This is a genomic window from Brevibacillus choshinensis (genome assembly GCF_016811915.1).
GTDB lineage: Bacteria > Bacillota > Bacilli > Brevibacillales > Brevibacillaceae > Brevibacillus > Brevibacillus choshinensis_A.
The window spans coordinates 5090172-5204113 of record NZ_CP069127.1; the positions used below are offsets into that span (position 1 = coordinate 5090172).

The following is a 113942-nucleotide window of genomic DNA, read 5'->3' on the forward strand; positions in this document are numbered from 1 at the left end:
CCGTTTCCGGATTCATGACCCGCTCGTAGGACCACTTTACATCTGCAGAAGTAAAGTCACCGTATCCTTGATGCCACTTTACCCCCTTGCGCAGGTGAAAAGTCCAAATGGTCCCCTCTTTATTGTTCTCCCACTTTTCCGCTAAGTCTGCTTCTATATCCTCTGCTTTGGTTGAACCGGGCTTAAAACGAACGAGACCATTATAAATGGATTCTCTGACTACTTCGTCAGCAGTTGTAATTGTATTGAAATGCGGATCAGCTGTTTCAAAATCACCAAAGGAAGCTATTTTCAAGACTTTTTCCTGTGACTGTACTGAGTTCGAGCCGCCCTCTGCCGGCTTGCTCGTCTGACTTGTACAACCCGTTATGAGCAGAGCCAGCACGAAAATGAAAATGAACCCCTTATTCATCCATTGCCGCTTTTTATTCATTCCCGCAATCCTCTCCTCTTCCAGTTTTGTCGATTATGGACGCAACCATGGTTCCACTCGCTCAAGGCAGCATCTTCATTTTCTCCCCTTACTCCATCGTTTTCTGCACCGAATGGGTTTGGGGATGGTTTGGCGCATGATTTCGCATCTTGTACATCCAGACCACATAAAATCCGACAGTCGCAAACAGCAAACCGCTTGCAAAGAGAAAGGGACTACGTTCCTGATAGGAAAACAGCCCACCGGCAATCAATGGACCAAGTGTACGCCCCAGGCTGCCAACCGTGCTATGCGTGCCGAAGATGCTTCCCTGCAATTCTCTCGGTGTATGTATGGAAATGCTTGTCGTGATCGCAGGATACGCCATTCCGCCACAAAGAGCCAGCAACCCTAAGGCACCGAATGCCCAGAATAACGTACTCGACAACCCAAAAATCAAATAACCTGCAACTCCAAACGATAACCCGATTATGATCGTCCACACATCGCCAAACCGGGTAAAGACTCTGGAGAATACGGTCGCCTGTGCCAGCGAGCTGACAGCTGCGTTTACCATGAATCCCCATCCAGCCATCGTTTGGGTCGATTGCAGGGGACCGATAAAAAAGTAGGAAAGGGTTGCGGAAATACTGGAATCAACCAAGGAAATGACAAATGTTCCAATCAAAAGCGGAGCGATCATCCTGTTCTGCAGGGATCGCGTCATGCGTTGCAGCCACGATATCCGCGCTTTCGTGATGGTGTCTGTCTCTTGTCCTTCTTCTTCCTCTCTTTTTTCCACCCGAGGCAGCAATCGAAGGGCAAGCAAGCCATTGATGACGGACAATAGTCCGACACAGACAAACGGCACGGCAACACCGTAAACACTTAAAAGCGCTCCAACCGGCGGGCCGCAAATAAAACCAATTCCATTTACCGATCCCATGTAGCCTAGTATCCTCGGACGATCCTCCGACGTTGTCCATTCCGCCACCAACGCCAAAGAGGATGGAAATACCGCTGCGGCCATCATACCTGCAAGAAACCGGAACATAAGTAATACAGCAACATTTGGCGCCCAGGGAAGCAGAGCGGATACCACACCGTAACCAACAACCCCGAAAATAAGTACGGGCCGCCTGCCGATCCGATCGCTCACAGCCCCCCAGATCGAACTTGCGAAGAGAGAAGCGACCGAGAATACGGATATGGCAAGACCCATTTCAAACGCAGAAGCACCAAGGTGTAGGGATAAAATAGGAAGGGTTGGCAGGATGACCCCGAAGCCGATATTTGTAAGGAACATGGTGGACATCAATACCCATATGGCCACAGACAGCGTAACCACCACCCACTTTCACATGAACCAACATCTGCGGTCGCAAAGATTCGTGGTTCGCTTGCTCTTCACGTCCGTTCACCTACGTTTCCATAGCCTTCCCCCCTGTGGATTTGTCTGCCAAGCCCCATGGTAAAGCGTGCACTCAAGCTCGGTCCAAGTTGCGTCTCCCCAGTAACCATCATGATTTCTGAATTTTTAGTCAATAAGTTTCGAAAATAATCTTTCAGCAATTCTCATACCAACAACTGAAGATGTCTTATCAATAGGCGATTATATGCGTCTTGTGTAATGTGTATCATGGGTGTCATCTGTGCAAGTAATTCATTTTTGGCTCACGCTTTTGAGAAGGCCTGTAGAATCTAGGCTTTCAGCAAGTTTCTTTTGAATCATTAATTCATTCATGATTCACCATTTCGTACCAAAGATGGCTAACCCTAACGAGGTCAATTATGAATCCAGCGCAAACATGCTCTCTCCACAACAGCCGCTTTCTCGACGAAAGCCGATATCCCCTTGGACATCGGCTTCTCACGGTTATTCGCTATGGTTATTCTTGATCGCCTGCTCCGGCAGCAATCGATCGATGGTAAATACATTCGCCAGCCGCAGCGGGGTAAAGCTGGAGGCAAACCCAAAGCTGAGTTCGGCTTTTTGCGGATGCTTGGGGTCCGGTATGCGAACCGCCATCCCCTCCGGCTCACGGAAGGTCAGGTCATCCCCGGCTGTGATCAGCTGTTTGTCTACCACATCGCCCGTATTCAAGTTCACAGCGGTAATATACGTATTGCCCGTTGGCTCTACAGATCCACTTGATCCATAAGAGTTTCCTTCCAGCAGGTACAGGTATCCGCCGTAGGATGCAAAGCCTTGGAACGTTCCCATGCTTGGCTGCGCCACATCCGCGATCGGCTCATAGGTCCCATGCTTCACCTTTTCCAGCTCGTAGACGCCAAATCGGAATGCACCGTCCTGGCGATAGCGCATGGTCAGGAGTCCATTTGCCTGGTCTATGTTTACGGTGGTCCGGTCAGCACCCTCGATCAGCTGATGCTTTTCCAGTTCACCTGCGTCAGGGGTCAAGATCTTTCCGTCTTCAAACGGGAATCGCGCGAGCTGCGTTCCCCACCCGCTGCTGCCTTCGGTGACAGCATCCGTCTCCGTCCACAGATAAGTCGTATCCCCGTCCGTCTCCACCCCCATTTGTACGCCGTGACCGAATCCTTTCAAAAACATGTAGCCGAGCTTGTTCCCTTTCAGATCCAGCTGCGTCAACGTCATGTCGCCGTTCTTGTCACGCTGCGCACCGGTTACTGGACCGCTTTCACCAGGGAGCTGCTGTCCCCCCGCCATCAGTTGCAGGATGTAAATCCGTTTATTCACGTCATCGACGGCAAAGGACTGCATGACCGTCCCGTTGTGCAGCTCTTTGTCCCGAATGAGCTGCTCTGCGGACTCGGACAGATCAAACATTTTCGACTTTAATGGTGACGTTTCGGCATACGTCATTGGTGCCGCCGGGGCAAGCATGCATACGACTGCCAGTCCAGCCACCCATTTCGTTCCCCATCGACTCTGCGTCAGTTTACCCAACAGCTGCTTTCTTTTCTCAGAAAAGAGATTCATCCTACTACCTCCTGATTGTCATTCAGTGCGGATTGTTCTGCTTTTGCTTGATTCGCTTGAGCTCTTTCATGACGAGTCCTCCCCGCCCGAAAACGTCATGCAAGCGGATATACTGACGGTAAAGCTCATCATACACAGCCATGTTTTCGGGGATCGGGCGAAAGGTTTCCTCTCGCACTTGTGCCATCCGGACGGCGGCAGTCGCAAGATCCGAGTAGCCTCCACGTTCTGCACCAGCGGCGACTGCCCCGTGGATTGCTGCGCCGAGTGCTGTCGTTTCCGTGGCAGCAGCGATCTTGATTTCACGCCCTGTCACATCGGCATATATCTGCATGAACAAACGATTTCGCTGAGGTAAGCCTCCACAGGCAAAGATCTCATCCACTGCAACCCCGGCTTCTGCAAAAGCCTCCATGATCCTGCGCGTTCCGAATGCCGTGGATTCCAGCAAGGCCCGATAGATTTCATGCGGCTTGGTATGCAGCGAAAGACCAACGATAAGCCCACTCAAATCCGCATCCTCGAGGACGGAACGATTGCCATTCCACCAGTCCAACACCAACAGCCCATGCTGTCCCGGCTTCAGCTCGGCAGCTCTGCTCTCCAGCCATGCGTGTACACTGACACCCGCCTGCTCCGCTGACTCCTGCACATAGGCGGGGACAGCCTGCTCGCAGTACCAGCCAAAAAGATCGCCGACAGCCGGCTGACCTGCTTCATAGCCAAACAGACCGGTGATCATCCCATCTTCCACGACGCCGCTCACACCCTCTACCTGCACTTCTTTGTCGCTCTGGACGAGCAGGCAAAGAGACGTCCCCATCGCCATGACCATTTGGCCTGAGCGGACAGCTCCACTTCCAGGGACGCCTGCATGAGCGTCAATGATCGAGACTGCCACAGCGGTCCCAGAGCACAAGCCCATTTGCTGTGCAGCTTCTTCTGTCAGCTCACCTGCCCGCGTGCCCAATGGGAGAACCTCACCTGCGAGCTTGGTCGCCGTCAAATCCTCCAGCCTTGGATCCAGCTGCTTGAAAAAGTCCGAAGACGGATACCCGTCATGCTTGTGCCAAAAAGCCTTGTAGCCTGCACTGCAGTTGCTCCTCACCCAGTTCCCTGTCAGCTGCTGCACGATCCAGTCTCCCGCCTCCACGAAGCGATGGGTTGCACGGTAAATGTCGGGAGCCTCATTCAGCACTTGCCAGACTTTTGCCACCATCCACTCCGAGGAGCTTTTCCCGCCATATCGCGAGAGGAAGGTCTCTCCGCTTTCCTTGGCCCACTCGTTGATGCGGTTGGCTTCCTTTTGCGCGGCATGATGCTTCCACAGCTTGACATACGCATGAGGCTCGTCGCGGTAGCTCGCTTGCATGCACAAAGGCTGACCCTCTGCATCGACAGGGATGATCGTGCACGAAGTAAAATCGACTCCGATCCCGATGACCTGTGTGGGACTCACACCGGACAGACGGAGAACCTCCGGAACGGACTGTCTGAGTACTTCCAGATAGTCCGCCGGATGCTGCAAGGCCCAATCCTGACCAACCGCTTTTCCCGAGCCTGGCAGCCTCTCCACGATCGTCCCGTGCCGGTACGGCGTCGAATGGCTCACGAGCTCGCCCCCTCGCTCTACATCCGCGATCACTACCCTGCCCGACTCCGTCCCAAAATCAATCCCTATGACATATCGTTTCTCCATAGGCTTTTCCTCTCCTCAAGCATTTTGCTAGTGCGAGAAGACGATGTCTCTCTATTGATTTTATCGATTCATTTGCTCCCGAATGCGCATGGCTGGGAGAGGATCGTTTACCGTCATCAGCAAAGAGCCGCATCCGAGCGCGTAATAAACCTGCTGTTCGACGTCTGGGGAATAGCACCAGGGGAGAATTCCCTGCTCCCTGTATTCTTGCACGACTTGCGGAGTCAACAGCTTCATGCTGATGCCGACAGCCCACATTTTGGAAATGGTGCCATCCGGTCCGCTTACGTAGTTGGACATGAGCTGTCCGGGAAATCCTTGTGTTCTGCAACCATGCTCATCATGAAGATGGGCGATGACTTCCGCGTCAAAGCTGGTGAACACACAGTTAGCGAGGATCCCGCGCTCCCGGAGGAGGGAGACCGCGGCGTCCGCGACCTCCTTGGCATCCGGGCTTGACTTGATTTCCACATTTAGCAGGACGTGCGGGTAATCTGCCAAGAGGTCGCACAGCTCTTCTAATGTAGGAATCTTGATTCCCGCATACACCACTCCGAACCATCCGCCGGCATCCAGCTGCTTCAATTCTTCCATTGTAAAGTCGCTCACTTTGCCCGATCCATTCGTCGTCCGGTCCACTGTTTCATCATGGATGATCATGATGACACGATCCTTGGAAAAGCGCAGATCGAATTCCAGCATGTCAGCTCCAAGCTCCATGGCCTGCTGAAAAGCGAGCAAGGTGTTCTCGGGATAGGCTGACTTCCAGCCCCGGTGCGCAGCTACGACGATCGTTTGCTGATCCTTTAGCGTTTCAATCACGGTGACGTCCCCCTCTGTTACTCACTCAGCAAGCGCTCTGCTTCTTTCTTGAAGGTGTCCAGGGTCGGCTCGATTGGCTTGTTGTCGTACATGATCGCCTGGATCGACTTGAAGAATTCTTGCATGATTTGCGGCCAAGCTACGTCCTTGTTCGTGTCTACCGCGTATTGAAGCTGGTCGTACGCTACCTTGCGATTCGGATCCTTTGCCCACAGCTCTTTGATCGCGTCTGACTCTACCATCTTCTTGGTGAAAGGCAGGTAACCGGAGTCAAGGATAAACTGCTGGCCGCCTTGTGGGTCGGTATTCACCCAGTTGATAAACTCCCACGCTGCATCCTTTTTGGCAGAATCAGACAGCATGGCGATGTTTGCTCCGCCCGTCGGCGTCGCGAAGGCTGCGTCTTTCGGCAGGAAAGCCGTCACGTAATCAAATTTGGCGTTGTTTTTCACCGATCCCATGACACCTGTCGACTGGAACATGATGCCGATCTTTTCGCTCGTGAACATCTGGTTGACGATATTGCCGGAGTCCTGTGCAGGCGGATAGTAGAGAGCGCCTGTGCTCTGCAAGTCTTTCAAGTATTTGAACGTTTTTACCCCTTCGCCTTTTTCGAATCCGATCGAGGTGGCATCGTCATTGAAAAACTTCCCGCCAGCCTGGCTGATCATGGCGATGGGATACCACGTGTCGTACGGCATGCTCAGACCATAGCGTTTGACCTCTCCGTTTTCTTTGATGACGAGTGCCTCGGAGACCTTCTTCAGCTCCTCCCAGGTGGTCGGGATCGCCAGACCTTTTTCATCCAGCATGGTTTTGTTGATGTGCATGATCGGTGTCGAACGGTTGAGCGGCAGCGATACGACCTTGTCGTTGAATACCGAGTGCCCCATCAAACCTTCCGGAAAATCTTCCTTGCTCGCGCCGGACTTTGCCATGAACGGAGTCAGGTCTTCCAGAACTTCAGCATCGGCAAACATCTGGACGTAGGCACGCTCCAGCATGGTAATGTCAGGTGCCGTCTTGGCTGCGATCGACTGCTGCAGCTTGGTCACGGTCTCGTCATAGCTGCCCTGGAATGTCCCCACTACTTCGATATTCTCGTGCGTGTCATTAAAGCGCTTGATCATGGCACTGATGTACTCGCCGTTCTTGCCTCCCAGGGAATGCCAGAACTGAACGGTCGTCTTGCCTGCCGGGCTCGAAGCAGCCGGCTGCTGACCCGTTGGCGCCGGTGAGGACGCTTTCGGCTCGCCTCCTGAACATCCAGCGAGCACCCCGGATATCATCGTGGTCGCTGCCAGTACGATGGCTGATAACTTTTTGTTCATAGTAGTTCCTCCATTCATCTTTTTCTGTGAAAAACGTCTCGACGTTTTTCATTAATCAGGATGTGACCGCTTGCGGTCGTCAAATAAACGGTCATGACCGTTTATTTGATGCCGGAATAAACGAATGCTTTGACGATTTGCCTGGATGCGAACAGGTACACGATCAGGATCGGGACGACCAGAACCACGTTGCCTGCCATGATGATATGCCAATTGCTGATGCCCTCTGTCTCACGCAGCATCGCGATCCCCATCGTAAGCGGGCGGACGGCCTCCGAATCCGTCATGACCAGCGGCCAGAAATAGTCGTTCCAATGGCTGACGAAGCTGAACAACGCCACGGTGGAAATCGCGGGCATGGACATCGGAATCATGATCTTCCAGATGATCTTGAATTCGCTCGCATTATCCAATCGGGCTGACTCGATAATCTCCTGAGGAATCTGCATGAAATACTGCCTGAGGAGGAAGATGCCAAACGCGTTGGACATAAAAGGTATGATCTGTGGCCACAGCGATTTGATCATCCCCGCGTCTGCCAGCATCAGGTAGACAGGGATGAAGGTGACCTGCCCCGGAATCATGAAGGCGAGCAAAACCATGCCAAACAGGATTTTGTTGCCGAAAAACTTGTACTGCGCGAATGCGTAAGCGGCGGGAATCATGACCGCCAGCTGTATCGCAATGATCGAGGTGGTGACGATCACGGAGTTTTTAAAATAGGTCAGGAAGGGACCTGCGCTCATGGCTTCCACAAAATTGCTCCACTGAGGGGAAGCGGGAATCCAGGTAGGAGGAAACTTCATGGTCTCCTCAAAGGTTTGAAGCGAGGTAGAGATCATCCATAGGAACGGGAAGATGAATCCCATGAGAACGACCGCTTTCCAAAACATGCTCCATGACTTTTGGATAAGACCGAGAATCGGTTCAGGACCGGTTCTCAGTTCAGGACCTGCTCCTGGTTCAAGACCTGCTCCCCCTTGCTTCTTGACCGCTTGCTTTTCTCGTAGCGACAGCACCGGATGGGCACCTCCTTTTTCGAAGTCGTATCGCAGGCGATTATTGATAGTGAACCTTTTTGGAAAGCAATCGGAAGTAGATGAAGGTCAGCACCGTGATAATCGCCATCAGAACCACTCCAGTGGCAGAAGCGTAGCCGATGCTCGTCGTTCTGAATTCATAAATGTAGTAAACGAGTGTGGTCGTCGAGCCATTCGGCCCCCCGCCCGTCATGATTTTGACGGTATCGAACACTTTAAACGAGCCGATCGTCATAATCACCAAAATGAAAAACAGCTGGGGTGAAATCATAGGCAAGGTAATCTTGTAAAACACTTTGAATTTGCTGGCATTATCGAGCGCAGCTGCCTCGTAGATCGTCTGCGGGATGTTTTTCAATGCAGCCACGATGAGCAGAGAGTAGTAGCCGACGTTTTGCCATACCGAGACAATGATGACGGATAAGAGCGAGGTGCTGGAGCTTTGGAGCCACGGAGAAGCGGGCAGACCAACCGCCTTCAGCGCAAAATTGAGCAGACTATAGTTCGGTTCCATCAGCCACATCCACACGAGCGCAATCGAAACGATCGAAATAATGTGCGGGGTAAAAATTCCGGCTTGCACGATGGCATTGAACCGAGTGTTTTGGTTCAGCCACAAAGCGATAGCGAGCGACAGCACCATCGTTACCGCGACCACTCCGACGGTGTACAGCACAGTCGTGGTCAAAGCGTTGTAGAAATCACCGCGAGAAAAGATTTCCGTATAGTTGTCAGCCCCGATGAACTTGCTTTTATCCTTGTTCAGCAAGTTGTACTTGAACATGCTCAGCTTGATTAAATAAAGGATGGGGTACACGACAAATAGGAGGATGCCGATCATCGCAGGCAGGATCAAGGCATACGGGCGGACCTTTTGCCAGAATCTCGTCTTATTCATGCTGCCGCCCTCGCAGTGCCGTCATGTATGCACCATGGCGAACGTCATCCTGCTCGATTCGCTGCTCGTCTTGCCCAAAGAAGAAGAGCTTGGATGCATCCACGCCAAGGTAAACGTCCTGATCGACAGAAAACGGATCTTCCGTGCATTTGATCATGAAGGAATGCTGCCTGGTCTTTAGCTGATAGATCGTCTCAGAGCCGAGCATCTCCCTCGTCACGATCCGCCCGCGGACAGAGTAATGGGAATCCTGTCTCTCGGCAGTCAATACCCCGCTCTCTGGCCGAAAGCCAAACTTCACCCCGTCCACGCCCAAATCTCCTACATTCATCGGAGGGACCCCGATGAATTGCGCCGCGAACAAATTGTTCGGCTGACGGTAGATGACTTCAGGAGCAGCCTCCTGCTGAATCCGTCCCTGATTCATCAGCACGATCGTATCGGCCATGGACATCGCTTCCACCTGGTCATGCGTCACATAGACAAAGGTGGTGCCCAGCTTTTTATGTAGCTCGATCAGCTCGATGCGCATTTGTGCGCGAAGCTTTGCATCCAGGTTGGAAAGCGGCTCATCCATGAGAAAAACGGACGGCTTTTTGACCATGGCGCGGGCCAGTGCTACCCTCTGCCTCTGTCCACCAGAGAGCGCTGAAGGCTTGCGATTCAGGTACGGAGTCAGTCCGACTGTGTCGCTGATGCTCTCTATCAGGCGATTTCGCTCCTCTTTGCTCACCTTGTTATTCTTCAAGCCGAATTCAATGTTCTCTCGTACCGTCATCGTCGGGTACAGGGCGTAGTTCTGAAACACCATCGCGACGCCCCGCTGCCCGGGAGCAATATCCGTGACATCCTCTCCACCGATAAGCACCGATCCTGCAGTCTGACGATCAAGACCTGCGATCATGCGCAGCAGCGTCGTTTTTCCGCAGCCGGATGGTCCGACCAGCACGGTAAATTTTCCGTCCTCGATCTTCAGGTTCAGATCCTTGATGATGATGTTTTTCTCAAACGCTTGGGTAACATTTACAAACTCGATAGCTGCCAATCGTACTCCTCCCCGTTCTGCGCTCCCCGTATTACCTCATCCTGCTGGAGAAGCAGTTCTGCTCAATAATGTTCATTCGTGTTCATTTTCATTATAAATGGGCTTTTTTCTGAAAATATGAAGCTCATTTTAAGAAATCGTAAACTTGATTGGTGGCGCTTACATTTTCTTTTTGCATGCGACTCGGGGATGAGGAGCCTCTTGGAAACTTCTGCGACTCCCCTTCCACCGGTCCTTACTCGCTTTTTGGCTGTATGTTATAATCTTGTAAGACTTTCACTCCTTCACTGTTCACCAGTGAAAGTCGAGGTAGGTTTTTTTCCAGCCTTTGTGTGCCAGGGCAGATTCCATTGCGCCAACAAAGTCTTCTGCCTTGGCCACTACTGTAAAGCTGTCAGGAATCAAGAGCTTCAAGGTATCCTGACAATCCTTTTGCTCCATGACCCTCAGCACTTCTTCAAAATCCGGGATCGAGCTGCGGCTGCTGCCGTAGAGCGTCAGTCCCTTCTCCAATACATCGCGCGTATTGATCGGAACCTTGTCCTCGCTGACACCCATCGCGATGAGATGTCCCCCTGCCGCCAAGAGGTCAATCCCCTGGTTGATTGCACTCTCGCTGAAATTCCCCCCGGTGCATTCCACGACGATGTCCACTTTGTCTCCTGACTGAAAATCATACTGCTGTACCATTTCCGTGCGAGCAAACGTGAATTGATCCAGCTTTTCTCGAATGGCTCCGAAAACCGTCAATCGATCAGACCCAACACCAAATGCGTGATGGAGCATGGCTGCCGTCAAATAACCCACGGGGCCGTCTCCAAAAACCGCGATTCTCGCTTGGCTGAGCAGGCCAGCCACGGGGCGAAGCGCTCGGTACGAGACACTGCAAAGCTCTGTCAGCACGGCGATGTCATCAGGAATCGACGCGGGAATCGGGATTGCGCATTGCTCAGGGATGACCAGCCTGCTTTGCGCGATTCCATCCGTACCGCTGCCCAAAAATTTGCTGTGAGAGCAGTAATTATCCGCGATTTCCCCCCTGCATGCCGGACAGCTGTGCGCTGGCCCTGGATCTTGCAGCAGTTTGCCCGCCATGTAGGGAACAATCACAACCTTCTGACTATAAGCGAGCCTCCTGGACTCTCCGCCCACAATCCTACCGATCCCTTCGTGCAAGAGTGCCATCGGCAGCTTTTTGGCCAGTACCTCCGGCTTTCGGGTCCCTCCAAAATAGCGAAGGTCCGCATGGCAAATGCTGGCGAGTGTCGGTTCGACTACGACGTATCCCTCGGGAACACTGCGATGGATATCCTGCTCCAAAACCACATGAGGCTCCGTCAAGCGCAGCGTTCGCGAGTGTACTGTTTCTGTTGTTGTGGTGCCCACCAACAGAACACCTCCATCTGAATTTCTATGATTATGAATTCCGGGCCGTGGAAAGCGCCCGGAGAGATTCACCTGCTACACGGTAATCACGTTTATCCCTGTGTCATGAAACGGTTTGATGTCGTACTCAGCCACTTCCTTGCCTGTGATCAGGGTGTGGATGGAGCTGTTCGGTGCGACTTTGTACAAGGAGAGTTTGCCGATCTTGGTATCATCCGCCACGACGATAACCTCCTGTGCCGCAGCGATCATTCCTTGCTTTGCCAGCACCAGCTGCGCCTCCGGATGCATCAGACCGTGCTTGGGATGGATCGCGGGCGTGCCGATAAACGCTTTGGAGACGTGCAACGAACGGAGTACGTGATCCGTGAACATGCCATTGAGCATGTAGCTGGATGGATACAGCTCGCCGCCCGTTACCGTGACTTTTACGCCCGGAGCGTCCCGGAGCTCCGCCGCCACGTTGATATCATTGGTAATGACCGTGAGATTGGAGCGGTTCACCAGATTTTTGGCGATATGCAGCGTAGTTGTTCCCGAATCGATGATGATGTGATCGCCGTCCTCCACCAGACTCGCAGCCATTCTGCCAATGCGCATTTTTTGATCGAGCTGGGCTTTCGTGCGTTCATTAAAGGAGGGTTCGTTAGGTGTCAGCCTTTCTACGATCACTCCGCCATGAGTCCGTTTGAGCAGGCCCTCCTGCTCCACTTCTGCCAAGTCCCTGCGGATTGTCGCTTCATGCACACCGAATTCCTTGGCGAGCACGGAAACAGACGCCGTCTGATGCTGCCTCACATATTCAACGATCCTTAGCTTTCTTTCTGCCGCCAGCATAACCCTCATCCTTTTCCCGTGAATAAGTTCGTTTCCATTCTATTTGCGCGTTTTGTTCAATTTGTTCATTTATGCTCATTCTTGCACTTTCAGATTACCTTGCCACATTTCTCCTTGTCAATATCGAACTTTTCGCTTCAAAGACAGTCTGGCCCTTGTGTACCAACGCGTCACGGAGTTATTGTGAAGATATGATTAAGATTTTTTTGCATGGCAAACGAGCAAAAACGCGCAAAAAGTTATCCAGACTATGTGCTCACGCAGATGTGTCCCAAGTGGTATGATCAGATGGTGATAGTGGATAAAGAAGGAGATGGGCTATATACAGAAAAATTTAGGAGGAAGATCATGAGATTCACACGTAAAAAAGTGCCTCTTGGTAATAAGATCGTCACCGTTCTTGTGCCCAAGCAGGTTCCGAAGCAGCTATGGTTTGCCGAACCCATCCTCTCCACAAGGGCTGTCCTTGGTGACGCTCATGGCTTTGCTTTTCTTTCGCAGCTCTTTTTGACTGCTGTAAAATGCGAGATTCCCCATGCCTTGTTTTACGTCCCAAGACCACCAGTGAACGAACATACGCCTCGCAATGGGTACAACCTCGGGAGATACGATCTGGATCTGGTTCTCTTTCATTTTCATTCCCTGCAAATCCGGTCAAAGGATGTGAAAAGAGTCATTCATTCCCTTTCCTTTCTCCCCGGGGAAGAGATTCATTTGGAAGCAGACCTCAGCCTGCTCCATTCTTACCTCGAATCGTACAATCACTGGAACTTGAAAAACCAGCTGACTTCCAAGTCCTACTCCAAATATGTATCGGTGAGCGGCAACTCAGACATTCTCCTTTATTTGGCTTACCTGGCTTATCGTTTTCAGGGCGTCGAACATGACGAAAGGAGCAATTTCCATCTTCATTCGCATGCAGATACCATCGGGACCTCGCCTGAAAACGGACTCGATTTTTATTACTACCATGATCCTTTGCTTCCCAACTGACGGGCAGTCAGGAAATACAAACGGCAGATCCGGACCACAGCGGTCCCAATCTGCCGACAGGCTAACTTACTACCGATTCTGCTAGATTCCCCAGATACTTCACCTTATCTTCCATAACGAAACTTTCCTGAAGGGCAAGTGGGTTCATTTTCATTTCATAAGCAAGCAATTTCAATTGAGAGATGAATCGATCTTGTTCCATATCGTTGATGGTAAATTCCAAGCCGTACTGATAAATGTCGTTCTCGAGCTCTTGTTTCCAGACAATATATCCGGAGACATTCAGGATTCCCCCCAAAATCTCTGTCTCAAATTGGAAAATGATATCTGCATTCACTGTAAGATTTACATGAGACAAGAACCGCAGCCCTCCTGCGCTGAGATCTTCCAGAAGGACCTCTGTTTTTTCGAGATGGATTTCTCTGTCTTTCATCTTGATGATTGTCATTTGAGAACGCAAAGGATACAAGAGCGGAACCCGGAGTTGTTTCCGTCTGTTCTCAAATTCACTCGGGTCATGGATTCGATGCGGAGTCAATCGCTCTTTGGACAACAATTGATTAAACGCAGTAACCGGGACGGGTTTACTAAAAATATAGCCTTGAATCTCATCGCATCGCTGCTGTTTTAGGAATGTCAGCTGTTCGACAGTCTCAACCCCCTCGGCCACGACGCGCATCCCTAGTCCATGAGCCAAGTGGATCACCGATTTTATGACAGTGGCGCTGGAAGTATGAGTCGTTACATTTCGGATAAAGTGTCTGTCGATTTTGATCGTGTCCACCTTGAATTGGGTTAAGTAAGCGAGCGAGGAATAACCGGTCCCAAAATCATCCAGGGAGACTTTTATTCCAATCTCTTTTAATTCGGCTATGGTTGACTCCACCAGCTTTTGATTATCGAGAATGGAGGTTTCCGTAATTTCGATTTCCACCCATTCGCCTTTGATCCTTGTTTCTTTTAAGATTTGGTTCACATGTACGAGGAAGTCTTTTAGCAAAAACAGCTTGGCTGAAACATTGACTGACAGCGGGACACAGGGCATTCCTCGTTCCTGCCACGCTTGGATTTGATGACAGGCTCTGCGTATGACCCATTTCGTGAGAGGGAGAATCAGTCCTCTTTCTTCGGCTAATGGGATGAAGTCCACGGGAGATAACAGTCCCCATTCAGGGTGATTCCAACGAATCAGAGATTCCGCACCCAATACCGCCCCGGACTTGGCATCCACCCGTGGCTGATAATGCAGTTCCAATTCATTTTCATCAATTGCCTTCCGCAAGCCTTTCTCAAGTGAAAATCTTTTATAGCCGTTGATGTCCATGACGGAATGATAAATCGTATAGGTATTCCTCCCCTTTTCTTTTGAACGGTAAAGGGATACATCTGAGTTCTTCAGCAATGTCGCCGCATCTTCTCCATGCTGCGGATAAAAGCTGATGCCAATGCTGGTCGTCATGAAAATTTCAAACTCACGGATCTTGAATGGCCACTCTTCCACGCTTCGGATGATCAGCTTCGCCATCCATTCCGCTTCCTCCATCCTTTCAAAGGGGATGCGCATGACGACGCCAAATTCGTCTCCCCCGAGCCGTGCAATGGTTCCGTTATCTTTCACGCATTCAACCAATCTGGATGAAAATTCCTTGATTAATTGATCTCCGGAGCTGTGACCAAACGCATCATTCACATTTTTAAATCGGTCCATGTCCATATAGAACAGAGCAAATGAAGCCCCTTGTTCCCTTGACTGCACGATTCGTTGTTCCAGCGCGACCTCAAAAGATCTGCGATTCGGCAGTCCCGTTACGTAATCTTGAAAAGCCATTTGCTTGATCAATTCTTCATGTTTCTTTCGTTCCGTGATGTTGAATGCATATCCGATTAAGCCTTCGCTTGAAGGAATGACCCTCACTTCAAGCCATTCTTTCGTCGGTTCATAGTAATCCTCGAAAAAGACAGAGACTTGCTCTTCCATCGCTTTGTGGTAATAGTAATAAAATTTGGTATGAATCGCCTCCGGAAGCACCTCCCATAGAATATTTCCGATCAGTTGATGAAGTTCTTTATCTACATACCGCGCCATCTGTCCATTGGTATAAATGATGCGCCAATGTTTGTCCAAGATAAAGAAACCATTGGTGATATTATCGAGAATTGATTCAGCTGGAGGTAAGTGTACACCGTGCCAGTCAGCCTCGGACTCATCTAGCTTTTGAGATCCACTCATTACGTTCATCACCTTGTAGTAATTATCGTTATCCCATCTAGTTATCTATGTACTATTACCCTAAACCGCAAATTTTTACACTCCCAAAATGTGTATATTTCATCGTGAAAAATATCAAAGGCAACAGCAATCAAAGGAATTTCATCCAAGATCACTGTTGCCTTTTTCGATTCTCCTATGTACAGCTCACACCAGGCTTCGCCGGGCTCGAATTTCTTCTCGGGCTCGGTCGTTCATTCTCGCCGGACTCCATTTCGGCTCCCAGACGAGTGCCACATCGACTTCTTTGACACCTGAGACTGCGGCCGTCGCCTCTTTCACATTTTTGACGATTTCATCCGCTAATGGACATTGGGGAATCGTCAGGGTCATTTCAACGTGGGCTCGTCCAGCATCATCCACTTTTATTTCATAGACCAGCCCCAGATCGACAATATTGACTCCAACTTCCGGATCCAGCACATCCTCTAAAGCAGACCAAATCTTATCTTCGATTTTCAAGCAGAGCACCCCATCCCACCATTTGTTACCCCTTAACATCCCCCAGCCAGCACTGGTTTTATGTTGACAGGGGCATGAAAAACATGGAAACCGTACGACGACAAACTTTCTCCCCCACTTTTCATCGCTTTTTCTCCCCAAAAATATGATTGACAAGAATACGCTCATAGGCTAATATCCGATTGTAATCGCAATTGATAATGATTATCGATATTAGTAAAAGCTTATGAGGGGGGTCGTATGATAAAACGAATTCACTTGATGCTCCTGGTCTTACTGCTGTCTTTCTCGTTCGTTTCCCCATTATCTGCCCAGGCAGAAAGTCAAGCGGCTCAAAATATGAGCAAAGCAGAAGAATTTGTTGCCCAAGCGATAAGGGAAGCTGGGCTAGGAAAGCTAGCAGAAACAAAACTGTCATACCAAAAGTTCAATGAGACATGGCGTCAGATCGAGGATGGCGTAAAAGAAGAATCAGGCACGGCTTACAAAGACATCGAATCTCATATGGGCAAAGTGGTGTACGCTTTATCCAGAGAGAAAAAAGATGAAGTCGTAGAAGCATTGGAAGGTTTGAAAAATGCTACTGAAAAGTTCATCCGAGGTGAATTTCCGAAGGGTGAGCAATTCAAACAGGAGAATATCTCTCTAAGCGATTTTCTAGGGTACCTAGAAGAGACAAAAGAGAAAGCAGAAAGCGGGGCACGGCAAGAAGCGCTCGCAGGAATTGCAAAGGTAACGGAGTCTTGGCTCAGTGTGGAAGGAACAGTTGTTGCACAATCTGCACAGGTTTACAGTGATTCTGAGCGAGACATGGTCACCGTTAACGCGATGTTGGCTTCAGAGCCGCCTGATTTTCAAGGCGCCATTCAACTTTTAGACCAAATGATCCATTACCTAACCCCATTGGCGGCCAAGTCTGGCTACACAATCTGGGATGCAGCGATGATCATTATTCGAGAAGGCTTGGAGGCCTTATTGGTTGTCACCGCTTTACTCGCTTTTGTGAAAAAATCAGATCAGTCGAAGGGAAAGGGCTGGATTTGGACTGGCGTTACCGTTGGCCTGGCAGTAAGTGTTTTGCTGGCAGTCATTGTGAAGTCCGTATTTTCATCAGGAGCCTTCGGGAACAACAACGCATTGATCGCCGGTTGGACTGGTGTGATTGCTTCCGTCATGCTGCTGTATGTGAGCTACTGGCTGCACAGCCATTCGCATATCGCGGAATGGCAAAAGTTTATTCAGGCAAAGAGCCAGACAGCGCTACATACTGGAAAGCTGATCTCTCTAGGTGTGATTTCCTTCCTCGCCGTTTTCCGCGAGGGAACCGAAACGGTATTATTCTTAATTGGAATGGTCAACCAAATCAGTTTGCAGGATCTGATGATCGGCATGTTGATTGGCCTGGGATTGTTATCTGTAGTCGCTTACCTGATGTTATTTATTGGTTTGAAGCTGCCTATTCGGCCATTTTTTATGGTGTCGAGCATCATCGTCTTTTACTTGTGCATCAAGTTTACAGGAATGGGCATTCACAGCTTGCAATTAGCGGGTGTGATCCCGTCCTCGACTGTTCCTAGCATGCCGAGCATCGACTTTTTTGCCCTATATCCCTCCCTGGAAAGTACCATTCCTCAGGTGACCCTCATAGCAGCTGCTGCGGCAGTCGTACTGTGGAAAAGAATTTCGATCAATCAATCATCAACAAAAAATCACGAGCTCTCTAAGAGATAACGGGAGGACTATTCACATGAAATCTACTCGTACTTTACTCGCCTTGGCACTTGCCGGAATCATTGCTTTAACGGGTTGCGCATCCGCCAATACAACATCTTCTAACGCGACTTCAGCACCTGCTCCTGCAGCAGAAGAAAAAGCTTCTGAAATCAAAGCTGGTACTACAAAAATGCTTGAAATAACTGCTGAATTGAAAAAAGCCATTGAAGCGGGAGACGAGTCAACTGTAGTAACACTCGGTCCAAAATTCGAGGAAGCATGGGGACCCTTTGAAGATAAAGTAAAAGAGAAATACGCTGATCTTTATAAAAAAGTGGAAGATGCGCTTGATCCCACCATCGCTGGAACAGAAGCTAGTCCGCTCGATAAAGACGCTCTCGGCAAGTTTAACGAGCAATTAACTCAAGCGTTAACAGAATTAGCGGATAAAGAAAAATAAGCGAAACGAAATAGAAATGACAATTTAAAAAAGGGTATCGCCTTTAGAGCTGATACCCTTTTTGCATGCTACCTGCAGACCAGTTTCCCCAATTGCTGGCTCAGCTTTAGATTCTCCGAGGAATCAACAGGAATCTCTACCAGAACGATCTCGTTCATGCTGAGCGCTTTTTTCAATGTAGCTTCCAGTTCCGAAACGTGGTTGACACGCATGCCCGTGATGCCAAAGCTTTCGGCGAGACGCATGAAATCAGGGTTTTCAAATTCTACCCCATAGCTTGCGTCAAAACGATTTTTCAGCTTCCAGTCAATCAGTCCATACTTGGAGTCATTGAGCAAAAAGATCGTGAACGCTATTCCCAGTCGCTTCGCGGTTTCAATTTCTACGGCATTCATCAAGAAACCGCCGTCACCGTTAATGCAGATGACAGGATCTTCGGGACATGCCAGTTTGGCTCCAATCGCTCCCGGAACCGCAATGCCCATGGATGCAAAGCCGTTTGAAATGATGACGCGGTTCGGAAGCTTGGGCTGGTAATTTCGCGCGATCCAAAGTTTATGCGCCCCCACATCAGATATCACGATGGTATTGTCACTTGCCAGTCGGGAAACCGTATCCAGGATCATTCTCGGTTTGACCCTTGTGCCAGCCTCGTCCGTTGGCGTGGAGCTTTCCTCCTGGATCTGCGCTAGCTCCCGCTTCAGTTTTTGATGAAGCTCTCCCCCGGGCATCCACTCCTTCGCGCCTTTCTGATGCCCCGCCAGGTATTCCAATGCCGTCCTCAGATCCCCTACCAATTCGGCCGCCACCGGATAATGCTCGTCTACTTCAGCGGGCAGCGTATCGATATGAATGATGGGCTTGGGATTGTTTTCGTTCCAGTAGAGCGGCAAATATTCCACAAAATCGTAGCCGATCGCAATGATCAAATCCGCCTCATGAATCCCGCACAATACATAATCCTTCATTTGCAATCCAACCGTGTACATGTTCAATGGGTGATCGGGAGGCAGCACTCCTTTTGCCATGAACGTATGGGCTACCGGAACCTTCAGCGACTCTGCAAATGCCTGCAATTCTTTGGATGCCTGCTGCCTGATCACACCGTTCCCCGCAATGATGAACGGCTTTTGACTGGAAGCGATCAGCTCCAGAGCCTTTTCCATGCTGGTTACACTCGGGACGGATCGCGGCAGCTCTGTTTTGGGGAGGGCCGTCTTGTCGATGTCATCTGCTGCGAGATCCTCCGGAAGCTCGATATGAACGGCTCCCGGCTTCTCCATTTCCGCCAGTTTAAAAGCTTTCCGGACGATTTCCGCGATGGTCTCCGGCCGCTTTACCTGGATCGACCATTTGGTCACAGGTGTAAACATCGCCACTACATCAATGTATTGATGCGATTCTTTATGCATCCTCTCCAAACCGGCTTGTCCCGTAATCGCGACCACAGGGGCATGATCGAGATTGGCGTCGCCTATGCCGGTAAGCAAATTGGTGGCTCCCGGTCCCAACGTTGCGAGGCATACTCCTGCCTTCCCGGTTAACCTTCCGTATACGTCAGCCATGAAAGCCGCCCCTTGCTCATGCCTGACAGCCACAAATTGAATTTGGTCAGAGGAAGCTAATGAATGAACAAAATCGATATTTTCTTCCCCCGGGATTCCAAATATGTACCGTACCCCTTCGTTTTCCAGACACATGACCATCAAATCCGTCGCCTTCATCAATTCACCCCCAAAATGGATTTAACGCCAATGGAAACTCACAAACTTTTCCTCCATCATATCCATCATCGCAAATTTGACGCCTTCTCTGCCTGTCCCGCTGTCTTTGATACCGCCATACGGCATGTGATCCAAGCGGTAGGTCGGGATGTCATTGATCAGGACCCCACCCGTTTCAATCTCATGGATACACGTAAATGCACGATGGATGTCATGGGTGTACACGCCAGCATTCAGTCCGTAGCGCGAATCATTGACCCGCTGGATTGCCTCCTCTAAGCTTTCAAACGGCATGACGCTTACGACCGGCCCGAACACTTCTTCCTGGATGACCTTGGCCTCGTGGGGGACATCTGTCAAGATGGCAGGGATCATGATCGGTCCCTCCACCTCTCCCCCGCACTCCACCTTCGCACCCAGCTCTACGGCCTCCGAAATCCAGGAAACCAATCGATCCAGCGAATCCTTGTTGATCACCGCCGTAATATCCGTTTTTTCATCAAAGGGGGATCCCGCTACCAGCTGCTTGGTACGGGCAACCATTTTGCCCAGGAACGTTTCATACAAGGAGCGGTGCACATAGATCCGCTGGATGGAGATGCAGACCTGTCCGTTGTACGAAAACGCCCCCTGTACGACTCGGTCCATAATGGCGTCGACATCCACTCCTTCATCTACAATAAGGGCTGAATTGGAACCCAGCTCTAATGTTACTTTGCGAAATTCCGCCAGCTTGCGGATTTCCTTCCCCACTTTGGGGCTCCCGGTAAACGTAATGTTCTTGACGTACGGGTGCGTGTTCAGAACAGGCCCCAATTCTGGCCCCAACCCGGTAATGATATTGAGTACGCCATCCGGCAATCCCGCCTCTTGAAAAAGCTCTGCAAGATAGAGAGAGCTGAGTGGCGTTTTTTCTGCCGGTTTCAATACGATCGAATTGCCTGCTGCTATCGCCGGTCCTACTTTGTGAGCGACCAGATTAAAGGGAAAGTTAAACGGAGTAATCGCCGACACCACGCCCATAGGCACTCTCATCGTGAAACCGACTCGATTTTCCCCTCCGATCGCCGCATCCATCGGAATTCGCTCTCCGTATATCCGTTTGGCTTCTTCGGCTGCAAATTGGTACGTCTGAATGGTACGCAGGATTTCTGTACGAGCTGCTTTGATCGGCTTTGCCGCCTCCGAGGCAATAATTTGCGCGGCTTCTTCCTTTCTTTGCTCCAAAAGCTGAACGGCCTTCGCTAGAATCTGAGCTCTTTCATAAGCGGGTACGCGCTTGAATTCCTGAAAAGCGGAATGTGCCCCTTCAATGGCTTTTTTTGCATCCTCTGTCGTTGCTTGCGCGATATGAGCGATGATCTCTCCCGAATGAGGAGAGTGCAAAGGTTCGTACTTCTCACCTTCTACCCACTTTCCATTGATCCACAGATGCCATTTTTTCATTACAGTCTCTCCCTTTCGTCGGACTGACAGAAACCGCCATGTGAAACAGTCGGCATTAGTGTTTCTATTGCATCCATTTTTATGTAGGAGTTTCCCAATAAAAAAGACTGTCAGTGGCGCGGTCCTTTTCAGACCAACCAATGACAGCCCTTTTTAAAGTTCTTTTAATCCCAAGCAAAACGCTGTTCTTTCCACGGATCTCCGTACATGTTGTACCCATTCTTCTCCCAGAAGCCCTGCTTGTCTTTCTCCAAAAACTCGATTCCGCGCACCCACTTGGCGCTCTTCCAGAAGTAGAGGTGGGGAATGACAAAGCGCAGCGGCCAGCCATGGTCAGGCGTCAGCTCTTGCCCATTGTGCTTGTTGGCAAACAGATTGCCCGGGGTCATGAAGTCCTTGAGCGGAACATTGGCTGTCCAGCCGTGCTCCGCGTGCAGCATGACGTATTTTGCTTCCGGCTTCACTTTCACCAGCTTCAGTACTTCCTCCACCGGGATGCCTTCCCACTCGTTGTCGAGCTTGCTCCAGCCCGTCACGCAATGGATGTCATTGGTCGCGTTCCCTTTTGGCAAGGCCATCATTTGCTCGTAGGAAAGCGTGACTTCTTCTTCTATCAAGCCAAAAATCCGGAAGCTCCACTCCGTGGACAAATCCGTATACGCCGGTACATCACCGTAATGGAGCACCGGAAAGCCCGTCGTTTGCTTTTGATTCGGCGGGATGCGGTCACGCTGCGCATTCGTTGCCTGATTGAAAAACATGGAATCCCACTCCTCGCTGTCAGTATTCTTCTGTTCTTCTTACCATATCCTGCACAAACCCGCAAGCAGATTTGCACACTGGGGTAACTGAGGAAATGGCTGAACAAAAACCCCCGCTCTTTGGCGAGGGTTTCCTGCTTACTGCTGCTTTATTTCCCTACGCGCAGCAGGGCATGATCCACCTTGATGCACAGGTCATTGATGACCGCGATGCCCTCTGCGCTGATCATGGCAGCGGCTTCATCATTGGAGATCCCTTGCTGCATCCAGAATGCTTTTGGCTTGTGCTTCATTTTCTTGGTATCCTCGGCAACCGGCACGATGTCCTCGCTCTTGCGGAAAATGTCGACGATATCGACTGGCTCGTCGATTTCCGCCAGGCTCGCGACGACTTTCTCGCCCAGAACCGTTTCCCCTGCGATGACAGGGTTCACCGGAATGATTCGGTAACCTGCATGCTGCATGGCGTCTGCGATCATGTAGCTGGTGCGGTCCGGCTTGTTGGAGAGACCTACGACAGCAATGGTCTTCGCTTCCTCCAGAAGCTGGCGGCGTACTTCGTTACTTGGATTTTGCACCATATTTCAACACTCCTTATGGAATTAGGATTGGCTGCGGTTCGATACAAATTGAACGAGTGTGCGGGTCATGACACCCGTACCTCCGGAAGGCTGCATATCGCCTGTATTGGCATTGTAGGCTGTCCCTGCGATATCGAGATGGACCCATGGTGTATCTCCCACGAATTCCTGCAGGAACACGCCTCCGATAATGCCGTGTCCATAGCGTCCGCCGGAGTTTTTCAGATCGGCGAAACGGCTCTTGTTGAGCTCCCGGTACTCATCGAATGTCGGCAGCTGCCACAGTCGCTCGCCTGCTACATCAGCGGCATTCAAGAGTTCATCCATGAGCGCTTTGTCATTCGTCATCGCGCCAGAGCAGTAGTGACCCAGTGCCACGACGATGCCTCCGGTCAAGGTAGCCGCATCTACCAGACACGTCACACCTTGTTTTTTCGCATAGGTAATGCAATCCGCCAACACCAAGCGGCCTTCCGCATCCGTCGTGATGATTTCCACGGTCTTGCCGCTCATGGTCGTGATGACGTCGCCCGGACGGAATGCGGTGCCGGACGGCATGTTTTCAACGGTGCCGATCACAGCCAGCACATTTGCTTTCGGCTTGATTTGACCCAGAGCCTCGAGGGTACCGATCATCGCAGCGGCTCCACCCATGTCCGATTTCATGTCTTCCATTCCGGCTACCGGCTTGATGGAGATCCCGCCTGTGTCAAACGTTACCCCTTTTCCGATCAGGCCAATCACGTCATCCCAGGTTTCTCTTCCCTGATACTTGACGGCAACCACGTACGGCTCGAGCTCGCTTCCTTTGGCGACAGACAGTACACCGCCCATGCCCAGCTCTTCCAGCTTGGCCTGATCCAGCACTTCCACTGTCATTCCATAGCGGTTGGCCACGTCTACGGCTGCGTCCTTCAGTGCGCGCGGTGTCAAATAGTTGGCTGGCTCATTCACCAGGGTGCGTGCCAGATTGGTACCCGACACTAACGCACGGCCAACATGCACGCCTGCTTGCACCAATTCCTCTGCGTCGTCGGCAGCCAGCACGCGGACAGATGCGACAGGGGCCGTCTCGCGCTTCGGCTTTTGGCGGTAGCCTTCGTAGTGATAACCCGCCAAACCGAACGCTTCCGCCACGGCTTGCGCCAAACGGTCTGCTGCCAGCTTATCTGTTGTCGGCAGATCGATCGCCACGGTTTTGCCGCTTCCTTTGGATACGACGGTCTTGGCCGCGCGTCCCCATGCATTGCGGGCTGCTACAAAATCAAATTTCTCCGGCGCCCCCATGCCCACGACGACCAGCTTTTTCGCAGCCAGCTTGCCCATGCCATGGACGACGGCGACAGCCTTTGCATCCCCGCTGATTTCTTTTTCCTCCTGCAGTACACTCAGGCTGCCTCCGAAGGCTTGCTCCAGCTCAGGGTATACCTGCGCCAGCTCCTCCCCTTTCCACAACGGGACAATCAATTCATCACACATGATATTCACGAGTGGGGTCCGTTTTTCTACGGTTACTTCCATATACTCTTCCCTCTTTCTCTGTGATAGGATACAATTATGTGCACATTTGTGGTTTTCCACGTATGTTCGCTCACGATGTGTCGATTCGCAAACGCAAAGACGGAAACGCCATGGCTTTGGCTTTCGCATGGGGAATCTCGTCAACTTCTGGCAGGGCACTCTCGCAGGCTTCTATGTATTCGATGACTCCTTTTACATCGAGCCCCCAATGGACGGGACCGTAACGGAGCAGGTACTTTCGCGCGTTGCCAAACATCCAGCGAGCGCCTTTGATATTGCCGTATTCCCGATGATACAGGCCGACAGCCATTTGCAAGAGCCCTTGCAGGAACTTGTCGGATTTGTTTTCCATCCAGATCTCTTCCAGCAGATCATGGCATTCGTAGTACTCACCTTCATTGAATTTTTCAATGAACTGAAGATACTGTCCGGGATACCGCATGGATTCACACCTTCCGTTTCACCGTTACAAAAACAAAAAATGAGCTTTGTGAAATGCTTCATGAAGCTGCATCTGTAAAGCTGCTGCGAGAAGGGATTCGATTTGGAATTTTCCTTCGAGGGACTGCTTTACTTAATGGTATCACAGATTGGCAGTCCGTAAAATCCAAACGAAAACTTCACGGATGGATACAACGCCCTTCTGTTACAATAAAACGAAAGAAGCGTACAGTAGAAAGGAATGGATTTTCCGTGGCGGATATTTTTGAAAACTTCCCCTTATGGGCTGCGCTGCTTGCCATAGGAATCGCCCAATTTATCAAAATTCCCCTCAATTATTTCGCTACCAAAACATGGCAATGGTCGCTGATGTTGAGTACCGGCGGCATGCCTAGTTCGCACTCTTCGGCCGTAACCGCTCTCTCGACTGCGGTGGGCCTTCGTGAAGGCTTTTCCAGCAATATGTTCGCGATCTCGGCCATCCTCGGCGTCATCGTGATGTTCGATGCGGCAGGCGTACGCCGCCATGCCGGCATGCAGGCAGTGGTATTGAACAAGCTGGTCGACGAATTCAACCACCTCCTGGAAGGCATGAAATCGCTCAAGGTTCGTCCGAATCAGGAAAAAGCAAAGAAATTGAAGGAGCTGCTCGGGCATCAGCCGATTGAAGTCCTGATCGGCGGCTGGCTGGGAATCATGATCGCGCTCCTCGTTCATCCGTTTTTCTGAGGCTTCTTCATAAGGGGGACTTGGCATGCGCATCGTATCCATCTGTCCGAGCAATACGGAGATCCTCTATTACCTGGGACTCGGTGATCAGGTCGTCGGTCTGGACGATCACTCCGATTGGCCAGAGGAATGGCAGCACTTGTCGAAAGTAGGACCGGACCTGACGATCGATCTGGATCGGGTCGCGGCTCTCAAGCCGGATCTGGTCGTCGCCTCCCTCAGCGTTCCGGGCATGGAAGCAAATGTGGAGGCTTTGCAAGCACGCGGAATGCCCCACATCGTCCTCAACCCGTCACGGATCAAGGACATTGCCGCAGATATTCGGCTGGTAGGGGAAGCGACGGGCGTACACAAGCGGGCGGAGCAGCTCGCCGCTCATTTTGACGAAAGAATAGAAACCATCCGACAGCATTCTAGCCAGTATACATACAAACCCAAGCTGTACTGGGAGTGGTGGCCCAATCCGATCTACACGCCCGGCGGTGAAAACTGGCTCACCGATGTGAGTGAAATCGCCGGTGCGATCAATGTGTTTCGCGATTATCCCGTCGCAAATGTAAAAGCGACACGCGAGATGGTCGGGCAGCGAGATCCTGATCACATTTGCGTCGTCTGGTGCGGCATCGAGCTTCGCCGCATCAAGCCTGCCATGATTACCGAGCGGCCGGAATGGCAGGAGATGACCGCCATCCGCTGCAATCAGGTCCATCTTCTCGAAGAAGGGCTGTACTGCCGCCCCTCTCCGCGGATTCTCGACGGGCTGGAAAAGCTCGTGGCCCTCATTCATCCAGAGAAATAAGAAAAACGTTCAGAGCATGCCATCGCTCTGAACGTTTTTTCATTTCTTCTTTCATGCCGCCTACGCAGCATCTTTGGTTTGCTTTTGCTATTCACTTTTGTGTGTTAATTTGTGACTTCTGCCATCGCAGCGATCCCTTTCTGATTCAGGCTATTCAAAAGGGCTTCCGTCAGCTTTCCATCACCGCGCCGTACGACATAGACATCCAGGGATTTTTTCCCCCATTGCTTGAATACATCTTGTTTGGTTTCAAAATACAGGTCAATCTTATGTCCGCGAATCGCTCCGCCCTTGTCTGCCACGACCCCGTAGCCGTAGCCCGGAATGTACAGCACCGTTCCGATTGGAAAGATGTTGAGGTCGGCCGCAATCGTCGAATAATCATCTCTTCGCACTTTGACGCCTGAATATGTGATTCCATAGGACGGATGTGACGGATTTTTTCCCGTCGACTCGAACCCGGCGTAATAGCCTGTCGCTACCACACGCACTTTTGGATATTGATCCAGGAGTGCGTCGTTTTTATCGATGACTTGAGTGAATGAGCTGGCCGAGACGGTCCGTTTTTTGACCACTCTCTGCCCCTCTTTGGTTTCCCTGATTCCAAATGCAGCCTGGATGCTGCGATCTCCAACTGCATTGTAGCCGTATCCATCGCTCGCAAATCCCGTCAGCACCATGATGAGCAGAGCGATGAAACTCACTGACAGCTTTCCATTCATTTCTGGTAAACCTCCTCTCGGTTCTAGTCATGTCCCGAAGAGGAGGAAACTATACACAAATTTTGGATGGTTTCAGAAAAATTCAGTATGTTAGATGTTTACGGAATGTTTACAGCTCTGTTCGAAGGCTCCAAAGCTCAGGGAAAAAACGATGATCCAGCGCCCTCCGCAAATAGGCGACACCGGCAGAACCGCCCGTTCCCTGCTTTTGTCCGATGATGCGCTCGACGGTCGTCATGTGGTTGAAACGCCATTGCTGCTGTTGACTCGCGATGTCCACCAGCTTCTCCGCAAGCTCATACAGATCCCAGTACCGTTTCACATCCCGGTAAACGGTCAGCCATGCCTGCTCGACACTGGCATTCGGCTGGTAAGGCTGCGACCAGTCTCGGTCCAGACATTCCGGATCGACCGGCAAGCCTCGGACTGCCATCGCCATAATGGCTGCATCGTATATGCTGGGCTCCTGCAGAGCCTGCGTCAATTGTGCGTAAAGCTCAGGCTGATGCTGATACACGGCGAGCACGTGCGCGTTCTTGAAGCCGAGGGTAAATTCAATCAGACGGTTTTGATAGGACTGGAAGCCGGAGGAATGCCCCAGTTTGTCTCTGAATTTCAAGTAATCAGCCGGTGTCAGCGTCGAGAGGACGTCCCATGACTTGATCAGCTGCTGCTGGATCCGGGAGACCCGTGCGAACATTTTAAAGGCTGGCTCCAGATCATTGCTCCGTATGCACTCCATAGCTGCCGCCAGCTCGTGCCGGATCTGCTTCATCCACAATTCACTCACCTGATGGATGATGATGAAGAGCATTTCATCATGCTCGTCAGACTGTCTCACTTGGCTCGACAGGATCTTATCTAGCTGCAGGTAGTCTCCATAGGTCATTTCCTTTGCAAAGTCGGTATGAATATCCTTATCCAGCGCTGACTGCTTGTGGTTTTGATCATGACTCTGTGGCATATGAGACATCGTGAGTAACCCCTCTCTTTACTTTCGGCTGTATTAGTTTATCCCTGCTGCCTTCTCCACGCGAAGCTCGCCTTTTTCTACGAGATCCTGCAAATAAGCATTCGCCTCCCCGAGGAGAATCCACTTTTGAAACGTGACAAGGTCGATCGTTTGCCGAGAGCCCGTTGTGACCAGGATATTCTCCGGTTGGGAAGGGATGCCTTTTTTGCTCATTTGCCTTGGATGGCCCCCCCAAGCTCACGTATAGAAGCGCAGCGTTTCATTCGGAAAATACCGATTATTCAGGGTCTTCTTCCCCCGACGAATCCTCTCCCTTTTGTAGGCCTCATTCTCTTTGCATACAACGGAACTTTCTTGCACGTCAGTCATTTTTCCTGCTAGCAGACGTAAAATTTTAAAACACCGTTTTACATAGACGCTACTCTGTAGGAAAGCGATATCGCGATTTTTTCTGGGCAAAAAAAGAGGATGCCCACCCTTTCTCGGGAGCATCCTCTTATCGCTCTAAAACATCCGATAACCTTTTTTTCGCAAAGTCTGAATCGTCCAGCCACTGGCTACGGTACCTGCCATTCCGCAGCCCAGGATCAGCGCGTCCCAAATTCCTGGCACAATCTGTTGATAGACCAAGGCACCGACCAGTACACCTACGGCAATGACGACAGGCAGCCAGGTCGTTTTCAAAATCATGTTTAAAATGAATCCGATGCCGAATCCCAGCACGGTAAAAAGAACGATGGATACCACGAATTGAAGCAAGCTCATCGACGTACGCCCTCCTGCCTGACTCTTACACAGGCTATTTTCGTCTTTTAGTGTAGCCTAAATGAGCGGGAGAGGTCAACGGCAGAACAAGCAATACCGTTCGGATCCAAATTCTTATCTGCAAAAAAAGCCGGCGCGCATTTACGCAACCGGCTTTTGCCTGCTTCATCAGTATTTTTTTGAGGCTGAGACAGGTTCCTGCTGATGATGGGTGCCAGAGCCTTCACAGTTTGGACAGTTCTCCGTTCCGCCCAGGAGCAGTTGGAAATACCCTTGTCCTTCGCAGTACGGGCATTGTTCTTGTTTTGATCTCATGGTGAGCTCCCCTTTCCTATCTTACATGCGCCGGAAATAATTGCATGTATTTTCTGATAATTTTGATGTGTCTTACTTTATCAGAAAAGGCCTCTTTTGCACAATTCAGCATTTGTCTGAAAAAACAGAAAAAACCGCGATGTAAGCGGAAACATCACGGTTTAGCTACTTCTTTCGCACGATTACTTAAAGATCTTATAGGAGGTGTAATGGAAGACAGGATCGATCGCGTACGTTTGGCCTGACATGCCTCGTCCCCGCTCCGCATAGCCTGGCAGAATGATCTTGAGGTAGGTCGAGGACAACGGGTCGGTGAAAAGATCCCGGATGGGCATAAACCGTGTCTCCGCGATTTCACCTTCTTGGGGCCGAGGCTCGCCGCTCACGTAATCCATCCAAAAGACGACCATATTGTCGCTGATCGATTCACGGATGACGCCGGAGCGTATCCCCGCTACCTGCCGCACCTCGGCCACTACTCCCGTCTCCTCCAGCACTTCCCGCACTGCCGCCTCGTCCACCGTCTCTCCCTCCTGCACAAAGCCCGCAGGAAACGACCATTGTCCTTTCAAGCCGCTGTATGCTTTTTTGACCACGAGCGCCTCTTCCCCGCGAACGACGATCCCGCAGGCACCCAGCCATACTTTTCCTTCTCGCACGCTATCGCTTCCCTTCTTGTCCGATGCTGTGCTTTGAGTATACCACCAAATCAATTATCCCTGGCGCAGAACAAACCCACCGGCGCATCACCGGTGGGTGGCATCATCACTCGTCATCGTCATCCAAAAGCCCGTTATCGATCATATAGCGGAGATTTTCCCGATCCCTTTCCCGTCCCTTTTCCTTGAGACGGTCGATGGCTGGCAGGATCAAAATATCCACTTCACGCTGGACGTGCCCGGCTAGGTCGTGGCGCCCCTGTTCTTCCAGATAGGCGCCCACTTCCATCAACGCATTGTAGCGGTCCATTTCCTCTCGGGTCATCAGCCCTCTGACTTGAATACTCGCATGTCTCATCGCTTACAGCTTCACTTTCTTCAGGGCGAGTCCGACACCGCCGATTTTGTACAGGTAGCGCAGATCGCTTGCCTTTTTCATCATGGCCGCTGTGCTGCCAAACAGCTTTTTGGATCCCACCTGACCGATGCCCTCCCCTTTTCCGAGGGAGGCGAGCGTGCCTTGGAGGTGTGGTGTAAACTTATGGGTGAGATCTCCGCGAACCAAGGCCACCAGGTTTTCGCCCAGTGTCTCGCCTTCTTGTACGGCGATCTGTGCTGTCGGCGGGTACGGACGGCCTTCCACATTGAAGATCAAGGCGCAATCTCCGACGACAAAAACGTTCTCATATCCTGGGGCCCGCAAGTATTCATCGACCTTGACGCGGCCTCGCATGACTTCAAAGCCGGCTTTCTCCACGATGCTGTTGCCGCGCACTCCCGCTGCCCAGACGACGGTTTTGGACTTGATTTCTTCTCCGTTTGCCAAGAAGACGCCATCCGGTGTGCACTGCTTGATCGGAGTGGCGATCTTAAACTCGATGCCTTTCTTTTCGAGGACCTCCATCGCGTAATTGACCAGCTCGGGATCAAAGCCCGGCAGAGCAGAGGGAGCCGCCTCGATGCAATATACTTTGACCTGACTCGGATCCACGTCGTATTCCTCGCACAGCTCAGGCAGACGGTCGCCAAGCTCGCCGCAGAACTCGATACCGGTAAAGCCTGCCCCTCCGACCACGAAGGTCACGTAATCCTGGCGGTCTGGCTCCTGTTTGTATTTGGAGAACATGTATTGGATGTGCTCGCGGATGTTGCGAACGGCGTTGATGCTGCGAATGCTGAACGCATGCTCCTTGAGCCCCTCGATGCCAAAGGTCTCCGGCTCGCTGCCCAGGCCGATGACCAGGTAATCATAGGAGAGCACCTCTCCGCTCTCCAGGGTGACGGTCTGCTCCTCTGGCTGGATGGACAGCACGGTTCCTTTCACAAAGTTGATTTTATCCTTGTCAATGATCCTGTCCAGATCTACGCGTGCATGGTCAGCAGAAGCTGTCCCCGCTGCAGGTTCGTGGAGCCAGGTTGTGATGTAGTGATAATTGTGCTTGTTGACCAGCGTCACTTCTGCTTCGTTGTAATTCAGCTTTTTCTGCAGCTGCAAGGTGGTCAGCAGGCCTCCATAGCCCGCGCCGAGAATGAGGATTTTGGGTGTGCTCATGGTATCCCTTCCATTCATCCGAAGTATTTTTAAACGAAGTTTGTGCGAAATTTCACGTGGTCTGCTGCTAGAAAACTTGGCTGCGCCAAGTCTTTGGCGGAGCACTTCGTCGCATAAAAGATGCCCCAAGCCCGGATGCGTCTCGTCTCGGAATGATTGACCTGTCATGTGGGAAATTCCAACCTGTGAAAAAATGCACAAAGCTAGGTGAAAATGTGTCAATTTCTTTACAGTCACTCTCATATTATCCAGCGCCGATCTGATTTGCAAGGGTTTTTTACCCAATGGGCCGAATTTTCTCTGCTTTTTTTCAATTGGAAGTTTACGGTATAATGATGGATGAGTTCGGTTCAGATCATATCGGAGGTGCTTGGGATTGAATTTTCTGCGAAATGACGAGCGAATCTACGACATCACGATCATTGGAGGCGGACCAACCGGCTTGTTCACCGCATTTTACGGTGGCATGCGTCAGGCAAGTGTAAAGATTATTGAGAGTATGCCCCAGCTAGGCGGGCAATTGTCTGCTCTTTATCCGGAAAAGTACATATATGATGTGGCCGGATTTCCCAAGGTATTGGCTCAAGATCTGATCAATAATCTGAAAGATCAGATTTCTCGTTTCCAGCAAACGGTTTGCCTCGAGGAAAAGGTGGAAAACGTCGTGAAGAAACCTGACGACGTGTTTGAAATCACCACGGACAAAGGCACTCACTTTTCCAAAGCCGTGATCATTACGGCAGGTGTAGGTGCATTTGAACCTCGCAGGCTGGAACATCCAGATGCAGTCAAATTCGAAAAATCCAATCTGCACTATTTTGTCACCGACCTCAACTCCTTCAAGGGCCAGCGTGTTGCCGTCATCGGCGGTGGTGATTCCGCTCTCGATTGGTCCCTGATGCTCGAACCGATCGCAAAAGAAGTCCACCTCATCCATCGCCGAGATAAATTCCGTGCCCACGAGCACAGCGTCGAAATGCTGATGTCTTCCAACGTCAAGGTGACGACTCCTTACGAGGTCTCGGCTCTGCACGGAAAAGAAAAAATCGAACGCCTCACCCTCTCCCATTGCACCACCAAAGAGGAAATGGATCTTGAAGTCGATGCCGTGATCGTGAATTTTGGCTTTATCTCTTCGCTCGGTCCCATCAAAAACTGGGGGCTGGAGCTGGAAAAAGGCTCGATTGTGGTAAACACCAAGATGGAATCGAACATCCCGGGTATTTTCGCAGCAGGCGACATTGCGACGTACCCTGGCAAGGTGAAGCTGATCGCTGTCGGATTTGGCGAAGCCCCTACCGCCGTGAACAATGCCGTAGGTTACTTCAACCCGGACGCAAAGCTGCAGCCTGGGCATTCTTCCAGTATGGATAACTTTAAGTCTTAACGATTGTCGGTAAAAGAAAAGAAGCGCGGAGCATCTCCGCGCTTCTTTTCTTTTGCCAATGGCCTGCTAAACCGTTACAGCTGCTCAGGAAAAAGGAGAAATAAGCGGAAGGAGCGTTTTCTCCTTTTTCCGCCCTGCCGCCGCAGTTACGGAATGCTCACACCAACCTGCATACTCCCTCTCCATCCGGCGCACAGTAACACCAAAACGTCTCTTCGAGGAGGATCTCATGGACCATCTTTGTCCGGTTTGCAATGGATTGACTTCTCTGGAACAGGCCTGCGCTCACTGCAAAAATCGCTTGGAGGACGCGGGACGGCTGTATGATAGGTACGGGAGCTACAGTCCTTACCGCGAGATTGATGACGCCAAAATGGATAACGGCTATCCGGATCGTCAGCAGCACCAGTGCTTGCATACGGGGTGGTGTGCACAATGCGGCTTGGAACAAACCGTTATCGTCCAGGAGTGGACGCCAGATATGCTGGACGCACAAAAGGACGCGTTTCGATAACACGTCCTTTTCAACCTGATTATTTTTTCTTCTCGGCGAGCTTCTTGGACAGGCGCTCGTTTTTTGCCTTCATTTGCTCCAGGAGCTTCGGAAGCACGGCCTTGATTTTGGCAGCATCCTCTGAAGCGATAGCGGCGTCGAACTCTTCATGCGTCTGCTTGAACTGCTCCATTTTCGCCTTTCTGTCTTCTTTTTCCCCTGTCTGATCCTGATTGCCGCGATTTTTTTCCTTCCACTCCTTGTACTGCTGTTCCATCTGCTCGTTGGTGATGGCGCCGCTCTTCACTTGCTCTCTCAGCTGGGCCCTCATTTGGCTTTTTTCTTCACTGACCGTTTCCCGCGCAGCACGCAGCTGCTCCATCAATTTTTCCCGTTCCTTGAGTACTGCTTGCCACTCGCCCACCTGATTGGGGGTGTACTTTTCAGCCAGAAGGGTCATGTACATCCGTTGGTGTGCACCCATGTGCATGCCATAGCGCATCTTCATTTTGCCGTTGCCGTGGTCACCATGACTGTGCATGACCGAGCTTCGTGCTGTGACCTCGTCACCCGCGGCTTGCACCCCTCCCGGAATCGCGAGGCCCATCACCAAGGCGGTGGCCATCATCCCTTTTTTCCAATGCTTCATGCTGTTCACTCCTTTTCCTGTTTGCACTCTGTCCTCTAAAAGTGTGTCCACTGAATGTGGCACGATTGTTGAAGAAATGTGGAAAAATGTGTAAAACCAAACATGCTTAAAGTGGTCGCAACTCGTTTCGATCCAGCCCAAGCGTCTTCAGCACGCCCATTTGTTCCAAGTCCTGCTTTGTTTTCGAAGTCCCGTGCTGATAGATGAACTGGTAAATGGCTCGCAAGTTGTCGTCGTATTCATCGTTATCCCGGTCGGGCATGTCAGACCACAGCGTGTGTCCGTGCATCCACATCATGAAGTCTCCATGCACGCAGTTATTGAGCAAATCACGCAGCATCCCTACTTCGACGTCTGTCGCTTCCACCTCAAAATCGTACGTGGAAGAGCCTTTTTCATCACGGATCTCCGCGACCGTCGTTCCACTCTGCAACGTGATGTAGTAACGATTTTTATCCAGGACCACCATCTCCTTCACTTAGAACTCGGCCCTGCCGGTAGCGGAGCCTTGGGAGGCTTTTATAGCTTGCTCCAAAAGAGGCAAATTATGTATTTCGATTGATCTGCCTTCCACGATTCGCTATGCTATACGAAAAAGCAGCGATTCCAATAAGCGGGGGATAGGCAGTGACTGAAATCAAAAATACCTTTGTGCAAGTGGCGCAGGATTGTCCGGTAACCGTCGGAGTCATCCCTCCAACCAAGCCAGATGCCAAGCCATCGATCCACGCAATTCAGTACGAACTGTTGTCGGCGTCGCCCTACTTCTTCACTCTGGAAGATCTCATCTATGAAGTGTACATCCGCCACAAAGACATTCCTCGGGAGCAGGTAGAGCTACAGGGAGCCACCATCCGGGCTGCGCTTTTTCAAAAAAGCCATCCGTGCATGCGCGCATCCATGCTGCCGAAAAAATTTGGCTGGGGCGTACACTACGATCATGAAGGAAGACTCGCGCTATACGGCATGGAGACAGAGGAGTACCGCAAGCTGGCTTCGGGAGCGGGTGATGGGCCACAGCTGGTTTTCGCGATGCGGAACAAAAAAGCAAAATAAACAAAGCGTGGCACGTATGAACCTATCTCCTCGTTCATGCATCCACGCTTTTTCTTTTGGCTCGGACCTACTTGTTTTCTTTCCTCAAATTGTGCCCCGTATTTTCCCCCGTATTGGGAGGCGTACTGCGGGAGCCCGCGGAAGCTTCTGTCGGGCGCTTGTTCTTGTTGTTATGCTTTGCCATCTCAAAATCACCTCCTGCGTCTTCGGATCATACCCCTGTAGTATGTCCTGCTGCAGAATGGAAAAACACCTTGACCCGCTAGGCAAGCCAAAGTGTTTGGTAGGGCGTGCTATTCTTTTGCAAAGCTGAATTCGCCTTTATTTCACAACGAGTTTGGCAACCATTTTGCCATGGTCCGGTCCGCAGATCACGTTGCAGAAAATGTTGTATTCGCCAGCTTTATCGATCTTCAACGTTTTGCTGCCTTCTTTTTGGAGCTCGAAATCGGTGCCTTCGATGCCAATGCCGTGGAAGCCTTCAGCAGACTTGAAATTGACGGTGAACTCTTCCCCTGCTTTTACTTCAAATGTATCTTGATTGAACTTCCAATTGCTCGCCTCAATATTGATTGCCGTACCTGTCGCCGCAGCCGGAGCCTGGGCTGTTTGGCCACCGCTTGCTGCCTGATCCTTGCTCTCGCCCCCACATGCTGTGAGCAGCATCGCAGAAAAAGCAACAGCTGAAACTAGCAATCCCCACTTCTTCGTCATTGTGACCCCTTCTTTCTTCTTGTTCTACACTTCCATTTTACTGAAAGATTGTCGTCCAAAATCTGGGGGTCTGTGACCGAATCGTGACTGAACGGTGACGAATTGGCTAACAAATATATCCATCCCCTGGCCCGCTTTTATTCCTCGCTGGTCAGTTGAATTTGGTAGATTTTCTTGGGCCTTCCACGCAGTTTTTCCTGCTTCTTGTACAGGATCCGGGCGACGCCTTTTTCTTCGAGCTGATTCAGCATGCGATTGGCGCTGCGAACGGTAATGCCCAGATGGTAGGCCAGCTCCTCGGCGGTGAGCTCATTGCGTTCTGTCTTGGCGAGCACGGCCATGATCTTCTGGAGCTGCAGCGTGGAAAGATCGGTCTCTTCACTTTTGCGCTGCACGAATTCATTGACCTGATTGCGATAGGACAAGCAGCTTTCTTCCCCCAGCGGCCCGATAATCTGGTCGCTGTCCGTTATGACAAAGGTCCCCATCGACTTGCTGGAAACGGACATGTTGTTCGCGGACTGGGCATTGATTCGCGCCTTGTACATGCTGTTGCCTACCCCCCACCCGATGTGGACGGGAAACGGGAGCGTTTTTTCCAAATAGGTCAGCAGCAGGCATTGTGTGAGATTGTCCGTCAATGTCTTCAGGTCTTTAAACGAACTGATGATCTCAAAGCTGTTATTCGACTTCTGGATCAGAAACGGCACCTTCTGCTCTGTGCTGAACTCCAAGAGCGATTTGTGCAGCAGCATTTGGCGCAGCTCCCACTCATTCAGGCTTTCCCTCGCTGTGTCTACACTTCCCATCGTGACGTGCCCGATGGCGATTCGGCTCTCCGCCAGCTTGATGGCTGCCAGTTCACTGATGATGTGCTCAAACTGCTGGACGACCGAATCGGGAGAAGGGAACAGGTACAGGTGCGGGATCCCCTGATCAGCCAGATCCTGAACGATATTGCTCATCCTCGTCATGGATAGATCGATTTTGCCCGCCTGCCAAAGTTCAATGTGCTCGCCAAGCACTTCTTCATGGATCTTGTCGGTGATGCGGAACGGGGAAAGCGTATGGGGCATGGAATCTGCCGGGATGACGTCCTTGATCCCAAAGAAGCTGTTATGTTCAGAGAGGAAATCGATATAGACACGGGAAAAATCGAGATCCCGATGATGGATGCTGAGCTGAAACAGTTTTTTGTAAAACTCCTGCTCGCTGATCTGAAACGTGTACGTAGGCACCGAGAAGCTGCCCCATTGATCATTCAGGTAAAAGTAAGCCAGCTCAGTCAACACAAAGCCGTCAACGAGCTGCTCGTTTTGCCGATACAGCTCCGGCGTTTCGTGCAATCGATGGTACGGCAGCAGCACGACCTCACAGTGATCCGCGACTCGTGTCGGCACCGTAGTCAATTCTTTGAGAGAGTGCTGGGCGATGATGGCACCCAAACGGATCATAAACGGTCCCTCCTTTCACTCACTAGCCTATTATAGGAGATTCGTACCCCTTTGAAAATATTTATAAAAGACTTGCAATACTGAAAACAATGCTTTAAATTGTTTTTAGAAAACGTCTTAAATATGTCCAAAAATAACATTTACAGGTGGTGATCATTTTTTCCTGTGCGCTGTGCCCTCGTCTTTTCGCTTTTGGCAAGAACCATTGAAAACGCTACCAAGGGGGATCTCGATGAACACGAACGTCACACCTGCTGCAAACGGCAAACACAAATACCTGATTCTGGGGCTGCTCTGTCTGGGATGGATTATCAACTACTTCGACAAAGTAGCCATCAACGTCGCCGTCATTCCCATCTCTCAAGAGTTTGGACTTTCCGAAACACAGGTCGGGCTCATACTCAGCAGCTTTTTCCTCAGCTATGCCATCATGCAGCCAATCGGGGGAAGCCTGGCTGACAAGTTCGGCTCACGCAAAGTCATCCTTTTTTCCGTCATCGGCTGGTCGCTGTTTACCATCCTTACCGGTGCCGCTTGGTCGTTCCTCTCCCTGATCATCATTCGCTTCTTGTTCGGGATCGGAGAAGGCAGCTATCCTTCCGCGAGCTCTGTAGCCGTGGCAGAAAGCTTTCCACAGCATGAGCGTGCCAGGGCCAAATCCATCCTTACTTCCGCTACGACGATCGGGGCCGTTCTCGCCACACTGGTCGCGGCCAGCTTGTCCAAGCATTTTGGCTGGCAAGCCATGTTTATCGTACTCGGGGTGCTCGGATTGTTTCTGGCCCTGCTTTACGCCAAGTTTTTGCATCCGGCCGGTGCCCAGGCAGCAAAGGCGAAAAACACGGTGGATAAGCTCCCGCTGAAAGAACTGCTGAAGATCTCCATGCTATGGAAGCTGATGGCCATCTATTTCGGCATTTCAATGGTGAACTGGGGCATGATGTCTTGGATGCCTTCGTACATGGTCAAAGTACGACACCTCGACATGGTTTCCATGGGGGCCCTTGCTTCCATCCCTGCGATTTTGTCTTTCTTTACGGTTCTGGGTACGGGTTGGATGCTGGACAAAAAAATGGTCGGACGGGAGAAATATTTGATTTCTGTCGGTTCTCTCATTGGCATCCTATCGCTTTATCTGTTGTCAAAAGCTCCTTCCGTTGCACTGGTCGTCACCTATCAAGCTTTCGCAAGCATTGGCCTTGGAGCAGCGGTCACTACCACGCTGACCATGCCGCTCAAGTACATATCTCCTTCATCGGTTGGCGCGGCTTCCGGTCTCATTTATCTAGGCGGACAAATTGCCGGGGTCATCGCGCCGACCGCCATGGGCTTTATGATTCAACAGTTCAACGGCTCCTATGATGCAGCTTTCTGGTTGTTGATCATCGCGACAGCGATTCCACTCTTTGTTGGGATCACACTGCGAACAGGCGCTTTGAACAGGCAAGAACCACCACAGGCTGCGGCATCCAGCAGCTGATCTTGGCTGGAGATTCGCAACGCAAGCAAACTATCTGAAACAGCGAGGTGTTTACCATGGTTAATCGCAACAGAATTGCAGAAATCATCGAACAAAAAAGAGAGCTCCTGACACATGTGAGCGATCGTATCTGGGACTTTGCCGAAACACGCTTTGAGGAGTTTCGCTCCGCCGAACTGCTCTGCCAAATACTCGAACAGGAAGGCTTTGCGGTCGAGAAGGATCTCGCGGGTATCCCGACAGCCTTTGTCGGAAGCTACGGCAGCGGCGGACCCGTCGTCGCGATCCTAGGAGAATTCGACGCCCTCTCCGGTCTGAGCCAAGAGCGCGGCAATCCCGTTCATCAGCCCATTCAAGCGGGTGGCAACGGCCACGGCTGCGGGCACAACCTGCTGGGGACTGGATCTTTGGCGGCAGCTATTGCCATTCGCCATTATATGGAGGAAAACCAGATTTCAGGCACTGTCCGCTACTACGGCTGCCCTGCTGAAGAAGGCGGCTCAGGAAAGGCCTATATGGCTCGAGAGGGTCTTTTCGACGACGTGGACTTCGCGATCTGCTGGCACCCGCAAAACTTCAATGCCATCATGTCGATCAGCAGCCTCGCGAATTATCAGGTGTACTTCAAGTTCAAAGGGAAAGCGGCCCATGCGGCTGCGGCTCCTCATCTCGGACGCAGTGCGCTGGATGCCGTCGAGCTCATGAATGTCGGCGTCAACTACTTGCGTGAGCACGTCATACCGGAAGCGCGCATGCACTATGCCATAACCAATACAGGCGGGTTCTCGCCAAATGTCGTGCAGGCAGAAGCGGATGTCCTGTATCTGATCCGCGCTCCGAAAACGCAGCAGGTAGAAGAGATCTATCAACGCGTCTGCAAAATCGCGCAAGGCGCTGCCATGATGACCGAAACCGAAGTCGAGATCATTTTCGATAAGGCCTGCTCCAACCTCATCCCGAACCAAGCATTGGAACGCGTCATGTACGAAAACTTCCGCGAGCTCGGTGTCCCCGTGTTCGATGACGCGGAAAAAGAGTTTGCTCGCCAGATTCGTACGACGATCCCGGATGCGGACAAAAACAGTGAGCTGCAAATGCTCGCCAAGCTAAAAGGCGCGGGTGCGGGAGAGCTCCTGAAGCAGCTCGAAAAACAAGAGCTGTCGGACTTCCTCCTGCCTCACATGCAAACCCCTCGTCTGATGTCTGGCTCCACCGATGTCGGGGATGTGAGCTGGATCACACCGACGGTTCAATGCTCGACGACGTGCTTTGCGATGGGCACGCAGCTGCACTCCTGGCAGGCCGTCTCCCAGGGTGGAATGTCGATCGGCCAGAAAGGCATGCTCCACGCCGGCAAAGTCATGGCTGCGACCGCCATCGATGCCCTGCTGCGTCCTGACGTGATCGAAGAAGCCAAAGCAGAGCTGAGAGAGCGATTGGATGGACAATCCTACGTCTGCCCGATCCCGGCTGAGATCAAGCCGGCAGCTCGTCGATAGACTCTAACACATGAAAGGGCCGCCACTCTGGCAGCCCTTTCATCGTAATGATCGCGATCACCGTCCATTCACACTGCTTGCCACTACTTTGTCGATGGCTGTCATCAAGCGGGCCATCCCCGCTTCTATCACTTCAGGCGCTGCATGCGTATAGTTGAGCCGCAGTGTATTTCGCTCGGGCTGACCTACAAAGAACGAAGCGCCAGGCACAAAGGCTACCCCCTCTTGCAATGCCGCTTCCAACAGCTCAGATGCATCGATGGTTCCTTTCATGGACACCCAAAGGAACATGCCGCCTTGTGGCTCTGCCCATTCGAAAAGATTCTGCCCCTCCCTGGACAAATGTCTCTGCATCACTTGCAGGCGATGCTTGTATTGCTCCCTGAGTCTTTCCACATGCTGGCGAATGGGGAAATCCTGCAGGAAATAGTACAGGGCACGCTGATCGATCGAACTGGTATGGAGGTCCGTTGATTGCTTTGATAATGCGCTCATACGGATGACCTCCTTTGGCCCCGTCAACCAACCGATGCGAACGCCGGGAGCGACTGTTTTGGAAAAGGTGCTGGTGTAGATCACATGGGCACCGTCTGCTTCCATCCCCGCCAGCGGAACAGGCTGCTCGTCTGTAAATCGCAGATCGGAGTACGGGTCGTCCTCTACGACGATGACGTTGTGCTTCGCCGCCAGCTGTAGCAGTGCCTCCCGTCTTTCCTTGCTCCATACCTTGCCCTCTGGGTTGGAGAAGGTTGGAACGACGTAAATGAACTTGGGAGAATGGGTAATGATCTTTTCCTCCAGATCCTCAGGAATCATCCCGTGATGATCACTTTGGACTGCAATCATATTGGCTTCATATAACTGGAATGCCTGCAGCGCCGCCAAATAAGACGGGTTTTCTACCAGCACCGTGTCACCAGCAGAGAGAAACACCTTTGCGAGCAAGTCAATGGCCTGCTGCGATCCTGTCGTCACCAAAATATTTTCCAGCGACGCTGGGATGGCTCTCTCCCTCAGCCTTTCTTGAATGAGCGTTCGCAGCTCGACGTCCCCCTCTGTCGGCCCGTATTGAAGATATTTCCCCCCGGAACGAAAGACCTTCTGATAAGCCAGCTCCAATTCCTGTACGGGAAACAAAGCTTCATCAGGTAGCCCCCCGGCAAAGGAGATGATGTTCCCCGATTGAATGACTTTGAGCAAATCTCGTACGGCTGATGAGGTGATGCCAGACACACGCTTCGTAAATGGATATTGCATGAAATCCACTCCTTGCCCTACTCGTATTTGTAGAGTAAGCATACGAAGCGGTCAGTATAACAGTAAACGTCCCGTTATAACAGTTTTCGTAAAATTTAAAAAATAGTACCCTTTCGCATCTCCTTGCGTTACACTACATGTAATTATTTCAAGCTAAGAGAGCCATTCGGACAAACAAGGAGGATTGTGATGCATATCGATTTAAACAGACACTCCGGCATAACACTCACAGAACAGATCAGAACAGCAGTGGCAGATCGTATCCAATCCGGCCTGCTTCAGGAAGGGGAGAAGCTCCCCTCTGTACGAAATCTTTCCAAGCTTTTGGATGTGAGCTTAATGACCGTCTTTCACGCTTATGAACTGTTGGAGCAGGAAGGACTAATCGACCGGATACAGGGAAAGGGCTCTTTTATTCTTGGAAAATCTACGAGATTCAAGAATCGGCCGAATCAAAAGGAAGCGGAAAAACCGTCCATGGACTGGCAGAACACCGTAGCTGACTATTTGCCCCGCGCCCAATATTGGCGAATGATGCAGAGTCCGCTAGTAGATGTCGCGAAACTATCCATGGCCGCACTCCATTCATCTCTAATCCCTACCGAATGGATTACCAAGCAGTTTTTTCTGCATGCGCAGCTGGACCACTCGCTCTTGACCGAATATGGTCCCGTCCAAGGAGACAGCAAGCTGCGCGATGCCGTACTTCCTTACTTTCGTGAAAAGAACATCGTCGCTGGACCAAATGAAATCATGATTCTCAATGGATCCCAGCAAGGCATCGATCTCGTTGCCTCCACCTTTGTGGGACCTGGTGATGTGGTTGTCCTCGAGGAGCCAGCCTATCCATGCACGATCGACGTACTGCGAAGGCGTGGCGCCACCATTTTTACCATCCCAATCGACGAAGAAGGCATGCAGGTAGATCATTTGGCTGCCTTATGCGATACCCGCCCACCCAAACTGATCTACACCAATCCGACGTTTCAGAATCCTACCGGCACAGTGATGAGCGCCAGGCGTCGAGCGCAATTGCTGGAGCTTGCCCAGAGCTACAACGCGATCATTCTCGAGGATGATGCGACCAGTGATCTTTATTTTGGCTCAGCTCCCCCTCCCCCTGCCATCAAAAGCATGGATCGTCACGGGCATGTCATCTATCTGAAAGGCATTAGCAAATTCATTTCCCCCGGCTGCCGCATAGGGTTCTTGATAGCAGACGGAACGTTCATGACACGCCTCGTCAGCTCCAAGGGGATTAGCGACCTCGGATCGCCGCTGATCACGCAGAAAGCCATTCTTCCCTTCTTTACGTCGAATCAGCTGCAAAAGCATCTTCCTGTTTTACGAGAAAAACTGAAGGAACGGCGAAACTTGGTTCTGCAGATTTTGAATCGAATGGCTCCGAAAGGCGTGCGCTGGACCAAGCCTGACGGCGGGTTAAATATTTGGATGACGCTGCCTCATGCCATGAATGCGGATGATCTTCACACCTTTGCCTTACAGGAAGGGATCTCCTTTTTGCCCGGCCATGTCTGTTTCCCAGCGCAGCAGCAGTACCACCATCTTCGCCTTTCCTTTTCCTACCTGGATATTCATACGCTCGAGAGCTCGCTGATCACGCTTTGTCGTTTGCTGCAAGGCTTCACTCAATCAGACCGCCATTCCGAGCGCATCATGCATATCTGATGGATCAAAAACAAAAGCGCAGATGCATGCTCTGCGCTTTTGGATATGTCCGTTGACTGCTTAGGCTGTCCTCTGCGCCACGCATCTCTTCCCGCTCATAATTCCCTGGTACAAAGTAGATTCCTCGTTTCGCTCTCACCCTTGCGATTTCATCCATCACATAAGCCAGCTGACCGCTGTTTTGCGCCAAATCTCCGGTCACAAAAACCATGTCCGGCCTCCAGCGGTTCAGGAGGCGATGCAAGGAACCGTTTAGAAAACGGATGCGCCCATGCAGATCCGTGATGTGGATCAAGGTCAGCGAAGGCAGGTCTTTCACCGTCAAATGCACCCGTGTGGTCTGCGCATACAGCGTTTGAACGACTACATAGATCGCTCCTGCCGCCAAGGACAAGAGGATGGCGAGATAGGAACCACACATTTTTTGGAAACACTCTCCCTTCAATTTGCGTCCTATGAATGATGGGAGTGATACTCATGCTGATACGTTCCAAATATCCATACCTCGTCCTATTCGTGTTTTCCTTGCTCTGGACCTCTTTTTTCTCCGCTTCTCCTGCCCAAGCCTGCAGCTGTGCCTCTCCTCCCGATCCCTTGACTGCCCGCGACCGCTCCAACGCTGTGTTTACAGGCACGGTACTTGCCGTCAACGAAGTGACCGACTGGAGCGAATTTATGCCCTTTACGAAGCCCATTCACAAGCAGGTCGAGGTCATTTTGGAAGTTCAATCGATCTGGAAAGGGATCACCGCCTCTCAGGTCCGAGTCATTACGGAGTCGGACAGTGCCAGCTGCGGAATTGATTTTCAGCCTGGGAGAAGCTATCTTGTCTACGCTACCTTCCATGAGGGCAGCGAGCTGTACACGCATCTGTGCACCCGAACAGCTGAGGTGGCAAACGCAGGGGAAGATCTGCACGCTCTGGGGCAAGGCACCCCTCCAGGCGAAAAGACTGATCTCCTTTCGCGCCAGCTGCTGGTTTCGTACGGTTTACCTGCTGCAATCGCAGTCGTCGCGCTGGCGGCAATTATCTTTATGTACCGCAAAAAGCGAGGACTCTCCTAAAACGAGTCCTCGCTTTTTGCTCACTCCAGGTAGCTCTTCGCTACGTGCTTGGCTAGATGAAAAGACTGCCAGCCTCGGTCCTCTTTCAACTCCTCCGCCCTCTCCTGCAGCAGGTACTTTATTTTGTCCGCCACTGCTGGATCTTCCTTCAACGTCATGATGACCGGAATCGCGTCTAGGGACAGGCTCGTCAAATACGCCACGTCGATTCTTCCCGTCTCCTCGTAGCGCTGTATGTTCTTCTTCGCGATCACCGCATCGACATTGATGTAATTGAGCAATACATACGCTGCGATCCCCGCCACGCCGTATACCTTCAGCAGGGAAAAGTTGTTTCGCCAGATTTTCAAGAAGGCGATCACAAACAGGATGAACAAAAAGATCATGAAAGCGTGAGCCAACAACCTCGTGTGGGTATATCCGTAGGCTTCCTCATACAAGGACAGGCGGTAATAGGCGGAAACCAGCATAAAGCTCGTACAGACCGTCAACAGGCTGAGCAAGGCTTGGACGATTTTGTAGATAACCCGCTGCGCCCTCGAAACGAGGTGCATGAAGCTCACCAGCAGGATAAAGTTGATGATGGTCACCGTGACCAGCTCGTTAAACCCTTTTTTCGCGTATTCCGCATACGTCATATTGTCCGGCAAGACAGCTTCGGCGCCACCGAACAAATACGAGATCTGGATGACGGTAAAGGCGACATACACCACATTGATGATTGTCAGGATCGTCACCAAAATGATGCCATCCCAGGCTATCTTCTTCTCCTCCGGTTGATCTTGCAAAGGGAGCGCTGCCGTCTGCAGTCTCGGTCCCAAAATGGCGTACAGGTAGCCAAAGGTCAAAAGCGCGGCGAAGCCGATCAGAAACAAGCGGAAGATCGCCTCTGCGGAGCCCCAGTCAAACACCCTGCGCGGAATCTCCGCAAGAAAATGCCCAAAAACACCATCCGCTTGGGAGAGCAGAGACAGCACCACTACCAGGAGCGGCACCGATATCCCCAGACCCGCCAGCACCTTCATCGCCACCCCGTACTTTGTCCGGTCCACCCGATTCTTGACCCACTCCCGAAGCAAAACAAACGGGATGCTCGTGTATTTCACCGTGTAAATGAGCACCGTCTCGATCATCTCTCCAAAAAACCCGAAAGAAAACCAGCTCTTTTGGTGTCGTTTGGCAAGCAGCATCGTCTGCGCGACCAACAGAAACGGAACCATCATAAAGTTTATCCATTGAAAAAACGCATTGTCGTACAGAAAGAAGGTCAGCGCCAGCAAAAAGATCGGCACTGTCAGCGACCACGCGAAGGCTTGATCCCGCGAAAATGTCAGCTGGATGCGCTCTCTCGCTTGCCAAATGAACAAGAGGTACAACCCGATTACAAACAGTGGATAGGAGATGCCGAATTCTTTCCCGTAGAACAGATAATCAGCGATCACTCCCATCGCTACAGAACCAATCAACATCCAATGAAAGCCGCTATGTCTTTGTGCCATTTCAGCCACAGGTTTCCACTCCTTGCCACGTAATCGCTATCCGGCCTCGATAGCCGTTGATTGTAAATACGCGGAAGGAAAATCAAACGATACGGATAATAGGAAATCCCTGACAAATAAAAAACCTCCATGGCTCATTTAGAGCCACGAAGGTCTGCTTTCGAGAAGATTAGTCGTCACACTTCTCTGCCTTACCCTCAGCCAGTGCCGTCTTGAAGGAAGACCCACAGCCGCAGGAAGCCACCGCGTTTGGATTCTCGATGGAGAAGCCTCCGCCCATCATGGATTCCTTGTAGTCAATCTCGGTACCATTAATGTATTGATAGCTGTCTTTGTCGACAACGATTTTGACACCATGCTGTTCGAAGACCTGGTCGCCTTCTTTCATATCCTGATCCCAGCCCATGCCGTAGGTGAAGCCACTGCAACCGCCTGGTCTTACCCCGACCCGCAGGAACAGATTGGGTTTATCTTCTGCTGCCAGCATTTCTTTTACCTTATGGCTGGCCTGCTCTGTCAATGTAATCATGCTTCTTTCCTCCTTTACAGGCTACTTCTTGTTTCGTGCTTACCTCCAGTATACAAAACAACCACGCTCTCTCACAAGGTTCCCCTGCACTTCGGCGGCCCATTTAAGCGAAATCCTTCCAACAAAATAAGAAAAGAAGGGTCTCCCCTTCTTATGCGAAATAGGCTTTATTTTCGAGTAGATAAAAGCGATATGGTTTCTTGTTGGTACCTACCTTAGACAGACCATGATCTATTTGGTTCAGTTCGTTGTGTAGTTCATCAATTTGTATACTATATTCTAGGACTTCTGGATGATCCAACCCAAACTCTAACCCCATATTTACCATACGCTGTCGAAGGAGTTCGATTTTTTCGAGTAAAACGTCCCGCATGTGAAGCTCCTCCTAATAGTAGATCAGGCTAACTACCTATATTTTACAAGATCAGCTACGATTTCGCAAACAAAATTTCCCACATTCTCCTAATTCAGCGCAATTTTTTGCCGATAATTGTTATATTTTTACAGTTAGCAGTTGGTGAACTTATGATATTGTTCCCTCCATCCAAGAGGTTTATAATATAGGTGCCTTGTTGCCCGATTTTTGCATGTTCCCGTCGATAGGTTTAGGCATCCATGCCAGCTCCTATCACGTGCGAAATGCAGCCGATGCTCCGCTTAAAGAAGCAGGGGGATCATCTTCATACATCAGAGACCCGTGAACGCCACGAATGGGTAAAACTGAACGAACCTCAGAGAAGTAACAATTATATGATGGAAGAAAGGAAGTGTTTGGCATGGCGCTTGAAACCTTTGCCATCCAAGACAAATCGCTTGCCGCTATCGCGGAAAAAGTAGAGCACGGCGAACGCCTCACATTGGAAGACGGTGTTACTCTTTTCAACTCCCACGATCTTCTCACGATTGGACAGCTTGCCAATATCGTCAATCAACGGAAGAATGGCAACAATGTGTATTTTGTGCAAAATATGTACATCAATCCGACCAACGTCTGTGAAGCCCATTGCAAATTCTGTGGCTTCCGTCGCGACAAAGACGAAGATGGCGCTTACACCATGAATACCGAAGAGCTGCTGCACTACGTGGAAACACGTTTCCATCCAGGGATCCGCGAGTTCCATATCGTAGGCGGTCACAACCAGCACATGCCATTCGAATACTACGTCGACACGCTTCGCACGCTCAAAAAAGCTTACCCCGACGTCACCATCAAATCCTATACGGGTGCTGAAATCGAGTTCTTCTCCCGCATCTCCGGTCTGTCCATCGAAGGCGTGTTGAAAGAACTGATGAATGCAGGTCTGGAAAGCTTGACAGGCGGCGGCGCAGAGATCCTCACCGAGCGTTACCGGATGAAAATGAGCCCGGAAAAAGCGAGCACAGACATGTACCTGCAAGTACACCGTACAGCCCACCAGCTGGGGCTGAAAACGCACTCCACCATGCTGTACGGCTCTATCGAGACTTTGGAAGAGCGCGTGATCCACATGATGCGCCTGCGCGAGCTGCAAGACGAAACCAACGGATTCTTGGTCTTCATTCCGCTCGCTGTGCAGCCGATCAAAGCAAGCGCAGGTATCAAGCGCCGCAACTCCGCGATCGACGACCTGAAAACCATGGCGATCAGCCGCTTGATGCTGGATAACTTCCCTCACATCAAAGCCTACTTCATCAATATCGGTACCCAATTGACACAGCTGTCCCTGACGATGGGAATGTCTGATGTGCACGGTACCCTCATCGAAGAGCGCATCAGCCATGCTGCAGGCGCCCTGACTCAGCAAGCATTGACGGTTGACGAGCTGGTTTGGCTGATCAAAGGTGCAGGCAAACGCGCACTCGAACGCGATACCTTCTATAACGTTGTAAAAGAGCACTAATCCTCTCCAAGAAAAAAACAAAGAAGCTGATGCCCGGTCAGTCGAGGCATCAGCTTCTTTTGTATCTTCGATCACCAGCAGACCGTTTTATCTGCACGCCATGTTTTTAACCTGAACGGGTTGAACATAGTAAAGAGAAGCATTACAGCGGAAAGTCGATATTCATCAGGTCATCTTCCTCGCGCAGCTTGCTCTTGATTTTGGCTAGCAGCTCATCAGGGGTCTGTGCTTGCACAAGATTGCCGTTGACCAGCGCGAACGGCTGCATGTAGCATTCGCCGCAATAGCCCAAACAGCCGTATTCCAATACGTCGACATCCAGCTGTGGATCGTTCTCCAGAGCGTCAACGACAGATTGGGTATAGGAAGAAACGTTGCTCGCGCAAAATTCTACCAAAGGCTTCATCTATCTTCACCTACCGATTATTACGACATCGTCACGTCCTTTATTGTACCGCGTCTGCTGTAAAAATCCAGCGGAGAAAACGGGAAAAAGATTCTGCTTGCATTTTTGGCGAAAGAGACTAAAAATAGAATGGGTGCTGTATAAAACGGACAGAAGAAAGGACTAGACCTTCTATGAAACGACTTGTGATCCTTGGTGGAGGATACGGGGGTCTTCGTATTATTGAGCGAGTCCTGTCCCCTGAGTTACCAGACGACGTGTTTATTACCCTCGTAGACCGGATGCCGTTTCACGGCTTGAAAACAGAGTACTACGCTCTGGCTGCAGGGACGACACCGGAATCTCACTTGCGCGTCACTTTTCCCAATGATCCTCGCCTGACGATCAAATACGGGGAAATTTCCGGATTGGATCTGGACGAGCAGGTAGTAAATTTTACCAACGGGGACACCATTTCCTACGACTGGCTCGTCATTGGTTTGGGCTGTGAGGACCGTTACCACGATATCCCTGGTGCTGATCTCCATACGTGCTCCATTCAATCTATGGGAGCGACCCGCAGCACTTATTCGGCCATTAATAATGTGAATCCGTATGGTACGGTTACGGTAGTGGGTGGAGGCCTGAGCGGCGTCGAGATGGCTGCTGAGCTCCGTGAAAGCCGCCCAGACCTGAACGTGCGCATTATAGACCGCGGACAAAGTATTCTTAGCCCATTCCCGAAAAAACTGCAAGAGTATGCCTCTCAATGGTTCATCGAACACGAAGTGCAGCTCGTCTCCATGGCCTGCGTGACTGGCATCGAGCCTGGTGTTGTGTACAACCACAATCAGCCAGTGGAGAGCGACGTGATTGTATGGACTGCCGGTATCCAAGCAAACCGGATCGTGCGCGAACTGCCGATCGAAACAGACAACATTGGTCGCGCCAAATTAAACCAGTATCACCAAATTCCGTCCCATCCGAACGTTTACGTCGTGGGTGACTGTGCGAGCACCATCATCGCACCGAGCGCTCAGACAGCTGAGATACAGGGCGATCAGATTGCCTTGATGCTGAAAAAGGACATTAAAGGAGAAGAGTATCCAGCTTCCCTGCCTCCTCTCAAGCACAAAGGCTTCCTCGGTTCCCTCGGCAAAAAAGAAGGCTTTGCCAGCATGGGGAAAGTCTCACTCGTTGGTCAAATGGCTCGCGTCATCAAAAGCGGACAGCTGTGGATGTACAAAAAGCATATGGGATAGGAAGCCAAAACCTGTTGACCACGGTCTAACAGGTTTTCTTTTTTTCTTGCTCATAAAAAAAGAAGCACCCTCCCCATGGGAAAGGCACTTTCTTACGTTGAGCGGTCAGCGTTTTTGAACACGAACCACCGGCACTTTCTTCACTTCGTATGTTCCCGTAAGCACACGCTCAGAAATGACATTCAGCTTTAACAGGCTGGTGATCTTCCCGGTATCCGCTCTCGACATCAGTCGCCACAATGAGGGATCGGGCAAGGCATTGTACAGCCGGTCATCATTGTATTCCCGCCGCTCCTGATAGGAGATCGTCAGCCGGAATGCCCCTTCCTCCATGCTGTCCTTGTCCTGGCAGCTCTCCATCAGCATGTTCCGCAATTCGTTCAGCTCTTCCTCCACCCGCTTCTGCGTTTCCTTCAGCTCGTAATAACGTGCCAAATGCTGCTCCATCCGCTCGTCCTCCTTTGGGTAGATTGCACCCATGCAGTATATGAGTCGGATCATGGCTGTAGAACGCTGGTGAAACATGAGACCCCCGCTCCGTGTCACACAGAGCGAGGGTTGGTAGATCCAAGACGGCTTATTTTTGAATTTGGGTCTGAATGGCTTCGCCCGGATGCTTGATCAGGAATGTCGAATACTCAACCTCCCACGGATTCCATGCTCCGTCAGCACCGAAGCCCCATACGGAGTGGATCCGAGAGACCGTATCCGTGTTGTTGATCCCCACTATGCGTTGCTCCCCTACCAGTTCATACGTTCCGTTGGCATCCATATCGACCGGAGTCAATGCGCTGAACGGATAGGAATAGACGGAAAGATCTTGCTCATTCGCAGCGAGTTTGCCTGCTTGGTCATACAGCTTGGCCGCTACGTACAGATCCTTGTTTGCGCTCACGTCGAAGCCGAGAGGTCTGTCGAGATGCGTTCCTTTCCCTTCTACCCGGAATCCATTGACAAAAGCGCCTTCATACTTGATTCCTTCATTCTCTTTTTCGCCAAAAATGACGCTGGACTTCCCATCTGCAAATGTCGCCACCACGTGATTGTAGATGCCTCCGCTGCCTCCTGTCGCTGATTTTACAAAGGCATCCGCTACATGATCACCCGTGAAATCAACGAGCGTCAGTGTCCCTTCGTATCCGCCCACATCACCAAGATCGGTTTTGCCGTATGACTTTGTCTTTCCATCCTGGACAACCAGGTTCATATTCGCAGCGTAGATGTCGTCCTCTTTTTCCTTTTGGCCAACCAAGTAAACGGTATCGGCTACCTTGTCACCCGTCACATCTGCCGATTGCTGATCGATGACGTAGTAATTTTTATCCAGCTTTACTTCCGCTGAAGCGGCAAATGGTTTGCCGACCGCGTCTTCCGCATGGGCTACCTTTGTATGAGAAGCTGCCAGACCAGAACCTCCGATTACCCCAGCTAGCAGCAAAAATGTAACGGGCTTCATCCATTTTTTGTTCATCGATTATTCCTCCTAGTAGTTGGTTACATCAACTACTATAGGACGAATCCATTGGAATATCGTTACAAATGGTTTACGGAGCGATGACAAACTAGAAAAACGGGGAGGATCGGGGAAAACGCTACAGCTTCATAGTAACACCTATTGGTGCTATCCCTGTCTAGCTCCATGCTGTATTCGCTACGGAGCCGCGACTGCTTTACCGCTTCCCCGTGAATCATTGTGGAGCGGACAGTTTATCCTTCTTTGCGGGTGGGAATAGGCCGGAGCGCAGATCGGAAACTTGCTTCTCCCTACTTCAGCCAAGTTGAAATTGCCATATCTTTTATAAATCAAAAAAACGATCAGACGAATTACTCCGCCTGACCGTTTTTTGTGTCTTATGATTCGCTGTCTACGAGATCAGCCAACGGCTTTACTCCCATGCTCTCCAGCTTTGCATGAATATCTTTGAGCTTCGGATTACCCTCGCCGACAATTTCCCCGGAAATTACGACAAGTGGATACCACAAATCTTCCTCGATAATCCGCTGCGCCCAGTTTTTGTCATCGTCTGTCTGAGGCTGTTGAAAGTCACTGTACAGGATGCGGATGCTGTCGCTTCCATACTTGCGGGAGAGCGCTGCTTCCAGCCAGTCTGCCGTTTCTTTAGCGGATGGCAAATTGACGCAGCTTGCGCACAACTGCTCAGTCCCAAAAACTTTAATTTCTACGCTCATGCTCGTGACCTCCCATGAACGCTCTTCCCTCAAGCTTAGGAGAGCGCTTGTTCCAGATCCTCGATCAGGTCTTCTACATCCTCAATCCCTACGGAAATGCGGATCAAGCCCTCGGTAATGCCCAGCTCTGCGCGGCGCTCCACCGGAATGGAAGCATGAGTCATGCGAGCTGGCACGCTGATCAGACTTTCGACAGCACCCAGAGATTCCGCCAGCGTGTAGAGCTTCACTTTGGACAGTACTTGGTCCGCACGCTCAGCGCTTCCCACGTCAAAGGAAATCATACCGCCAAAGCCGCGAGCCTGCTTTTGCATCAGCTCGTGACCTGGATGGCTGGACAAACCAGGGTAGATGACACGCTTGATGTCGCTGCGCTCTGCCAACCATTTTGCCAGAGTGCGTGCATTTTGCTCGTGCTCTTCCATACGGACACCCAGTGTTTTCATACCGCGCAAAAGCAGCCAGGAGTCTTGTGGACCCAGGATGCCGCCGATCGCATTTTGCACGAAATGCAGGTCTTCCCCCACTTGTGCATCTTTAGCTACGACGAGACCAGCCACGACGTCACTGTGTCCACCCAGATATTTGGTCGCACTGTGGAACACGATGTCAGCACCGAGATCCAGCGGGTTTTGCCAGTATGGCGTCATGAACGTGTTGTCAACAATCAGCAGCAAGCCTTTTGCTTTGGCGATGCCAGACAAGGCACCAATATCATTTACTTTTAAGAGCGGATTAGTCGGAGTTTCCATAATGATTGCCTTCGTTTCAGGGCGCACGGCCGCTTCCACAGCTTGCAAATCATTGGTGTCCACGTAGGTGGCTTCCAGCCCAAGACGAGAAAAGACACGGGTAATGACGCGGTACGTACCACCGTAAACGTCGTCGCCCACTACCAGATGATCGCCTTTGTTGAACAGCGAAAGAATCGTGGACAGAGCAGCCATACCGGAACCAAACGCAAATCCGCGAGCGCCTCCCTCGAGCTCGGCGATGTATGTCTCCAGCGCGTGACGAGTCGGATTCCCAGTACGGGAATATTCAAATCCTTTGTGCTTGCCGATCGCTTCCTGCTTGTAGGTGCTCACTTGATAAATCGGAACCGACACCGCTCCTGTGTGTGGATCTCCCTCGATACCGCCATGGATCAAACGTGTCTTGATACGCATCTTAGATTCCTCCCTGATAGATTTTTTTGCTGAGATAGCGTTCGCTGCTGTCTGCAAACAGAACGACGATGTTGGTTCCTGGAGCGGCTTCTTTGGCTTCGCGCAGGGCTGCTGCCATCGCTGCACCCGCGGAGCTTCCCACCAGCATTCCTTCTTTCGCTGCCAGCTGCTTCACCAGATCGAATGCTTCTGTATCCATAATGGTGTGAATCGAATCGAAGTAGCTCGTGTCCATGAATGGAGGCAAGAACTCCATGCCGATCCCTTCTGTTTTGTGCGGCCCTGGTTCTCCGCCGTTCAGGATCGACCCTTCAGGCTCCACGATGACGGTTTTGACTGATGGATTTTGTTCTTTCAGGTAACGGGCGACCCCCATGAACGTTCCGCCAGAGCCTGCGCCTGCCACGAAGACGTTCACCAAGCCGTCCATTTGCTTCCAGATTTCCGGTCCAGTCGTCTTGTAATGCGCATCCGGATTCGCAGGATTTGCAAACTGCTGCGGTACGAAAGAGCCTGGGATCGATGCAGCCAGTTCCTGTGCCTTCGCGATCGCTCCCTTGATGCCTTGCTCGGTCGGGGTATTGACTACCTCAGCACCGAGTGCGCGCATCAGCTCCTGTTTTTCCTCAGAGAACTTTTCAGGTACGCAAAAAATAACTTTATAACCTGTTCCTACAGCGGCCAACGCAACACCGATTCCTGTATTCCCAGCCGTTGGTTCGATGATAGTCCCGCCTGGTTTCAGCTGTCCGTTTTCCTCTGCTGCGCGGATCAATTCCATGCCCAGTCTGTCCTTGACGCTTCCGCCTGGATTGAAGTACTCCAGCTTGGCAAACAAGCGAACACCCTCTGGCAGATCAAACTGTGTAATTTCTACGATGGGCGTATTGCCGATCAGTTCTTTCACATTGCCAAATACATTCACGTAAATCTTACTCCTTATGTTGAAGTACTTGCTGTTTCATTATAACATGCGGTTTATACAAAAAGTCCATGCAAGGTGCACATCGCAGACACCTTCCTTGGAAAGTGTCAACAGGGCATGTAAGCCATGGATTTCTCACTCGTCTATGATTATAATAAAGGTGAGGTTGGAAAGGAGTGAATGTTTCATGGATATGATGGATCAAGTACAAGAAGTTCTCGATAAACTGCGTCCGTACCTGCAGCGTGACGGTGGCGACGTACAACTCGTTGATGTTGAAGAAGGTATCGTAAAGCTGCGCCTGATGGGTGCTTGCGGAAGCTGCCCTTCCTCTACCATCACCCTCAAAGCAGGTATCGAGCGCGCCCTGGTCGAAGAAATTCCAGGCATCAAAGAAGTACAACAAGTATTCTAATCAGGGTACTGACATGAAAGCAGCTACAGGCAAGACGTAGCTGCTTTTTTCATTTCCAGAAACATTCCTACTCCATTGCATTGTCCAGAAAATCAATGACACGCTTGGCGTATTCATCCGGGACCAATGCGTAGCTGCGCACATGCCCGGCATCCGGGACAAACCAGATCGATGCTTTTTTGTCCGTCGCCAAGGCCCGCAGCCGTTCACTGTTGTCCGAAGGGATCGTCGAATCACCTGTGCCGTGGATGAAAAAGATCGGCTTCTTCGCCTTCTTGACGGCCAAATACGGCTTTACTTCGCGGGGATTGGCTCCCAAGAGGATCGGGCAAAGCGTCAAGATCAGCCAGTTGAACGGAAAACGGGGCAGGCCCGTCCATTGCGGCAAATTTTCTTGCAGGTACTCCCGCAGCGAATAAAACGGAGAGTCTGCGACAATCACGGATACTCGCTCGTCCGCTCCCCCTACCAGCAAGGAAGTAGCCGCCCCCATGGAAAAGCCGATGAGCCCGATTGCGTACCCGGGCCGTCTCGCAGCAGCGAAATCAATCGCTCCGAGGAGGTCCTTCTGCTCCCGAAGTCCAATGGTCGTCAGGGACGGACTGGAATCACCCGCATTGCGAAAATCAAACATCAGGACATCGTACCCTCTGGCGAGGAGCCTTGCTGCCAGCGAAAGTGCCGGGAGGTGGGGTTCCAGACGATTTTGACTGTATCCATGGGCAAAAATGAGCGTTCGACTTCGCGAAGCATACCCGTTTTGTTTTGCCGAGAAATACCAGCCCGAAAGTGAGATCGTTTCTTCCCGACTGGGAAAGCTGACCTCCTCCGTATGGTTGATGCCAAAATCTGCAGGTACCATATCGAGAGCCTTGCGAACGGGATGGGTCAGCCTCCACGCCACGTGAAAAGCGATGCCTGACGCAACGAACCCGAATAGCAGCAGCAGCCCTATGATCGTGAGCAGAATCGTACTCATAGCGCTGTCAGCGGCTTCTGACCTTCCAGTACAGCTACGATATTGGCTGCTGCCAGTCTCGCCATTTCCCCTCGCGTCTGTTCGGTAGCACTTCCGATGTGCGGGAGTGCTACGACGTTTGGCAAAGAGAGCAGCGGATGATTTGCCGGCACCGGCTCCTGCTGAAAAACATCCAGTCCTGCCGCCCATATCTGCTTTTTCACCAAGGCCTGATAAAGAGCCCCTTCATCCACGGTGCCACCCCGAGACACATTGATAAAGACCGAGGTTGGCTTCATCCAGGAAAACTCCTTTTCACCCATTAGCAATCGCGTTTCTTCAGACAGAGGAGTCAGCAGCACGACGTAGTCGGATTCCCGAAGCAATACTTCCAAAGAAGCCAGCTGCGCTCCCGTTTCTGCTTCGGCCTGCTCCTTGCGATTTCTGTTGTGATAGAGGATCCGCATGCCGAATCCTTTGGCACGCCTCGCCACCGCTTCCCCGATTCTGCCCATTCCGATTATCCCCAGGGTCGAGCCGTACACATTTTGCCCCGCCATCAATGACGGACTCCATGCGGTCCACTCGCCATTCAAAAGGAACCGATTGGCCTCCGTCAATCGCCTTCCCGTCGCCATCAGCAGGGCAAAAGCCAGATCAGCCGTCGCTTCTGTCAATACATCCGGCGTATTCGTCACCCAAATATCGCGCTCTTTGCATGCAGCGAGGTCGATATTGTCGTGCCCCACCGCCATGTTTGCCACGACGCGAAGCTGTTTGGCACGATTCAGCAGTTCTTCATCGACGCGTTCCGTCAGCATCGTCAGGATCGCGTCTGCCTCCTCCACTCTTTTCAACAGCAGATCACGTGGAATCGGCTCATCCCGCTCCCACACGTCTACCTCGGCTACTGTCTTTAGCAAGGAAATGGCTTCACTCGCTACTTGCCTCGTCACTAACACCTTTGGCTTCTTCATTTTCCGGCCTCCACAACCAATCGATTTGTGGAATGGACGCGCCGTACCGCTCTGCAACCAGTTGTGGATACCGACGGAGTGCCTCTTCCATTTTTGCCAGCTCGTCTTCCAGCAGAGATTGCCATACAGTCCCGTTCACTTCCAGCTTTTCTTCATCGGGAAGCTCCTGATACGACTCCACTAGCTTGAGAAATCTCCCTGGATAGAGCATCAGCCCGTACACGACGGCATACTCCTCTGGCATCAGCGGCGACACGCTGTTGTAGCCATCGAGGAAGCTTGCCGCATTTTCATCCTGCCAGCCATTTCGCTTCGTCTCCGCCTTCAGCCATTGGCCTATGTCACGAGAGCGCATGTCGAGCACCCAGTTCCATTCTCCAGCCACCAGTCGTGCATCCTTCTCATTCCATAGCATATACCCTTGATCAAAATTTTGGTAGGCAACTTTCCCATACTGCGCGGATTCCTTGACTACCTTGTCATAGCCTGCCGCGAGCACATAATGAACAGCGGTCTCTCCCAGATGATGCACGTACGTGAAGCTGGTCAATAAAAACTCATCCATGGCGGTCAGCTCGCCATCCAGCTCCCCCAGCTCATCGCGAAACTCACTGTAGTGGCGCAGCTTTCTCCTCCACATGCCGGGCCAGCTGCCCAAAGAGCTGTAGGGGATAAACAATTTTTCACCTTTTAGCGTACTGGTGGACAGATGAAACTTCGCCAAGGATTCACCGATGGAAAAGTAAAGGTCCTGCGGTTTCCCTTCCCGCACTCCCCTGTACAGGTAATACAGCTGATCATCCGCAACGATATGCCCTTGGCCCCCTACGGTCTTGACCAGCTTAAGCATGCCGAGGTCCTGCTGGGTGCTGAGGTGCTTGCGTACACGTTCTACAAATTTGCTCTTGTATTTATATCCTTCCGGTGCTTCGAACAGGTAAAACAATCCCTTGTCTGTCTTCAGCACCTTGCTCGCTCCGTTCGAGCGAACATCTTCCAGGAGAAATCCGTATTGCTCTTCCAACAATTGTTTGTCGTCCATCGATCTCACTCTCCTTGCAGACCTTACATGGCGCATAGTATGTAGCGACATCGGGATAGGTGCCTATCTCGTTGCAGATACTAGCCGCATGGCCAAAAGGACAAGGGAGGGTAAAAAATGGGCGAGCATCCACTAAACAGTGAATCCTGCCTGAATGTCGTCATTGAGTTATTGGATAAGCGTGGCGTCAGTCTGGATGACATCGCAGAGATTGTGTTTTTCCTGCAAACCAACTATGTTCCTGATCTGACAAAGGACATGTGTATGGAGAGCGTGAAGGCGGTTTTGAAAAAGAGGGAAGTGCAAAATGCGCTCTTAACAGGCATTCAGCTGGATATTCTGGCGGAAGAAAAGAAGCTTTTGCCCCCGCTTCAATCCATCATCGAGGCGGATGAGCCGCTCTACGGTGTGGATGAAGTCCTGGCGCTCGCGATCGTCAATTTGTACGGCAGCATCGGTTTTACCAACTTTGGTTATGTAGACAAATTAAAGCACGGAAAGCTGGAATATCTGAATGACAAGAGAAACGGCGTGCATACCTTCCTCGACGATTTGGTGGGGGCGATTGCTGCAGCTGCTTCGAGCCGAATCGCCCACCGCCAAAAACAACAAGAGGAATGCCTAGAGAGTTAGTCTTTGCATCCACTCCATGAGATCCTCGGCAATATGCGTAGGGCGGGCAGGATGGACTCCTGCTTCCTCTCGGGTCGAATAACCCGTCAGCACGAGCAGACTGTCCAGCCCACTGTTGGCTCCCGCTTCGATATCCGTATACAGATTGTCGCCAACGATCAAGGTCTCATCGGCACGTGTCCCCAGAATATCCATGGCGTAGTTTACGATGAGCGACTGAGGCTTGCCGATGACAATCGGCTTTGTCGCGGAGGCCACGGAGACAGCCGCTACGAGGGAACCATTCCCGGGGTACAAGCCATGTTCCGTTGGCAGTGCAGCATCTGCATTGGTTGCAAGCAAAACCGCTCCGGATCGAACCGCACGAGTAGCCGTCGCCAGTTTTTCATAGGTGAAAGCACGATCGATGCCGACCACTACATAATCGGGGGAATCCCCCGAAATCTCAAAGCCGTTTGCCATGAGCTGCTCTCGCAAACCATCCTCGCCGATCATGTAGACCTTCGCGCCTGCTGCTGCGTTTTCTCTGAGGTATTGAGCAGTAGCCATACTGGAGGTATACACATCTGCGGGCTCCGCATCGATCCCCATCGCACATAACCGTTCGGCTACATGCTCTTGAGAAGCGGACGAGTTGTTGGTCAAGTACAGGAAAGGAATACGCTGTTCCTTCAGGTAGGAAATGAAGGCTGCTGCTCCTGGGATAGCTTGGCCGCCACGATAAATCGTACCATCCAAATCCAGCAAATAGCCTTTGTAGGCAGTCGAAGTCATCAGTCTGATCCCCTTTGGAGTCATGTCATTTGCTGCTGCGTTGCTTTTTCCCAAACAAAAATCCACCCGCCATGGAGTGGATTTTACATGGGTGAAAAGCAGCCGTCAGCTCTTTTGCTGCTTCACTTCAAACACGCATTTGTCCCCGCCTTTTGCCATGCAGGAGGTCTGTTCCACATTGGCATCCAGCACTCGGCGGAACAAGGACAATTCACAGTTGCAGGCCTGGTTGAATTCACGAGCCACTTGGGAGATCGGACAGTTGTACTCCTGAATGCGGTAGCCTTCCCCGGCCGGATCCTTTTCCCACTCCACCATGTAGCCTTTATCGTTCTGCAGCTCAGCAAGCTTTGCTACCCGGTCTTCGAGTTCCCCTTGCATATGAGCCCGATAAGATTCTTCGAGACGGTTTTCCCGCCTGCGAAACAGCATCTCCACTTTCCCGATGCCATCCATATCCTTCAGGTCTTGCAGAAAATCTAAAGTCAAATGAGAATAATTGCGCGGAAACAGCTCGTCTGCTTCCTGCGACAAGGAATATACATTGGTTGGACGTCCCATCGCTTGTCGAACAAGCGTAGACTTGATCAAGTTGTCCCTCTCGAGGGTATTCAGATGGCGTCTTACTGCCATTTCTGTAATTCCAAGCTCAACAGCCATGTCACTAACCGACAGCGAGCCTTTCACCTTGAGCATGTGGAGAATTTGGTCACGGGTGGACGTTCCTTCATTTGTCATACGTATCACCGCCCTTTCTCCCTATTGTAGCGGATTAGGTGGCATTAGTAAACTAATGAAAGGGTTTTGTATAAAAAATCCGCTAGCGTCATTTTTTCTTTTAAAACAGTTCTTTATCCAAAAAGGCCCGCACAGCCGGTTCAAACTGACGCAGAGCCGTTTCTGCTTCGACAACCAGTGCAAACATCTCATCTGCCGGGACATTTGTATACTCATTTACCAAATGCTTGCGGAATTCGGCAACCCTTGTCAGGATCACTGCCTGATCCCCCGTGATCACCTGCTCGTCGCGCAAAATTTCCACAATGTCGCTGTAGCTGCCGGGATCGCGCATGATAAAGCCGTCGATCAGAGCATTCCCTACATCGACGATCCCCTCGATGGACAAGTGCAGGGCCCGCTCCATCGCAGCAACAGCCACTTCGTCCGCCAAAACCGTTTCTGCTCCCCGTTCCTTCAGCTTGTCAAGCACGTCAAGCATGGAAGACATATATGACAAAACTTGGTCAATTCGTTTCGTATTCACATCGTACATAAATAATTCTCCTTACTTTCGCTTTTTTGCTTTGCGCTTTGCGTAGTAAATCGTAAACACAAAAGTCAGCACGAGGACGAGAAGCACCAATTCCCCTTCCTGCAAATAGGAATTGTTCACGGGTTTCACCTCTTTTCAACCAACAGTATACCAAATTTGTCCGGGCGAACGCGACAGCTTGTACTTTATGATACAATGGTGGGGTGAATTTTTTACCGGCACAAGGGAGGAACACACCACTATGGAACGCGAACTGGCACTGGAAATCGTGCGTGTAACGGAGATGGCTGCCCTCGCCTCCTCTCACTGGATGGGAAGAGGGAAAAAGAACGAGGCGGATGGAGCAGCGACCCAGGCCATGCGCGCCATGTTTGACACGATCAACATGCGAGGAACGGTCGTGATTGGCGAAGGTGAGTTGGACGAAGCCCCTATGCTCTACATCGGGGAAAAGCTGGGAAATCCGGACGCTGATGGGCCAGAAGTGGACGTAGCTGTCGATCCTCTGGAAGGAACCACGATCGTTGCCAAAGGTCATAACAACGCGATGTCTGTCATCGCCATTGGCGACCGGGGAACCTTGCTGCATGCACCTGATATGTACATGATGAAAATGGCTGTGGGGAAACGAGCGGCAGGGAAAATCAACCTTTACGATCCCGTGGATAAAATGATAGAGGTCGTAGCAGAGGCAAACAACAAGCGAATATCCGATGTAACCGTAATCGTTCAGGAGCGTGAACGTCATCAGGAGATTATCGATGCTGTCCGTGAAAAAGGCGCCCGCGTAAAGCTGTTTGGTGACGGCGACGTAGGAGCTGCTATCGCTGCCTGCCTGCCGCAAACCGGGATAGACCTGTTCCTCGGCATCGGCGGAGCACCAGAAGGCGTCATCAGCGCGGCAGCGATCAAGTGTCTGGGCGGCGACATGCAAGCTGTACTCAAACCGCAAAACGATGGCGAACGGGAACGCTGCATCAAAATGGGACTCTCGAATCCCGAGCAGCTGCTTGCCCTTCATGACATGGTCAAAGGCGAAGATGCGATTTTTGCAGCCACCGGCGTCTCCGATGGCGAATTGCTGCAGGGCGTTCGTTACCTCGGTGACGACATGGTCGAGACTCATTCCATCGTGATGCGTGCACAGACCAAGACGATCCGCTTTGTCCGTGCTTTGCACAATGTCGAACACAAACCTAATCTCTTATGGAAGTAGAGGGAAACACATGGCTGATTTGTTTTACCTGTATGACGAGCCTGAGGATACCAAGACACGCTTCGTCAGCTTTATGGCAGAATCCACTCGTTTTGACCTTGCCATCACCACCACCAACCGCTTTTACGGCAAAAAGCTGGTGATCAACATCCAAAATGGGCGCTCTGCCATCATCGGCAAAGATGACCTGGATGAAGAAGGCTACATCGAGTTTGCTTTTAACTTGAATGAACAGGAAGCAGAGGAATTGAAAACATTCTTGGAAACCGTCATTTAATCACGAAAAAGAGAAGGGGGAGCAGCTCGAACGAGCCCTCCCCTTTTTCATATGCACTCCTCATGGACGATTGCCCATTTCATGCCGGACAATGCTCCAGACGGGCGAATGACTCGTATACTGCTACTGCACAGACAGACAACGAGAGGAGTGCAATTCGCAAGATGCAACCAAATCAATATGATCAACAGCCACAATATTACTCACCTGAGCAGGGATACCAAATGATTCCTGAAGATCAGGCACATCCTGTCCTTTTCGGTGGGAGACGACGTCCTGACGTATCCTTCATCGTGCCCATCCAACCATTTCCCCCTACTTGGGGATGGAACCCCTGGAGTCCCTGGTGCCCTTGGACTCCCTGGTATCCCTGGGGAGTATGGGGCGGTGTCGGCGGCCCGGGCGGTATCGGCGGCTTCGGCGGTATCGGCGGCCCGGGAGGTATCGGTGGCTTCGGCGGCTGGTAAGCCCGCCCATCTCTAACAAATCATTAGCTGCGACAACCCTATTCCCAATAAAAAGGCATTCAAACGCCATTTCGGCTTTGAATGCTTTTTTTCATGCAAGAGCTTTTTTATGATTGGATCTGCTTACGATTCGCGTTTTGGCGGATTCGATCCTGTAGGCACTTTGTCGCGCTCACGGTTCGGTCTCATTTGGTTAGGGCGGCGATCCTTCCCTTGCTCCCTGCCGTTTTTATCCGGCTTATCCTTGGAGAACTTGGGCTTGTCATGTCGGTCATTTCGACCTGGGGTGCCGTTGCTGCGTTCTGTCCGCTCTTGTTTGTTTTGGCGTGGGTGGAATCGACGGCGCTCTTTGCGCTCGCCGTACGACTGTGCATGCTCGTCGCGGCTGTTGTCCTGCCGCAAGTCGATGATGCCTTCCATTCCCGCATCATCTTGACCACTCTGGCTGTCCTCTGGTCCCAGAAATGATTTCACTTTCCGCAAAACAAAATACGGGCATCCAAAGTTACAGAATTCCTGCAGATACTCATCCAAAGCGGAGATCCGCTGCTCGAACGGCACTTTGCGGTTGAGGTCTGTATAAAATCCCCGTAGTCGAAGCTGGCCATATCCCCAGTCCCCTACGATGTAATCGTATTTATCCAGGATATCGCTGTAGCGCTCCTTGAATGCTTCCGGGTTCCAGCCATCGCGATTTTCTTCCATGACTTCATAAGTACCGGCTTGCGTGCGAATCAAGTCCGCTTCCTCCTTACACACATATGCTACGTCCATCTTACCATAATTCATGCAGCAAGACATAAAATTCCCACGAAAACAGCAGTTGTATGCTGGACATTCTATCGTGTAGGGGGTGTTTCCATTGAAAAAGACATGGTTGTATCCAGCTATCGCAAGTATCGCTCTGTTGGCTTCTGCCTGCGCAAACAACGCTGCACCGAATTACACGACGCCAAACCGCACCACGACCAACCAAGCCGCTCCTCACGCGACCAACTTCGACGGTCTGCATACGCGCACTTATGATGGTGTGCGCACACGCGACATCGACGGTTATCACACTCGCACTACCGATGGCGTGACGACACGTAACATTGACGGCATCCACACACGGGGCTATCACGGTTATGGTGTAGGCAAAGATGGCATGTATCCCGGCACCAACACTGGTCCAATCACCAACAATGCTTTCACCGATGGAGTCCGTCCCTACACTGCGTTTCCTGACGGAAGAGTAGGAACTCACGGCATTACAGGTACAGCAGGCGTCCGCGGAGTAACCCCAGGTACCCCAGCAGGTACTCCAGCAGGTACCCCGGCAGGCACGCATCACTCCATCTACCAAAAGCACGCCTGGAACCGCGGCGGAGCTGGTGTCATGGCGACGGGCATGCCGCGCATGGGTTACGTCCAAACAGACCGCCAGCACATGCGTACGGCTAGCGCTCACAACGTGTACGTCGACCGCGACGCTCTGGCCCAAGCAGTGGGTAATGTGACTGCAAGCTGCCCTGGGGTCCAGCGTTCGACCGTCTTGGTGACGGATAAGGAAATTTTCGTCGGTCTGAATACCCAAGGCGCTGATGCCCGCACTGCCAAACATCAAGCTCGGATGAATGCGATGTCGGTTTCCCCACGCTACTACAAGGTGTATGTGACCGATAATCAAAACGACATCCAGGAAATTGCTCGTGTCGCATCGCGTAGCAGCAATATCCATGGTGCTCGCACGGAGGATGCCACCAGCATCAATACGCTGATCAAGCGTATGGGCGGAACCACCGTCAGTGAGCAAATGCATGCAAAACAAGCAGGGACAAGCAAAACGCACCACGGAACGACAAAAAGCCATATGGGGACAACCGGTCGCTAAAGACTATCATTTCACCTTTCAAGTGAACGATGTTTAAAGGAATCGGGCTGTAGGCGTAAAGCCGATCGGCTCTGACTACTCTCATATAGCAACACCCTCCTGTTCGCTGATCCAGCTGCAGGAGGGTGTTTTCGATTACTGCGCCTTGGCGATTACTGCGCCTTAGCGATTACTGCGCCTTGGCGATTACTGCGCCTTAGCTATCGTTTCTTTTGCCGCGCTGGCTTGTTCATGCGCATGGTAGGAGCTGCGAACCAATGGTCCCGCTTCCACATGGCTAAAGCCTCGCTTCATGCCTTCTTCTTTCAAGCGGGCGAATTCATCTGGATGGTAGAAGTTTTCCACGTTCAGATGCTTTTTCGTCGGCTGCAAATATTGTCCGATCGTCATGATGTTGACATCTACGGAGCGCAAGTCGTCCATCGTCTCGATGATTTCTTCGATCGTCTCGCCGACACCGATCATCAAGCTTGACTTGGTCGGAATGCTTGGCTGGAATTCCTTCGCTTTTTTCAGCAGCTCCAGCGTCCTGTCGTATTTCGCGCGTGCTCGAACACGGTCCGACATGCGACGAACGGCTTCAATATTGTGATTCAAAACATCTGGTTTCGCATCCATTACAACTTTTAGTGCATCCCAGTTCCCCATAAAGTCAGGAATGAGCACTTCCACCGAAGCGAATGGCAAGCGACGGCGAATCGCTCTGATCGTCTCCGCGAAAATCTGGGCACCGCCATCCGCCAAATCATCTCTGGCTACAGAGGTCACGACGACATGCTTCAGACGCATTTGCTCTGCTGCTTCAGCCACGCGTTCCGGTTCGGCAGTGTCTAGCTCCGTCGGCAGTCCCGTTTTCACGGCACAAAAACGACAGGCTCGGGTACATATATCACCCAAAATCATGAAGGTGGCTGTCCCGCTTGCCCAGCACTCATGAATGTTGGGGCATTTGGCTTCTTCACAAACCGTGTGCAGCGTCTTGCTGCGCATCGTTTGCTTGAGTTCTTTAAAGCTGGCTAGTTCAGGTCCTGAAACAAGGTTGATCTTGAGCCACTCCGGCTTCCGTTGCGTCATAGGGCTCACTCCTCATGTGACTTGGTCAAACTCCATTATAGAGCTTGGATTTCTGGGGGGCAACCTCTTTCCTACCCGAGAGTATGCACCAAATGGCGATTGGAAACACGCAGCAGCGGCTCCAGAATCTTCATTTCCCTATCCTGGCACGTAAACAGGAAAATCTGGTGCTCCTCGGACAGTTCCATCAAATACGCCAAGGTTTGGCGCAATCGCGCTTCGTCATAGTGCACGAAATGATCGTCAAAAAAAAGTGGCAACGGCTCCGACTGCTGGCTGACATGTGCATGCAGCGCCAGTCTTTGCGCCAGATAGAGCTGATCCTGCGTGCCTGTCGAGCAATGCTCCTGGTCCAGTACGAGCTGCCTCGAAGGCTCCAGAACCCGAATGGCAAACCTCTCGTGCGGGTCCAGCCGGACGTCCCGGTAAGCACCTCCCGTAATCTGCGCCAGTACCTGTGATGCATGCTCATTGACGCCAGGAGAAACTTCCCGATTCCATTCCGCCAGCGCCTCCTCCAAGGTATCCCTGGCGATTTGCAAGGCTTCCCGCTTTTGCTGCAGCTGCCGAAGTGAAGAAACAGCTTCTTCGTATTCTCCCTTCGCCTTGGCGACCGATACGGTATCGTGAGCGGCTATTTCCCCATTCGCTCTCGCCATCTCTTCGCGAATCTGCTGCAAGCGATCCTCCAGAGATTGCCACTGAGATGTCCACGCTTCCTGCTCACGCTCCATTTCAGCCTTCTCCAATTCCAGGACTCTGCGCAGATCGTCGCCCCAGCGCTCTGCGATCTGTGTTTTCGCGTCCTTTTGCGAGAGCTGGGCTTTTAGCTGGCTGGATTCGCGGGAGCGCATTCTGCTCAACCATTCATCCCGTTTCTCGACAAATGCTTCCCAATCCGTAGCTCCCCACATCCTGACCATTCGCAGCAGCTCTGCGTCCAGGGCCGCCAGCTCCTCTTGCTGCTTCTTCCATTCCTGGGCAGCAGAAGGCGCTTCCGCTTCTTTCAACGATCCGGCCTGCTCGCGGTTCGCCCTGGCGAATGCGCGCGATTTTACCCACGCCCCTCCCGCTAGTGCAGCCGTGAGCACGAACAGGATGACGCTCAGGGCTGGCTGATCCGCTGCCCCCGAGATGATCCCCAGAACAGCCGACAACCCTGCGCTGCCCCACAACCAGACGGGGAATCGCTGCTGCTTCCTTTGTCCATCCGTTTGCCGATCCTGACGACGAGTGCCCGCTGTCAACGCGGATGCAGCCAGCTCGGCCAGCCGCAAATGCCCCTCTTCCCAGCGCTTGCGCAGCTGGATACCTTTCGCGTAATCGGCCTGAAGTTTATCTCGGTCGATTTGAGGCTCGATGTCTTCCGTTTCGGCCGAAGGAACAGCCATGATACGAGAAATAGCTGCCTCATGGATTTGTTTTTCCTCAGCGGATTGCGCCGTGCGATCCCACCAGTCCCATTCATCGGAATCGGCGGGGAACCGATAGCTTTTTTGCCATCTCTCCTGCAGGACCTTCTCTCGCGCATGGGCTCGCTGCTTTCGCTGCTGCAGGCGGCTTCGTTGTTGTTCCAGCTCGTGTCTCTCCGCTTCCCAATCGGCGATTTGCTGTGTCAATTGACTGATGATGGACCATGCCGCCTCTGCACTTGCCAGCTCCGCCTCTTTTTGGGCGACCAGTGCACCCGCTTTCCCCAGCATCGTGTTCTCCGCCCGTTCTTTCTTCCCGATTGCCGTCAGGTCGCGGTCCAGCTCAGCCAGCATGCTGTTGACCGCCGGATTCGCCTCATCCGTACGAGAAAGAGAAGGCATCAGGTGCTCAGCTGCAGACAATGGCTCTCTTCTGATCCAGGTAATATCCGTAAAAAGCGCACGAGACAGGCCTAGATGCTTTTCCAGAAAATCACGTTCCTTGCGCCTGTCCTCCCGATATACATCCGTAAGCTCTGTCCATTCCGGATCGAGGAAAATACGCGCCTGCTCCCGTTCCTTTAGCAAGTAGCGGTGGAGCCGATACGATTTTCCCGCCAGCTGGTAGGTGATGATCGTCTCGTAATCGCCTTGATGCCAGGGGCGGTATTTGTCATACTCAGGCAGATAGCGAGCGCCTTTTACGTAATCGCGCTTCATGCCGTACAAGGCGGCGAGGATCCCCTGCAGCATCGTCGACTTCCCCGCTTCGTTCGGAGCGGAAAAAACGTTGACTCCGGGGGCGAAACGGAAAGTGGCGTCGCGCCATTTGCCAAAGCCTTTGAGTGTCAATTCGTCTACCCTCATCGCGCGCTTCCCCCTATTCGGGTCAACACTTCGCGGCGAGACTGTCTGATGATCTCACGCTCAGCCTCATCGCCAGCCTGCTCTTCCCTCTCATCCAGCTTGGCAAGCCATTTGCCCCAAATGCCCCCGTCTGCAATCAGCTTGCCGGCATCGACATCGGGCCATGTCTGGTCCGTGATCTGAAAGAGGAAGAAGCGGGAAAAGCGCTGCTGCAGCACAACCGTGGAAGGGACGAAATGGGCTGCACGCTCTCCTGTCAGCGTGACGTACAGCATGTCCTCCGTGCGTTCCCTCTCTAGCTGTTGCTCCAGATGCTGGACCAGCTGCTCCATCGTTTCCGCCCCATCCAGACTGACTTCCAGCTTGCGAATCTGTCGCTGTCCCACCGCAACGGCCTCGAGCGACACCTTTCCCGCTTCGTTTACTTCCCCGTACAGGACACAGCGGACTCCCTCTTCTTTTGTATTCAATCCTTCCGGCGATCCCGGGTATGCTGCGAGCGGGGACTTTTTGACGGGATGCATGAACTGTCCAGGCTTGTGGATGTGCCCCAACGCTACATAGTCCATGCCCGTATCCGCCAAATCCTGAAGGGTCATCGGCGCATAGGGATGATGTTCATCCGACTCTTTGCCGAGCAAGCTGCCGTGCAAGACCATCAGATGGTGCTGGTAGCCGCCCAGCCTTCCCGGGAATGAGGATAAAGGAGATTCGTACACATGCGCTTGCGGGAAACCCCAGCCGTAGACGACGCATGACTTTTCCGGAAATTCATAAGCGCCCCACTCCGGTGTAAACCAATGGACATTTCCCGGCCACTCCAGCGTCTGATAAAAAGAGTCCGCATGCCACGGATCGTGATTGCCCGGCGCGATGCACACCGGCACGGGAGCGACACTGGCAAAAAGGTCTCGCAAAAACAGTGCAGTCGATCTGCGTCCACCGTGATATTCCAACAAATCGCCTGCAATCAGCCAAAAGTCGACTTGCCTGTCCAGCACGAGATCGCGTATGTCCCGCATTGTTTTGCGAAAATCGTCCTGACGCAGCTCGTACAGCTCGGACAATGTATGCAGCGGAGCATCCAGATGGACATCCGCGGTATGGATAAAGGACAACACAAGACTTCAACTCCTCCCATGACAACCTTACGCGTCAGTGGTACAATTTGGACAACAAAACGAAAGTAGACGAACATACTTTCCCTTTATGATACAGGAAAAAAAGTCCATTTGAAAAGGAGTGATTCATGTGCGTATTGCGTACCTCGACTGTTTCTCGGGAATCAGCGGCGATATGCTTCTGGCTGCTCTGGTGGATGCAGGCGCGGATCGGGAACGGATCGAAAGCGAGCTTCGAAAGCTCGCGTTTGGCGACTTTCGCCTGGAGTGGAAGACCGTGGTAAAAGCGGGTGTGACCGCCCTGAAGCTGGACGTCATCGACGAGACACCACCGCCTGTGAAGCCGCTCAAGCAGCTCAAAGTACTCGGTCAGCACGATCATCACCACCGGGGATACAAAGAAATCGTCGAAATGATTGAAGCGGCAGAGCTGGCTCCCCGTGTGACAGCGCGGGCTTTGGCCATTTTTGAAAAGATTGCGATCGCCGAAGCCAAAATTCACGGTGTGCCCGTGGATACCGTTCACTTTCATGAAGTCGGGGCGATCGATTCCATCGTAGACGTCGTAGGAATTGCGCTGGGCCTGGAGGAGCTGGGAATCCATCAGCTCCATTCAGGACCCGTTCCTACCGGCAATGGCTACGTCCGCTGTGACCACGGGCTCTACCCCGTCCCGGCACCTGCCACGATGGAAATGCTCGTCGGCATTCCGCTGCGTCGCACTTTGATCGAAAAAGAATTGACAACTCCCACCGGTGCAGGAGTGGCTGCCGCTCTGGTGCACGAATTCGGTCCACTCCCCTCCATGACAGTCGAGTCAATCGGCTACGGGGCAGGCACGAGAGACTTGCCTGATCAGCCGAATGTCCTGCGTCTCCTGGTGGGTCACCGGTGATCGCGGTTACATCCTATCGATAGACAGACCTCCCAATGGACATGGTAAAGATGTACTGTCCGAAGGGAGGTCTTGTGTTGCCTTGCTGGAGATTCTAATCCGTACGACTGCGACATTTTTCGCCATGCTTGTTCTGACACGCCTCTTGGGCAAAAAGCAGCTTAGCCATCTTACTTTCTTCAATTATGTAACGGGGATTACATTTGGGTCCGTTGCAGCCGAAATCGTCATTCAAAAGGAGCTGTTTTTGGTAAATGGACTGGTCAGTCTCACCTGGTGGACGTTATTGACCTTACTCGTAGGGTACGTTGGATTAAAATGGTCGAAAGCCCGTATCCTCATTGACGGTGAGCCTACCATCGTGATTAAGAATGGAGAAATCATTGAAGCGGCTTTATCCCGAACTCGATTGAATCTGGACGACCTCACCATGATGCTGCGCGAACGGGACGCTTTTTCCATTGGTGAAGTCGAGTACGCCATCTTGGAACCACACGGCAAATTAAGCGTTCTTAAAAAACCCGAATATCAGAACGCAACAAAAAAGGATGTAAAGGCAAGTCCACCTCTACATCCCATCCTTCCAGCTGAAATCATTTCAGATGGCAAATACGTAATGAAAAACCTTCAGGAGCTCGGAATCAGCACCAAATGGGTGGATCGCCAGTTGAAACAATCTGGCGTGCATTCCATCGATGAGGTATTTTATGCTGAGTTGCAAAGTGACCGTAGCCTGTTCATCGACCGGCGCGATCCTGCCGACTGAGACTGCCTTATCGAAGCAATTTCAAAAACTCGCGCATGAATCCGGGCAAATCCGGCCAAGCATGCCCGGATACCAGATTGCCGTCCACGTGCAGAGTCTCCGTCTGATAAACGGCCCCGCATGCCTCTACATCCGGTCTGCACGCCTGATACGCTGTCATTTCGCGGCCTTGCAAGTGCTCCCGAACGATCGTCAGCACTTGTGCACCGTGGCAGATGGAGGCAACAGGCTTGTTTGCCTCAAAAAAGTGAGCGACGATGGACTTCAGGCTTTCATTCAGTCTGATGTGCTCAGGAGCTCGTCCACCCGGGATGATCAAGGCGTCAAACGCTTCCGGGTTGATTTCGGAAAACGCAGCGTGGGCAGGCAGCTGGTACGCTGGCTTTTCCGTGTACGTCTCGCTGTGAGCTTCAAAATCGTGGCAGACCGTATGTAGCGTTTTTACACTAGGCGCTGCAATGACGGTTTCATAGCCTTCTTCCAGACAACGGTAGTACGGATAGTAAACTTCCAACGCCTCCACTGCATCTCCTGTGACAATCAACACTTTTTTGCTCATCTCACAGCCTCCTTCGAAAAGTAGGATCGAGGAAAACATCCTCCACTTCCAATTCTTTGGAAAGCAGCTTGGCTCCTGCTATCTTTACAGGAAATTCACATGACTTTTCCAGGAAGCGAGCTGGACAGCCTCTTGATACACCTGCTTCAGCGGAATGTGTGCAGCTGCAGCCAGCTTCGCGCAATCAGCGTATTCGGGTGCGACCTGCACGCGGTGCCCCCGGTGGTATCCCAGCTTGACGACCACCTCGCCCCATTGCGTCTCGACCGTGACGAAGCGGCGTGCCAAGCGGTGACAGGCTACCGGGAACGAACGAATGCCGAATGTGGAGGTCTCCGAAAAAAGGATCGTCTTGAGCGCTTCTGCCGCGCTTTGATAGCACATTACCTGCAAAAGCGTCCCAGGACGGCTTTTTTTCATCGTTACCGGCAAGAAATGCACGTCGTTGGCGCCTGCTCGCAGGCATTGCTCCATGACGTAAGCCAGCCACTCGGGACTGCTGTCGTCCAGGTTGACCTGCATGAGCAGCATCCCTTCATCTATATGCTCTTCGGTATGATCTTTTTGCTCCCTGAGGATCGGGATGCCCAATTGATCGCTTCCCTCCTCCCAAGCGAGTACGGCCAAGTCTTCTCCGTGTTCGATGCTTTGGAAGCGCCCATGAAGCGTTGGCATCGGCACTGCACCCATCTGCGCGAGCCAAAGCATCGCATGAGGAGAAAATGACTCCACCGCCCACTCGGAGCTTTCCTTTATGACCCAGCCATTCAAAAGGGCAAGGAACGGGAGCGGCAAGCCTGCAGGAATAGGCAAGCACTGCACGAGCAACTCCACTCTGCCCTCCCCAACCGGAAAACTCTCCGCCAATTCCACCAGCGCTGCTTCTTCCTCTTCCCATTGTTTTCGGGGGCAATCGTGACGATAGCGCTGAGCCTGCTCGATGATCCTCTCCGCGATCCCAATTCCTTGAGCCTGCACCTGATGACCGAGAATCCCCAGGCGCCGGAGCGGTCCGATCAGCCGTTTCAGCCTAAGTGGCGACACTGTACGTATGACCAGCTTCATTTGCTCGACCTCCATTCTCCTTTACGTTTTCCTTCCAGCATCATACCTCAAATCTTCCAGAAAGTATCTTGGATAAACAAATGGCACTGGCAGAAACTACAAAGGAAACTATCTGGGCTGGAGGGTGACGGAATGCGAGTTTTCCGCCTTATCATTCAGATCAGCTTGTGCGTGGCTGCCGCTATCCTCCCTTGGGACTCAGTCGCTGTAGCGGCTCCATCCGCACCGGCTGAAGATCCGATCCTGCAAGCGCGATTACAGCTCTTTCAGCAGATGGAGTCGCTGTACGGGATTCCCTGGACGTATTTGGCAGCCATTGATCAATACGAGCGGACCATGCAAATACGGAAGAGGAAAGGGAAAACCAAGAGTAATGACTCCTCCTCCTCTCGACTGACTGCTTTCGACATCCCCTCAGAAAGATGGAGCGGCGTTTGGAATCCGGACACGGAGGACACCAATCCAGTATCCATCCGCTTCTTTCAAGGACTGGGAAAGGACGGAGATGGAGATGGGATCGCTGACCGCAATAATGACAGGGATGCACTGGCCACCGTCATTGACTACCTGTCCGCGTACGGTTATTCCCCCGAAGACTGGAAAATCGCGCTTTGGTCTTATTACCAGCGCGATCGGTCCGTGAAGACAATCAGGCAATTTGCGCAGGTGTACAGCAAATATCAGCATCTTCATCTGGATGATCGCCATTTTCCCATTCCTTCGCGGTATTCGTACAGCTATAGCAGCACTTGGGGGGGCGCTCGCGGCTGGGGTGGACGACGCATACATGAAGGCACCGATATTTTCGCCTCATACGGGACTCCTGTGCTCAGTACAGCCTATGGTGTCATTGAGGTCATCGGTTGGAACCAATATGGCGGTTGGCGGATCGGGATGCGAGACATGGGCAACGTGTACCACTATTTCGCCCACCTCTCCTCCTTTAAAAAAGGACTGAAACCAGGTGACATTGTCGAGCCCGGACAAGTATTGGGCTACGTCGGCAGCTCTGGTTATGGGAAGCCGGGAACTGCAGGCAAATTCCCGCCCCACCTGCATTACGGGATGTACCGTGAAACTGGCGGTTCCGATTGGGCTTTCGACCCGTATCCATATTTGAAGCGGTGGGAGCGGCAAAAAAGAAAATAGCGGTCTTTTGCCAGAAGCGGTGGACACAGCCGCTTCTTTTTATTTGACAGGGGAAATGAGTGCCTACTAAAATAGAGACTAACAAATTGGACGTTTGTCCAAAAAAGAGGTGTCGTGCATGCCGTCCCATTCAACATCCTCTCCCACCAAGGCAGAGGCGAAGCGAGCCTTCCTGATTGAACAGGCTACACTCTGCCTCGCACAGCATGGGTATGCCCACGTATCATTGCGCGACATCGCCAAGGCATCCGGCGTTTCGCTTGGCATTTTGCATTATTACTTCTCCAGCAAGGAAGACCTGCTCCTCGCCGTCATCTCCGGCTACAAGGACAGCTTTATTCAGGAGCTGGAAAACGCGCTGGCCGCAGAGCCTTTGGAAGGATGGCTGGATCGTTTGCTGGAAGTCCTCCATGGTTCATTGACGGAGAAAAAGGACATCCACCGGCTTTGGTATGACCTGCAAGTGCAGGCCATGTACGTACCGGCCTTCCGGGAGCAAGTGAATCTGCTCCGCACCCGCATTCACGAGCTGATCGCCCGCCTGCTGGAGCGCCTCGTCCACCAGGAAACACACCTTTTGCGCATCGATCTGGATGAAGCAGTCACGATCATCTACGCACAAGTCGACGGGCTCTTTTTCCAAGCCATGCTGGAAGAAGCGCCAACCGCGGCAAATGCATTGACCCGATTCAAACCGACAATAAGCCAGCTGTTGAATTTGATATTCACGATCCCCAAGGAAAGAGGTGAATCTTGATGGCTGTCCTCACTCTACAAAACCCGGCAACCGGCCAAACAACAGGCACCTTGGAAGAAGCCACCCCGGAACAGGTGCAGCAGACCATGCTGCGCGCACGATCCGCCTTTGCTTCCTGGTCGAAAACCACACTGGCCGAACGTTTGGATTATTTGGTGCGTCTTCGTCACTATCTCGCCCTGCACGGCGAAGAGCTGGCCCTCAAAATTAGCCAGGATACGGGAAAGGTCTCTCTCGAAGCATTCATGACCGAGATCTTTGTCACTCTCGATACCATCCGTTTTTACGAAAAGAATGCCCATCGGATGCTGTCCCCCCAGAAGGTGCCCACCAATTTGGTGCTCTGGCCGAAAAAGTCGTATATCCACTACAAGCCGATGGGTGTCGTGGCTGTGATTTCGCCATGGAATTATCCTTTCCAGCTTGCAGTCATCCCCGTACTGTCTGCTCTCGTCGCAGGAAACACGGTCATATTGAAGCCATCGGAGGTGACCCCTGCTACCGGTATGCTCATCGAGGAGCTGTTTCGCGCAGTCCCTTTGCCGGATGGCGTAGTCTCCGTGCTCCACGGCGGACGCGAAGTGGGGCAGGCGCTCGTATCGGAGCGTCCTGACAAGATCTTTTTCACGGGGGCGGTAGCGACTGGAAAGAAAATCATGGCGGCTGCAGCCGAGCATCTGATTCCAGTGGAGCTTGAGCTCGGGGGGAAGGACCCGATGATCGTATTCGAGGACGCTCATCTGGACCGAGCCGCCAACGCCGCTGTCTGGGGAGCCTTTACGAATTCCGGTCAAGTATGCATGTCCGTCGAACGCCTCTATGTTCACGAGAGCATCTATGCAGACTTTCTGGAACGCGTGAAGCAAAAAGCTTCTGCCCTGCGGCAGGGCTACCCCGATCAGGCGGAAATCGGCTCGATGACATCGCCGCAGCAAATCGGAATCGTACGCTCCCATGTGGAGGAAGCATTGGCAAAAGGCGCGGCCGTTGTTCTCGGAGGCAGCATCCCCGCCACCCCCGACAGCATGTTTTTGCCTCCAACCATTCTGACCAATGTCACGGCGGATATGAAAATCATGCAGGAAGAAACATTCGGGCCTGTCCTCCCGATCATGACCTTTGCTACCGAGGATGAAGCTGTGCGACTGGCAAATTCTTCTCCTTACGGCCTGAATGCGTCTGTCTGGTCGCAGGACAAAACGAGAGCGAGACGCGTCGCAGAGCAACTGGAAAGCGGCAATGTGTGTATCAATGATGTCATCATCAGCTACGCCAATCCCCACCTCCCCTTCGGAGGCGTGAAGCAAAGCGGAATTGGCCGATACCGCGGGCCATCTGGCTTGCAGGCCTTCACCCACAGCGTTTCCATTATTCACGATCCGGGGACCCGGAAGCGGGAAGTCAACTGGTATCCCTACACAGAAGATCAGCGTCGTCTCTTTATTGGTCTGACGGAACTGCTCTACGCCCGTAAACCCACCTGGAAGCAAGGTACGCTCGGTGCCATCTGGCGTGAGTGGAAGCGATTGTTTTAGCCCGGCTAGTTCATCGTTCCAAACCCGATGATCTCCATGCTGACCCGCACGTCGAATTCGGCCTTCTGGTAGAGCTTCATGCCTACAGCGCGACTCCATTCCCCATGGTACTTCTGCCGAAGGCTCTCCTCCAGCTGGGCCGGATCGACACCTGCTTTTTGAAATCGGTTGAGCATCACTGTTGCTTCCTTCTTGATTTCTGCCTCCAGCTGTTTTTTCAGCGCTTCAAATTGTTTCCTTTTTTCCAGGTTTTTCGTCCCGGTATACCCGACCAATGAGGCACGTAGCTCCAGGCGAATCGTAATCAGTGGCTTGGTCTGACTGCCATTGCTCCGCACCTTGCTTTTTGCCCAGACAAAATCGAGAATGATCTGTTCGCTCTTTTGTTCGGAGACGACTTCTGCCGTCAGCTTGTCCAGATTTTCTTTTTTCGGCTCGGGAAATTGAAAGCTCATGCGAGGCAGCCGTTTTCTTCCTATCATCGCTTGTGCCATCTTGCCTTCACGCGAAGACATGAAGTCCACCATCTTATCCCCGCGAAACAGGGCGACTCTCGCCACTTCCACGTCTTCTGCCCGGTGGATCAGATAAGGCAGGTTGGGGTCACAGACTTCGCTTGTCATCATGTAGACAAAGTCCTTGATACTGGTAAAGGAAGAAAATGCCGTCTCTACACGCGGGCGCAGCAAATAATTCAGATAGGTGTTTAACTCCGGCTTGTTTTTATAGTTTCTGCGGATGATCTCCTCGGCTCTCCCCTTCACAACCGCAACAAACACATTTTCCCCTACCACCGGATTGCGGTACAAGTCTAACAGCACCTTGCTGATTCCAACCTTGCGCGCATATTCCTCGCCTACCAAAATGACGCGCAGCTGCGAAAGAGACATGGTTCTCTCCGCCATCGTAGAGAGAGCGAGCATCGCCTCGCTGGTCACGCTCGCATTGGTCGTGTACGTCTGGTTCATTTCCTTGATGCGGCTGGAGGGAACCGGTATGGACACACTCACCTTTACTTCCTCAGTGCCTGTATAATCAAATCCGATTACCCCGATCATCGCCATATCTTCGAGGGTGGGCCGTTCAAATTCCGGTGCACATCCACTCAGACCGATCGCGACTGCCAGGATCACCAAGAAGACGCAGAGCAGTCTTCTCATGTCTTCTCCCCTCCGCTCTTGCCCCGGATCGCATGCACCAGAAGTAAAAAAACAGGCCACAGGATCACGCCGTATCCCATGTAGACCGTCACTTTGTCGTATAGATATTGCTGGATTTCCGTGGAGATGGGTCCCCGGATGATAAAGTAAGAGAGAGTGGCCGGCAACAGGAGATGCCACTTTCTCTTGCGTCCTGTCATTTCTTCCATACCTTTGCGCGCTGCCCATATATATGCCGCACTTGTGCTCAAAATGAGAAAGACCCATACGCCAATCCCGACATTTTCCAACCGTTCCATGAAGGACAGCTCGACTGCTTTGAAGAGGTTCAGGATCGGATAAATCAAATGCTCCATTTCCCATACCGAAAAATAAGCGACGCTGGTGAGCAGGACCAGAGTGTAAAAGAAGATGATCAGCCAGACGCCCCACAGCGCATGACGCAGCGCTTTTTCCTTCTGCTGAATATACGGATAGTAGAAGAGCAGCAGCTCGAAGCCAAGCATACTGGCAAATGAATTGTTTAAAGCGTTGAGAACATCAGGGAAGTTCGTATTGAACAAAGGAAAGATGTGCATAATCCCCCCTTTTTGAAACCCCCACTGCAGGTAGTAGATCATCCAGCCGGTAAAAAAGAAGGAAATCAGGCAGAATCGCGCTACGAGCTTGATCCCCCCATTTGCAATGTAGACCATGACCAATGTAAGGCCCAACAAGGGCAGCGTAACCGTCTGACTGCTGACCATGGAGGTCTGAACCAGCCGAACGTACCCGGAATTGACCGTCGTCGCATTCAGGATGGCATAAATGATGACAAGGACGTTTACCCCTCTCCCCAACCATTTTCCGAGCAATTTTTCGTTAATGACAAACAGGCTATCCTCCGGGTAACGTTTGCACAGCGCAATCATGGGAATGAGGGTAAGCGAAGCGATCGTACCCAGAATGAACGGGAGCCACCATTGATTGTAGCCCATTTTGCTGACGGAATGGCTCAGCATGAGCAGATTGACTCCGATGCACGCATTCAAAATCAAGCCAATCACATGATACGGGTTGAGGTTATGAATCTTCCCTTGGTCCATCTAACCTACTCCTCGCCAATCGGCCTCGCTTTCTTGCGTTTCGCTCGGGACATCCCGCTGCGGTAAATGATAAACTTCATCGGTGCTCGGAAAAGGCTGTTCAAGAGGTCTGTCCATTTGCGCGGCACCCCTGTCGTCATGTAGGGGGAGCCCAGTGAAGTCAAGTCCAGCAGATGGGCGAACAAAAAGGCTAGCATCAGGAATTGTCCGTACATGCCCAGCAGGCCTGCGATGAGAATGAATCCATAGCGGACGAGGCGAATCGCATTGCTCATCAAGAAGTTCGGCGGAACGAATGAAAGCAAGGCAGAAACAGAGACGAGAACGATCAGGATATTGCTCGCCAGACCTGCTTGCACAGACGCGGTCCCGATGACGATACCCCCTACGATACCGATCGTCTGACCGATTTTGGTCGGCATTCGGATTCCTGCCTCCCGCAAAATCTCTATGATCAATTCAATGAACACCACTTCGACCACAGGAGGAAAAGGAACTCTGCTTCTGGATTCGGAAAGGATCGTGAGCAAGGCAGGCGGCAGCATCTCGGGATGGAAGGTGAGAACCGAGACATAGCTGGAAGTCAGAAGAATGGTAACGAATAAGCCAAAAAAGCGGATGATCCGCAGCAAGCTCGCCGTCGACCAGCGATTGTAGAAATCCTCCGGGCTGCTGAACATCTCCAGGAAAGAAGAAGGACAGATCGCCGCATCCGGACTCCCATTCAAGAGAACCAGGATTCTCCCATCCAACAAGGCTGCCGTCGCATTATCCGGCCTGTTGGTGAGCCCGAACTGCGGAAACGGCGAATACGGTTTGTCTTCCAGCGTTTGCTTCAATACCGGCATGCCCACGAACCCTTGGTAGACCACGTTGTTGATTCGCGTCCTCACTCGTTCCACATTCTCGGCATTCGCAATGTCTTCCATGTAAATCATGGCCACGCGGTTGTGCGTTTCCGTCCCCAGCGTAAAAGCGACGATTTTCAAATCGGGTGAAGCGATTCGTCGGCGCAGCAATGACAGATTGATCTCCAGCGTTTCGACAAACGAGTCCTGCGGCCCGAGAACAGTCGACTCATTCTCCGATTTGGAGATGGAACGATGCTCCACGTGGAACGTATTGATTTGCAAAATGAGATGCCGATCAAGAAAGAACAGGATCGTGTGACCTCTGAGCAAATTATTCATCAAGAGCGTGGGGTCATCCGTTTCATGCGGCTGAGCGAATGGAAGGACATCTAGGGGATTTCTCCCGTCCGAACGCTGCAAAGGCAAAAAAATGGTGTCATACAATTCAGCTGTATCCACCATCGTATCCAGAAAAAAAACGTGTACCCTCTCCCCATTCATGTTCAGGGAAAAGCTGCTAAGGTCATCCACGTTGTGTAGCTGCTCTTTTATTTGCTCAGGAGTGATCTGACTCTTTCCCGATTCTGGATGGCTGCCAGCGCCGCCATTCGAGGAAAGGACTTTCTGCACGCGATTACTCCACCACTCAGTTGGTTTCACCATGGAACCTACAACCTTTACAGGAAAATCGTTCTTACTTTGCCCTTCCATGGCGTTTTTATCCAGAACGAAAAAAGGACGCACAAAGGCGTCCTTTTAAGGGGAAACTGGCGAAAAAATTTAGGCAAACTGTCTGGAGAGATTCGCCATCTCGATAGCAGCAGCGGCAGCTTCCCATCCTTTGTTCCCTGCTTTCGTCCCGGCACGCTCAATCGCCTGCTCGATGGAATCCGTGGTCAGAACGCCAAAGATCACTGGAATGCCCGTGGATAGGGAGAGAGAAGCTACGCCCTTTGCCGTCTCGTTGCAAACGTAATCAAAGTGCGGTGTCGCCCCGCGGATGACGGCCCCCAGGGTAACGACGGCATCGTAGCGACCCGACTCGGCCATTTTCTTTGCAATGAGGGGAATTTCGAAGGCTCCAGGCACCCACGCTACATCCACATTCTCGTCGTCTACTCCATGACGCTTCAGCGCATCCAAGGCGCCTCCCACCAGCTTGCTGACGATCAACTCATTAAAACGGCCAGCAACGATCCCGACGCGCAGTCCTGTACCTACCAAATGTCCTTCAAATGTTTTCATGTTCATTCCACTCCCTATCGATGTAGTTGAAGCAGGTGTCCCAGCTTCTCTTGTTTGGTTGCAAGGTATTTGCTGTTGTGCGGATGCTCGGGCATCTGGATCGGCACCCGCTCCTCGACTTTCAAGCCGTAGCCATCCAGCCCGCGAATTTTCCGGGGATTGTTGGTCAAAAGCCGCATCCGTTGTACACCGAGGTCGCGCAAAATTTGAGCACCCACCCCGTAATCCCGCAGGTCTGCCGCAAAGCCCAGCTTTTCATTGGCCTCTACCGTATCCATTCCTTGCTCCTGCAGCTGATAGGCACGGAGCTTGTTGATCAGACCGATGCCGCGTCCCTCCTGCCGCATGTAGAGCAGAATCCCGCGTCCTTCCGCCTCGATTCTCTCGAGGGCAGCGTGCAGCTGCGGTCCGCAATCGCAGCGATCCGAGCCGAAAACGTCGCCGGTCAAACACTCTGAGTGCACACGGACCAGGACTTGTTCCTCGGGAGAGATATCGCCCTTGATCAAGGCGACATGCTCCTTGCCGTCGAGCTCATTCGTATAAGCTGCAATGCGGAAGTCTCCGTAGACCGTAGGCAAATTCACTTCGACCTCTTTTTTGACCAATGACTCTCTCGCCATCCGGTAACGAATCAGGTCCGCGATGGTAATCAGCTTGAGATCAAAGCGGCGGGCGATTTCTTCGAGCTGCGGCAGTCGAGCCATGGATCCGTCCTCATTCATGATCTCGCAAATGACACCCGCCTCGGCAGCTCCGGCCAAATGAGCGAGATCGACAGCCGCTTCGGTATGACCGGCTCTGCGCAAGACTCCACCCGCTTTGGCAATCAAGGGAAAAATATGCCCAGGACGTCGGAAGTCTTCAGCTGTCTTGCTTTCATCCAGCATGGCAAGCACCGTCTGCGATCGTTCGTGGGCGGAAATGCCCGTGTGCGTGCTCATTTCGTCAATGGAAACGGTGAAGGCTGTTCCTTGCGAGTCGGTATTCACTTCGACCATCGGCTTTAGGCCCAAGCGAGCGGCCCGCTCTTCTGTAACCGGAACACATACCAGTCCCCGTCCGTGCGTAACCATGAAGTTAATCATCTCCGGCGTCGCTGCCTGTGCAAGGCAGACAAAATCGCCTTCATTTTCTCGATCCTCATCGTCTACGACGATTACTGCCTTGCCTTGGCGCAAATCCTCCAAGGCTGCTTCTATGCTGTCAAACATGGCTTGTCCCTCCTCGATTAGGCAAATCCGTTTTCCTGTAAAAAAGCGAGGCTCAAACGGGAGGACCGTTCGCTTTTCCCTTCCGATTCCGATTCCGCTTCCTGGCGCACTCCCATCAGACGCTCCACATATTTGCCGATGACATCCGTCTCCAGATTGACCTGGTCACCCACCTTGCGATCCTGCAGGCTAGTCTGTGCCAGTGTATGGGGGATGATCGAAACCGAAAAGCTGCTGTCATCCACATCCACTACGGTCAAGCTGATGCCATCGATACAAATCGAGCCGCGCGGGATGACGTATTTCAAGAGAGCCGAGTCGGCTGCGATGCGAAACAGCACCGCATTGGCATGCGGCTGTCGAGATACAATCATACCCGTACCATCCACATGTCCCGATACGATATGGCCCCCGAACCGGTCACCCAGACGCATCGCTCGCTCCAGATTGACGCGCTGTCCCTGCCTAAGCTGGCGCAGGCTCGTTTTGTTCAGTGTTTCCGGCATGACATCTACCGTAAATTGGTGAGTCGAATAAGAGGTGACCGTCAGGCAAATGCCGTTTACGGAGATGCTATCCCCTGTCTTCACTCCCTCGAGCACACGCGCTGCACGGATGACGAGTCGACTTGCCTGTCCGCTTCCCGTCATGGCATCAAGTGTGCCTACTTCTTCCACGAGTCCCGTAAACATGAATGGTGTCACCTCTCTTTATTCGTGCTGCTCCCAGCGCGGGTAGCCGATAAAGCGCACATCTTCTTCACTTACCTGCTTGATGGCTATATCCTTCAGCGTTACCGCTTCATCCATGGTGGCAAATCCCGCTCCGCCAAATGGGGTCGAAGCCTCCTTACCCCCAACCAGCTTCATCGATACGTAACTGATGATTTTTTGGATGGCTTTCGCCTGCAAAAAGGAACCATTGACTCCTGCTCCCCCTTCTACCAAAAGGGAAGTAATGCCGAGCTCCCCCAGCTGCTTCAATACGGCCATCACGGAGAGCGGAGCGTCCAGCGTGATCAGCTTGACGTGTTTGACTTCCGCAAAAGCTTGCCGTCTCTCCTCTGATGCCTCCGGAGTGGTAAATATCCAGGTCGTTGCCAGTGGATCCTGCACGATGCGAGCTGTCAGCGGAGTGCGCAATTGGCTGTCGAGTACGACCCGGACGGGCTGTTTTCCATACAGCTCTCCTGACGATCGGGCTGTCAGCTCAGGGTCATCGGCCAAGACCGTTCCTACCCCTACCAATATGGCATCATTCGTTCTGCGCAGCTCATGAACCTCAGCTCTAGCTGCTTCCCCCGTGATCCAGCGGCTATGTCCAGTGGCCGTCGCGATTTTCCCGTCAAGGGTGCTCGCCGTCTTCACCGTCACAAACGGAAGCTTGGTTTGGATGTAGTGAAAAAAGACTTCATTCAGTTTGGTCGCTTCCTGCGCGCAAACGCCGATCTTCACTTCGACTCCCGCGGAAAGCAGCCTCTCGATTCCCTTTCCCGCTACCAGGGGGTTCGGGTCCAGAACGGCTACCACGACTCGTGAAACGCCTGCTGCGACCACAGCTTCCGCACAAGGAGGCGTTTTCCCGTGATGACTGCAGGGTTCCAGGGTAACGTACATGGTAGCCCCTTTCGCTAGGTCACCCGCCATACGCAGGGCATGCACCTCCGCATGCGGCCCTCCCGCTTTCAGATGTGCCCCCATGCCGACGACCTGACCGTTTTGAACGACCACAGCTCCGACCAGCGGATTGGGACTCGTCTGTCCTCTTACACCTCGCGCCAGCTCCAGCGCCATTTCCATGAAGCGTACGTCTTGTTCCATCACTCTCTCCTATCCCTCCAGATTCCAGCCAACGAAAAAAACCCTAAAACCAATTCGTTTCAGGGGATAGGGAAAGACGCCTGCCTTCAATCGATTTTTCGAAAAACCGAATCAAGACGGCGCTCTTGCATCTTCTCCCATCCGGACTGTACCGTCGGCTCTGGATTTTCACCAGATCAGTCGCTTTCCATGCGTGGTCAGCGAGTCGCGGGCTCGACGCTCTTGCGTCATCACCGCCGGTCGGGAATTACACCCTACCCTGAAGATTGCTTCGTATGAAATTCCTGCTGTGCTACTATTCCCTCCTTTTATCAAATAAAAATGCCCATGAGCATTCGACTCAGGGCATCGAGAAAGAAGCCTATTCTCAACCGTTTTTTTGCAAAAAACAGCTGCAAGGCTATTCCAAATACCTTCTCCCATCCGGACTTTACCGTCGGCCTTGGAATTTCACCAAGTCAGTCGCTGCCCAAATTGCAGACAGCGAGTCGCGGGCTCAGACGTGCGTTCGTCATTACCGCCGGTCGGGAATTGCACCCTACCCTGAAGGCTGGTATTCAGTTAGGTAGAGTATAGCACATTTCTGGACAAAGCCTACACTTTTCTTCTCAAAAATGAGCCAGCAGCTCACGCAAATCACGTATGGTCGTAAACGGTGTAACTCCCTTGCTCTCCATTTCCTGCTGTTTAGCCTGGTAGGCAATGAAGCGGACATCGGCATTCTGCGCCGCTTTGCCATCGATCCAGGAATCCCCGACCATCGTCCACGCACTCATGGACCGTTCGGGATGCTGCCGCAAAATGTAGTGTACCCCTGACGAAGAAGGTTTCAGCTCCGTCATTTGCTCGCGTGCCACGATTTCTGCAAAATAATGGGCAATCCCCGTCTCGTGCAGAGCCTCATGGGCAGCCGCGGAGGCATTGTTCGTGAGAATGTAGAGCTGGCAGCGTTTTTGCAATTCGTCCAGCACCTCCACGGCGTAGTCCTCCAATACAGCCCCGTGCATCCCTTCCTTTTCCACAGCAGTGACCGCTTCCCACATCTGCTGTTCCAGCTCAGGCGTCATGTTCGCAGATTGTCTCCCGATCTCGATCAGCTGTGACGCCGTATGATTTTGCCAATCCAGACCTGGCTCGCAGCATCCATTATCTATCAGCACCTGATAGATAGCATGCTTCATCCGCGGAAAATCAATCGTAGATTTCAACAGCGTATTGTCCATATCAAAAATGATGCCCTTCTCGTAGTGAATAGCCATCGGTTCCTCCTCGTCCATTTCTCAGTCTTTTGTATTCATAGTAACGGGAAAATTGCCATTGGAACACCCTTTTGCTTTTGCTGTATACTTCTTTTATGAGCAGATGACCTGCTCAAATCTTGCGAGGACCGTGATGAGGATATGGTTAAAGCAGTGGATCAAGCCTCCTAAAGCAAAGAAACACGATCATTTTAGGAGGGAACCAAGCATGATTTTCCACCCCATTGACATGGATACCTGGAGCCGAAAGCCTTATTTCGACCATTATCTGCACAGCGTCAGATGCACCTTTAGCATGACTGCCAACATCGATATTACCCGGATGCTCCCCGATCTGAAGAACAGTGGATTCAAGCTGTATCCGGCCTTGATTCACATGCTCACGACGGTTGTAAACCGCCACATGGAGCTTAGGATGGGCTATGATCCGGATGGCAGCGTAGGGTATTGGGAAAGCATGTCTCCCAGCTACACCATTTTCCACGAGGACGACAAGACATTCAGCAGCATCTGGACCGAGCACCACGATGACTTTCCCGTTTTTCACGGTCGCTATTTGGACGATCTCGCTGCGTTCGGCCAGATCAAGCAGTTCACCCCGAAGCCCCATGAACCAGGAAACACGTTTCCCATCTCGTGCCTCCCGTGGGTTAGCTTTACGGGATTCAACTTGAACATCTACGACGAGGGGACCTACCTCTCCCCGATCTTCACCATAGGAAAATACTTCAGGCACTCTGACAGCATCCTGCTGCCTTTAGCGGTGCAAATGCATCACGCCGTGTGCGACGGATACCATGCCAGCTTGCTTGTCCAAGAGATGCAGGCATTAGCTGATGATGCCCCGGCCTGGCTTCCTGCGAAGTAACGTAGCGAATCGATCGTCATACAGCGACAGCCCGGTGCATGAGAGTCATGCCCGGGCTGTCGCTTTGTTTGTCTTCCCATGTTTACGGTTGCTCTGGTGCGTCTGGCACCGTTTGACCCTGCGGCGTCTGCGCTCTCGGAACATCCGGCTTTCCTTCGGGGTTGTTGTACAAATACTGAGGCACATCTCCGACGATGAGCGAGTGCGTGATCGGGATTCTCGTGGTCACAGTCTGCTCGTCGGTAGCGAAAGGGACGACGATGCGCAGGTCTACTTCCACGTAAATGTAGACGGTCGCCAGCACCATGTTGATGCCCGCTTCCTTCAGCTCGGTCTCCAGCTTGGTCTTGACCGACCCGATCGGCATGAACGTAATCGGCAAGTCCGGCCCCAAATTGGCCAGAAAGCTGTTCCCCGTCGCGAGTCCGAGCGGGATCGTACGGTCTACCTTTTCCGCCTCGAATTCCTGCAGCTTGTTTTGAATGCGGGAAGTGGTTTCCCCCACGATCCGCGCATACTCCTTGAAATTAAACTGATACGCCTGAATCTGCCCCTGGTTGTCTTTTTCAATCTTCACGATTTGATTAAAGTCGACGCCTTGTTGGGAAATCCGCTTGGTTACTGCGTCCGTAATTGCTTCCTTGGCCAACTGCTCCGTTTTTTGCGAAGCCAGGATCAAGAGCGTCGGCTCGAGCCGTTTTTCCAGGAAAACCAGCGTTTGTATCGACAGGACCAAAAAAATGACCACCGCGATAAAAAACGCCTTCGTTCGGGAAAGCGGGTTCTTCCAACGCCGACGGGGTCGAAACATCGCCACGCCCGTCACCTCCCAATTGGTACATCCTATGGCCTATGGGAGGAAAAAAGACTATCGTTTCCGCAGATAAAAGCTGCCCAAGCCCAGCAATCCCAGCAGGAATAGCAATTGTGCCAGCGCGACCATCCCGAACAAGCCGGTCCAGGCAGCCAGAGGCGGAGCAGCGACAAATCCGATAAAAAATCCGATTCGGCTAAGCAAGCTCTGGACGCCCATGACTCTGCCGCGAATGTGGTTGTCTGCCTGCTGGAGCAGCGTGCTCTCGTATACTTGTGCCGCTCCCGCAAACAAGCCGGCAACAGCCAGCAAAGCGAGAACGCTCACCCTTGTGGTCCCTGCAAAAGCGAGCATGACGACCAGGGCGAGCAGGAGAAAAGCCCCGAACATCCCCTCTTCCTTCTTCACGCGGAGTCGCCCGGCAACAAAAGACCCTGCCATCCCACCCAGACTCATCATGGACCACATCAACCCATGCAAGGCAGCATCAGCCGACGCGAGCTGTTCGGCCAAAAAGGGCAGCCCGTAGTTATGGGCGGACGTACTGAGCGACTCGAACAAAGCTAGCAGACTGATGACCAGAAGAATCGGCTGCTTCGCCAAATAAAGGAGTGTCTCCCGAAACCCTGCCCCTTCTGATGCATTCACCTTGGCTATGGCAGGCTCTGCTCGTTCCCACCTCATCCGGGTCAGCGCGGCAGCTGACACGAGAAAGCTGGCTGCATCGCAGGCAATCACGAGCGAATACCCAACGTGGCTGGTCAAAAACCCGCCGAGGGCAAAGCCGACGATCCCGACCACCGACTCCAAGCGGACCGTTAATCCGTTGATCCTGACGAGCTCATCTCGTTCAAACATCTGCGGCAAGGAAGATTGAAAGCTGATGTGAAACAGGCTGTACAGCATGCCCTTGAAAAAAGCTGCTGCTACCACCACATACGGATTCGGGAAAAACACGATGGACAAAACGGCCAGTCCCGCTCCGATGTCGCTTGCGATCATTGCCCTGCGTCTGTCCACCCGATCGGCCAGCACACCAGCCGCCAGACTAAACAAGATCCCGCCTGCCTGACGCGCTACGAAGAAAGCCATCAGCCAAAACGCGCTGTGGTCAAAGGTGAAAATGAGCGCACTGCATGCTATCAAATCCATCCGCGATCCTAAGGAAGACAGCGCATGGACATACAAATACGTTTTCATCTGAATCATGATTTATCCAAACCCCCTGATCGTCACAGGCGGTTTTAGATCGCACGCCCCCGTCTATCGGGTGCGCACACTGATTATGGCCGTTGACATGCACATGCCTCCTCGTTTTCGCGCTTTTCAAAAAGAACTGTCGTCGACAAACATGCGGGGGCGCTTCCCCAACTCGTCCTGCGCGGCGCATTGCACCGTATCTTCATCTTATCAGCGAAGGCGCTGGTCCTGAAAGCAAAAAAACGCGAAGCATTTGCCCCGCGTCTTTATAACCGTATCCTCTTATTTTCCCTCAGTGAATTGGATGGAGTCCACGATCTTTTGCAAGCGCTGCTCCAGCGACTTGGTTTTGACCCATTCCGATATCGTGAAGGCGACCATGTATGCATTCTTTCCCTTTTCCAGCAAATAAAACTGTTTCTCAAACCGAATCCCATTGTCTTTTCCCACGAAGACCATCTTGTAGGCCTGAACTCCGGAGAGGGTGACCGCCTTGCTTTCCTTTTCCGTGTAGCCATAGGCCTCCGTATTTTCTTTTATGGATCGCTCTACTTCCTTGCGAGCATCAATGAGCTTGCCTGGAAGAGCAATAATCGTTGCGTACCCTCCGGCAAATTCGTACCCCCTAACGGATGCATCGCTTCGCATTTCCTTCCAATGCTCCGGGATGCTGATCGAGAATTGATAGGCAGGAAGCTTGAGGGTGGCCATCTGGTCCTTGTCGATCAGGTCATCGTCGGTGATTTCGCCCATTGACGGATTCATTGCGCTTTGATCGATCGTTAGCGATTGCTTGATCGTCTGGATCAGCGCCGCAGTCTCCTGTGCGCTTGCCTCCGGATCATAGGCGACTTCTACGTAAACCTTGTAGTCCCCTTTGAAGAAAAAGAAGTCCAGCTCCGGGATCCAGCCTGTGCCATCCGAACTGCTGACTTTCTGCTCTCTGGAAGGAACTCCCGCTATTGTCGAGGAGACAGTTGCGGGATCGATCTTCAAATAGTTTTCATTCACGAGGTCGCGGTACATTTGTTCATGCCGCTTCACCCAGTCATCGAGCGTAAGCCCGTCTTCCTTGGAGGTAATCTTGATTTTCAACCACTGTTTGCCATTCTCGCTGGAGAATTGGGTGAACGACTGATTATAGTTATTTTGCCAATCAGCCGGAACCTTCACCTTCAAGCCGAAATCTTCGTCCTTATACCAACGATAGTCTCCTTCGACGGTGGAAAGGTCCTTGACGGCTGCATCGCCCTTCGGAAAGGACATGGAAAAGCTGTCCAGCAAATCTTTATAGCTGCTGTACTTGGACGGATTGCGGAAATCCGCCTCGTCATGGATGACCAGCGTGACATAGAAGATGCGCGTTCCTTTTTGATAGGCCCTCTCTTCGTTGATAGAGCCGTTATTGCCCTTGGAAATCAGGCGGGCATAGGGTTGCGCCGCATCATTCACATACCCTTTGGACAGCACTGAATATTCCGTAGAATCCACCAAACGGCTCAGCAGGCCCGTACCAGACAAATTCTCCGGCTGATCGTCTGCAATGTAAATGAAGAGTTCATACGCATCCTTGGCATCGCGGAAGCCGACGTAGTCTCCCTGGAAGCTTTGATCATCCATGATCAACCCTGTCGGATACTTCATTTTCCAGCCGTAGTAGCTGTCTCCCACCATCGTCTTTCCGAGGTCGCTATCCAAGGACACGTTGGTCGTGGTGGTTTCTCCTTGCTTCGCTCCCAGGATGCTGACGTCCTTTGTCTTTGCATCGATGACCACCTGCAGGCCCATCACTTGCGTCAAGAGGGTGAGCGGCACCATCGTTTTTCCGTTTTTCAGCTCGGGCGAAGCGGTCAGAGTCACCTCGTTGCCATTGATCCAAGCCAGCTTGCTGCCCGTTTTCAATTTGATGACCTTCCCATTGTAAATGAGCTCGATCATCTGACTTTGGCTGTCGTATTGCAAGCCCGCTCCAAACGCAGCTGTCAGAAGACTGAGCGGAATCATCGTCGTATTCTGCGACAAGTAAGGCTGCTCGATCGCCATGTCTTGCCCGTTCACTTTTGCCTGCGCTGCATTCAATCTGAGTTTGACTTCCACTCTCTGGGGAGTCTGCTCAGCCGCCAGCACCGATTGATTTGTCCAAAGCGCTGCCGACAGCACAGCCGTTACGCAAAGCACTTGCCATTTCTTGTGAGCCATCCCGTTCTTCCCCCATCCGTTGTCTCTCTTTATGGTTGTTTACCAAAAGTGACTTTGCGCTTGATCAGATCCCCGCCAGACTGTACCACGACCTCCACCGTTTGTCCCGGCAAATAACGCTTCAGCAGCTCATTGAACTCGACGAGCGTCGTGCAGGATGCCTGATTCACCGAGTAAATGACATCTCCTGCCCGAAAGCCCGCCTGCTCTGCTGGCGATCCGGGTTCTACCCGCGTGATGCGCAGCGGTTCTTTGGTGGGCAATCCGACCACGGCCGCCCAGCTTTCCTCGAGCTCTGCTCCCCAATACGGCCGGTTTACTTTTCCGTACGTGAAAAAATGGTTCATGACGTATTGCGCCGTATCTGCTGGAATAGCAAAGCTCAGATTATCGATCCCGACTGAGACGAATTTCAAAGAGTTGACTCCGACTACCTCACCCCTGAGATTGACCAGGGGCCCCCCGCTGTTCCCAGGGTTGATCGAAGCATCCGTCTGAATCAGTCGATAAGTTGAGCTGACCGATCGATTGACGCCACTGATGATCCCGGCTGATGCCGAATTTCGCAAGGATACGGAAATAGGGGTTCCGATCGCAACGACTGTCTCTCCGACTTTAATCGAATAGTTCGTCGCAAATTTGGCAGGTGTAAGTCCAGTAGCCGCGATCTTCACCAATGCCAAGTCGCTCTCCTCGTCCATATTGGTGACTGTCCCTGCGTACTGCTTGCCATCCACAGTGATGACCGTCAGATTGTCCATCTCTTTTACGACGTGGGCATTCGTCAAAATCCAGCCATCCGCTTTGACGACAATCCCCGTTCCGTGGGCCAGATTAAACCGATTCTCCCTCGCAGATCCTCTCAGCTCCGGCTTCCCTACAATGGCGACGACGCTTGGGGAAACACGCGCGATGACACCGGGAATATCCGTCATGGCTGCCGCAGGCGTCTTGGTCGTCGCAGCAGCTGGCGCCGTACCCGCTGCGTATGTCCCGGGAGTCGCGGCATGCACGGTCAGCAGCACCAACAGGCTGCAAGCGAGCAGGCTACCTTTTCTCTTCATCTCCTGATCCTCCATCTTTCTCATTTCTAGAAAACGCATGAGACCTGATATTCATACCAAAAGGGCCGCTCTTCAGATAGAGGCGACCTATCTCTCCTGAAAAAACGCATTCGTCCTGTTGCAGACGTCCTCACCGTTCCTCTCAGCGTGTCATATCTTGATCGAAGGAAGCGCGTCTGCGTTGAACAAGATTACTACTTTGGGAGGATGCCCATGATTCACGCCCTATTGGAAAAGGCTTTTCGTTCCTTGACTTGTCCGACCGCTGCGGAGCTAAGACAGGCCCTGGAGTCCCTGCCGATCGGCTTGGAATCCATCGCGCCTTACATTCCCGAACCGACGAACCTTCCTTATGGACGAAAAGTCTTGCTCGCCACGGAGCATGTCGAAATCGTACTCATCTTGCTGCCTCCCGCTGAGGAATCAGCTCCCCATAACCATGGTGAATCATTCGGATGGGAATGGATCCTTTCCGGCGATCTCACCAACATCATCTATTCATTGGCAGAAGACGGACACGAGGTGCTTCCAGAGAAAATGGTTACGGTCGGGGCAGGCGAATTCTGTTATGTCGCTCCCAAAGAGATCCACGCCATCCGTAATCAGGGTGAAACCCCCGTCGTCTCCCTCAATGCCTATACACCACCACTGAATAAATGCAAGAAATATGAAAAAACAGGTAATGCTATAATTTAACATATGTACCTGTTTTTCCTTCCATGACTATAGAAAACTCCCCTCCGCCAGGCAGCAAGCATCCGGATCGATGCGTGCTTGCACGTTGCCCAGCAGAGGGGAGTCTGTCTATTTTTCTATTTCTTTTTCACCGTGATCGTCCAAGAAGCATCATCGAGCTGCTCATAATTCATTATGGAGTGCCCGGATTCCGCTGCCCAGCGCGGAATGCTCTCTGTCGCCTGCGTGCAGTCAAATTCAATCACCAGTTCATCACCGCTGGGCAATGTCTCCATCTTTTCTTTCGCCTCGATCAGCGGGAAGGGACATACCATGCCCAGCACAGCCAGTTTGTGTTGCATCTACCTTTCCTCCTAAGCCGTTGTCATGCTTGCGCTATGTTGTTTCTTCGCTTGAATACGGGGGCGAACATACACGAAATACGAAGCCGTCCACGTACCCAAAATGATAAAGATCAAGGAAACCCAGCCCTGCCACGTCATCATCGCTGTCATGACCAGACCGTTCCCAATCGAGCATCCGCCAGCCAGGCTTGCACCGAATCCCATCAGGATCCCGCCGGAAAAACTGGAAACCGTCGTCTTTGCGTCTGGAGCACGGAAGCGGAACTCCCTGCTCGCCTTGGCCACAAGAAATGAACCAACCAGGATACCCAGAACGAGGAATACTCCCCAGTTCACGTATTTCTCACTGTTTCCTGTGACCAGATACTGCAAGATGTTTGCAGATGGCGTCGTGATTCCGAGCCCGGACATGCGACCGGTCGCTTCGCTCAACGGCCAAGCCAGCATAGCGATCAAGCCTACGAGAATCGCTGTCACGAATGGATGCCAGCGCTTTTCAAACAACAGGTGAGACAGTCCGCTGCGCTTTGCTCGCAAAGCAGGGATAGCCACTTTCGGCTTGCGCAGCTGTTTGACAACCAACAATACCGTGATGGCTGCCAGGATCAGAACAAACGGCCAAACCGACAGGCCAAAGGTCGCCGGGATGGAATTGGTCGGCAAGGTGTAGACTTTGAAAGCGTCATTCAATGGAACCAGCACACCGCTTTTCATGACAGCACTCATCAGCATGTACCCGAACAAGGCGATCCAGCTGCCAATCAAGCCTTCCCCTGCGCGATACCAGGTACCTGTCGCACATCCACCCGCGAGGACAATCCCTATCCCAAAAACAAAGGACCCGACGATCGTGCCCAGCCAAGCAAACCCGCCTGCCTTGAACTCAATCAATCCCAACTGGATAAGTGCGAATACGCCTATACTTTGAATGGCTATCGCTATCAGCAAAGCGTAAAACATCCGATAATCCTTCGTTAAAAACATATCCCGGAAGCCGCCCGTCAAGCAAAAGCGACCTCGTTGCATGACAAAACCGAGCAATGCTCCGCACAACAAACCCGTAAAAATCATTTGTCCCAACTTTTTTGCCCTCCACCCGTATAATTCCAAGTAAACTTATGAAGATTAACGTTTTTCATTTTAGCACAAAACAAAGCGGAGTCAACTCTTAAATCCGACAGCTCGACCCCGCTTTTCGGGTGAGAACAGCAAACAAAACAAAGCACATCCCTGATGTAGATGGGATGTGCTTTGCGGAAGAACCAGTCATTCCTGTTTGATTACAGGTTTTCTGTTATTTCGGAGAGTTCATCAGCAGAGCTGGCTACCTGCGCCACGGCCTGGTTCATATCCTCCATGACTCTGAAGAACTTTTCCAATTCCTTTTGAATTTGCATGCTCTGCTCTTTGCCATCCATCACGGAACTCATGATGCCCTCGAAAAAGGCATTCGTTTCGTTCGTCATCGACGTACTGGATGCTACAAGCGCCTGGATTTCTGTGAACACCATAGACAAAACGCCTGTCTGCTGGTTGGTCTTCTCGATCAATTCCCGTACTCCAAAAACCGATTGCTTCGTTTGTTCCGCCAATTTGCGCACTTCATCAGCGACCACGGCGAAGCCCCGTCCTTGTTCGCCTGCACGGGCAGCCTCGATCGCTGCATTGAGCGCGAGCAGGTTTGTCTGTTCCGCAATCGCCGTAACGACATTGACAATGCCGCGGATTTTTTCCGAGTTTTCCTCGAGCGTATTCATTTCCTCGGAGATCTGCTTGGCGCTTTCCGCAATCAGCTGCATTTGCTCCTGCTGCTTCTCCAGCTTCTCCTTCCCTTCCTGGGAAAGCTGATGGGCCTTGTTGGAGTAATTCGATCCATTTTCCGCCAGGCGCAACACCTCTCGTGACTGCTCCGTCAGCTGCTCTACGGATGCGCTGTTTTCTTCGGAGACGGCTGCCAGCTCATGAGCAGAATTCGCGAGTACCGCCCTCAGCTCGTCTTTTTTATCCTGCTCGAGTTGGCGTACACGCTCGTGCTCCTTCTCGTATTCTTCCAATACGATCTGCTGCTCCAGGCTGAGAATCTTGGTCACTGCAGATAAGGCCTGGACAAACTCCTGCTTGTCCGCAATGTGCTGATGCAAGAGCTCCATGATGGACAGCTGCAGATTCTGAAACGCGCACATGTACCATTTCGGCGCAAGTCCGATCCGCATGTGCATGACGGCGATTCGGCTGCGCTGCTCGTAGTATTCGCTGTCGATCTTTCCGCTGAACATCTCTTGGATGTGTCTGGTCAGCGTTTGCTTGAGCCGTTCGATACTGCTGTGCTTCTCGATGATGCTCATGAGCAGATGCTCATTTTCTATATTTTCGTAAAAAAACCCAACTATTTTGTCAATATTCCGAATGATGAGCGGCTGAAGGGCCTTCGCGACAGCCAAATCTTGCTCGGTCAAATGAATCAGGGACATTTGCTTGGCCAGTTGAGACCCCGACTCGATATGCACTTCTCCCTTTTCTTTAATATCCCGAAAAAACGATTCCTTCTTCGCTTTTCCTTTGAAACCAAACAGGCTGGAGATCGGGCTTGTACTCATTGGGTGGGCTCCTTTTTCAGTGGTACTCTGCATATTCTCATTGTACTATACTATAATTTTTTCCAACTGGGTATATCCTTTGGATTATATCTATATACCCACTGTGGTCGAAATATAAACCACGACTATCTCCTACCTCCACCTACAAAAAAGGACTCTCTCCTGAGCAAAGCAACCGGAGAGGTCCTCTTCTTTCGGGCTATCTTTGCGCCTTTTTCACCTGGGCGCTCTGCAGCTTCCAGCCATCATTCACCCATTTCCACAGCGATTCCACGTACGCGATCGTATCCGCGTTGGCTACCCCGCTCACACGCTGCTCTCCTCTCAGCTCGCATGTTCCGTCAGCCGCTTCGACCGGCTTTAGAACACTGAACGTATTGGGCAGCACCTCTACCGGCTGCACCAGCTTGCCATTCTTGTAGACGCCGTTTTCCTCGTAGATGTCTTTGCGGTCACTCAAATCGAGCACCGTCGTCTGATTCGTCTCCTTGATCGTCAACGGCACTTTATAGCCGTCCTGATAGGAGCCGGAAATGGTCAGCGGCTGTGGAACGGGCAATACGGCCGGGTTGTTGTCCTTGTCGCTGAACAGATAAAAATCAGAGGTGCCTGCACTACCGCCTGTCGGCGCTTGTACGAGGATTTGCTTGGTCTTGTTTCCGACGAAATCGCAAAACGACATCTCAGGTTGATAGCCGCCGTAGGTCGTCTGAAAGAATGACACCTTTTTCGCGACAGGATCCTGTACCATCAGCTTGAGCTGCTCATAGTACGGACTGTCGGGAGCAAACCGCTTGCCCAGCAGCGTGATGATATCAGCTCTCGCATCACCCGTCACATCCTGCCGCGCAATCTTCAGCTCCTCATAGACGGCCGGGGCAGGTGCGATCTGACTGGCTTCCGGTGTGGGAACAGCCATTCCTGCTCCACTCGTCTCGATCCCCCAAATCATGCTGCACACGATCCCGATCCACTTGCCAGCCCACATGCGTGATTCCACCTTTCGACTTTTGCTGGTAATCCTAGTATGTAGTCAAAGAACTTCAATCTATGCTTCTCCGTAAACCAAAAAGCGGTTGAGAGGAAGACCTTCGCCAGGTGGGTCCCATGAAAAAGCTCCGCAGAGCATAGCGCCCGGCGAAGCTTTGACTGGTTATCCTATCTCACCTTTTCCACATTCACACGGCCGGAGAAAAACGTTGCACCGCCGCCCATATCGGCAATGCGGTCTGGTGTGAGTGCATTCACATGATGCTTGGAGCCTGGTGTATCCGCCCAGAGGCCCTGGCTCACCACGACTCCTGCCAGCACAGTCTCGCCGACGGATGCGATCAGCTCACACTCGCCTCTATCATTCCACACACGCACCTTATCCCCCTCCGCAATGCCTGAAGCCTCCGCGTCAGCCGTATTCATGAACAGCCGCGGGAACTTTTCCAGCTTCACGTGCTTGGCATTGTTCGAAAAGGTCGAGTTGAGGAAATTGTGGTTCGGCCCAGGTACGTACAAATACGGAAGTTCACTTTCGACAGGGAGCGGCGTGTAGGTCGGCAGGGGCGGGTAGCCCTGCGCCTCCAGCTGTTTCGAGTACAGCTCGATTTTACCGCTCGGTGTCGGCAGCTTCTCTATGAACCGGGGAGTGACCGCTGCTTTTCGGTAATTCTTGTCTAGCAGATCCTCGTACGTAATGGAGCCGAGGAATGGATTGGCCGGGAAGTCCAGCGCCTGGCGAATCAACTCCTCCTCGGTATCGTGAAACATCTGATCTTTATAGCCCATCCCCTTGGCTAACAGCCGGAATACGTCCACGTTGGACTTGCTTTCGCCGTACGGGGCGATCACCGGCTTCTGCAGCTGCATGTAATGATGCCAGTAAGAGGTGTAGAAATCCGTATTTTCAAACGCCGAGGTGGATGGAAGCACGATATCGGCGTATGCTGCCGTTTCCGTCAAGAACAGATCGTGTACAACCAAAAACAAATCCTCCCGAGCAAGCCCTTCTTTGACTTTGTTCCCTTCCGGGGCTACAAGCGCAGGGTTGCAGCCGTACACAAACATCGACCGGATCGGCGGATCAAGCGTTAGCAATGCGCTGCCGATGACATTCATGTTGATCCGACGCGTCTCTTTGTTGACCAAAACATCGGGGCGCTGCAGCGTCTGCTTGTTGTGCTCGAGAAAGCCTTTGTTTCCTTTCATGGCTCCGCCCCCTTGGACGAGCCACTGTCCGGTCAAGGCTGGCAAACAGGCGATAGTCCTGACGCACATGCCACCATTGTCATGATGCTGCAATCCATTGCCGATCCGCACCAGCGACGGAGACGTCTGGCCGTACAGGCGAGCCAGCCTATATATGTCGTCTACAGGTACACCGGTAATTGCGGAGACGGTAGCCGGATCGTACTGCCGCACGTGGTCGCGCAATTCCTCGTGACCCACGGTGTACTTCTCCATGAAAACCGTGTCTACCATGTTTTCCGCAAAAAGAATGTGCATGATCCCCAGTGCCAAGGCTGCATCGGTCCCCGGCAATACGGGAATAAACCAGTCTGCCCAGCGCCCCGTCTGGTTTTTATGAACATCAATGACGACAATTTGGGCGCCGTTCTTGCGCGCTTTTTCTGCCAGCATGACCTGGTGCATGTTGGTGCTGACGGCATTGATTCCCCACATGATGAACAGCTTCGTATGCACGGTTTCTTCCGGATCGGTTCCGTAATTGGCCCCCATCGTATAATTGTAGCCTACGCCACCGGCAGAATTGCAGATCGCCCGATCCAATCGACTGGCCCCGAGACGATGAAAAAATCGCATGTCCATGGTTTCGGCGTTCAGCCTTCCCATATTTCCGTAGAAGCTGTACGGCAAAATGCTCTCGGGTCCGGATTCCGCAATGAGCTGTTTCCATCGGGAGGTGATCGTCTCGATCGCTTCCTCCCAGGTGATTGGCTCAAACTTCCCTTCACCCTTTGCACCGGTTCTCCTGAGCGGCGTGGTGAGCCGTTTCGAATCATAGATTCGCTCGGCCATGTTGCGCACTTTGTTGCAGATGCTTCCCTGGGTCACCGGATGATTCGGATCCCCCTCCACTTTGATGATTTTCCCGTCTTTTTTGTGAACGAGCAGCCCGCACTGATCGGGACAATCCAAAGAGCATACCGATGGAAATACTCCGTTTTCTTGATCTACGTATGATTGCATGGCTCTACTCCGCACTCCTCTCCATGTCGAATGGTTCGCTCCCCTATACGCGCTTTCCTTTTTACAGGTTCTTCTCCTCTCATTCCACCACGAAGAAAAAAAAGAAGCAACTAGAAAACTTGGCTACGCTAAGCTTTTTGGCGGAGCCTTAGCTGCACTTGTACTGGATAGGAATCATATAAATTCCTATCTGTAGAAAAAGCTCACTCCGATAGGCCGGGCGGCACATCGAAGAGAGCTTCGCGAATGTTTTGCCATTCTTCGTTATTGATCGATGGCGGTGCGCCTCGGCAATCCATCCAAGGCCCCCGGATTCATCAGGCTGGAGGTATCGCCCAACGCTTCGCCTAAAAACCGCTGTTTGATCAGGCGCCGCATAATCTTTTGCGTGCGTGTTTTCGGCAAGTCCAAAACGATATGGACTTCCGCCGGTTCGTACGGCTTGCCGAGCGTGTTTGTCACATGCCGCCGAAGCTCATTTGCCTCCAGCGCAGCACCCGGCGTCATCACGATGAACAAGACGATTTCTTCGCCTTTGACAGCATGGGGGACACCGATCGCTGCCGCCTCCAAAACACCCGGAAATTGGATAACCACATCCTCCAGCTCACCCGGCCCCGTTCTCCTACCCGACACCTTGATGACATCGTCCGCCCTGCCCTGATGAAACCAGTGGCCTTCTTCGTCCTTGGTGACCATATCTCCCTGCCACCACATATGCTCTCCAAGCGGAAAATATGTGTCGAGATAACGCTGGCGATTTCGCCAAAAGCCTCGGGTCTGTGCGGGCTGCGGCACGGTAAAGATCAGGTAGCCCGAATTCCCGGCGGGTACCGGGTTGCCCGCTTCGTCCACGACTTTCGCTCCCACAGCTGGGGTCGCTCCAAGGCATGTCGCCTTTTGCGGTGTGATGCATGTCGAGGAGAGAATCTCAGCGAACACCTCTGTTCCGCCGCTGCCATTGATGATGGGTGCCCTTCCATTGGTCCAGGACAAATACCACGACCAGGTTTCCTCGTCTATCGGCTCTCCTGTATGTCCCAATATGCGCAGTGTGGAGAGGTCTGCTTGTTCACGGAAAGGCTCTGCGTACGTCTTTAGCATCCGCAAGGCCGTCGCCGGAGCGCCGAATACGGTTACTTTGTACTTCTCGATGATCTGGTACAGGCGCCCTGGATGAGGGTGCATCGGACTGCCTTCATAAATCAAAAAGGGCGCCGCGACACTGTGCGCGGAGAACAGGGGGAGCTGACCCATCATCCAACCAAAATCGGTGACCATGGTAAAAATATCGTCGGGATGCGTGTCGTAGATAAACATTCCCACCTCTGCCGTCTTCACGGCAATTCCGCCATGGACATGAACGATGCCTTTGGGGCTTCCTGTGGTCCCCGAGGAATAGCTGACCATGCATGGTTCTTCCGCGTCTGTTTCCACTGTGGCGTATCGGTCAGATGCTGCATCCATGAGCTCGCCCCAGTGCCAGTCTCGTCCGGGCACCAGCAATGCCTTTTCACCCAGACGCTCGGCGATCAGCACACTCTGCACTGTCGGCGACGTCTCCAGCGCCTTGTCCAGCACATGCTTGAGCAGCACCTGCTGGCCTCCGCGATAAAATCCGTCTGCGGTTACTACCAGCTTGGCCTCGACATCACGAAGCCTCACTGCCACGGCTTCCGGCCCGAAACCCGAAAAGAGCGGCACCGCGATTGCTCCCGCCTTGTAGATTCCATACAGTGCGATGACTGTTTCCGGTATCATGGGCATATAAATCGCGACTCGATCTCCACGCTCCACACCCAATGTGCCGAGCGCGTTTGCGAACCGGTTTACCTCCTGGCGCAGCTCGTAAAAGCTATACCTTCGCTCCTCTTCCGACTCTCCTTCCCAGAGCAAGGCAGGACGGCCAGCAGTAGCTTCGTTTTCCGCCCACTTGTCCAGAAAGTTATGCACGAGATTAATTTTGCCATCCACAAACCACTCTGGCCACGGCAGGCCTTTGGAGCTGTCCAACACGCTGCGGTACGGCTTGGCAAACTCGATTCCAGCAAAGCGGATAAACGCATTCCAAAACCAGCTCACATCTTCCTCGGACCTTTTGATCAGTGTGTCGTAATCGGATATCTGCTCCTGCTTCATAAAACGGGCGAGATTGCTTGACTCGACCTGTTCCTGCGACGGCTCCCATACGACTTTGCGTGTACGCATCATCCAATTCCCCTCCACACGATTCGGAATTATTTGAAAGCGCTTCCTCCTATTATTTTCATCTGCGCGTTCCACCTCTGTCAATAGCGAAAGGACAACGGTTCTCTCCCCACGCAGACACCCCTTTTCGTGATATGAAAAACGTCTAGATGAAATCTGGAAAGTGAGGAACACTATCCCATGGAAAGAGCCAGCCTCGGCGACATGCCCTGTGTTTCGCGTTTTTAAAAATGGCAATACCCTTTATCCATCCGATGAGCTACAACGAGTCACTCATCCAGGCAAATAGACGGGCTGTTGGTCATACGTATGAGGGAGAGCTGTGAAGGAGGCGATCTCGAATATGGTTACGCCAAAGGATAAGCCGGCAGCACCGGAACCACCCAGCAGGCAGGCCCTGCGGGAAGCCTACGAGCTGATTCTCACTCACATCTGGCCGCGCATGAATTCCAACCATACCACCTGCAGGAGAATTGATGATGAAAATTCGGTTGATACAAAACGGATTGATTAGCGAGATTGACGACGTGGAGGATACCGTCCAGCCGCCGGTCAACGGCTTCTACTGGATCGATGCTTCTCCATTTGATCTGGATGTTCTGCAGCCTCTCTTTGGCTTACATCATCTGGCCGTAGAGGACTGTATCGACGAGGAAGAGCAGCGGCCCAAGCTCCAGATTTACGGAGACCACTACTTTCTCGTCATCAACGGGATCGCCTTTCATAATCAAGACATCTTTTTGCGCGAGATCAATGTGTTCATCGGCAGCAAGACGATTATTACGGTCACGAAGCAGGAAGCTCCCGAATTCACGGCTATGCAGCCCATCATCCGAGAGAAAGAGGTAAATCGTCCAGATGAATTTCTCTATTATCTGGTCGATCAGGTTGTCGATCGGTATTTCGACGTGATTGAGAAAATCGAAGACTTGATTGAGGATCTGGAGACACAAATCTTGATGAATACCCGGAAAGCCCATTTGGATCAGATCATTGGGCTGCGCAGTGAAATTCTATATGCCCGCAAGATGCTATTGCCGCAGCGGGACCTGATAGACGCTCTGCATAAAAAAGAACTTCCGCTCCTTCAACCAGCCATGCGGAAGTACTTTGGGGACATTGTGGAGGATGCTGCGAAAGTCGTGGAAAGCTTCGAGACGTTCCGCGAGCTGATCGGGAACTTGCGCGAAGCCTATCAGTCCGCCCTCGCCGGACGAGCCAATGATATCATGCGCGTCTTTACCGCCTTGACGACGATATTCATGCCGCTGACCATCGTGACTGGCATTTACGGCATGAACTTTGACTACATGCCAGAGCTGAGACAGCCTTATGGCTACTTTGTCGTGCTCGGTGTCATGGCTGGAATCGGACTGACGATGTACGTCGTTTTCAAAAAGAAGGAATGGCTGTAGCTTGTCCAAGACAATCCCTAGACAAGCTCATCACATGCCACAATCATGACGGTCAGTTTTTTGGATAGATCGCATTCATAAGGCTGGGATAATTCCTGCCCATTTTCGTCCAGTAGAATCCGTATGATAGGTCGGCTTGGCATGCCTTTGTTGGAATCCACGATGACTCCTGTCTCTCCCGTATTCAATTTGACGCTCAGTCCGAGGGGATAGAGAGCGATGGTGTCGCGCAGGGCTTCTACGTACTTTTGATCAAACAGCTTGCCGGATCCCGAAAACAGAATTTCCATCGCTTCATGCGGGAGCATACCCGGTCGATACACACGGTGAGAGGTGAGTGCATCAAAGACGTCCGTGACCGCCATCAACCGTCCGAACGGGTGAATTTCATCTTTTTTCAGCTTGCGTGGATAGCCGGAGCCGTCCCACCGCTCGTGGTGCTGAAATGCGCAATGTGCGGCGAGCAACGGAATGTCTTCTTGGCGCCGCAGCATCTCAAATCCGAATTCTGTATGCTTTTTCATCAATTCAAATTCTTCATTTGTAAGAGAACCCGGCTTTTTCAAAATTTCGTCCGGAACGTGTATTTTTCCTATGTCATGCAGCATGCCGCCAATGCTGATTTCCAGCACTTCTTTTTCCGAACACTCCGTTTTCAAGGCCAACGCCGTACTGTACAGCGCGACGTTGAAAGAGTGTGTAAATATGTAATTGTCAAAAGCGCATGCATCGGCAAGTAAGTTCATGGCAGAACGAGAGGCATTCAATTCATCCGCTACAGCTGTCATTATGAGGCGCAATTCGCGTCCAAAAGCTTTGTCTGCAAAAATCTGCTGCCATTTTTGTGGAAAGTCATGTACCGTCCGAAACGTCTCGTGAATCATTGACATCGCAGCTCTACGGGTAGAGTCCGAGATGACGGTCTCAACCAGAATGTCGTCTGTACGCTTATCCTGAATGTAAAGACTTGAGATGTTCTTGCCTTTGAGTCGATCTAGCATTCGCTGGGTAAGCTCCACGCCTGCCCCAACGAGAACCGTTCCATTTTCCGAATAGATGGAACGTGCCAGCGTGTCACCCGGCCGGCATTTTTGAATGGATTTCAGTCTCATTTCCAACATTCGCCTTTCTTCAGGGTACCCTTATTATAGCGTGATTCGACTGGATTCTACATGCTTATTTTTTGTTCGCGAAAAACCAAAAAACGCCCTCGTCACATCGACAAAGGCGTCTATTCCCTTTCCCTGCCTTTTTCTATGGAGCTACAGCATCTTGATGACGGCTTCCCGTCCGATCATGCCAGCTGTAATTCCCTTTTCTTCTGCAGTCGTCGTTACAGATTCGAGAGGTGCATCAAGCAGCTCCTGGATGGTCTTGACCCCCACTGCCCTCCCTGCCAGGATCTGGCGGCTGGCAAGCTTTTCGTTCAAGAGCCCTACATCCAGTGCTCCGCACATGATATATCCATGATCCGTGGTAACGGCGAGCAATGTTGTTTTTGGCAGTCGAACAGTGACAGCGATCGCCGTCCCCTCTGGAAAATGAACAGGCACTACCTCGACCATTGCGCAACCCTCCTTTTTCTTTCCTGCCTCGTAGCGTTACCATCCTATGACAGGAGCAAGAAATGTGTGTTTGCGTACGGTCAGTGCGTCAAAGTCGAAGGCGAAAGAGAAGGCGCGCTTTCATCCTCCATGGCCACTTTGCGCTTCATGACCTCGATCATGTACGTCGCCAGCATATGAAATAGCTCTTCTTCGTCCATCTCGTCTATCAGATCGAGCAAGTCTTCCCGGGACTGTTCATCCAAAATGCCCACTACAACAGCCGTGATGTCCTCTTCGGCACCGTTGAAATGCCCTTTGTACATCTCATACACTTCGTCGATAAACCGCATGGTTCGATCCCTCCTCCTTTCTGTGAAAAACGTCCCCTCTCATTGGGGGGATTGAAGCATCTCTCGACGTTTTCCATAAAACGTGGATGTGACCGCTTTTGTTAGCATGCCCCCATTTTGACAGTTAGGAGCATCTTTTTCCTCAGGGGAGAATCACCCGCTCCCACCTCGGGAGAAAGGACTGCTGAACAAAGGTTTGATTCATCACCGTCTTGGCTACGACCTCCCGAAGCATTTGAGGGAGAAAAAACTCGATTTGGGTTCCTTGCAGCAGGTCGGGAAATAGCCGATTGTACATGAACATATCGACTGTCCCCACACGGTACTCCTGTTCCAGGATCAAGGGCTGGTCATTGACCTCGATCTGCACAATGCGAGGATGCTCCCCTCCGACGTAGCGGATATGCAGCCCATCTACGCCCATCCACCCCTCCACTTTCCCGCGAAAGCCGCAGCCGCGCAGCTCGCGATGAATCGTCTCGGGCTGGATCGCCTGTTCGAGGACGCGTGTCAGCTGTGAGCCTGTCAACGTTACGGCACAGGCATTGATCGGGTGCGGCAGACTTTGGAGCAGGTCAGAAAAAGACACACTTCCCTGAAGCAAGTCAGACAGAAGCAGCCCGCCGTTTGCCAATCCGATCTCTGCACCGGTCCACGTACGAATGCTGGCAGCCAGAAAGGAGCCAAACGGTGTCTCCTCCATCCACGAAGCCTGCAGGTCGTGCTCCAGCATGGCCACTGGGCGCTTCAGGATTTGCTCCGCCTCCTCCTCCTGCTGCAGCAAAAATGCCGCCAACTCCTCGTCGGGCATAAAATCAGCACTGGGATAGAGCTCCGCACTCGCCTCTGTCACCTGCTTGACGGTACGGTCCCACACCAGTCGAACATGGCCGACATGCTGTCCGAATTTCCCAGTCTGGGCAATCAGCGTGTTGCCGACTCTCTCGCCTTGCATCAACGTGTGGTGCGTGTGAGCGCCCAGGATGACATCCAATCCCTCAACCTCCGCTGCCAGGCGACGGTCTGCCTGATAGCCCAGGTGTGACAGGAGAACAAAAACATCTGCCTGATCTCTCAATGCGGCGAGCTGCTCCCGAAGAATCGGAATCGGATCCCGGATGTCCCAGCCCATGCTGCTGTAAGAGGGAGTGAAAGGAATCGTCACGCCCAAGAGCGCTACCCGCAAATCAGGCCATTGATGGATGGCATACGGCACCGCCCACTCTGGTGTCGCGTTTCGCTGCGGGTCGAGAAGATTCCCCAGGATCACAGTAAAATCAGCATTCTCGTACATGGCAGAGAGCTTTTCTTTTGGAAGCGTGATGCCTTCGTTATTTCCTATCGTCGCGTAGTCGTAGCCGGAGCGGTTCATGACACCTACATTCACTTTTCCCAGGCTCGCTTCGGATTTGGTGTCCATTCGGTCCATATGGTCTCCGATATCTACCGTGAGCACATGCTCCCCCTGCTTCTGCCATTGGTCCCTTCGCGTGCGAAAACAGGTCGCGATCCGCGGCATGGTAGCAAAGTGGCTGTGCAAATCATTGGTGTGCAGCAAGTGCAAGGTACAGGTGTCTGCCAACGCTTTCCCCTCCCTCTCTATGCGAGCTTATCCGAGGATCGATTCCCCTATCATTTGTACGGCAATGCCCAAGATCAAGAGGCGCAGGATGAGCACGATCGTGCGCCCCTTCATTTTGCTGGCTGCAATCGCCCCCAGCTTTCCTCCCGCCCACGCTCCCGGCGCAAGCATGGCAGCATACAGCCAGTCGATATTGCCATGCAGCACATTCGTAACCGAGCCAATCACGGCAGAGAAGAAGATGACGAGCATCGAAGTCGCTGTCGCGATGTGAGGAGGAAAGCGAAACAGAATCATCATCGCGGGCACCATCAGCACCCCGCCGCCTACGCCGAACAGGGATGAGGTAATCCCTACGAAAAAAGCGATCAGAATGGCGCTCCATCTGCTGAAGCCATACTCGTACTCATTGCCTTCATGGTCGACGAAGCGCCGTTTGACCTGCCATTCGATATTGCGCGGCTTGAGTTTGTCTTTGACCATCATCAGTACGAACATGAGCAGCTGAAACAAGCCAAACAACAGCGTAAATCCGCCTAATGGTAGTAATTTATTTAGGTAGACGCCCACAATAGCACCTGGTGCGCTGCCGACAAAAAAGAGCATGGCGCTCTGCACGTCCACCTTTTTTTGCTTCAAGTAGGAAATGGAAGAGGACAATGCCGTCACGGCGATGACGAGCAGCGATGTCGCCGCAGCCACCTGGGGAGTCATCGAGCCAGGCAAATAGGCATTTGCAAAAAACAAGAGCGCAGGAACAAAAAAGATTCCTCCACCCAGACCCGCAATACTTCCGACGACGCCAGCCGCCACTCCAATGCATACGAACAAGACTGCCATTGCTGCAAGCATGTGAACCCTTCTTTCTTGAACAAACCATTATCGCTGCTTCTCCAATAGGGCTAGCCCCAGATTTGGGCGCAATGCTTCCCGGTGTTAAAACAGCTCCATCTGGCGGGGATTCAGCCCGCTGGGACGCACACCCAGCATGTCCGCAAATTGCTTCGCGTTGTGAGCTGCGTCGCCCCCAGAGTTATTGTTGAACAAAATGCACACTTCATCCGCATCATCTGCGATCTGCTGGATGCGCGGAACCCACTGTGCCAGCTCTTCCTCGGAATAGCGGTACAAATAGCGCACATCCCGCCAGTTCTGACCTTCCCCCGGATCTCTCCAGCCGGCATGATTCCGTCCATGAAAGCGGACCAATGCCAGAGCAGGATGAGTGACGTCGACCACGATCGGTACCGAGCCGTTCCCCACCTGCGGCTCATCGCATAGGACATGCGTCGCTTCGATCGAACGCAAAAAGTCCAGTGTCCGATCCCGAAACTGTGCACTGAACCAGCTTCGTTGCCGGAACTCTACCGCGAATGGGTAAGCAGCGAGAGCTTGGCGGCACGCCTTCACATACTGGACATTCTCCCTGGTGCAATCAAACCAGGGCGGGAATTGAAACAGCAGTGCCTTGAGCTTGCCTGCCGCAACGAGCGGCTCGATGCTTTCCTCAAACTGACGAAACAGCTCCCGCCTGTCGACAGGTGCTGCCCCTCGTTGATGTCCGGTCATGGCCTGAAACGGTTTGACGATAAAACCAAAACGATCCGGCGTTTCCCGGACCCAAGTCTCATAATTTCGTTGTGGTAAAATGGCATAGAAGGAGCTGTCCACTTCGACGATGGGAAAATGGCTTGCGTAGACCGAGAGCTTGTCGCGGTTCTTTACCCCTTGCAGGTACAGATCATGATGATCGCCCCAGCCGCAGACTCCAATTTGTATGGTACTCATTGCCTTTGAAACCCCCAGGTCCAAAGATTTCAATCCAAAAAGGGGAGGTCCCCATGACACCCAATTGGTTAGGCGAACCCTTTGCGTTTAAGGATAACAAATTATCCCTGACCCGAAAAGTACACAAACGCCTCTTGGCTGAAGCGCAAGAGGCGTTCCCGTATGAGTATTCCGCTTTGTTGATCGGGCAAAAAGCTGCCATCACCGATCATATCCCCATGACGGGGAGCACCTTGGACAAGCATGCGTTCTCCTTTGATGGCCCTGGTTTTTTACGGGCAATTGCCTTGATCCGGGAGTCTAACATGCAATGGCTGGGTGTCCTTCACACCCACCCGCATACGCTGCCTGTTCCTTCCCAAAGGGATCGCGACGGCTGGCACTATCACTCGCTCAGTTATTGGATCGTGAGCCTTTGTGGATCGGAACCTTTGTGGCGCATGTACCAATGGCAGGATGGCGATTTTCAGCAGCGCTCTTACACCATCACTGAGGAAGAGTGACGGGCAAATGCCTCTTGCTCTTCCGACTCGCATCCAAAAAACTCCTGATACAAGGCGATGACGGCACGGTCTGCCTCTTCCGCCTTCACTCCGAACATCATGCTGACCTCAGACGAGCCCTGATTGATCATTTCCAGATTGATCTTTGCGGCAGCCAGAGCAGTGGCAGCACGCGCTGTGGTTCCCACCGACTGTCTCATCCCCTCGCCTACGATCATGACCAGAGCCAGTCCGTGAGTCACTGTGACATCATCTACCTGCAGCTCATTCTGGATGCGCTCCACGATTCGCTGCTCCTTGTCTGCTGTCAGATCGCGTTCCCGCAGGATGACGGAAATGTTGTCAATCCCAGACGGTGTATGCTCGTAGGAAAGGGATTCCTCTTCCAGTATTTGCAGCAGCTTGCGCCCAAAGCCTATTTCTTTGTTCATCAAGTACTTGCTGACATAAATGCTGCAGAATCCACTGTCACTCGCGATGCCGGACACCCGTTTCGTGGAAACCGGCGGTTCGCTTACAATCATCGTGCCAGGTGCGGACGGATTGTTTGTATTTTTGATGCAAACGGGAATGTCAGCCTGATAGGCAGGGCTCAACGCCTCTTCATGGAACACCCCGAACCCCGAATAAGACAGCTCCCTCATTTCACGGTACGTAATTTCTTTTACCTCCACGGGCCGTTCAATCAAATTCGGATTCACCACGTAGACCGAGTCGACATCCGTAAAGTTCTCATAGACGTCTGCTTTGACCGCCGCCGCCAGAATCGAACCGGTTATGTCCGAGCCTCCGCGCGAGAAGGTCACCAGATCCCCAGCCTCCGTAAATCCGAAAAATCCTGGAAAAACGGTGATGCCAGACTTCGAGCGCAGGGCGGACAGCTTCTCATACGCTTCCGGCAGGACGTGTGCGTTCCCCACCTCATCGGTGACCAGCATGCCCGCAGCCTCTGGATTGATGTAGCGAGCATCCTCTCCCAGGCTGCGAAGATAATGGGCGACCACCTTGGCGCAGGTATCTTCACCCGCTGCCTTGACTGCATCCATGAATCGGTCAGCCGCAAGCATTTTGCGGTTGGAGAGCACTTCATCCAGCTCTGCTTCGATCTGCGCCACCACCTCGCACGGCAGCTGCAGCTCCCGAGCGATCTCCTGATAACGTCCGAAAATCTCCTGCTTCTCCGCGGACGCTTCACCCGTCTCCAAATAACGTTCCGCATATCGAATCAATAAATCCGTCACTTTCGTATCGTCCTTACATCTCTTCCCCGGTGCCGAGACGACGATCAATCGCCGGTCTTGATCTGCCCTGATGATGCTGCATACTTTCTTTATCTGTTCTGCATTCGCAAGCGAAGTGCCGCCGAATTTTGCAACCTTCATGTTCTCTCCTCCATCTGCCTATCTGCTCACCATCTTTTTTATGTAGGCAAATCTGATACTAGATTAAGGTATCCTCCTAAAAAGCACAAGTGTCTTTTTGGTGAGGACACATCATCCGTGAGCTCCTTGAGCCCTTTCGCATGATCATCAAGGGGTCGTTTATGCATCTATGATTTTTCATCAGAATTCATGTCCACCACATAATCACCAAAACTTGGCGCATAGTAAGGATGCGAAAGTACACACGTTTTATGTTCCACTGCCGAGGGGTGAATCTAGATGAAGAAGCAAGCTTTGTCCTTGTTTATCGTCACGATGCTGCTCGCGTCGTCTTTGACTGGCTCAGCACTGGCGCAGAAGCAAAGGGATCGCGACTACTACGAAACACGCGGCGAAATCGTGTGGGAGGTAAATACCAACAAAAAAGTAATGGCACTGACCTTTGACGATGGGCCTGATCCTGAGTACACAGCGCAAATTGCCGCGCTGTTGAGGGAATACAATGCAAAGGCAACCTTTTTTATGGTAGGCTCCCGCGTGAAGGCATTTCCCCAGGTCGCGCGCCAGCTGGTCTCGGAGAACCACGAACTGGCGAATCATACGTACAGTCATCCGGATGTGCGCAGAATCTCCAACGATCGGCTGCAGGCGGAAATGGAGAAAACCCAAGAGATCATCTATGCGAGCACAGGGGTCAGACCTCAGCTATTCCGTCCACCTGGAGGGTACTACAGCGATTCTGTGGTGAACGTCGCGAAACGTTCCGGTTTTCTCGTCGTCATGTGGTCCTGGCACCAGGATACGCGCGACTGGAGCGATCCCGGTGTAAAGAAGATCGTAAACAAAGTCATAAACAACGCTCGAAACGGTGACATCGTCCTCTTCCACGATTACGGGGGCAACCGCAGCCAGACCGTAAAGGCGCTTCGTGAAATCTTGCCGGTGCTGCAAAAGCGTGGGTACGAGTTTGTCACGGTTTCGGAGATGATGCGCCTGTATGGAAAAACAAAAAAAGTGGGGCAAGGTGATCAAGGGGACGATTGATGCAAAAAGGCCCCTTCCTGTCGGGAGGGGCTCTTATCGTCCGAGGACTTTCCTATGATTTCGTTGCTGTGGAATCGGTAGTTGCGGCGATCGGCGCCAGCTCTACCTCTTCGGGGAGCTTCGCTGTTATCTGCGTTGCTCCACCCTTTTGCATGAAGTCGGTAATCATCTTGTTCATATCCAGGCCAGAGACGTCCTTCAGCATTTCCGGGAGCTGTGCCATCAGCTTGGTGACATTCCCGCTCAGTCTGTTCACGCCATCTCCCTGACCACCGCCGGCGTCTACGATCGTCACCTTGTCGATCGCTTTCATCGGCTCCGCGATTTTCTCCGCCAGCTCTGGCAGCATCTTGGCAATAATGTCGAGAACAGCGGCATGACCGAATTTTTCGAATGCATCTGCCAGTTTTTCTTTCCCTTCTGCTTCTGCCTCCAGCTTCAGGCGGGTGACTTCTGCCTCCGCACTTCCCTTCGCCTTTTCGGCTTCGGCAATGGCCAGACCTTCCAGTCGCTTCTGCTCCGCCATCGCCTTGGCTTCCGCCTCGATCCGGTATTTGACGGCATCGGCCTCACGCAGCTTTTTGGCCTTTTCCGCTTCCGCCGCCTGCTCGACGGAATAGCGATCCGCATCCGCTTTCTTTTTCACTTCCGCATCGTATTGGCGTTCGCGACGGAGGATTTCTTTTTCTTCCAGCTCGATTTCCTTTTGCTTGCGTACCAGGTCGACCTTCATTTCCTCTTCGGTAACCTGCTGCTTGGCTACAGCCTCTTGGAGCTTGTAGGCTTGGTCTGCGCTCGCCTTGGCTTTGTCCTGCTCCTGCTTGAAGGCTGCGACCTTCAATTCTTTTTCTTTCTCGGCTTCCGCGATGTTCGTTTCCTTTAACAGCTCTGCCTTGCGTGCCTCTTCCTCTGCCTGTGCTTGCTTGATCCGCGCTTCTTTGTCCGCATCTGCCTGAGAGATCGTCGCATCACGCTTGACAGCCGCGATTTGCGGAATCCCGAGAGCAGCCAGGTAACCGTTTTTGTCTCGTACATCCTTGATTGTGAAGCTGACTACCGAAAGCCCCATCTTTTTCAAGTCTTTGGTCGCTACGGATTGCACCTCTTGGGCAAAGCGCTCCCGGTTCTTGTAGATTTCCTCGACTGTCATGCTGCCGAGAATTGCACGCAGATAGCCTTCCAATACTTCCTGTGCTTCCGATTTCAGGGCTTCATCCGTCTTGCCCATGAATTGTTCAGCAGCTGTGGCAATGTCATCGATGGAGCCGCCGACCTTGATGATCGCGACCCCGTCAGCCATGACCGGAACCCCCTGCTCGGTGTACACCTCTGGCGTCGACACATCGAGCTTGTGGGACAAAAGGCTCAAGAAATTGGCTTGTTGAAAAATCGGCAAAATGAAAGCACCGCCGCCGCGAACGATCTTCATTTTGCGGCCTGACTCATCGCTGAGGACGTTCTTCGAGCCGAGATAGCTTCCTGTCACGATCATGGCTTCATCCGCCCCAACCGTTTTGTACCTCGCCCAAAATGCGATACCCAGTACGACGAATACGGCGATGACTACGAGTACGGTCGTCAATATACCCGGTTCTAGCGTCATTCTTTATTCCTCCTCTTTTTTGGCATCATCATGCGGAAACCCAGTGACATGCAGGACGTGGTCACGCACCTCTACCACGACAACGCGGGACCCTTGCCGGATCTGTTCGCCATCCAGCGATGCCGCCATGTGAAAGGTCGTTCCACTGACCATCTTCACCAGCACCTCTCCCAGTCCGTTTGCCGGAATCGTCGTGCATACCTCTCCCAGCTTTCCCACCAGCTGACTCATGGTGTATCCGGTGGAATTTTCCGCCCGGCTCATCGGCTGCACCCATAAGAAATAGGAGGCCACTGCCAGTCCGATCCCGATCAGAACGGCCAGACCCACAACCACGAGATCAGATAAAGAAGTAAAACGTCCTAGCAAATAGCCAGCCGCGCCAAAAGCCGTCGCGCCGCTGACGAGCAGAATAGGCTGCAGCACGGGCAAGTGGGCATGGTGGTGACTCATCCAGTCCGCATGACCGAAGAGCAGCACAGCCAATGCGTAAAGGACGCCGCACGCCAGACAGACGATGTAGATGGTTTCGAGCACTCCCACAACTGTCACCCCTTTCCAGAAATGCATCTATTTTTCATACGATTCAAAAAGGAAAAGGTTGCGTGCAAATGAAATTAATTTGGAAATATTCCCCTTTTATTCGCTGTTTTTCAGTTGTTCCACAATCTTGCGGGCAAAATGCCCCATCGTCCCTGCCACGTATGAACGCATGACTTCCGGTGCGATGGAGACCAGTGCGCGCATGGCGTACTCCTGCCGGTATCCCCCTTCGCTGATTGCCCGTTCCAGATCCAGCGCCGCTTTTACCGCCACACGAGTAGCCAGGACATTCACTTGCTCGACTACGGTCTCCCTATCTATCATCACTTGGCCGAGCTGTTCGAAAAAACGGATGGCTTTCTCTTGCTTTTGCTCGAGTATCTCGCTTCGCTCGGTGACGAACAGTCCGTTGCCGCGTTCCCGCAAATCGGCGGAATGCCCCATGAATTTCATCCCCAGCCATTGGAGCTGCGGGAAGCGGTTCATCAAATCGACCGTATTCAGCACGGTTGCCATGTTGATCATGGTCACCTCCTCAAGCGCCAGACCCGAGTCACGCAAATCCTGCATAAACGGCACGATTTGATCAGCGGGCAGCGCGAGGATCAGGAAATCCAGGCTGTCCAGCTCCTCCTTCGCGATGCTCTGATGGCCCGGATACTCGTTTCCAATCGCCTCGGCTTTGACTGCGTCTCGATGGTAATAACGGATATACCGATTCCCTTTCCCCAGCTGTGTCAAAATGGCTCCTCCCAAGTTTCCCGTTCCAGCGATCCCCCATTGCTCCTGCTTCACACTCTCAGCCTCCTAGTAAATACAAAATTTTCAAAACATATGATGCAACGGTACCCTATTGCCAGCCATTCGTAAAGGCGTACAAAAAAAAGAGCCCTTCCTTTTTGGGAATGGCCCTTCTATAGTCGTTATCCAAACAAAGTTTGATAGAGCAGATACGCATTCAGCACCACAATGATAAACGCGACGATCCAGGACAATCCTTTCAACCAAGGAGCATTGACGAACTCGCCCATTTTCTTTTGATCATTCGTAAACTTCACCAACGGTATCACCGCAAAGGACAATTGAAGCGACAAGATGACCTGGCTGAGGATCAGCAATTGAGCCGTTCCGCTCTCTCCATACAGCGCCGTCACGATTACGGCCGGAATGATGGCGATCATCCGTGTAATCAGTCTTCTGAGCCATGGCGTGATCCGCAGGTTCAAGAAGCCTTCCATCACAATCTGCCCAGCCAACGTACCCGTCAGCGTGGAGTTCATCCCTGCAGCCAGCAAGGCGACCCCGAACAGGATGCTTCCCAGCGTCGTTCCCAGAAGAGGCGCCAGCAGGTGATACGCATCACCGATTTCTGCCACCTGCGTCATGCCGGCTCGGTGAAAGGTCGCGGCAGACAGGATCAAAATCGCTGCGTTGATGCCGAGAGCGAAGACGAGAGCGATCGTGGAATCCGCTGTCGCATACTTGATCGCTTCCCGCTTGCCCAGTGTGGTTTGCTCGTATTGCCGTGTCTGTACGATGGACGAGTGCAGATACAGGTTGTGGGGCATGACTGTGGCTCCCAAAATCCCGATCGCGATATAGAGCATTTCCGGATTTTTGATGATCTCGGCAGTCGGAATGAATCCACCCAGGATTTCCTTCACTTCTGGCTGAGACCAAAACATTTCAAAGGCAAAGCACGCGCCAATGGTCACGATCAAACCGATGACGATCGACTCGATGTAGCGAAAACCTTTGTTTTGCAAAAACAGGACGACAAGAACGTCCAATGCGGTTATCAGCACCCCGTATACGAGCGGAATGCCAAACAGCAGGTTCAGCGCGATCGCCGCGCCGATCACCTCAGCGAGGTCGCAAGCCGCAATCGCCAGCTCGCACAATACCCATAATCCCATGGCAACGGGTTTGCTGTAATGATCCCGGCATGCCTGAGCCAAATCTCTCCCTGTCACGATCCCCAGCTTGCCTGCCAGTGCCTGCAGCAAGATTGCCATCAGATTGGACAGCATGATTACGGACAGCAGCGAGTACCCAAACAGCGACCCACCCGCAATATCCGTCGCCCAGTTCCCCGGATCCATGTATCCCACTGCGACGAGGTATCCAGGTCCGGCAAACGCGAGGAACTTGCGAATCCAAGAACCTTTTTGAGGAACCTTCATCGACCGGTGAACTTCTGGCAAGGACGGCTCTGACACCGCGTTTCTCCAACTGCTTTCTTGGACAGCTTCTGTCGCATTCGATCCCGTTCTCATCATTTCCACCCACCTTTGTGGCTTAATCCATTTTTTTTGCACGCATGCAACTTTTAGCTAAAAAAATATAGAATTTGCTATGAGCAAAAATGTTTACCTAACGAAACATATTCCTATTATACTCCTTTCCTTCGGTTTTGCAACTGGTCCCCAAAATCAGTTCTTTCGACTCAAAAATCGCCTTTCATGCATAATGTTTCCACTTTGCCTCACAATACGGGTATTCCTTCTTCAGGAGGTCCAGCTATGAATTGGGGCGAGGAAATAACGGCACGATTAGGCGACAGCTCCGACTATCTAAGCAGTCAAATCCAAATCGGGAGTGAATCCTTTACCCTCTGTTTTTTGGAAAGCCTCATCGCTTCGCATTACATTCAGGATGAGCTGATTGAAAAGCTTCGCATGTTCCAAAGTGAAATGCCGTTCTCGTCCATTCCGACGTTGGAGCAGGCGATCGATGAAATTCTCCAAGGGAACGTGATCATCTGCAGGGAGTCCGATCAGTCGGCCTATATCGGGATCGGGAAAGGCATGGAGGAAAGAAGCATCCAGGAATCTGAGAATGAGAGCACTCTGCGCGGACCGCGGGACGGCTTTGTCGAATCGCTGCAGACGAACCTTTCCTTGGTCCGGCGAAGATATCCGGACCCTGAATTGAAAGTTGCCATTCAATCTGTGGGTAGACGCAGCAATACGAAGGTGGGCTTGCTCTTCATCAACGGAATTGTCAATCCGACCGTACTCGATGAGGTCAAAACGCGTCTGTCCACTGTCGATATCGATCAAGTCCTGGATAGCGGAATCATTGAGCAGTGGATTGAAGACAGCTGGTACTCCCCTTTTCCTCAAGTCCAATACACCGAGCGCCCTGCTAATGTGCTGGCAGCTTTGGCAGAAGGACGCATTGCCATCATGGTGGATGGCAGCCCCAATGTTTTGATCGTCCCTGTCACTTTTTCCATGCTGTTTCAAGCTCCCGATGATTATTATGAGCGCTGGATCATTAGTTCCTCTATTCGGATGATCCGCGTGATCGGTGCGACGATCGCTTTGATATTGCCATCTCTCTACATTGCC

Annotated in this window: 115 protein-coding genes and 2 riboswitches (2 of these 117 cut by a window edge); of the genes, 31 read left to right on the plus strand and 84 right to left on the minus strand. The window is 52.1% G+C overall.

Annotated elements, in window-relative coordinates:
* The 11 genes from JNE38_RS25485 to JNE38_RS25535 form a co-directional block, all read right to left on the minus strand.
* Positions 1-433: the 5' portion of an ABC transporter substrate-binding protein gene (locus tag JNE38_RS25485; RefSeq protein ID WP_203353862.1), read on the minus strand. The gene continues 1187 nt to the left of window position 1, outside the view; 433 of the gene's 1620 nt are visible here — the first part of the coding sequence; its start codon is at positions 431-433; the stop codon falls past the left edge of the window.
* Positions 434-521: 88 nt separating this feature from the next.
* Positions 522-1745, minus strand: a complete 1224-nt coding sequence (locus JNE38_RS25490; protein WP_203353863.1) for an MFS transporter — start codon at positions 1743-1745, stop codon at positions 522-524.
* A gap of 543 nt (positions 1746-2288) precedes the next feature.
* Positions 2289-3377, minus strand: coding sequence for a phage baseplate protein (locus JNE38_RS25495; protein ID WP_203353864.1), 1089 nt, complete (start codon positions 3375-3377; stop codon positions 2289-2291).
* 22 nt (positions 3378-3399) lie between these two features.
* A complete protein-coding gene (locus JNE38_RS25500; RefSeq protein WP_203353865.1) occupies positions 3400-5076 on the minus strand; it encodes a ribulokinase in 1677 nt (558 codons plus the stop codon).
* Positions 5077-5136: 60 nt separating this feature from the next.
* On the minus strand, positions 5137-5898 hold the full coding sequence (locus JNE38_RS25505; protein ID WP_203353866.1) for a glycerophosphodiester phosphodiesterase family protein: 762 nt from the start codon (positions 5896-5898) through the stop codon (positions 5137-5139).
* A gap of 17 nt (positions 5899-5915) precedes the next feature.
* Positions 5916-7229 carry an ABC transporter substrate-binding protein gene (locus JNE38_RS25510; protein WP_203353867.1) on the minus strand — a complete coding sequence of 438 codons (1314 nt, stop codon included), beginning with the start codon at positions 7227-7229 and terminating at the stop codon, positions 5916-5918.
* A 101-nt stretch (positions 7230-7330) separates the two neighbouring features.
* Positions 7331-8122 carry a carbohydrate ABC transporter permease gene (locus tag JNE38_RS25515; RefSeq protein WP_203357743.1) on the minus strand — a complete coding sequence of 264 codons (792 nt, stop codon included), beginning with the start codon at positions 8120-8122 and terminating at the stop codon, positions 7331-7333.
* Positions 8123-8288: 166 nt separating this feature from the next.
* Positions 8289-9167, minus strand: a complete 879-nt coding sequence (locus tag JNE38_RS25520) for a carbohydrate ABC transporter permease (protein WP_203353868.1) — start codon at positions 9165-9167, stop codon at positions 8289-8291.
* Positions 9160-10212 carry an ABC transporter ATP-binding protein gene (locus JNE38_RS25525; RefSeq protein WP_203353869.1) on the minus strand — a complete coding sequence of 351 codons (1053 nt, stop codon included), beginning with the start codon at positions 10210-10212 and terminating at the stop codon, positions 9160-9162. Before JNE38_RS25525 ends, JNE38_RS25520 begins: the two co-directional genes overlap by 8 nt.
* Before the next feature lie 291 nt (positions 10213-10503).
* On the minus strand, positions 10504-11598 hold the full coding sequence (locus JNE38_RS25530; RefSeq protein ID WP_238933465.1) for a zinc-binding dehydrogenase: 1095 nt from the start codon (positions 11596-11598) through the stop codon (positions 10504-10506).
* 75 nt (positions 11599-11673) lie between these two features.
* The gene (locus JNE38_RS25535) at positions 11674-12435 is read right to left on the minus strand and encodes a DeoR/GlpR family DNA-binding transcription regulator (protein ID WP_203353871.1); all 762 of its coding nucleotides are present in this window, start codon (positions 12433-12435) and stop codon (positions 11674-11676) included.
* A 348-nt stretch (positions 12436-12783) separates the two neighbouring features.
* On the opposite strand from JNE38_RS25535, the gene JNE38_RS25540 reads away from it, so the two are divergent.
* Positions 12784-13428 carry a hypothetical protein gene (locus tag JNE38_RS25540; RefSeq protein ID WP_203353872.1) on the plus strand — a complete coding sequence of 215 codons (645 nt, stop codon included), beginning with the start codon at positions 12784-12786 and terminating at the stop codon, positions 13426-13428.
* Between the two features lie 61 nt (positions 13429-13489).
* On the opposite strand, the gene JNE38_RS25545 is transcribed toward JNE38_RS25540, so the two are convergent.
* On the minus strand, positions 13490-15658 hold the full coding sequence (locus tag JNE38_RS25545; protein WP_203353873.1) for an EAL domain-containing protein: 2169 nt from the start codon (positions 15656-15658) through the stop codon (positions 13490-13492).
* A 186-nt stretch (positions 15659-15844) separates the two neighbouring features.
* Complete coding sequence (locus JNE38_RS25550; protein ID WP_203353874.1) at positions 15845-16159, minus strand: metal-sulfur cluster assembly factor; 315 nt, start codon at positions 16157-16159, stop codon at positions 15845-15847.
* A gap of 339 nt (positions 16160-16498) precedes the next feature.
* Between JNE38_RS25550 and JNE38_RS25555 the strand changes: the two genes are divergently transcribed.
* Together JNE38_RS25555 and JNE38_RS25560 are read left to right on the plus strand one after the other, a co-directional pair.
* The gene (locus JNE38_RS25555) at positions 16499-17890 is read left to right on the plus strand and encodes an FTR1 family iron permease (protein WP_238933466.1); all 1392 of its coding nucleotides are present in this window, start codon (positions 16499-16501) and stop codon (positions 17888-17890) included.
* 16 nt (positions 17891-17906) lie between these two features.
* Positions 17907-18332, plus strand: coding sequence for a hypothetical protein (locus JNE38_RS25560; RefSeq protein ID WP_203353876.1), 426 nt, complete (start codon positions 17907-17909; stop codon positions 18330-18332).
* Between the two features lie 68 nt (positions 18333-18400).
* Here JNE38_RS25560 and JNE38_RS25565 read toward each other — a convergent pair whose 3' ends face one another.
* From JNE38_RS25565 to JNE38_RS25590, 6 genes are all read right to left on the minus strand, one after another.
* Positions 18401-20056, minus strand: a complete 1656-nt coding sequence (locus JNE38_RS25565) for an acetolactate synthase large subunit (RefSeq protein ID WP_203353877.1) — start codon at positions 20054-20056, stop codon at positions 18401-18403.
* Between the two features lie 21 nt (positions 20057-20077).
* Positions 20078-21502 carry an aldehyde dehydrogenase family protein gene (locus tag JNE38_RS25570; RefSeq protein ID WP_203353878.1) on the minus strand — a complete coding sequence of 475 codons (1425 nt, stop codon included), beginning with the start codon at positions 21500-21502 and terminating at the stop codon, positions 20078-20080.
* Positions 21503-21666: 164 nt separating this feature from the next.
* Positions 21667-22263 (minus strand): sulfite oxidase-like oxidoreductase, encoded by a 597-nt coding sequence (locus JNE38_RS25575; protein ID WP_203353879.1) that lies wholly within the window; start codon positions 22261-22263, stop codon positions 21667-21669.
* A 149-nt stretch (positions 22264-22412) separates the two neighbouring features.
* Positions 22413-22844, minus strand: coding sequence for a CoA-binding protein (locus tag JNE38_RS25580; RefSeq protein WP_203353880.1), 432 nt, complete (start codon positions 22842-22844; stop codon positions 22413-22415).
* Between the two features lie 21 nt (positions 22845-22865).
* Positions 22866-24365, minus strand: a complete 1500-nt coding sequence (locus JNE38_RS25585) for a leucyl aminopeptidase (RefSeq protein ID WP_203353881.1) — start codon at positions 24363-24365, stop codon at positions 22866-22868.
* 70 nt (positions 24366-24435) lie between these two features.
* Positions 24436-24807, minus strand: coding sequence for a DUF309 domain-containing protein (locus tag JNE38_RS25590; protein WP_203353882.1), 372 nt, complete (start codon positions 24805-24807; stop codon positions 24436-24438).
* A 251-nt stretch (positions 24808-25058) separates the two neighbouring features.
* Here JNE38_RS25590 and JNE38_RS25595 point away from each other — a divergent pair, with 251 nt between their 5' ends.
* Together JNE38_RS25595 and JNE38_RS25600 are read left to right on the plus strand one after the other, a co-directional pair.
* Positions 25059-25535: a divergent PAP2 family protein gene (locus JNE38_RS25595; RefSeq protein WP_203353883.1), complete on the plus strand. Its 477-nt coding sequence runs from the start codon at positions 25059-25061 to the stop codon at positions 25533-25535.
* A 25-nt stretch (positions 25536-25560) separates the two neighbouring features.
* Positions 25561-26334: a cobalamin-binding protein gene (locus tag JNE38_RS25600; RefSeq protein WP_203353884.1), complete on the plus strand. Its 774-nt coding sequence runs from the start codon at positions 25561-25563 to the stop codon at positions 26332-26334.
* A 104-nt stretch (positions 26335-26438) separates the two neighbouring features.
* Here the strand turns inward: JNE38_RS25600 and JNE38_RS25605 are convergent, their stop codons facing one another.
* From JNE38_RS25605 to JNE38_RS25640, 8 genes are all read right to left on the minus strand, one after another.
* Positions 26439-27056, minus strand: coding sequence for a 3D domain-containing protein (locus tag JNE38_RS25605; RefSeq protein ID WP_203353885.1), 618 nt, complete (start codon positions 27054-27056; stop codon positions 26439-26441).
* A gap of 109 nt (positions 27057-27165) precedes the next feature.
* Positions 27166-28020 (minus strand): tryptophan 2,3-dioxygenase, encoded by an 855-nt coding sequence (gene kynA, locus JNE38_RS25610; RefSeq protein WP_203357744.1) that lies wholly within the window; start codon positions 28018-28020, stop codon positions 27166-27168.
* A 42-nt stretch (positions 28021-28062) separates the two neighbouring features.
* Positions 28063-28242 carry a hypothetical protein gene (locus tag JNE38_RS25615; RefSeq protein ID WP_203353886.1) on the minus strand — a complete coding sequence of 60 codons (180 nt, stop codon included), beginning with the start codon at positions 28240-28242 and terminating at the stop codon, positions 28063-28065.
* A gap of 291 nt (positions 28243-28533) precedes the next feature.
* Positions 28534-28794, minus strand: coding sequence for a YuiB family protein (locus JNE38_RS25620; protein WP_203353887.1), 261 nt, complete (start codon positions 28792-28794; stop codon positions 28534-28536).
* A 168-nt stretch (positions 28795-28962) separates the two neighbouring features.
* Positions 28963-29109, minus strand: a complete 147-nt coding sequence (locus JNE38_RS25625) for a YuiA family protein (RefSeq protein WP_203353888.1) — start codon at positions 29107-29109, stop codon at positions 28963-28965.
* Positions 29110-29291: 182 nt separating this feature from the next.
* Positions 29292-29768, minus strand: coding sequence for an NUDIX domain-containing protein (locus JNE38_RS25630; RefSeq protein ID WP_203353889.1), 477 nt, complete (start codon positions 29766-29768; stop codon positions 29292-29294).
* 106 nt (positions 29769-29874) lie between these two features.
* Positions 29875-30126, minus strand: a complete 252-nt coding sequence (locus tag JNE38_RS25635) for a hypothetical protein (RefSeq protein WP_203353890.1) — start codon at positions 30124-30126, stop codon at positions 29875-29877.
* A 3-nt stretch (positions 30127-30129) separates the two neighbouring features.
* Positions 30130-31320 (minus strand): NAD(P)/FAD-dependent oxidoreductase, encoded by a 1191-nt coding sequence (locus tag JNE38_RS25640; protein ID WP_203353891.1) that lies wholly within the window; start codon positions 31318-31320, stop codon positions 30130-30132.
* A gap of 376 nt (positions 31321-31696) precedes the next feature.
* On the opposite strand from JNE38_RS25640, the gene JNE38_RS25645 reads away from it, so the two are divergent.
* A complete protein-coding gene (locus JNE38_RS25645) occupies positions 31697-32707 on the plus strand; it encodes an NAD(P)/FAD-dependent oxidoreductase (RefSeq protein WP_203353892.1) in 1011 nt (336 codons plus the stop codon).
* A gap of 229 nt (positions 32708-32936) precedes the next feature.
* Positions 32937-33221, plus strand: coding sequence for a hypothetical protein (locus JNE38_RS25650; protein WP_203353893.1), 285 nt, complete (start codon positions 32937-32939; stop codon positions 33219-33221).
* Positions 33222-33240: 19 nt separating this feature from the next.
* On the opposite strand, the gene JNE38_RS25655 is transcribed toward JNE38_RS25650, so the two are convergent.
* Together JNE38_RS25655 and JNE38_RS25660 are read right to left on the minus strand one after the other, a co-directional pair.
* A complete protein-coding gene (locus tag JNE38_RS25655; RefSeq protein WP_203353894.1) occupies positions 33241-33849 on the minus strand; it encodes a hypothetical protein in 609 nt (202 codons plus the stop codon).
* Between the two features lie 106 nt (positions 33850-33955).
* Positions 33956-34318, minus strand: a complete 363-nt coding sequence (locus JNE38_RS25660) for a hypothetical protein (protein ID WP_238933756.1) — start codon at positions 34316-34318, stop codon at positions 33956-33958.
* 158 nt (positions 34319-34476) lie between these two features.
* Here JNE38_RS25660 and JNE38_RS25665 point away from each other — a divergent pair, with 158 nt between their 5' ends.
* Complete coding sequence (locus JNE38_RS25665) at positions 34477-34905, plus strand: DUF6157 family protein (RefSeq protein ID WP_203353895.1); 429 nt, start codon at positions 34477-34479, stop codon at positions 34903-34905.
* A gap of 321 nt (positions 34906-35226) precedes the next feature.
* Here the strand turns inward: JNE38_RS25665 and JNE38_RS25670 are convergent, their stop codons facing one another.
* Complete coding sequence (locus JNE38_RS25670) at positions 35227-35619, minus strand: cupredoxin domain-containing protein (RefSeq protein WP_203353896.1); 393 nt, start codon at positions 35617-35619, stop codon at positions 35227-35229.
* A 137-nt stretch (positions 35620-35756) separates the two neighbouring features.
* The gene (locus JNE38_RS25675; RefSeq protein ID WP_203353897.1) at positions 35757-37073 is read right to left on the minus strand and encodes a helix-turn-helix domain-containing protein; all 1317 of its coding nucleotides are present in this window, start codon (positions 37071-37073) and stop codon (positions 35757-35759) included.
* A gap of 232 nt (positions 37074-37305) precedes the next feature.
* Between JNE38_RS25675 and JNE38_RS25680 the strand changes: the two genes are divergently transcribed.
* Together JNE38_RS25680 and JNE38_RS25685 are read left to right on the plus strand one after the other, a co-directional pair.
* Positions 37306-38553: an MFS transporter gene (locus JNE38_RS25680; protein ID WP_203353898.1), complete on the plus strand. Its 1248-nt coding sequence runs from the start codon at positions 37306-37308 to the stop codon at positions 38551-38553.
* A gap of 56 nt (positions 38554-38609) precedes the next feature.
* Positions 38610-40052: a M20 family metallopeptidase gene (locus JNE38_RS25685; protein ID WP_203353899.1), complete on the plus strand. Its 1443-nt coding sequence runs from the start codon at positions 38610-38612 to the stop codon at positions 40050-40052.
* A gap of 57 nt (positions 40053-40109) precedes the next feature.
* Here JNE38_RS25685 and JNE38_RS25690 read toward each other — a convergent pair whose 3' ends face one another.
* On the minus strand, positions 40110-41309 hold the full coding sequence (locus JNE38_RS25690; RefSeq protein WP_203353900.1) for an aminotransferase-like domain-containing protein: 1200 nt from the start codon (positions 41307-41309) through the stop codon (positions 40110-40112).
* A gap of 189 nt (positions 41310-41498) precedes the next feature.
* On the opposite strand from JNE38_RS25690, the gene JNE38_RS25695 reads away from it, so the two are divergent.
* The gene (locus JNE38_RS25695) at positions 41499-42998 is read left to right on the plus strand and encodes a MocR-like pyridoxine biosynthesis transcription factor PdxR (RefSeq protein WP_203353901.1); all 1500 of its coding nucleotides are present in this window, start codon (positions 41499-41501) and stop codon (positions 42996-42998) included.
* A 4-nt stretch (positions 42999-43002) separates the two neighbouring features.
* Here the strand turns inward: JNE38_RS25695 and JNE38_RS25700 are convergent, their stop codons facing one another.
* Positions 43003-43419, minus strand: a complete 417-nt coding sequence (locus JNE38_RS25700; RefSeq protein ID WP_203353902.1) for a metallophosphoesterase — start codon at positions 43417-43419, stop codon at positions 43003-43005.
* Between the two features lie 56 nt (positions 43420-43475).
* Between JNE38_RS25700 and JNE38_RS25705 the strand changes: the two genes are divergently transcribed.
* Positions 43476-44063 (plus strand): hypothetical protein, encoded by a 588-nt coding sequence (locus JNE38_RS25705; protein WP_203353903.1) that lies wholly within the window; start codon positions 43476-43478, stop codon positions 44061-44063.
* Between the two features lie 20 nt (positions 44064-44083).
* On the opposite strand, the gene JNE38_RS25710 is transcribed toward JNE38_RS25705, so the two are convergent.
* The 3 genes from JNE38_RS25710 to JNE38_RS25720 all read right to left on the minus strand — a co-directional run bounded on the left by JNE38_RS25710 (position 44084) and on the right by JNE38_RS25720 (position 46464).
* Positions 44084-45562 carry a DUF4153 domain-containing protein gene (locus JNE38_RS25710; protein ID WP_238933757.1) on the minus strand — a complete coding sequence of 493 codons (1479 nt, stop codon included), beginning with the start codon at positions 45560-45562 and terminating at the stop codon, positions 44084-44086.
* 169 nt (positions 45563-45731) lie between these two features.
* The gene (gene erpA, locus JNE38_RS25715; protein WP_203353905.1) at positions 45732-46091 is read right to left on the minus strand and encodes an iron-sulfur cluster insertion protein ErpA; all 360 of its coding nucleotides are present in this window, start codon (positions 46089-46091) and stop codon (positions 45732-45734) included.
* A 151-nt stretch (positions 46092-46242) separates the two neighbouring features.
* Entirely contained in the window at positions 46243-46464 is a 222-nt protein-coding gene (locus JNE38_RS25720) for an aspartyl-phosphate phosphatase Spo0E family protein (RefSeq protein ID WP_203353906.1), read from the minus strand.
* Between the two features lie 403 nt (positions 46465-46867).
* Between JNE38_RS25720 and mqnE the strand changes: the two genes are divergently transcribed.
* Positions 46868-47971, plus strand: coding sequence for an aminofutalosine synthase MqnE (gene mqnE, locus JNE38_RS25725; RefSeq protein ID WP_203353907.1), 1104 nt, complete (start codon positions 46868-46870; stop codon positions 47969-47971).
* Between the two features lie 142 nt (positions 47972-48113).
* Here the strand turns inward: mqnE and JNE38_RS25730 are convergent, their stop codons facing one another.
* Positions 48114-48377 carry a DUF1450 domain-containing protein gene (locus tag JNE38_RS25730; RefSeq protein ID WP_203353908.1) on the minus strand — a complete coding sequence of 88 codons (264 nt, stop codon included), beginning with the start codon at positions 48375-48377 and terminating at the stop codon, positions 48114-48116.
* A 173-nt stretch (positions 48378-48550) separates the two neighbouring features.
* Between JNE38_RS25730 and JNE38_RS25735 the strand changes: the two genes are divergently transcribed.
* Positions 48551-49618, plus strand: coding sequence for an NAD(P)/FAD-dependent oxidoreductase (locus JNE38_RS25735; RefSeq protein ID WP_203353909.1), 1068 nt, complete (start codon positions 48551-48553; stop codon positions 49616-49618).
* 105 nt (positions 49619-49723) lie between these two features.
* On the opposite strand, the gene JNE38_RS25740 is transcribed toward JNE38_RS25735, so the two are convergent.
* The 5 genes from JNE38_RS25740 to cysK all read right to left on the minus strand — a co-directional run bounded on the left by JNE38_RS25740 (position 49724) and on the right by cysK (position 53902).
* The gene (locus tag JNE38_RS25740) at positions 49724-50065 is read right to left on the minus strand and encodes a hypothetical protein (protein WP_203353910.1); all 342 of its coding nucleotides are present in this window, start codon (positions 50063-50065) and stop codon (positions 49724-49726) included.
* Between the two features lie 130 nt (positions 50066-50195).
* Positions 50196-51089, minus strand: coding sequence for a hypothetical protein (locus JNE38_RS25745; RefSeq protein ID WP_203353911.1), 894 nt, complete (start codon positions 51087-51089; stop codon positions 50196-50198).
* Positions 51090-51469: 380 nt separating this feature from the next.
* On the minus strand, positions 51470-51808 hold the full coding sequence (locus JNE38_RS25750; RefSeq protein WP_203353912.1) for a YuzD family protein: 339 nt from the start codon (positions 51806-51808) through the stop codon (positions 51470-51472).
* 35 nt (positions 51809-51843) lie between these two features.
* Positions 51844-52977, minus strand: coding sequence for a bifunctional cystathionine gamma-lyase/homocysteine desulfhydrase (locus JNE38_RS25755; RefSeq protein WP_203353913.1), 1134 nt, complete (start codon positions 52975-52977; stop codon positions 51844-51846).
* A gap of 1 nt (position 52978) precedes the next feature.
* Positions 52979-53902 (minus strand): cysteine synthase A, encoded by a 924-nt coding sequence (gene cysK, locus JNE38_RS25760; protein ID WP_203353914.1) that lies wholly within the window; start codon positions 53900-53902, stop codon positions 52979-52981.
* A gap of 193 nt (positions 53903-54095) precedes the next feature.
* On the opposite strand from cysK, the gene JNE38_RS25765 reads away from it, so the two are divergent.
* Positions 54096-54317, plus strand: coding sequence for a NifU family protein (locus JNE38_RS25765; protein ID WP_122964743.1), 222 nt, complete (start codon positions 54096-54098; stop codon positions 54315-54317).
* A gap of 67 nt (positions 54318-54384) precedes the next feature.
* Here the strand turns inward: JNE38_RS25765 and JNE38_RS25770 are convergent, their stop codons facing one another.
* From JNE38_RS25770 to JNE38_RS25780, 3 genes are read right to left on the minus strand one after another with little or no spacing between them, the layout of a single operon-like run.
* The gene (locus JNE38_RS25770) at positions 54385-55296 is read right to left on the minus strand and encodes an alpha/beta hydrolase (protein WP_203353915.1); all 912 of its coding nucleotides are present in this window, start codon (positions 55294-55296) and stop codon (positions 54385-54387) included.
* Positions 55293-56252 carry a 2-hydroxyacid dehydrogenase gene (locus JNE38_RS25775; RefSeq protein ID WP_203353916.1) on the minus strand — a complete coding sequence of 320 codons (960 nt, stop codon included), beginning with the start codon at positions 56250-56252 and terminating at the stop codon, positions 55293-55295. The genes JNE38_RS25770 and JNE38_RS25775 overlap by 4 nt, the downstream gene beginning before the upstream one ends.
* Positions 56209-57294: a hypothetical protein gene (locus tag JNE38_RS25780; protein ID WP_203353917.1), complete on the minus strand. Its 1086-nt coding sequence runs from the start codon at positions 57292-57294 to the stop codon at positions 56209-56211. Before JNE38_RS25780 ends, JNE38_RS25775 begins: the two co-directional genes overlap by 44 nt.
* Before the next feature lie 117 nt (positions 57295-57411).
* Between JNE38_RS25780 and JNE38_RS25785 the strand changes: the two genes are divergently transcribed.
* The gene (locus JNE38_RS25785; RefSeq protein ID WP_203353918.1) at positions 57412-57927 is read left to right on the plus strand and encodes a phosphatidylglycerophosphatase A family protein; all 516 of its coding nucleotides are present in this window, start codon (positions 57412-57414) and stop codon (positions 57925-57927) included.
* On the opposite strand, the gene JNE38_RS25790 is transcribed toward JNE38_RS25785, so the two are convergent.
* From JNE38_RS25790 to JNE38_RS25805, 4 genes are all read right to left on the minus strand, one after another.
* Entirely contained in the window at positions 57916-58701 is a 786-nt protein-coding gene (locus JNE38_RS25790; RefSeq protein ID WP_203357746.1) for a TIGR01457 family HAD-type hydrolase, read from the minus strand. The two genes, JNE38_RS25785 and JNE38_RS25790, sit on opposite strands and share 12 nt — an antisense overlap.
* A gap of 105 nt (positions 58702-58806) precedes the next feature.
* A complete protein-coding gene (locus JNE38_RS25795; RefSeq protein ID WP_203357747.1) occupies positions 58807-59439 on the minus strand; it encodes a helix-turn-helix transcriptional regulator in 633 nt (210 codons plus the stop codon).
* Positions 59440-59539: 100 nt separating this feature from the next.
* Positions 59540-59974: a DUF86 domain-containing protein gene (locus tag JNE38_RS25800; RefSeq protein WP_203353919.1), complete on the minus strand. Its 435-nt coding sequence runs from the start codon at positions 59972-59974 to the stop codon at positions 59540-59542.
* Between the two features lie 12 nt (positions 59975-59986).
* Entirely contained in the window at positions 59987-60094 is a 108-nt protein-coding gene (locus JNE38_RS25805) for a hypothetical protein (RefSeq protein WP_049741614.1), read from the minus strand.
* 121 nt (positions 60095-60215) lie between these two features.
* On the opposite strand from JNE38_RS25805, the gene glpX reads away from it, so the two are divergent.
* Positions 60216-61190 (plus strand): class II fructose-bisphosphatase, encoded by a 975-nt coding sequence (gene glpX / locus JNE38_RS25810; RefSeq protein ID WP_203353920.1) that lies wholly within the window; start codon positions 60216-60218, stop codon positions 61188-61190.
* A 10-nt stretch (positions 61191-61200) separates the two neighbouring features.
* Positions 61201-61467 (plus strand): DUF3055 domain-containing protein, encoded by a 267-nt coding sequence (locus JNE38_RS25815; protein ID WP_203353921.1) that lies wholly within the window; start codon positions 61201-61203, stop codon positions 61465-61467.
* Between the two features lie 590 nt (positions 61468-62057).
* Here the strand turns inward: JNE38_RS25815 and JNE38_RS25820 are convergent.
* Positions 62058-62708, minus strand: coding sequence for a YutD family protein (locus JNE38_RS25820; RefSeq protein WP_203353922.1), 651 nt, complete (start codon positions 62706-62708; stop codon positions 62058-62060).
* 79 nt (positions 62709-62787) lie between these two features.
* Between JNE38_RS25820 and JNE38_RS25825 the strand changes: the two genes are divergently transcribed.
* Complete coding sequence (locus tag JNE38_RS25825; RefSeq protein ID WP_203353923.1) at positions 62788-63807, plus strand: YhcN/YlaJ family sporulation lipoprotein; 1020 nt, start codon at positions 62788-62790, stop codon at positions 63805-63807.
* Between the two features lie 186 nt (positions 63808-63993).
* Here the strand turns inward: JNE38_RS25825 and lipA are convergent, their stop codons facing one another.
* The 3 genes from lipA to JNE38_RS25840 all read right to left on the minus strand — a co-directional run bounded on the left by lipA (position 63994) and on the right by JNE38_RS25840 (position 68281).
* Positions 63994-64881 (minus strand): lipoyl synthase, encoded by an 888-nt coding sequence (gene lipA / locus JNE38_RS25830; protein ID WP_203353924.1) that lies wholly within the window; start codon positions 64879-64881, stop codon positions 63994-63996.
* Positions 64882-64952: 71 nt separating this feature from the next.
* Entirely contained in the window at positions 64953-67160 is a 2208-nt protein-coding gene (locus tag JNE38_RS25835; protein WP_203353925.1) for an ATP-binding protein, read from the minus strand.
* Positions 67157-68281, minus strand: coding sequence for a metallophosphoesterase family protein (locus tag JNE38_RS25840; protein ID WP_203353926.1), 1125 nt, complete (start codon positions 68279-68281; stop codon positions 67157-67159). Before JNE38_RS25840 ends, JNE38_RS25835 begins: the two co-directional genes overlap by 4 nt.
* A 130-nt stretch (positions 68282-68411) precedes the next feature.
* Between JNE38_RS25840 and larC (JNE38_RS25845) the strand changes: the two genes are divergently transcribed.
* Together larC (JNE38_RS25845) and JNE38_RS25850 are read left to right on the plus strand one after the other, a co-directional pair.
* On the plus strand, positions 68412-69176 hold the full coding sequence (gene larC, locus JNE38_RS25845) for a nickel pincer cofactor biosynthesis protein LarC (RefSeq protein ID WP_203353927.1): 765 nt from the start codon (positions 68412-68414) through the stop codon (positions 69174-69176).
* 82 nt (positions 69177-69258) lie between these two features.
* Complete coding sequence (locus JNE38_RS25850; RefSeq protein WP_343071370.1) at positions 69259-69942, plus strand: DUF421 domain-containing protein; 684 nt, start codon at positions 69259-69261, stop codon at positions 69940-69942.
* A gap of 7 nt (positions 69943-69949) precedes the next feature.
* On the opposite strand, the gene JNE38_RS25855 is transcribed toward JNE38_RS25850, so the two are convergent.
* Together JNE38_RS25855 and larC (JNE38_RS25860) are read right to left on the minus strand one after the other, a co-directional pair.
* The gene (locus JNE38_RS25855) at positions 69950-70501 is read right to left on the minus strand and encodes a DJ-1/PfpI family protein (protein WP_203353929.1); all 552 of its coding nucleotides are present in this window, start codon (positions 70499-70501) and stop codon (positions 69950-69952) included.
* 84 nt (positions 70502-70585) lie between these two features.
* Entirely contained in the window at positions 70586-71566 is a 981-nt protein-coding gene (larC, locus tag JNE38_RS25860) for a nickel pincer cofactor biosynthesis protein LarC2 (RefSeq protein ID WP_203353930.1), read from the minus strand.
* Positions 71567-71698: 132 nt separating this feature from the next.
* Here larC (JNE38_RS25860) and JNE38_RS25865 point away from each other — a divergent pair, with 132 nt between their 5' ends.
* The 3 genes from JNE38_RS25865 (at position 71699) to JNE38_RS25875 (ending at position 75007) form a co-directional block, all read left to right on the plus strand.
* Positions 71699-72715: a M23 family metallopeptidase gene (locus JNE38_RS25865; RefSeq protein WP_203353931.1), complete on the plus strand. Its 1017-nt coding sequence runs from the start codon at positions 71699-71701 to the stop codon at positions 72713-72715.
* 118 nt (positions 72716-72833) lie between these two features.
* Entirely contained in the window at positions 72834-73472 is a 639-nt protein-coding gene (locus tag JNE38_RS25870) for a TetR/AcrR family transcriptional regulator (protein ID WP_203353932.1), read from the plus strand.
* Positions 73472-75007, plus strand: a complete 1536-nt coding sequence (locus JNE38_RS25875; protein ID WP_203353933.1) for an aldehyde dehydrogenase family protein — start codon at positions 73472-73474, stop codon at positions 75005-75007. The genes JNE38_RS25870 and JNE38_RS25875 overlap by 1 nt, the downstream gene beginning before the upstream one ends.
* Before the next feature lie 5 nt (positions 75008-75012).
* Here JNE38_RS25875 and JNE38_RS25880 read toward each other — a convergent pair whose 3' ends face one another.
* The 8 genes from JNE38_RS25880 to JNE38_RS25915 form a co-directional block, all read right to left on the minus strand.
* Positions 75013-76167: a Ger(x)C family spore germination protein gene (locus JNE38_RS25880; RefSeq protein WP_203353934.1), complete on the minus strand. Its 1155-nt coding sequence runs from the start codon at positions 76165-76167 to the stop codon at positions 75013-75015.
* Positions 76164-77252 carry a GerAB/ArcD/ProY family transporter gene (locus JNE38_RS25885; protein WP_203353935.1) on the minus strand — a complete coding sequence of 363 codons (1089 nt, stop codon included), beginning with the start codon at positions 77250-77252 and terminating at the stop codon, positions 76164-76166. The genes JNE38_RS25880 and JNE38_RS25885 overlap by 4 nt, the downstream gene beginning before the upstream one ends.
* Before the next feature lie 5 nt (positions 77253-77257).
* Positions 77258-78766: a spore germination protein gene (locus JNE38_RS25890; RefSeq protein WP_203353936.1), complete on the minus strand. Its 1509-nt coding sequence runs from the start codon at positions 78764-78766 to the stop codon at positions 77258-77260.
* Positions 78767-78883: 117 nt separating this feature from the next.
* Entirely contained in the window at positions 78884-79348 is a 465-nt protein-coding gene (gene ribH, locus JNE38_RS25895) for a 6,7-dimethyl-8-ribityllumazine synthase (protein WP_203353937.1), read from the minus strand.
* A gap of 14 nt (positions 79349-79362) precedes the next feature.
* Positions 79363-80562, minus strand: a complete 1200-nt coding sequence (locus JNE38_RS25900; protein ID WP_203353938.1) for a bifunctional 3,4-dihydroxy-2-butanone-4-phosphate synthase/GTP cyclohydrolase II — start codon at positions 80560-80562, stop codon at positions 79363-79365.
* Positions 80563-80579: 17 nt separating this feature from the next.
* A complete protein-coding gene (locus JNE38_RS25905; protein ID WP_203353939.1) occupies positions 80580-81254 on the minus strand; it encodes a riboflavin synthase in 675 nt (224 codons plus the stop codon).
* Between the two features lie 18 nt (positions 81255-81272).
* On the minus strand, positions 81273-82382 hold the full coding sequence (gene ribD, locus JNE38_RS25910; RefSeq protein ID WP_203353940.1) for a bifunctional diaminohydroxyphosphoribosylaminopyrimidine deaminase/5-amino-6-(5-phosphoribosylamino)uracil reductase RibD: 1110 nt from the start codon (positions 82380-82382) through the stop codon (positions 81273-81275).
* A 125-nt stretch (positions 82383-82507) separates the two neighbouring features.
* Positions 82508-82653, minus strand: a riboswitch (FMN riboswitch).
* A 136-nt stretch (positions 82654-82789) separates the two neighbouring features.
* Positions 82790-82937, minus strand: a riboswitch (FMN riboswitch).
* A 53-nt stretch (positions 82938-82990) separates the two neighbouring features.
* A complete protein-coding gene (locus JNE38_RS25915; RefSeq protein WP_203353941.1) occupies positions 82991-83641 on the minus strand; it encodes an HAD family hydrolase in 651 nt (216 codons plus the stop codon).
* Positions 83642-83849: 208 nt separating this feature from the next.
* On the opposite strand from JNE38_RS25915, the gene catA reads away from it, so the two are divergent.
* On the plus strand, positions 83850-84509 hold the full coding sequence (gene catA, locus JNE38_RS25920; protein WP_203353942.1) for a type A chloramphenicol O-acetyltransferase: 660 nt from the start codon (positions 83850-83852) through the stop codon (positions 84507-84509).
* An 82-nt stretch (positions 84510-84591) separates the two neighbouring features.
* On the opposite strand, the gene yunB is transcribed toward catA, so the two are convergent.
* From yunB to JNE38_RS25940, 4 genes are all read right to left on the minus strand, one after another.
* Positions 84592-85320 (minus strand): sporulation protein YunB, encoded by a 729-nt coding sequence (gene yunB, locus JNE38_RS25925; protein WP_203357748.1) that lies wholly within the window; start codon positions 85318-85320, stop codon positions 84592-84594.
* 57 nt (positions 85321-85377) lie between these two features.
* Positions 85378-86532, minus strand: coding sequence for an MFS transporter (locus JNE38_RS25930; protein ID WP_238933467.1), 1155 nt, complete (start codon positions 86530-86532; stop codon positions 85378-85380).
* 273 nt (positions 86533-86805) lie between these two features.
* Complete coding sequence (locus JNE38_RS25935; protein WP_203353943.1) at positions 86806-88722, minus strand: copper amine oxidase N-terminal domain-containing protein; 1917 nt, start codon at positions 88720-88722, stop codon at positions 86806-86808.
* 29 nt (positions 88723-88751) lie between these two features.
* Positions 88752-89786 carry a S1C family serine protease gene (locus JNE38_RS25940; RefSeq protein ID WP_203353944.1) on the minus strand — a complete coding sequence of 345 codons (1035 nt, stop codon included), beginning with the start codon at positions 89784-89786 and terminating at the stop codon, positions 88752-88754.
* Positions 89787-89999: 213 nt separating this feature from the next.
* On the opposite strand from JNE38_RS25940, the gene JNE38_RS25945 reads away from it, so the two are divergent.
* Positions 90000-90482, plus strand: coding sequence for a cysteine dioxygenase (locus JNE38_RS25945; protein ID WP_203353945.1), 483 nt, complete (start codon positions 90000-90002; stop codon positions 90480-90482).
* 116 nt (positions 90483-90598) lie between these two features.
* On the opposite strand, the gene JNE38_RS25950 is transcribed toward JNE38_RS25945, so the two are convergent.
* The 6 genes from JNE38_RS25950 to JNE38_RS25975 form a co-directional block, all read right to left on the minus strand.
* Positions 90599-90823, minus strand: a complete 225-nt coding sequence (locus JNE38_RS25950; RefSeq protein WP_203353946.1) for a sulfurtransferase TusA family protein — start codon at positions 90821-90823, stop codon at positions 90599-90601.
* A 12-nt stretch (positions 90824-90835) separates the two neighbouring features.
* The gene (locus JNE38_RS25955) at positions 90836-91897 is read right to left on the minus strand and encodes a YeeE/YedE family protein (RefSeq protein WP_275296731.1); all 1062 of its coding nucleotides are present in this window, start codon (positions 91895-91897) and stop codon (positions 90836-90838) included.
* A gap of 209 nt (positions 91898-92106) precedes the next feature.
* The gene (locus tag JNE38_RS25960) at positions 92107-93423 is read right to left on the minus strand and encodes a globin-coupled sensor protein (RefSeq protein ID WP_203353948.1); all 1317 of its coding nucleotides are present in this window, start codon (positions 93421-93423) and stop codon (positions 92107-92109) included.
* A 199-nt stretch (positions 93424-93622) separates the two neighbouring features.
* Entirely contained in the window at positions 93623-94411 is a 789-nt protein-coding gene (locus JNE38_RS25965) for a hypothetical protein (RefSeq protein ID WP_203353949.1), read from the minus strand.
* Between the two features lie 170 nt (positions 94412-94581).
* Positions 94582-96624, minus strand: coding sequence for a molybdopterin-containing oxidoreductase family protein (locus JNE38_RS25970; protein WP_203353950.1), 2043 nt, complete (start codon positions 96622-96624; stop codon positions 94582-94584).
* 264 nt (positions 96625-96888) lie between these two features.
* Positions 96889-98835, minus strand: coding sequence for an AMP-binding protein (locus JNE38_RS25975; protein WP_203353951.1), 1947 nt, complete (start codon positions 98833-98835; stop codon positions 96889-96891).
* Positions 98836-99175: 340 nt separating this feature from the next.
* On the opposite strand from JNE38_RS25975, the gene JNE38_RS25980 reads away from it, so the two are divergent.
* Together JNE38_RS25980 and corA are read left to right on the plus strand one after the other, a co-directional pair.
* Positions 99176-99346, plus strand: coding sequence for a hypothetical protein (locus tag JNE38_RS25980; RefSeq protein WP_203353952.1), 171 nt, complete (start codon positions 99176-99178; stop codon positions 99344-99346).
* Positions 99312-100247 (plus strand): magnesium/cobalt transporter CorA, encoded by a 936-nt coding sequence (corA, locus tag JNE38_RS25985; protein WP_203357750.1) that lies wholly within the window; start codon positions 99312-99314, stop codon positions 100245-100247. The genes JNE38_RS25980 and corA overlap by 35 nt, the downstream gene beginning before the upstream one ends.
* A 17-nt stretch (positions 100248-100264) precedes the next feature.
* Here the strand turns inward: corA and JNE38_RS25990 are convergent, their stop codons facing one another.
* The 6 genes from JNE38_RS25990 to JNE38_RS26015 all read right to left on the minus strand — a co-directional run bounded on the left by JNE38_RS25990 (position 100265) and on the right by JNE38_RS26015 (position 105514).
* A complete protein-coding gene (locus tag JNE38_RS25990; protein ID WP_203353953.1) occupies positions 100265-101359 on the minus strand; it encodes an HD-GYP domain-containing protein in 1095 nt (364 codons plus the stop codon).
* A gap of 150 nt (positions 101360-101509) precedes the next feature.
* Positions 101510-101812: a YunC family protein gene (locus tag JNE38_RS25995; RefSeq protein ID WP_203353954.1), complete on the minus strand. Its 303-nt coding sequence runs from the start codon at positions 101810-101812 to the stop codon at positions 101510-101512.
* Positions 101813-101892: 80 nt separating this feature from the next.
* Entirely contained in the window at positions 101893-102144 is a 252-nt protein-coding gene (locus JNE38_RS26000; protein WP_203353955.1) for a DUF6154 family protein, read from the minus strand.
* A 142-nt stretch (positions 102145-102286) separates the two neighbouring features.
* A complete protein-coding gene (locus JNE38_RS26005; protein WP_203353956.1) occupies positions 102287-103726 on the minus strand; it encodes a bifunctional metallophosphatase/5'-nucleotidase in 1440 nt (479 codons plus the stop codon).
* Between the two features lie 27 nt (positions 103727-103753).
* Positions 103754-104578 carry a sulfite exporter TauE/SafE family protein gene (locus JNE38_RS26010; protein ID WP_203353957.1) on the minus strand — a complete coding sequence of 275 codons (825 nt, stop codon included), beginning with the start codon at positions 104576-104578 and terminating at the stop codon, positions 103754-103756.
* Positions 104579-104662: 84 nt separating this feature from the next.
* The gene (locus JNE38_RS26015; protein WP_203353958.1) at positions 104663-105514 is read right to left on the minus strand and encodes a DUF72 domain-containing protein; all 852 of its coding nucleotides are present in this window, start codon (positions 105512-105514) and stop codon (positions 104663-104665) included.
* A gap of 53 nt (positions 105515-105567) precedes the next feature.
* Between JNE38_RS26015 and JNE38_RS26020 the strand changes: the two genes are divergently transcribed.
* Positions 105568-106017, plus strand: coding sequence for a M67 family metallopeptidase (locus JNE38_RS26020; protein WP_203353959.1), 450 nt, complete (start codon positions 105568-105570; stop codon positions 106015-106017).
* Here the strand turns inward: JNE38_RS26020 and JNE38_RS26025 are convergent.
* Positions 105993-107399, minus strand: coding sequence for an aspartate kinase (locus JNE38_RS26025; protein ID WP_203353960.1), 1407 nt, complete (start codon positions 107397-107399; stop codon positions 105993-105995). The two genes, JNE38_RS26020 and JNE38_RS26025, sit on opposite strands and share 25 nt — an antisense overlap.
* Positions 107400-107678: 279 nt before the next feature.
* On the opposite strand from JNE38_RS26025, the gene JNE38_RS26030 reads away from it, so the two are divergent.
* The gene (locus JNE38_RS26030) at positions 107679-108443 is read left to right on the plus strand and encodes a polysaccharide deacetylase family protein (protein WP_203353961.1); all 765 of its coding nucleotides are present in this window, start codon (positions 107679-107681) and stop codon (positions 108441-108443) included.
* A 52-nt stretch (positions 108444-108495) separates the two neighbouring features.
* On the opposite strand, the gene JNE38_RS26035 is transcribed toward JNE38_RS26030, so the two are convergent.
* The 4 genes from JNE38_RS26035 to JNE38_RS26050 form a co-directional block, all read right to left on the minus strand.
* The gene (locus JNE38_RS26035; RefSeq protein WP_203353962.1) at positions 108496-110046 is read right to left on the minus strand and encodes a flotillin lipid rafts scaffold protein FloT; all 1551 of its coding nucleotides are present in this window, start codon (positions 110044-110046) and stop codon (positions 108496-108498) included.
* 3 nt (positions 110047-110049) lie between these two features.
* Positions 110050-110589: an NfeD family membrane protein gene (locus JNE38_RS26040; protein ID WP_203353963.1), complete on the minus strand. Its 540-nt coding sequence runs from the start codon at positions 110587-110589 to the stop codon at positions 110050-110052.
* 96 nt (positions 110590-110685) lie between these two features.
* Complete coding sequence (locus JNE38_RS26045; RefSeq protein ID WP_203353964.1) at positions 110686-111384, minus strand: NAD(P)-binding domain-containing protein; 699 nt, start codon at positions 111382-111384, stop codon at positions 110686-110688.
* A gap of 128 nt (positions 111385-111512) precedes the next feature.
* Complete coding sequence (locus JNE38_RS26050) at positions 111513-112865, minus strand: Nramp family divalent metal transporter (RefSeq protein ID WP_238933759.1); 1353 nt, start codon at positions 112863-112865, stop codon at positions 111513-111515.
* A gap of 246 nt (positions 112866-113111) precedes the next feature.
* Between JNE38_RS26050 and JNE38_RS26055 the strand changes: the two genes are divergently transcribed.
* Positions 113112-113942, plus strand: partial view of a spore germination protein gene (locus tag JNE38_RS26055; protein ID WP_203353966.1) — the 5' portion only. The gene runs 573 nt beyond the window's last position; the window shows 831 of its 1404 coding nt (coding positions 1-831); it begins with the start codon at positions 113112-113114; the stop codon falls past the right edge of the window.

What these genes read in the sequence shown, in the direction of transcription:
- JNE38_RS25495 (WP_203353864.1), bottom strand. Translation starts at nt 3,377, where the DNA reads ATGAATCTCTTTTCTGAGAAAAGAAAGCAGCTGTTGGGTAAACTGACG.
- JNE38_RS25500 (WP_203353865.1), bottom strand. Translation starts at nt 5,076, where the DNA reads ATGGAGAAACGATATGTCATAGGGATTGATTTTGGGACGGAGTCGGGC.
- JNE38_RS25510 (WP_203353867.1), bottom strand. Translation starts at nt 7,229, where the DNA reads ATGAACAAAAAGTTATCAGCCATCGTACTGGCAGCGACCACGATGATA.
- JNE38_RS25515 (WP_203357743.1), bottom strand. Translation starts at nt 8,122, where the DNA reads ATGTTTTGGAAAGCGGTCGTTCTCATGGGATTCATCTTCCCGTTCCTA.
- JNE38_RS25520 (WP_203353868.1), bottom strand. Translation starts at nt 9,167, where the DNA reads ATGAATAAGACGAGATTCTGGCAAAAGGTCCGCCCGTATGCCTTGATC.
- JNE38_RS25535 (WP_203353871.1), bottom strand. Translation starts at nt 12,435, where the DNA reads ATGCTGGCGGCAGAAAGAAAGCTAAGGATCGTTGAATATGTGAGGCAG.
- JNE38_RS25540 (WP_203353872.1), top strand. Translation starts at nt 12,784, where the DNA reads ATGAGATTCACACGTAAAAAAGTGCCTCTTGGTAATAAGATCGTCACC.
- JNE38_RS25545 (WP_203353873.1), bottom strand. Translation starts at nt 15,658, where the DNA reads ATGAGTGGATCTCAAAAGCTAGATGAGTCCGAGGCTGACTGGCACGGT.
- JNE38_RS25555 (WP_238933466.1), top strand. Translation starts at nt 16,499, where the DNA reads ATGAGCAAAGCAGAAGAATTTGTTGCCCAAGCGATAAGGGAAGCTGGG.
- JNE38_RS25560 (WP_203353876.1), top strand. Translation starts at nt 17,907, where the DNA reads ATGAAATCTACTCGTACTTTACTCGCCTTGGCACTTGCCGGAATCATT.
- JNE38_RS25565 (WP_203353877.1), bottom strand. Translation starts at nt 20,056, where the DNA reads ATGAAGGCGACGGATTTGATGGTCATGTGTCTGGAAAACGAAGGGGTA.
- JNE38_RS25570 (WP_203353878.1), bottom strand. Translation starts at nt 21,502, where the DNA reads ATGAAAAAATGGCATCTGTGGATCAATGGAAAGTGGGTAGAAGGTGAG.
- JNE38_RS25575 (WP_203353879.1), bottom strand. Translation starts at nt 22,263, where the DNA reads ATGTTTTTCAATCAGGCAACGAATGCGCAGCGTGACCGCATCCCGCCG.
- JNE38_RS25580 (WP_203353880.1), bottom strand. Translation starts at nt 22,844, where the DNA reads ATGGTGCAAAATCCAAGTAACGAAGTACGCCGCCAGCTTCTGGAGGAA.
- JNE38_RS25585 (WP_203353881.1), bottom strand. Translation starts at nt 24,365, where the DNA reads ATGGAAGTAACCGTAGAAAAACGGACCCCACTCGTGAATATCATGTGT.
- JNE38_RS25590 (WP_203353882.1), bottom strand. Translation starts at nt 24,807, where the DNA reads ATGCGGTATCCCGGACAGTATCTTCAGTTCATTGAAAAATTCAATGAA.
- JNE38_RS25600 (WP_203353884.1), top strand. Translation starts at nt 25,561, where the DNA reads ATGCGCATCGTATCCATCTGTCCGAGCAATACGGAGATCCTCTATTAC.
- JNE38_RS25605 (WP_203353885.1), bottom strand. Translation starts at nt 27,056, where the DNA reads ATGAATGGAAAGCTGTCAGTGAGTTTCATCGCTCTGCTCATCATGGTG.
- kynA (WP_203357744.1), bottom strand. Translation starts at nt 28,020, where the DNA reads ATGCCACAGAGTCATGATCAAAACCACAAGCAGTCAGCGCTGGATAAG.
- JNE38_RS25615 (WP_203353886.1), bottom strand. Translation starts at nt 28,242, where the DNA reads ATGAGCAAAAAAGGCATCCCTTCCCAACCGGAGAATATCCTGGTCACA.
- JNE38_RS25620 (WP_203353887.1), bottom strand. Translation starts at nt 28,794, where the DNA reads ATGAGCTTGCTTCAATTCGTGGTATCCATCGTTCTTTTTACCGTGCTG.
- JNE38_RS25625 (WP_203353888.1), bottom strand. Translation starts at nt 29,109, where the DNA reads ATGAGATCAAAACAAGAACAATGCCCGTACTGCGAAGGACAAGGGTAT.
- JNE38_RS25635 (WP_203353890.1), bottom strand. Translation starts at nt 30,126, where the DNA reads ATGAGACATGCGAGTATTCAAGTCAGAGGGCTGATGACCCGAGAGGAA.
- JNE38_RS25640 (WP_203353891.1), bottom strand. Translation starts at nt 31,320, where the DNA reads ATGAGCACACCCAAAATCCTCATTCTCGGCGCGGGCTATGGAGGCCTG.
- JNE38_RS25650 (WP_203353893.1), top strand. Translation starts at nt 32,937, where the DNA reads ATGGACCATCTTTGTCCGGTTTGCAATGGATTGACTTCTCTGGAACAG.
- JNE38_RS25655 (WP_203353894.1), bottom strand. Translation starts at nt 33,849, where the DNA reads ATGAAGCATTGGAAAAAAGGGATGATGGCCACCGCCTTGGTGATGGGC.
- JNE38_RS25660 (WP_238933756.1), bottom strand. Translation starts at nt 34,318, where the DNA reads ATGGTGGTCCTGGATAAAAATCGTTACTACATCACGTTGCAGAGTGGA.
- JNE38_RS25670 (WP_203353896.1), bottom strand. Translation starts at nt 35,619, where the DNA reads ATGACGAAGAAGTGGGGATTGCTAGTTTCAGCTGTTGCTTTTTCTGCG.
- JNE38_RS25675 (WP_203353897.1), bottom strand. Translation starts at nt 37,073, where the DNA reads ATGATCCGTTTGGGTGCCATCATCGCCCAGCACTCTCTCAAAGAATTG.
- JNE38_RS25680 (WP_203353898.1), top strand. Translation starts at nt 37,306, where the DNA reads ATGAACACGAACGTCACACCTGCTGCAAACGGCAAACACAAATACCTG.
- JNE38_RS25685 (WP_203353899.1), top strand. Translation starts at nt 38,610, where the DNA reads ATGGTTAATCGCAACAGAATTGCAGAAATCATCGAACAAAAAAGAGAG.
- JNE38_RS25690 (WP_203353900.1), bottom strand. Translation starts at nt 41,309, where the DNA reads ATGCAATATCCATTTACGAAGCGTGTGTCTGGCATCACCTCATCAGCC.
- JNE38_RS25695 (WP_203353901.1), top strand. Translation starts at nt 41,499, where the DNA reads ATGCATATCGATTTAAACAGACACTCCGGCATAACACTCACAGAACAG.
- JNE38_RS25700 (WP_203353902.1), bottom strand. Translation starts at nt 43,419, where the DNA reads ATGTGTGGTTCCTATCTCGCCATCCTCTTGTCCTTGGCGGCAGGAGCG.
- JNE38_RS25705 (WP_203353903.1), top strand. Translation starts at nt 43,476, where the DNA reads ATGCTGATACGTTCCAAATATCCATACCTCGTCCTATTCGTGTTTTCC.
- JNE38_RS25710 (WP_238933757.1), bottom strand. Translation starts at nt 45,562, where the DNA reads ATGGCACAAAGACATAGCGGCTTTCATTGGATGTTGATTGGTTCTGTA.
- erpA (WP_203353905.1), bottom strand. Translation starts at nt 46,091, where the DNA reads ATGATTACATTGACAGAGCAGGCCAGCCATAAGGTAAAAGAAATGCTG.
- JNE38_RS25720 (WP_203353906.1), bottom strand. Translation starts at nt 46,464, where the DNA reads ATGCGGGACGTTTTACTCGAAAAAATCGAACTCCTTCGACAGCGTATG.
- mqnE (WP_203353907.1), top strand. Translation starts at nt 46,868, where the DNA reads ATGGCGCTTGAAACCTTTGCCATCCAAGACAAATCGCTTGCCGCTATC.
- JNE38_RS25730 (WP_203353908.1), bottom strand. Translation starts at nt 48,377, where the DNA reads ATGAAGCCTTTGGTAGAATTTTGCGCGAGCAACGTTTCTTCCTATACC.
- JNE38_RS25735 (WP_203353909.1), top strand. Translation starts at nt 48,551, where the DNA reads ATGAAACGACTTGTGATCCTTGGTGGAGGATACGGGGGTCTTCGTATT.
- JNE38_RS25740 (WP_203353910.1), bottom strand. Translation starts at nt 50,065, where the DNA reads ATGGAGCAGCATTTGGCACGTTATTACGAGCTGAAGGAAACGCAGAAG.
- JNE38_RS25745 (WP_203353911.1), bottom strand. Translation starts at nt 51,089, where the DNA reads ATGAACAAAAAATGGATGAAGCCCGTTACATTTTTGCTGCTAGCTGGG.
- JNE38_RS25750 (WP_203353912.1), bottom strand. Translation starts at nt 51,808, where the DNA reads ATGAGCGTAGAAATTAAAGTTTTTGGGACTGAGCAGTTGTGCGCAAGC.
- JNE38_RS25755 (WP_203353913.1), bottom strand. Translation starts at nt 52,977, where the DNA reads ATGCGTATCAAGACACGTTTGATCCATGGCGGTATCGAGGGAGATCCA.
- JNE38_RS25765 (WP_122964743.1), top strand. Translation starts at nt 54,096, where the DNA reads ATGATGGATCAAGTACAAGAAGTTCTCGATAAACTGCGTCCGTACCTG.
- JNE38_RS25770 (WP_203353915.1), bottom strand. Translation starts at nt 55,296, where the DNA reads ATGAGTACGATTCTGCTCACGATCATAGGGCTGCTGCTGCTATTCGGG.
- JNE38_RS25775 (WP_203353916.1), bottom strand. Translation starts at nt 56,252, where the DNA reads ATGAAGAAGCCAAAGGTGTTAGTGACGAGGCAAGTAGCGAGTGAAGCC.
- JNE38_RS25780 (WP_203353917.1), bottom strand. Translation starts at nt 57,294, where the DNA reads ATGGACGACAAACAATTGTTGGAAGAGCAATACGGATTTCTCCTGGAA.
- JNE38_RS25785 (WP_203353918.1), top strand. Translation starts at nt 57,412, where the DNA reads ATGGGCGAGCATCCACTAAACAGTGAATCCTGCCTGAATGTCGTCATT.
- JNE38_RS25790 (WP_203357746.1), bottom strand. Translation starts at nt 58,701, where the DNA reads ATGACTTCGACTGCCTACAAAGGCTATTTGCTGGATTTGGATGGTACG.
- JNE38_RS25795 (WP_203357747.1), bottom strand. Translation starts at nt 59,439, where the DNA reads ATGACAAATGAAGGAACGTCCACCCGTGACCAAATTCTCCACATGCTC.
- JNE38_RS25800 (WP_203353919.1), bottom strand. Translation starts at nt 59,974, where the DNA reads ATGTACGATGTGAATACGAAACGAATTGACCAAGTTTTGTCATATATG.
- glpX (WP_203353920.1), top strand. Translation starts at nt 60,216, where the DNA reads ATGGAACGCGAACTGGCACTGGAAATCGTGCGTGTAACGGAGATGGCT.
- JNE38_RS25815 (WP_203353921.1), top strand. Translation starts at nt 61,201, where the DNA reads ATGGCTGATTTGTTTTACCTGTATGACGAGCCTGAGGATACCAAGACA.
- JNE38_RS25820 (WP_203353922.1), bottom strand. Translation starts at nt 62,708, where the DNA reads ATGGACGTAGCATATGTGTGTAAGGAGGAAGCGGACTTGATTCGCACG.
- lipA (WP_203353924.1), bottom strand. Translation starts at nt 64,881, where the DNA reads ATGACGCAACGGAAGCCGGAGTGGCTCAAGATCAACCTTGTTTCAGGA.
- JNE38_RS25835 (WP_203353925.1), bottom strand. Translation starts at nt 67,160, where the DNA reads ATGAGGGTAGACGAATTGACACTCAAAGGCTTTGGCAAATGGCGCGAC.
- JNE38_RS25855 (WP_203353929.1), bottom strand. Translation starts at nt 70,501, where the DNA reads ATGAGCAAAAAAGTGTTGATTGTCACAGGAGATGCAGTGGAGGCGTTG.
- larC (WP_203353930.1), bottom strand. Translation starts at nt 71,566, where the DNA reads ATGAAGCTGGTCATACGTACAGTGTCGCCACTTAGGCTGAAACGGCTG.
- JNE38_RS25865 (WP_203353931.1), top strand. Translation starts at nt 71,699, where the DNA reads ATGCGAGTTTTCCGCCTTATCATTCAGATCAGCTTGTGCGTGGCTGCC.
- JNE38_RS25870 (WP_203353932.1), top strand. Translation starts at nt 72,834, where the DNA reads ATGCCGTCCCATTCAACATCCTCTCCCACCAAGGCAGAGGCGAAGCGA.
- JNE38_RS25875 (WP_203353933.1), top strand. Translation starts at nt 73,472, where the DNA reads ATGGCTGTCCTCACTCTACAAAACCCGGCAACCGGCCAAACAACAGGC.
- JNE38_RS25880 (WP_203353934.1), bottom strand. Translation starts at nt 76,167, where the DNA reads ATGAGAAGACTGCTCTGCGTCTTCTTGGTGATCCTGGCAGTCGCGATC.
- JNE38_RS25885 (WP_203353935.1), bottom strand. Translation starts at nt 77,252, where the DNA reads ATGGACCAAGGGAAGATTCATAACCTCAACCCGTATCATGTGATTGGC.
- JNE38_RS25890 (WP_203353936.1), bottom strand. Translation starts at nt 78,766, where the DNA reads ATGGTGAAACCAACTGAGTGGTGGAGTAATCGCGTGCAGAAAGTCCTT.
- ribH (WP_203353937.1), bottom strand. Translation starts at nt 79,348, where the DNA reads ATGAAAACATTTGAAGGACATTTGGTAGGTACAGGACTGCGCGTCGGG.
- JNE38_RS25900 (WP_203353938.1), bottom strand. Translation starts at nt 80,562, where the DNA reads ATGTTTGACAGCATAGAAGCAGCCTTGGAGGATTTGCGCCAAGGCAAG.
- JNE38_RS25905 (WP_203353939.1), bottom strand. Translation starts at nt 81,254, where the DNA reads ATGTTTACGGGACTCGTGGAAGAAGTAGGCACACTTGATGCCATGACG.
- ribD (WP_203353940.1), bottom strand. Translation starts at nt 82,382, where the DNA reads ATGGAACAAGACGTACGCTTCATGGAAATGGCGCTGGAGCTGGCGCGA.
- JNE38_RS25915 (WP_203353941.1), bottom strand. Translation starts at nt 83,641, where the DNA reads ATGGCTATTCACTACGAGAAGGGCATCATTTTTGATATGGACAATACG.
- catA (WP_203353942.1), top strand. Translation starts at nt 83,850, where the DNA reads ATGATTTTCCACCCCATTGACATGGATACCTGGAGCCGAAAGCCTTAT.
- yunB (WP_203357748.1), bottom strand. Translation starts at nt 85,320, where the DNA reads ATGTTTCGACCCCGTCGGCGTTGGAAGAACCCGCTTTCCCGAACGAAG.
- JNE38_RS25930 (WP_238933467.1), bottom strand. Translation starts at nt 86,532, where the DNA reads ATGATTCAGATGAAAACGTATTTGTATGTCCATGCGCTGTCTTCCTTA.
- JNE38_RS25935 (WP_203353943.1), bottom strand. Translation starts at nt 88,722, where the DNA reads ATGGCTCACAAGAAATGGCAAGTGCTTTGCGTAACGGCTGTGCTGTCG.
- JNE38_RS25940 (WP_203353944.1), bottom strand. Translation starts at nt 89,786, where the DNA reads ATGAAGAGAAAAGGTAGCCTGCTCGCTTGCAGCCTGTTGGTGCTGCTG.
- JNE38_RS25945 (WP_203353945.1), top strand. Translation starts at nt 90,000, where the DNA reads ATGATTCACGCCCTATTGGAAAAGGCTTTTCGTTCCTTGACTTGTCCG.
- JNE38_RS25950 (WP_203353946.1), bottom strand. Translation starts at nt 90,823, where the DNA reads ATGCAACACAAACTGGCTGTGCTGGGCATGGTATGTCCCTTCCCGCTG.
- JNE38_RS25955 (WP_275296731.1), bottom strand. Translation starts at nt 91,897, where the DNA reads ATGATTTTTACGGGTTTGTTGTGCGGAGCATTGCTCGGTTTTGTCATG.
- JNE38_RS25960 (WP_203353948.1), bottom strand. Translation starts at nt 93,423, where the DNA reads ATGAGTACAAGCCCGATCTCCAGCCTGTTTGGTTTCAAAGGAAAAGCG.
- JNE38_RS25965 (WP_203353949.1), bottom strand. Translation starts at nt 94,411, where the DNA reads ATGTGGGCTGGCAAGTGGATCGGGATCGTGTGCAGCATGATTTGGGGG.
- JNE38_RS25970 (WP_203353950.1), bottom strand. Translation starts at nt 96,624, where the DNA reads ATGCAATCATACGTAGATCAAGAAAACGGAGTATTTCCATCGGTATGC.
- JNE38_RS25975 (WP_203353951.1), bottom strand. Translation starts at nt 98,835, where the DNA reads ATGATGCGTACACGCAAAGTCGTATGGGAGCCGTCGCAGGAACAGGTC.
- JNE38_RS25980 (WP_203353952.1), top strand. Translation starts at nt 99,176, where the DNA reads ATGGTTACGCCAAAGGATAAGCCGGCAGCACCGGAACCACCCAGCAGG.
- corA (WP_203357750.1), top strand. Translation starts at nt 99,312, where the DNA reads ATGAAAATTCGGTTGATACAAAACGGATTGATTAGCGAGATTGACGAC.
- JNE38_RS25990 (WP_203353953.1), bottom strand. Translation starts at nt 101,359, where the DNA reads ATGAGACTGAAATCCATTCAAAAATGCCGGCCGGGTGACACGCTGGCA.
- JNE38_RS25995 (WP_203353954.1), bottom strand. Translation starts at nt 101,812, where the DNA reads ATGGTCGAGGTAGTGCCTGTTCATTTTCCAGAGGGGACGGCGATCGCT.
- JNE38_RS26000 (WP_203353955.1), bottom strand. Translation starts at nt 102,144, where the DNA reads ATGCGGTTTATCGACGAAGTGTATGAGATGTACAAAGGGCATTTCAAC.
- JNE38_RS26010 (WP_203353957.1), bottom strand. Translation starts at nt 104,578, where the DNA reads ATGCTTGCAGCAATGGCAGTCTTGTTCGTATGCATTGGAGTGGCGGCT.
- JNE38_RS26015 (WP_203353958.1), bottom strand. Translation starts at nt 105,514, where the DNA reads ATGAGTACCATACAAATTGGAGTCTGCGGCTGGGGCGATCATCATGAT.
- JNE38_RS26020 (WP_203353959.1), top strand. Translation starts at nt 105,568, where the DNA reads ATGACACCCAATTGGTTAGGCGAACCCTTTGCGTTTAAGGATAACAAA.
- JNE38_RS26025 (WP_203353960.1), bottom strand. Translation starts at nt 107,399, where the DNA reads ATGAAGGTTGCAAAATTCGGCGGCACTTCGCTTGCGAATGCAGAACAG.
- JNE38_RS26030 (WP_203353961.1), top strand. Translation starts at nt 107,679, where the DNA reads ATGAAGAAGCAAGCTTTGTCCTTGTTTATCGTCACGATGCTGCTCGCG.
- JNE38_RS26035 (WP_203353962.1), bottom strand. Translation starts at nt 110,046, where the DNA reads ATGACGCTAGAACCGGGTATATTGACGACCGTACTCGTAGTCATCGCC.
- JNE38_RS26050 (WP_238933759.1), bottom strand. Translation starts at nt 112,865, where the DNA reads ATGAGAACGGGATCGAATGCGACAGAAGCTGTCCAAGAAAGCAGTTGG.